107 protein-coding genes are annotated in these 110,245 nt (G+C 71.9%); 48 read left to right on the forward strand and 59 right to left on the reverse strand.

Annotated features, from left to right (window positions below):
* Positions 1 to 706, reverse strand: a 706-nt coding sequence (locus tag HNQ09_RS14035) for an AAA family ATPase (protein ID WP_184030538.1), incomplete at its 3' end; no start/stop codon positions are given.
* Between the two features lie 143 nt (positions 707 to 849).
* Here HNQ09_RS14035 and HNQ09_RS14040 point away from each other — a divergent pair.
* The 3 genes from HNQ09_RS14040 to HNQ09_RS14050 all read left to right on the forward strand — a co-directional run bounded on the left by HNQ09_RS14040 (position 850) and on the right by HNQ09_RS14050 (position 2,256).
* Entirely contained in the window at positions 850 to 1,341 is a 492-nt protein-coding gene (locus HNQ09_RS14040) for a DUF4384 domain-containing protein (protein WP_184030541.1), read from the forward strand.
* A gap of 61 nt (positions 1,342 to 1,402) precedes the next feature.
* Positions 1,403 to 1,747 carry a nucleotide pyrophosphohydrolase gene (locus HNQ09_RS14045; protein WP_184030544.1) on the forward strand — a complete coding sequence of 115 codons (345 nt, stop codon included), beginning with the start codon at positions 1,403 to 1,405 and terminating at the stop codon, positions 1,745 to 1,747.
* Entirely contained in the window at positions 1,744 to 2,256 is a 513-nt protein-coding gene (locus tag HNQ09_RS14050) for a YfiT family bacillithiol transferase (RefSeq protein ID WP_184030547.1), read from the forward strand. Before HNQ09_RS14045 ends, HNQ09_RS14050 begins: the two co-directional genes overlap by 4 nt.
* Positions 2,257 to 2,417: 161 nt before the next feature.
* On the opposite strand, the gene era is transcribed toward HNQ09_RS14050, so the two are convergent.
* On the reverse strand, positions 2,418 to 3,362 hold the full coding sequence (era, locus tag HNQ09_RS14055; RefSeq protein WP_184030550.1) for a GTPase Era: 945 nt from the start codon (positions 3,360 to 3,362) through the stop codon (positions 2,418 to 2,420).
* Positions 3,363 to 3,435: 73 nt separating this feature from the next.
* Positions 3,436 to 4,245, reverse strand: coding sequence for an SDR family NAD(P)-dependent oxidoreductase (locus HNQ09_RS14060; RefSeq protein ID WP_184030553.1), 810 nt, complete (start codon positions 4,243 to 4,245; stop codon positions 3,436 to 3,438).
* A 93-nt stretch (positions 4,246 to 4,338) separates the two neighbouring features.
* On the opposite strand from HNQ09_RS14060, the gene HNQ09_RS14065 reads away from it, so the two are divergent.
* Complete coding sequence (locus tag HNQ09_RS14065) at positions 4,339 to 4,551, forward strand: hypothetical protein (protein WP_184030556.1); 213 nt, start codon at positions 4,339 to 4,341, stop codon at positions 4,549 to 4,551.
* Between the two features lie 82 nt (positions 4,552 to 4,633).
* The gene (locus HNQ09_RS14070) at positions 4,634 to 5,218 is read left to right on the forward strand and encodes a YIP1 family protein (protein WP_184030558.1); all 585 of its coding nucleotides are present in this window, start codon (positions 4,634 to 4,636) and stop codon (positions 5,216 to 5,218) included.
* Between the two features lie 60 nt (positions 5,219 to 5,278).
* Here HNQ09_RS14070 and HNQ09_RS14075 read toward each other — a convergent pair whose 3' ends face one another.
* The 3 genes from HNQ09_RS14075 to HNQ09_RS14085 are packed head-to-tail and all read right to left on the reverse strand — an operon-like array spanning position 5,279 to position 8,813.
* Positions 5,279 to 6,103, reverse strand: coding sequence for a transglutaminase family protein (locus HNQ09_RS14075; RefSeq protein WP_184030560.1), 825 nt, complete (start codon positions 6,101 to 6,103; stop codon positions 5,279 to 5,281).
* Positions 6,104 to 6,147: 44 nt separating this feature from the next.
* Complete coding sequence (locus HNQ09_RS14080; RefSeq protein WP_184030563.1) at positions 6,148 to 7,098, reverse strand: alpha-E domain-containing protein; 951 nt, start codon at positions 7,096 to 7,098, stop codon at positions 6,148 to 6,150.
* Positions 7,098 to 8,813, reverse strand: a complete 1,716-nt coding sequence (locus tag HNQ09_RS14085; protein ID WP_184030566.1) for a circularly permuted type 2 ATP-grasp protein — start codon at positions 8,811 to 8,813, stop codon at positions 7,098 to 7,100. The genes HNQ09_RS14080 and HNQ09_RS14085 overlap by 1 nt, the downstream gene beginning before the upstream one ends.
* 120 nt (positions 8,814 to 8,933) lie before the next feature.
* Here HNQ09_RS14085 and HNQ09_RS14090 point away from each other — a divergent pair, with 120 nt between their 5' ends.
* The gene (locus tag HNQ09_RS14090; RefSeq protein ID WP_184030569.1) at positions 8,934 to 9,245 is read left to right on the forward strand and encodes a hypothetical protein; all 312 of its coding nucleotides are present in this window, start codon (positions 8,934 to 8,936) and stop codon (positions 9,243 to 9,245) included.
* Between the two features lie 32 nt (positions 9,246 to 9,277).
* On the opposite strand, the gene HNQ09_RS14095 is transcribed toward HNQ09_RS14090, so the two are convergent.
* The 9 genes from HNQ09_RS14095 to HNQ09_RS14135 form a co-directional block, all read right to left on the reverse strand.
* On the reverse strand, positions 9,278 to 10,027 hold the full coding sequence (locus tag HNQ09_RS14095) for a hypothetical protein (RefSeq protein ID WP_184030572.1): 750 nt from the start codon (positions 10,025 to 10,027) through the stop codon (positions 9,278 to 9,280).
* Between the two features lie 27 nt (positions 10,028 to 10,054).
* A complete protein-coding gene (gene mnhG / locus HNQ09_RS14100; RefSeq protein ID WP_184030574.1) occupies positions 10,055 to 10,462 on the reverse strand; it encodes a monovalent cation/H(+) antiporter subunit G in 408 nt (135 codons plus the stop codon).
* A gap of 60 nt (positions 10,463 to 10,522) precedes the next feature.
* Entirely contained in the window at positions 10,523 to 10,783 is a 261-nt protein-coding gene (locus tag HNQ09_RS14105) for a monovalent cation/H+ antiporter complex subunit F (protein WP_184030577.1), read from the reverse strand.
* Entirely contained in the window at positions 10,780 to 11,274 is a 495-nt protein-coding gene (locus HNQ09_RS14110) for a Na+/H+ antiporter subunit E (protein WP_184030580.1), read from the reverse strand. Before HNQ09_RS14110 ends, HNQ09_RS14105 begins: the two co-directional genes overlap by 4 nt.
* On the reverse strand, positions 11,271 to 12,839 hold the full coding sequence (locus tag HNQ09_RS14115) for a proton-conducting transporter transmembrane domain-containing protein (protein WP_184030583.1): 1,569 nt from the start codon (positions 12,837 to 12,839) through the stop codon (positions 11,271 to 11,273). Before HNQ09_RS14115 ends, HNQ09_RS14110 begins: the two co-directional genes overlap by 4 nt.
* Positions 12,836 to 13,285: a sodium:proton antiporter gene (locus HNQ09_RS14120; protein ID WP_184030586.1), complete on the reverse strand. Its 450-nt coding sequence runs from the start codon at positions 13,283 to 13,285 to the stop codon at positions 12,836 to 12,838. Before HNQ09_RS14120 ends, HNQ09_RS14115 begins: the two co-directional genes overlap by 4 nt.
* A 58-nt stretch (positions 13,286 to 13,343) precedes the next feature.
* Positions 13,344 to 13,841: a Na(+)/H(+) antiporter subunit B gene (locus HNQ09_RS14125; protein WP_184030590.1), complete on the reverse strand. Its 498-nt coding sequence runs from the start codon at positions 13,839 to 13,841 to the stop codon at positions 13,344 to 13,346.
* Positions 13,838 to 16,189: a hydrogen gas-evolving membrane-bound hydrogenase subunit E gene (gene mbhE, locus HNQ09_RS14130; protein ID WP_184030593.1), complete on the reverse strand. Its 2,352-nt coding sequence runs from the start codon at positions 16,187 to 16,189 to the stop codon at positions 13,838 to 13,840. The genes HNQ09_RS14125 and mbhE overlap by 4 nt, the downstream gene beginning before the upstream one ends.
* 278 nt (positions 16,190 to 16,467) lie before the next feature.
* A complete protein-coding gene (locus HNQ09_RS14135; protein WP_184030596.1) occupies positions 16,468 to 17,097 on the reverse strand; it encodes a hypothetical protein in 630 nt (209 codons plus the stop codon).
* Positions 17,098 to 17,386: 289 nt separating this feature from the next.
* On the opposite strand from HNQ09_RS14135, the gene HNQ09_RS14140 reads away from it, so the two are divergent.
* The 4 genes from HNQ09_RS14140 (at position 17,387) to HNQ09_RS14150 (ending at position 20,477) form a co-directional block, all read left to right on the forward strand.
* Entirely contained in the window at positions 17,387 to 18,472 is a 1,086-nt protein-coding gene (locus HNQ09_RS14140) for a 3-deoxy-7-phosphoheptulonate synthase (RefSeq protein WP_184030599.1), read from the forward strand.
* Between the two features lie 284 nt (positions 18,473 to 18,756).
* Positions 18,757 to 18,936, forward strand: a complete 180-nt coding sequence (locus HNQ09_RS18975) for a DUF2256 domain-containing protein (RefSeq protein WP_246363374.1) — start codon at positions 18,757 to 18,759, stop codon at positions 18,934 to 18,936.
* Complete coding sequence (gene uvsE / locus HNQ09_RS14145; RefSeq protein WP_343057827.1) at positions 18,933 to 19,895, forward strand: UV DNA damage repair endonuclease UvsE; 963 nt, start codon at positions 18,933 to 18,935, stop codon at positions 19,893 to 19,895. Before HNQ09_RS18975 ends, uvsE begins: the two co-directional genes overlap by 4 nt.
* A 39-nt stretch (positions 19,896 to 19,934) precedes the next feature.
* Positions 19,935 to 20,477: an exonuclease domain-containing protein gene (locus HNQ09_RS14150; RefSeq protein ID WP_184030602.1), complete on the forward strand. Its 543-nt coding sequence runs from the start codon at positions 19,935 to 19,937 to the stop codon at positions 20,475 to 20,477.
* A 5-nt stretch (positions 20,478 to 20,482) separates the two neighbouring features.
* Here HNQ09_RS14150 and HNQ09_RS14155 read toward each other — a convergent pair whose 3' ends face one another.
* The 4 genes from HNQ09_RS14155 to HNQ09_RS14170 all read right to left on the reverse strand — a co-directional run bounded on the left by HNQ09_RS14155 (position 20,483) and on the right by HNQ09_RS14170 (position 28,690).
* Positions 20,483 to 21,493 (reverse strand): GNAT family N-acetyltransferase, encoded by a 1,011-nt coding sequence (locus HNQ09_RS14155; RefSeq protein WP_184030605.1) that lies wholly within the window; start codon positions 21,491 to 21,493, stop codon positions 20,483 to 20,485.
* A 9-nt stretch (positions 21,494 to 21,502) separates the two neighbouring features.
* A complete protein-coding gene (locus HNQ09_RS14160) occupies positions 21,503 to 23,350 on the reverse strand; it encodes a phosphodiester glycosidase family protein (protein ID WP_184030764.1) in 1,848 nt (615 codons plus the stop codon).
* Between the two features lie 145 nt (positions 23,351 to 23,495).
* The gene (locus HNQ09_RS14165) at positions 23,496 to 25,265 is read right to left on the reverse strand and encodes a fasciclin domain-containing protein (protein ID WP_184030608.1); all 1,770 of its coding nucleotides are present in this window, start codon (positions 25,263 to 25,265) and stop codon (positions 23,496 to 23,498) included.
* A 281-nt stretch (positions 25,266 to 25,546) separates the two neighbouring features.
* Positions 25,547 to 28,690: an FtsK/SpoIIIE family DNA translocase gene (locus HNQ09_RS14170; protein ID WP_184030611.1), complete on the reverse strand. Its 3,144-nt coding sequence runs from the start codon at positions 28,688 to 28,690 to the stop codon at positions 25,547 to 25,549.
* Between the two features lie 111 nt (positions 28,691 to 28,801).
* On the opposite strand from HNQ09_RS14170, the gene HNQ09_RS14175 reads away from it, so the two are divergent.
* Positions 28,802 to 29,206: a Mov34/MPN/PAD-1 family protein gene (locus HNQ09_RS14175; RefSeq protein ID WP_184030614.1), complete on the forward strand. Its 405-nt coding sequence runs from the start codon at positions 28,802 to 28,804 to the stop codon at positions 29,204 to 29,206.
* The gene (locus HNQ09_RS14180) at positions 29,199 to 29,678 is read left to right on the forward strand and encodes a P-loop nucleotide/nucleoside kinase family protein (RefSeq protein WP_184030616.1); all 480 of its coding nucleotides are present in this window, start codon (positions 29,199 to 29,201) and stop codon (positions 29,676 to 29,678) included. The genes HNQ09_RS14175 and HNQ09_RS14180 overlap by 8 nt, the downstream gene beginning before the upstream one ends.
* Positions 29,679 to 30,098: 420 nt before the next feature.
* On the opposite strand, the gene HNQ09_RS14185 is transcribed toward HNQ09_RS14180, so the two are convergent.
* The 3 genes from HNQ09_RS14185 to HNQ09_RS19195 all read right to left on the reverse strand — a co-directional run bounded on the left by HNQ09_RS14185 (position 30,099) and on the right by HNQ09_RS19195 (position 36,008).
* The gene (locus HNQ09_RS14185; protein WP_184030619.1) at positions 30,099 to 31,037 is read right to left on the reverse strand and encodes a nucleoside hydrolase; all 939 of its coding nucleotides are present in this window, start codon (positions 31,035 to 31,037) and stop codon (positions 30,099 to 30,101) included.
* A gap of 68 nt (positions 31,038 to 31,105) precedes the next feature.
* On the reverse strand, positions 31,106 to 34,483 hold the full coding sequence (pulA, locus tag HNQ09_RS14190; RefSeq protein ID WP_184030622.1) for a pullulanase-type alpha-1,6-glucosidase: 3,378 nt from the start codon (positions 34,481 to 34,483) through the stop codon (positions 31,106 to 31,108).
* Positions 34,484 to 34,517: 34 nt separating this feature from the next.
* Entirely contained in the window at positions 34,518 to 36,008 is a 1,491-nt protein-coding gene (locus HNQ09_RS19195; RefSeq protein WP_184030625.1) for a glycoside hydrolase family 36 protein, read from the reverse strand.
* 89 nt (positions 36,009 to 36,097) lie between these two features.
* On the opposite strand from HNQ09_RS19195, the gene HNQ09_RS14200 reads away from it, so the two are divergent.
* Complete coding sequence (locus HNQ09_RS14200; RefSeq protein WP_184030628.1) at positions 36,098 to 36,319, forward strand: hypothetical protein; 222 nt, start codon at positions 36,098 to 36,100, stop codon at positions 36,317 to 36,319.
* 83 nt (positions 36,320 to 36,402) lie between these two features.
* Here the strand turns inward: HNQ09_RS14200 and HNQ09_RS14205 are convergent, their stop codons facing one another.
* The gene (locus tag HNQ09_RS14205) at positions 36,403 to 36,735 is read right to left on the reverse strand and encodes an FKBP-type peptidyl-prolyl cis-trans isomerase (protein ID WP_184030630.1); all 333 of its coding nucleotides are present in this window, start codon (positions 36,733 to 36,735) and stop codon (positions 36,403 to 36,405) included.
* Positions 36,736 to 36,817: 82 nt separating this feature from the next.
* On the opposite strand from HNQ09_RS14205, the gene lepB reads away from it, so the two are divergent.
* The gene (gene lepB / locus HNQ09_RS14210; RefSeq protein ID WP_184030632.1) at positions 36,818 to 37,441 is read left to right on the forward strand and encodes a signal peptidase I; all 624 of its coding nucleotides are present in this window, start codon (positions 36,818 to 36,820) and stop codon (positions 37,439 to 37,441) included.
* Positions 37,442 to 37,477: 36 nt separating this feature from the next.
* Here lepB and HNQ09_RS14215 read toward each other — a convergent pair whose 3' ends face one another.
* From HNQ09_RS14215 to HNQ09_RS14225, 3 genes are all read right to left on the reverse strand, one after another.
* Positions 37,478 to 38,041, reverse strand: coding sequence for a DUF1684 domain-containing protein (locus HNQ09_RS14215; protein WP_221269860.1), 564 nt, complete (start codon positions 38,039 to 38,041; stop codon positions 37,478 to 37,480).
* Positions 38,035 to 38,256 (reverse strand): RNA-binding S4 domain-containing protein, encoded by a 222-nt coding sequence (locus tag HNQ09_RS14220; RefSeq protein ID WP_184030636.1) that lies wholly within the window; start codon positions 38,254 to 38,256, stop codon positions 38,035 to 38,037. Before HNQ09_RS14220 ends, HNQ09_RS14215 begins: the two co-directional genes overlap by 7 nt.
* 86 nt (positions 38,257 to 38,342) lie before the next feature.
* Positions 38,343 to 38,696 (reverse strand): winged helix-turn-helix transcriptional regulator, encoded by a 354-nt coding sequence (locus tag HNQ09_RS14225; RefSeq protein WP_184030638.1) that lies wholly within the window; start codon positions 38,694 to 38,696, stop codon positions 38,343 to 38,345.
* Positions 38,697 to 38,812: 116 nt separating this feature from the next.
* Between HNQ09_RS14225 and HNQ09_RS14230 the strand changes: the two genes are divergently transcribed.
* Positions 38,813 to 39,232: a DUF6069 family protein gene (locus HNQ09_RS14230; protein ID WP_184030640.1), complete on the forward strand. Its 420-nt coding sequence runs from the start codon at positions 38,813 to 38,815 to the stop codon at positions 39,230 to 39,232.
* Positions 39,229 to 39,840: an NAD(P)H-binding protein gene (locus HNQ09_RS14235; protein WP_184030642.1), complete on the forward strand. Its 612-nt coding sequence runs from the start codon at positions 39,229 to 39,231 to the stop codon at positions 39,838 to 39,840. The genes HNQ09_RS14230 and HNQ09_RS14235 overlap by 4 nt, the downstream gene beginning before the upstream one ends.
* A 202-nt stretch (positions 39,841 to 40,042) precedes the next feature.
* Here HNQ09_RS14235 and HNQ09_RS14240 read toward each other — a convergent pair whose 3' ends face one another.
* Genes HNQ09_RS14240 through HNQ09_RS14250 form a run of 3 tightly spaced genes read right to left on the reverse strand, consistent with a single transcriptional unit; the run spans position 40,043 to position 42,332 of the window.
* Entirely contained in the window at positions 40,043 to 40,585 is a 543-nt protein-coding gene (locus tag HNQ09_RS14240; RefSeq protein WP_343057828.1) for a hypothetical protein, read from the reverse strand.
* On the reverse strand, positions 40,582 to 41,394 hold the full coding sequence (locus HNQ09_RS14245; protein ID WP_184030644.1) for a hypothetical protein: 813 nt from the start codon (positions 41,392 to 41,394) through the stop codon (positions 40,582 to 40,584). Before HNQ09_RS14245 ends, HNQ09_RS14240 begins: the two co-directional genes overlap by 4 nt.
* Positions 41,391 to 42,332, reverse strand: coding sequence for an Ig domain-containing protein (locus HNQ09_RS14250; protein WP_221269850.1), 942 nt, complete (start codon positions 42,330 to 42,332; stop codon positions 41,391 to 41,393). Before HNQ09_RS14250 ends, HNQ09_RS14245 begins: the two co-directional genes overlap by 4 nt.
* Before the next feature lie 277 nt (positions 42,333 to 42,609).
* Between HNQ09_RS14250 and HNQ09_RS14255 the strand changes: the two genes are divergently transcribed.
* Both HNQ09_RS14255 and HNQ09_RS14260 read left to right on the forward strand, forming a co-directional pair.
* Positions 42,610 to 45,531 (forward strand): insulinase family protein, encoded by a 2,922-nt coding sequence (locus tag HNQ09_RS14255; protein WP_184030646.1) that lies wholly within the window; start codon positions 42,610 to 42,612, stop codon positions 45,529 to 45,531.
* Between the two features lie 151 nt (positions 45,532 to 45,682).
* A complete protein-coding gene (locus HNQ09_RS14260) occupies positions 45,683 to 46,108 on the forward strand; it encodes a hypothetical protein (protein WP_246363375.1) in 426 nt (141 codons plus the stop codon).
* Between the two features lie 64 nt (positions 46,109 to 46,172).
* Here the strand turns inward: HNQ09_RS14260 and HNQ09_RS14265 are convergent, their stop codons facing one another.
* Entirely contained in the window at positions 46,173 to 46,616 is a 444-nt protein-coding gene (locus HNQ09_RS14265) for a 23S rRNA (pseudouridine(1915)-N(3))-methyltransferase RlmH (protein WP_184030648.1), read from the reverse strand.
* A gap of 118 nt (positions 46,617 to 46,734) precedes the next feature.
* Between HNQ09_RS14265 and HNQ09_RS14270 the strand changes: the two genes are divergently transcribed.
* The 5 genes from HNQ09_RS14270 (at position 46,735) to HNQ09_RS14290 (ending at position 50,494) form a co-directional block, all read left to right on the forward strand.
* Positions 46,735 to 47,163: a hypothetical protein gene (locus HNQ09_RS14270; protein ID WP_184030650.1), complete on the forward strand. Its 429-nt coding sequence runs from the start codon at positions 46,735 to 46,737 to the stop codon at positions 47,161 to 47,163.
* 59 nt (positions 47,164 to 47,222) lie between these two features.
* Positions 47,223 to 47,459: a hypothetical protein gene (locus tag HNQ09_RS14275; RefSeq protein WP_184030652.1), complete on the forward strand. Its 237-nt coding sequence runs from the start codon at positions 47,223 to 47,225 to the stop codon at positions 47,457 to 47,459.
* Between the two features lie 103 nt (positions 47,460 to 47,562).
* Complete coding sequence (rsmI, locus tag HNQ09_RS14280) at positions 47,563 to 48,435, forward strand: 16S rRNA (cytidine(1402)-2'-O)-methyltransferase (RefSeq protein WP_184030770.1); 873 nt, start codon at positions 47,563 to 47,565, stop codon at positions 48,433 to 48,435.
* A 59-nt stretch (positions 48,436 to 48,494) separates the two neighbouring features.
* The gene (pfkA, locus tag HNQ09_RS14285; protein WP_184030772.1) at positions 48,495 to 49,460 is read left to right on the forward strand and encodes a 6-phosphofructokinase; all 966 of its coding nucleotides are present in this window, start codon (positions 48,495 to 48,497) and stop codon (positions 49,458 to 49,460) included.
* Between the two features lie 47 nt (positions 49,461 to 49,507).
* Positions 49,508 to 50,494: an endonuclease/exonuclease/phosphatase family protein gene (locus HNQ09_RS14290; RefSeq protein WP_184030654.1), complete on the forward strand. Its 987-nt coding sequence runs from the start codon at positions 49,508 to 49,510 to the stop codon at positions 50,492 to 50,494.
* A gap of 66 nt (positions 50,495 to 50,560) precedes the next feature.
* On the opposite strand, the gene ftsZ is transcribed toward HNQ09_RS14290, so the two are convergent.
* The 11 genes from ftsZ to HNQ09_RS14345 form a co-directional block, all read right to left on the reverse strand.
* Positions 50,561 to 51,646, reverse strand: a complete 1,086-nt coding sequence (gene ftsZ / locus HNQ09_RS14295) for a cell division protein FtsZ (protein ID WP_184030774.1) — start codon at positions 51,644 to 51,646, stop codon at positions 50,561 to 50,563.
* A gap of 107 nt (positions 51,647 to 51,753) precedes the next feature.
* Positions 51,754 to 53,109 carry a cell division protein FtsA gene (gene ftsA / locus HNQ09_RS14300; RefSeq protein WP_184030655.1) on the reverse strand — a complete coding sequence of 452 codons (1,356 nt, stop codon included), beginning with the start codon at positions 53,107 to 53,109 and terminating at the stop codon, positions 51,754 to 51,756.
* Positions 53,109 to 53,873, reverse strand: coding sequence for a cell division protein FtsQ/DivIB (locus tag HNQ09_RS14305; protein ID WP_184030657.1), 765 nt, complete (start codon positions 53,871 to 53,873; stop codon positions 53,109 to 53,111). Before HNQ09_RS14305 ends, ftsA begins: the two co-directional genes overlap by 1 nt.
* A gap of 45 nt (positions 53,874 to 53,918) precedes the next feature.
* The gene (locus tag HNQ09_RS14310) at positions 53,919 to 54,806 is read right to left on the reverse strand and encodes a UDP-N-acetylmuramate dehydrogenase (RefSeq protein ID WP_184030659.1); all 888 of its coding nucleotides are present in this window, start codon (positions 54,804 to 54,806) and stop codon (positions 53,919 to 53,921) included.
* The gene (gene murC / locus HNQ09_RS14315; RefSeq protein WP_380003502.1) at positions 54,803 to 56,137 is read right to left on the reverse strand and encodes a UDP-N-acetylmuramate--L-alanine ligase; all 1,335 of its coding nucleotides are present in this window, start codon (positions 56,135 to 56,137) and stop codon (positions 54,803 to 54,805) included. Before murC ends, HNQ09_RS14310 begins: the two co-directional genes overlap by 4 nt.
* Before the next feature lie 131 nt (positions 56,138 to 56,268).
* The gene (murG, locus tag HNQ09_RS14320; protein ID WP_343057834.1) at positions 56,269 to 57,357 is read right to left on the reverse strand and encodes an undecaprenyldiphospho-muramoylpentapeptide beta-N-acetylglucosaminyltransferase; all 1,089 of its coding nucleotides are present in this window, start codon (positions 57,355 to 57,357) and stop codon (positions 56,269 to 56,271) included.
* Between the two features lie 96 nt (positions 57,358 to 57,453).
* The gene (locus HNQ09_RS14325; RefSeq protein WP_184030663.1) at positions 57,454 to 58,221 is read right to left on the reverse strand and encodes an AIM24 family protein; all 768 of its coding nucleotides are present in this window, start codon (positions 58,219 to 58,221) and stop codon (positions 57,454 to 57,456) included.
* Between the two features lie 58 nt (positions 58,222 to 58,279).
* The gene (locus HNQ09_RS14330; protein ID WP_184030665.1) at positions 58,280 to 59,455 is read right to left on the reverse strand and encodes a pyridoxal phosphate-dependent aminotransferase; all 1,176 of its coding nucleotides are present in this window, start codon (positions 59,453 to 59,455) and stop codon (positions 58,280 to 58,282) included.
* Between the two features lie 76 nt (positions 59,456 to 59,531).
* Positions 59,532 to 60,116, reverse strand: a complete 585-nt coding sequence (locus HNQ09_RS14335) for a response regulator transcription factor (protein WP_184030667.1) — start codon at positions 60,114 to 60,116, stop codon at positions 59,532 to 59,534.
* Positions 60,113 to 61,141 carry an ATP-binding protein gene (locus tag HNQ09_RS14340; protein WP_184030778.1) on the reverse strand — a complete coding sequence of 343 codons (1,029 nt, stop codon included), beginning with the start codon at positions 61,139 to 61,141 and terminating at the stop codon, positions 60,113 to 60,115. The genes HNQ09_RS14335 and HNQ09_RS14340 overlap by 4 nt, the downstream gene beginning before the upstream one ends.
* A gap of 279 nt (positions 61,142 to 61,420) precedes the next feature.
* Positions 61,421 to 62,386, reverse strand: coding sequence for an MBL fold metallo-hydrolase (locus HNQ09_RS14345; RefSeq protein WP_184030669.1), 966 nt, complete (start codon positions 62,384 to 62,386; stop codon positions 61,421 to 61,423).
* A gap of 182 nt (positions 62,387 to 62,568) precedes the next feature.
* On the opposite strand from HNQ09_RS14345, the gene HNQ09_RS14350 reads away from it, so the two are divergent.
* The gene (locus HNQ09_RS14350) at positions 62,569 to 63,177 is read left to right on the forward strand and encodes a LysE family translocator (protein ID WP_184030672.1); all 609 of its coding nucleotides are present in this window, start codon (positions 62,569 to 62,571) and stop codon (positions 63,175 to 63,177) included.
* 71 nt (positions 63,178 to 63,248) lie between these two features.
* On the opposite strand, the gene lepA is transcribed toward HNQ09_RS14350, so the two are convergent.
* On the reverse strand, positions 63,249 to 65,072 hold the full coding sequence (gene lepA, locus HNQ09_RS14355) for a translation elongation factor 4 (protein ID WP_184030674.1): 1,824 nt from the start codon (positions 65,070 to 65,072) through the stop codon (positions 63,249 to 63,251).
* A 94-nt stretch (positions 65,073 to 65,166) separates the two neighbouring features.
* On the opposite strand from lepA, the gene HNQ09_RS14360 reads away from it, so the two are divergent.
* Positions 65,167 to 66,504, forward strand: coding sequence for a M28 family peptidase (locus HNQ09_RS14360; RefSeq protein WP_184030676.1), 1,338 nt, complete (start codon positions 65,167 to 65,169; stop codon positions 66,502 to 66,504).
* Between the two features lie 108 nt (positions 66,505 to 66,612).
* Here HNQ09_RS14360 and HNQ09_RS14365 read toward each other — a convergent pair whose 3' ends face one another.
* The 3 genes from HNQ09_RS14365 to HNQ09_RS14375 all read right to left on the reverse strand — a co-directional run bounded on the left by HNQ09_RS14365 (position 66,613) and on the right by HNQ09_RS14375 (position 69,441).
* The gene (locus HNQ09_RS14365) at positions 66,613 to 66,828 is read right to left on the reverse strand and encodes a hypothetical protein (protein ID WP_184030678.1); all 216 of its coding nucleotides are present in this window, start codon (positions 66,826 to 66,828) and stop codon (positions 66,613 to 66,615) included.
* Positions 66,829 to 66,960: 132 nt separating this feature from the next.
* Entirely contained in the window at positions 66,961 to 67,644 is a 684-nt protein-coding gene (locus HNQ09_RS14370; RefSeq protein WP_184030679.1) for a ribonuclease HII, read from the reverse strand.
* A gap of 237 nt (positions 67,645 to 67,881) precedes the next feature.
* Positions 67,882 to 69,441, reverse strand: coding sequence for an AMP-binding protein (locus HNQ09_RS14375; RefSeq protein ID WP_184030680.1), 1,560 nt, complete (start codon positions 69,439 to 69,441; stop codon positions 67,882 to 67,884).
* Between the two features lie 233 nt (positions 69,442 to 69,674).
* Between HNQ09_RS14375 and HNQ09_RS14380 the strand changes: the two genes are divergently transcribed.
* From HNQ09_RS14380 to HNQ09_RS14410, 7 genes are all read left to right on the forward strand, one after another.
* Positions 69,675 to 70,526: an ABC transporter ATP-binding protein gene (locus HNQ09_RS14380; RefSeq protein ID WP_184030681.1), complete on the forward strand. Its 852-nt coding sequence runs from the start codon at positions 69,675 to 69,677 to the stop codon at positions 70,524 to 70,526.
* Positions 70,523 to 72,478, forward strand: a complete 1,956-nt coding sequence (locus tag HNQ09_RS14385; RefSeq protein WP_184030683.1) for an AMP-binding protein — start codon at positions 70,523 to 70,525, stop codon at positions 72,476 to 72,478. Before HNQ09_RS14380 ends, HNQ09_RS14385 begins: the two co-directional genes overlap by 4 nt.
* A 41-nt stretch (positions 72,479 to 72,519) precedes the next feature.
* Positions 72,520 to 73,416 carry an ABC transporter permease subunit gene (locus tag HNQ09_RS14390; protein WP_184030685.1) on the forward strand — a complete coding sequence of 299 codons (897 nt, stop codon included), beginning with the start codon at positions 72,520 to 72,522 and terminating at the stop codon, positions 73,414 to 73,416.
* 30 nt (positions 73,417 to 73,446) lie between these two features.
* On the forward strand, positions 73,447 to 74,520 hold the full coding sequence (locus HNQ09_RS14395; RefSeq protein WP_184030687.1) for a branched-chain amino acid ABC transporter permease: 1,074 nt from the start codon (positions 73,447 to 73,449) through the stop codon (positions 74,518 to 74,520).
* Between the two features lie 161 nt (positions 74,521 to 74,681).
* Entirely contained in the window at positions 74,682 to 75,869 is a 1,188-nt protein-coding gene (locus tag HNQ09_RS14400) for an ABC transporter substrate-binding protein (RefSeq protein ID WP_184030689.1), read from the forward strand.
* 82 nt (positions 75,870 to 75,951) lie between these two features.
* The gene (locus HNQ09_RS14405; RefSeq protein ID WP_184030691.1) at positions 75,952 to 76,803 is read left to right on the forward strand and encodes an ABC transporter ATP-binding protein; all 852 of its coding nucleotides are present in this window, start codon (positions 75,952 to 75,954) and stop codon (positions 76,801 to 76,803) included.
* Between the two features lie 144 nt (positions 76,804 to 76,947).
* Positions 76,948 to 78,102, forward strand: a complete 1,155-nt coding sequence (locus HNQ09_RS14410) for a phenylacetate--CoA ligase family protein (protein ID WP_184030693.1) — start codon at positions 76,948 to 76,950, stop codon at positions 78,100 to 78,102.
* Between the two features lie 64 nt (positions 78,103 to 78,166).
* Here HNQ09_RS14410 and HNQ09_RS14415 read toward each other — a convergent pair whose 3' ends face one another.
* Positions 78,167 to 79,297, reverse strand: coding sequence for a ScyD/ScyE family protein (locus HNQ09_RS14415; protein ID WP_184030695.1), 1,131 nt, complete (start codon positions 79,295 to 79,297; stop codon positions 78,167 to 78,169).
* 251 nt (positions 79,298 to 79,548) lie between these two features.
* On the opposite strand from HNQ09_RS14415, the gene HNQ09_RS14420 reads away from it, so the two are divergent.
* Positions 79,549 to 80,751: a methyltransferase gene (locus HNQ09_RS14420; protein WP_184030697.1), complete on the forward strand. Its 1,203-nt coding sequence runs from the start codon at positions 79,549 to 79,551 to the stop codon at positions 80,749 to 80,751.
* A 44-nt stretch (positions 80,752 to 80,795) separates the two neighbouring features.
* Here the strand turns inward: HNQ09_RS14420 and HNQ09_RS14425 are convergent, their stop codons facing one another.
* Positions 80,796 to 81,653 (reverse strand): DciA family protein, encoded by an 858-nt coding sequence (locus HNQ09_RS14425; protein ID WP_184030699.1) that lies wholly within the window; start codon positions 81,651 to 81,653, stop codon positions 80,796 to 80,798.
* 102 nt (positions 81,654 to 81,755) lie between these two features.
* A complete protein-coding gene (gene recF, locus HNQ09_RS14430; protein ID WP_184030701.1) occupies positions 81,756 to 82,826 on the reverse strand; it encodes a DNA replication/repair protein RecF in 1,071 nt (356 codons plus the stop codon).
* Between the two features lie 104 nt (positions 82,827 to 82,930).
* Here recF and HNQ09_RS14435 point away from each other — a divergent pair, with 104 nt between their 5' ends.
* Positions 82,931 to 83,737, forward strand: coding sequence for an N-formylglutamate amidohydrolase (locus HNQ09_RS14435; RefSeq protein WP_184030703.1), 807 nt, complete (start codon positions 82,931 to 82,933; stop codon positions 83,735 to 83,737).
* A gap of 2 nt (positions 83,738 to 83,739) precedes the next feature.
* Here the strand turns inward: HNQ09_RS14435 and HNQ09_RS14440 are convergent, their stop codons facing one another.
* Positions 83,740 to 84,759 carry a polyprenyl synthetase family protein gene (locus HNQ09_RS14440; protein WP_184030705.1) on the reverse strand — a complete coding sequence of 340 codons (1,020 nt, stop codon included), beginning with the start codon at positions 84,757 to 84,759 and terminating at the stop codon, positions 83,740 to 83,742.
* A 181-nt stretch (positions 84,760 to 84,940) separates the two neighbouring features.
* Between HNQ09_RS14440 and HNQ09_RS14445 the strand changes: the two genes are divergently transcribed.
* The 10 genes from HNQ09_RS14445 (at position 84,941) to HNQ09_RS14490 (ending at position 93,636) form a co-directional block, all read left to right on the forward strand.
* Positions 84,941 to 85,795 (forward strand): MurR/RpiR family transcriptional regulator, encoded by an 855-nt coding sequence (locus HNQ09_RS14445; protein WP_184030707.1) that lies wholly within the window; start codon positions 84,941 to 84,943, stop codon positions 85,793 to 85,795.
* 94 nt (positions 85,796 to 85,889) lie between these two features.
* Complete coding sequence (gene menC / locus HNQ09_RS14450; RefSeq protein ID WP_246363386.1) at positions 85,890 to 87,017, forward strand: o-succinylbenzoate synthase; 1,128 nt, start codon at positions 85,890 to 85,892, stop codon at positions 87,015 to 87,017.
* Between the two features lie 80 nt (positions 87,018 to 87,097).
* A complete protein-coding gene (locus HNQ09_RS14455; RefSeq protein ID WP_184030710.1) occupies positions 87,098 to 87,877 on the forward strand; it encodes an ABC transporter substrate-binding protein in 780 nt (259 codons plus the stop codon).
* Positions 87,874 to 88,635, forward strand: coding sequence for a GNAT family N-acetyltransferase (locus tag HNQ09_RS14460; protein WP_221269852.1), 762 nt, complete (start codon positions 87,874 to 87,876; stop codon positions 88,633 to 88,635). Before HNQ09_RS14455 ends, HNQ09_RS14460 begins: the two co-directional genes overlap by 4 nt.
* 42 nt (positions 88,636 to 88,677) lie before the next feature.
* Positions 88,678 to 89,385: a VTT domain-containing protein gene (locus HNQ09_RS14465; RefSeq protein WP_184030714.1), complete on the forward strand. Its 708-nt coding sequence runs from the start codon at positions 88,678 to 88,680 to the stop codon at positions 89,383 to 89,385.
* A 74-nt stretch (positions 89,386 to 89,459) separates the two neighbouring features.
* Positions 89,460 to 90,524: a phosphoribosylformylglycinamidine cyclo-ligase gene (purM, locus tag HNQ09_RS14470; protein ID WP_184030717.1), complete on the forward strand. Its 1,065-nt coding sequence runs from the start codon at positions 89,460 to 89,462 to the stop codon at positions 90,522 to 90,524.
* Entirely contained in the window at positions 90,521 to 91,234 is a 714-nt protein-coding gene (locus tag HNQ09_RS14475) for a histidine phosphatase family protein (RefSeq protein ID WP_184030719.1), read from the forward strand. The genes purM and HNQ09_RS14475 overlap by 4 nt, the downstream gene beginning before the upstream one ends.
* Positions 91,235 to 91,307: 73 nt before the next feature.
* A complete protein-coding gene (gene meaB, locus HNQ09_RS14480) occupies positions 91,308 to 92,246 on the forward strand; it encodes a methylmalonyl Co-A mutase-associated GTPase MeaB (protein WP_184030721.1) in 939 nt (312 codons plus the stop codon).
* 9 nt (positions 92,247 to 92,255) lie between these two features.
* Positions 92,256 to 92,948 carry a hypothetical protein gene (locus tag HNQ09_RS14485; protein WP_184030722.1) on the forward strand — a complete coding sequence of 231 codons (693 nt, stop codon included), beginning with the start codon at positions 92,256 to 92,258 and terminating at the stop codon, positions 92,946 to 92,948.
* Between the two features lie 169 nt (positions 92,949 to 93,117).
* On the forward strand, positions 93,118 to 93,636 hold the full coding sequence (locus tag HNQ09_RS14490) for an isoprenylcysteine carboxyl methyltransferase family protein (RefSeq protein WP_184030724.1): 519 nt from the start codon (positions 93,118 to 93,120) through the stop codon (positions 93,634 to 93,636).
* An 86-nt stretch (positions 93,637 to 93,722) separates the two neighbouring features.
* On the opposite strand, the gene HNQ09_RS14495 is transcribed toward HNQ09_RS14490, so the two are convergent.
* The gene (locus HNQ09_RS14495) at positions 93,723 to 94,250 is read right to left on the reverse strand and encodes a hypothetical protein (RefSeq protein ID WP_184030726.1); all 528 of its coding nucleotides are present in this window, start codon (positions 94,248 to 94,250) and stop codon (positions 93,723 to 93,725) included.
* A gap of 149 nt (positions 94,251 to 94,399) precedes the next feature.
* Here HNQ09_RS14495 and HNQ09_RS14500 point away from each other — a divergent pair, with 149 nt between their 5' ends.
* Positions 94,400 to 95,569 carry an MFS transporter gene (locus HNQ09_RS14500; RefSeq protein ID WP_184030728.1) on the forward strand — a complete coding sequence of 390 codons (1,170 nt, stop codon included), beginning with the start codon at positions 94,400 to 94,402 and terminating at the stop codon, positions 95,567 to 95,569.
* 414 nt (positions 95,570 to 95,983) lie between these two features.
* On the opposite strand, the gene HNQ09_RS14505 is transcribed toward HNQ09_RS14500, so the two are convergent.
* From HNQ09_RS14505 to HNQ09_RS14525, 5 genes are all read right to left on the reverse strand, one after another.
* Positions 95,984 to 97,507, reverse strand: a complete 1,524-nt coding sequence (locus tag HNQ09_RS14505; protein WP_184030730.1) for a hypothetical protein — start codon at positions 97,505 to 97,507, stop codon at positions 95,984 to 95,986.
* Complete coding sequence (locus HNQ09_RS14510) at positions 97,504 to 98,277, reverse strand: ABC transporter ATP-binding protein (RefSeq protein WP_184030732.1); 774 nt, start codon at positions 98,275 to 98,277, stop codon at positions 97,504 to 97,506. Before HNQ09_RS14510 ends, HNQ09_RS14505 begins: the two co-directional genes overlap by 4 nt.
* Positions 98,278 to 98,329: 52 nt before the next feature.
* Positions 98,330 to 99,724 (reverse strand): histidinol dehydrogenase, encoded by a 1,395-nt coding sequence (gene hisD / locus HNQ09_RS14515; protein ID WP_184030733.1) that lies wholly within the window; start codon positions 99,722 to 99,724, stop codon positions 98,330 to 98,332.
* Positions 99,725 to 99,862: 138 nt separating this feature from the next.
* Positions 99,863 to 100,609, reverse strand: coding sequence for a hypothetical protein (locus HNQ09_RS14520; protein WP_343057836.1), 747 nt, complete (start codon positions 100,607 to 100,609; stop codon positions 99,863 to 99,865).
* Positions 100,606 to 101,772, reverse strand: coding sequence for a phosphopentomutase (locus tag HNQ09_RS14525; RefSeq protein ID WP_184030735.1), 1,167 nt, complete (start codon positions 101,770 to 101,772; stop codon positions 100,606 to 100,608). The genes HNQ09_RS14520 and HNQ09_RS14525 overlap by 4 nt, the downstream gene beginning before the upstream one ends.
* Positions 101,773 to 101,825: 53 nt before the next feature.
* Here HNQ09_RS14525 and HNQ09_RS14530 point away from each other — a divergent pair, with 53 nt between their 5' ends.
* The 3 genes from HNQ09_RS14530 to HNQ09_RS14540 all read left to right on the forward strand — a co-directional run bounded on the left by HNQ09_RS14530 (position 101,826) and on the right by HNQ09_RS14540 (position 105,019).
* Positions 101,826 to 102,299: a GNAT family N-acetyltransferase gene (locus HNQ09_RS14530; RefSeq protein WP_184030737.1), complete on the forward strand. Its 474-nt coding sequence runs from the start codon at positions 101,826 to 101,828 to the stop codon at positions 102,297 to 102,299.
* A gap of 101 nt (positions 102,300 to 102,400) precedes the next feature.
* Entirely contained in the window at positions 102,401 to 103,168 is a 768-nt protein-coding gene (gene lptB / locus HNQ09_RS14535) for an LPS export ABC transporter ATP-binding protein (RefSeq protein WP_184030739.1), read from the forward strand.
* A 15-nt stretch (positions 103,169 to 103,183) separates the two neighbouring features.
* Positions 103,184 to 105,019, forward strand: a complete 1,836-nt coding sequence (locus HNQ09_RS14540) for a DUF3084 domain-containing protein (RefSeq protein WP_184030741.1) — start codon at positions 103,184 to 103,186, stop codon at positions 105,017 to 105,019.
* Between the two features lie 103 nt (positions 105,020 to 105,122).
* Here the strand turns inward: HNQ09_RS14540 and HNQ09_RS14545 are convergent, their stop codons facing one another.
* The 4 genes from HNQ09_RS14545 to HNQ09_RS14560 form a co-directional block, all read right to left on the reverse strand.
* On the reverse strand, positions 105,123 to 105,974 hold the full coding sequence (locus HNQ09_RS14545) for a carbohydrate ABC transporter permease (protein ID WP_184030782.1): 852 nt from the start codon (positions 105,972 to 105,974) through the stop codon (positions 105,123 to 105,125).
* Between the two features lie 13 nt (positions 105,975 to 105,987).
* Positions 105,988 to 106,935 (reverse strand): carbohydrate ABC transporter permease, encoded by a 948-nt coding sequence (locus HNQ09_RS14550; RefSeq protein WP_184030743.1) that lies wholly within the window; start codon positions 106,933 to 106,935, stop codon positions 105,988 to 105,990.
* Positions 106,936 to 107,041: 106 nt separating this feature from the next.
* On the reverse strand, positions 107,042 to 108,304 hold the full coding sequence (locus HNQ09_RS14555) for an ABC transporter substrate-binding protein (RefSeq protein WP_184030746.1): 1,263 nt from the start codon (positions 108,302 to 108,304) through the stop codon (positions 107,042 to 107,044).
* Positions 108,305 to 108,436: 132 nt separating this feature from the next.
* A complete protein-coding gene (locus tag HNQ09_RS14560) occupies positions 108,437 to 110,227 on the reverse strand; it encodes an ATP-binding protein (RefSeq protein ID WP_184030748.1) in 1,791 nt (596 codons plus the stop codon).
* Positions 110,228 to 110,245: the final 18 nt, after the last annotated feature.

The following is a 110,245-nucleotide window of genomic DNA, read 5'->3' on the forward strand; positions in this document are numbered from 1 at the left end:
CGCCCACGAACATCTCGACGAAGTCGCTGCCACTGATGGAGAAGTAGGGCACCTTGGCCTCTCCAGCGACGGCTTTGGCGAGCAGGGTTTTGCCGGAGCCGGGGGGACCGACGAGGAGGACACCGTGGGGGATGCGGGCGCCGAGGAGGTGGTAGCGCTCGGGGTGACGCAGGAAGTCGACGACTTCCTGCAAGTCGGCCTTGGCCTCGTCGCAGCCCGCCACGTCCTGAAAGGTCAGCTTGATCTGCCCCTCCGAGACCACCGCCGCCTTCGACTTCCCGAAGTTGCTCGCCGCTCCGCCCCCCGAGGCCCCCCGCAGGCTGCGCCACAGCACCAGCAGGATCAGCGCGGTCAGGATCAGCGGCAGCACCTGCCCGAGCCAGCCAAAAGGCGAGCCGCCGGTCAGGACCGTCACGGGCACGCCCGACTCGCGCAGCCGGGTCAGGGTGGCGGCGTCGGGCGGGAGCACCACGGCCTGGGGGCGGGTGACGCCCAGCAACTTCACCGAGGCGTTGCCGTTGCCGTCCAGGGTCACCCGCTCGACCTCCCGCTCCTTCAGGTCCGCGAAAAAGCGGCTGATGGTGTAGGGACCCCCCGCCGGGGGCAGGGTCTGGCCGGGCAGAGGCGGCGCCGCCCTGGCCCCGGCGGGCGCGGCGAGCAGCAAGATCAGCGTCAGCGCGGCGGGCAGACGGCGGAGGCTCGGCATGCTGCATGCTACGCCCGGCGGGGAGGGGCACACCTTGCCCGGCGTGACGTTCCGGGGCGGGGCGGGGGCGCGGCCCGCCGAATTCCCCGGCCCCTCCATCCGCCCCTCAGCCGCCCGTCAGGCAGCGCGCCTATCCTGGCCGCATGCGTACTGCCCTGCTGTTTGGCGCGCTCGCCCTCGGGCTGAGTTCCTGCACCGTCTCGGTGCGTTCGAATCTGGGTCTGGCGGGAAGCGGCAGCAACCTGATCACCAACCTGCGGCCCGACCGGGGCGAGGGCGGCACCTACCTCGTGGGTGACGAAGTGCGGATCAGCGTGACCACCCGCACGGCCGGCTACGTGACGCTGGTGGCCCTCCAGCCGGGCGGCGCCGCCAGCGTCCTGGCCCGCAACGTCTATGTGAACGCCGGAACCACCACCTTTCCCCGCGCCCAGGACGGCGTGACCTACAACGTCGCCGCCCCGCGCGGCCTCCAGCGCGTGCGGGCGATTTTCACCCGCGTGCGCCCCACCAGCGAACTCGTCCTGAGCGGCGTGTACGACGGCGCCCGCTGGAACACGGTGACCACCCAGTACGTGCAGCCCTACGCCGTGGCCGACCGCGACGTGCAGGAGACGTACCTGTACATCCGCTGAGCCGCCTCGCCTCCCGGTGCCAGCCGCCCCCACGCGGCTGGTTTTCTCTTAGGCTGGACGGATGAGCAGCAGCCTGACCTTCGAGGACGCCCGGCAGCGCGTGGACGCCTACATCTCGCAGTTCGAGGAGGGCTACTTTCCGCCCCTCCTGATGCTGGCCCGCCTGACCGAGGAAACCGGCGAGATCGCCCGCGTGATCGCGCACGCCAGCGGCAAGACGCCCAAGCCCGGCGAGGACGCGGGCGACCTGGAGATGGAACTGGCCGACCTGCTGTTCGTGATGGTGTGCATGGCGAACGAGCGCGGGGTGAGCCTGGAACGCGGCTTCACGCGGATGATGCAGAAGGTCGAGACGAGGGACGCGGCCCGCTGGACCCGCAAGGACGCCGAACAGAGCCGCGAATGACCGACCGCCGCTTTCCCCTGGGGCCGATGCCCACGCCCCTCACGCTGACCGGGCACGAACGCGCGGAGGCCCTGGCCGCCCTGCGCCGCTTGCCCGCCGAGCTGCGGGTGGTCGCCGAGAGTCTGACTGGCCTGGCGCTGGACACCCCCTACCGCCAGGGCGGCTGGACCGGGCGGCAGGTCGTCCACCACGTCGCGGACAGCCACCTGAACGCCTACGCGCGGGTCAAGCTCACGCTGACGGAAGCCCGCCCGGTGGTGAAGCCCTACGACGAGGGGGCCTGGGCGGGGTTGCCCGACGTGGACCTGCCCGTTCACCCCAGCCTCCTGCTGCTGGAGGGACTGCACACCCGCCTCGTCGCCGTGCTGGAAAGCGTGCCGGAGGGAGACTGGGCGCGCGAGTGGACCCACCCGGGCCTGGGCCGCACCTTCACCCTGGACACCCTGCTCGCCATGTACGCCTGGCACGGACGGCACCACACGGCGCACCTGCGGTTGATCGGGAGGTGAGCGCGCGCCCCACTCCGTGAGCTGGGCGGAGTGGACCGTCCGGTGCGCGGCTGGACAGCCGCTACTGGCGCACTCCGCTGGCTCAGACGGCCGCGAGCGGCCCGGGTGACCACGCGAAGAGGCGAACGCCTGAGCGCCCGCCTCCCGCCTGGCTTCCCGCTTTACTCGTAGCCCAGTTCCCGCAGCGCCTCCTCGTCCTCGCGCCAGCCGGGAATCACGATGACTTCCAGGCCCAGGAACACCTTGCGGTTGAGAAAGACCTCCAGCTGCTTGCGGGCGGCCTGCCCGATCTCGCGCAGTTGCTTGCCCCCGGCGCCGATCACCATGCCCTTGTGGGCGTTCTTCTCGACCACGATCTCGCCCTCGATGCGCTGGAGGCCGTCCTCGCGCTCGGTCCAGCGGTTCACGCGGGTGGCGACCGCGTAGGGCAGCTCGTCGCGCAGCTTCTTCATCGCCTCCTCGCGGATGATCTCGGCGGCCCACTGCTCGCGGCTCTGGTCGCTGGCGGCGCCGCGCGGGTAGAAGAAGGGGTTTTCGGGCAGCGCGTCGAGAATCTGCTCGCGCAGGGTGCCCACCGCGTCGGGGCTGTTCTGGGCGCTGAGCATGGTCTCCTGCGTTTCCGCCGTGCGGCCTTCGAGCAGCGCGCGGTAGAGCTTCATCGCCTCGCCCGGGTACTTGGCCGCGTCGGTCTTGTTGCCGATCAAAAAGAGGGGCTTGGGCAGCTCGCGCACCTGCCGGGCGACGAGCTGGTCCTCGTCGGTGGGGGGGTGGCGCAGGTCCACGACCCACAAGATCACGTCCACGTCCGAGAGGGCGCTATGGACCTCCTGGTTCATGTACTTGCCCAGGGCGTCTTTCGGCTTGTGCAGCCCCGGCGTGTCCACGAAGACGATCTGGTGCGTGTCGGTGGAGTGGATGCCGCGCACGCCCCGGCGGGTGGTCTGGGGGCGGGGGCTGGTGGGGGCCACCTTGGTGTTCAGGAAGGCGTTGAGCAGGGTACTCTTGCCGACGTTCGGCTTGCCCACGATGGCGACGAAGCCGCTGTGTGTCTCGCCGGGAGTCGGAGCTTCGTTCGCATCGGGGAAGGGAGAGGACTGGTCGGTCATGGCGCTGATTGTGTCACGTGCGGCGCCGGGCAAAAGAGCGCCCTGGGAGGAGCCGTCCGCGCCGCTGTGCGGCCTACTCGCGCCTCGCCTGCGCCGCGCGGATCAGCCGGGTCATCGTCGCGCGCGGCAGCAGCCGGGGCAGCCAGGTCTGCACCCGGTTGAGGCGGCCCGGCACCACGACCGCCTGCCCGGCGAGCATCGCCGCCACGCCCTGCCGGGCCACCTCCTCGGCGCTGAGGAGAACGGCGCGGGCCGGACCGCTCAGCAGGCGGCTTTCTCCCAGGTTGGAGGCCGCCTGAAAGCCCGTCTCGACCGGCCCTGGGCACAGCGCCGTGACGTGGACGCCCGTGCCGCGCAGTTCCTCGTTGAGCGCCTCGGACAGGCTCAGGACGTAGGCCTTGCTGGCGTAGTACACCGCCATCAGCGGCCCCGGCTGAAAGGCGGCGGTGCTCGCCACGTTGAGCACCCGGCCCCGCCCGCGCGCCACCATGCCGGGCAGCAGGCGGCGGGTCAGGTCGGTCAGGGTGACCATGTTGACCTGCATCATCCGCGCGATCTCGCCGGGGTCCTGGGTGTGGAACTCCCCGAAGCCGCCGAAGCCCGCGTTGTTGACCAGCAGGTCCACCGTCAGCCCCCGCGCCGCGAGGTCGCGCTCCAGCCGCTCGCCCGCGCCGGGCCGCGACAGATCGAGCGCCAGCGTGTGCGCCTGCACGCCGAAGCGCCCGCGCAGCTCGGCGGCGAGGTCTTCGAGGGCCGCCTCGCGCCGGGCCGTCAGGATCAGGTGCGCGCCGTGGGCGGCGAGCTGCCGGGCCAGGGCCGTGCCGATACCGCCGCTCGCTCCGGTGATCAGGGCGGTGGCGGGGGTGGGCGGGGAAGGGGTCATGGTCCTATCCTGCGGCATCGGACGTGGGAGAGTCGCCACGCGGGGCCTCCCGTATTTCCGGTACCCGTGCAGCTCAGCTCCTTCTGGAGGATCATGGTGCCTTCTTTGAGCGTCACAGACCTCTTCGCCTGGATGGACCGGGCGCTGGGCAGTCCAGCGGAAGCGTGGGCACTCAACGAGTATTTGCTCAAGCATCCCGGGGCCATCGACAGCCTGCCTCTGGAGGCACGCTGGGCAGCGGAGCGGCGGTGGATGGGTATCTGGCGGCGGCTGTCAGGTCAACTTCCCTGCGCGCCAGGGGACTGACGTTCCGCGCCGACCTTCACACACGCTTGAACCTGCGGTCCTGGGCGGAAACGCCGCTGGCCCCGGCCGCGTACCCTGAGCCATGACCCCTCCCACCCGCCTTCAGGCCAGCTTCAGGGACATGTTCGCCCAGAGCGCGGCGGTCCTGTCCCGGCCCAGCCCCGCCACCTTCGAGCTGTTCGAGCGCCGGGGCAGTCTGCGTCAGGCTTTTTTGTACGTGCTGCTCGCGGCGCTGGCGTCGGCGCTGATCGCCGCGCTGTTCGCGCCGCTGCACCGGGACGTGACGGTGCTGGGGCAGTTCTTCTCCCGCCTGATCCTGATTCCGGCGCAGTTCGGCGTGTTCACGGGCGCGGTGTACCTGATCGGCCGGAGCCTCTTCCGGGGCAGCGGCAGCTACGCCGAGGTGGCCTACACCTTCTCGCTGTTCTTCGTGCCGCTGAGCCTGCTGGGCACCCTGCTGGGGATCATCCCGATCCTGGGCTGGCTGGTCACGCTGGTCGTCACGCTGGCGATGGTCTTTTTCGGCTACCTCGCCGTGCAGTCGAGCGTGAACCTGCGCGACAGCGTGCAGGCCGCCGTCACGCTGCTGCTCGCCGCCGTGGTGAACGGCCTGCTGGTCGGCCAGCTGCTCTCACCGCTGGTGGTGGCCCCCTTCGCGGGCGGCTGAGCGCCAGAAGGGAGGGCCGGGAAGACCAAACGTGTCTTCCCGGCCCTCTGCCTGTGTCGCCTACTGGTCGCCGTAGACATGCACCGCCACGTCGAGCTTGCCCTGGCCGCCGCCGTAGTAGGTGCCGCGCACCGGGGACACGTCGCCGTACTCGCGGCCGTGGCCGATCTTGACGTGTTTCTCCCGGGCGAGGCAGTCGTTGGTGGGATCAAACCCCAGCCAGCCCTGCCCCGGCAAAAAGCACTCGGCCCAGGCGTGGGTGGCGGCCGCTCCCACCATCCCGCCTCCGCTCACCAGATAGCCGCTGACGTAGCGTGCGGGTACCCCGAGCTGGCGCACGATCCCCAGCATCGCGTGGGTGTAGTCCTGGCACACGCCCCGGCGGTGGCGGGCGAACTCGGCCAGCGGCGTGTGGACCTCGGTCGCCTCGCCGTCGTAGGTCAGGCCCCGGTGCAGCGTGGTCGTGAGGTCGCGCAGGAAGGTCGGCAGGTCGTCGCCCGGGGCCGGGCGGGCCACGCCGAAGACTTCCGGCCAGTCGCCGCCGGGCACGCGCGGGCTGGGCACCAGAAACTCGGTGTGGTCCCGCCGCGCCGCCCGCAACTCGGCAAAGGGCACGGGCGCGGGGTCGGGCACCGGATGGGTGTCCACGACCGCCTGCGCCTCGATGGTCAGGTGGGTGTGCGGTGCGTGGACATGAACGTGGTGCACGATGGCCCCGAAATAGTCGCGGTGCGAGCTGATCTCGGCGTCCGGGTCCACCAGCAGGTGAAAGGACCGCACGCTCTGGCGGGCCTCGCGCGAGGGGTGCAGCCGCACCTCGTTGAAAGAGTCCCAGGCGGGTTTGGGGTAGGCGTAGGTGGTGGTGTGGCGGATCTCGCAGCGCATGGGAGGCTTTCAGCTGGCCTGGGGGCGGGACAGGGGAGAGGGGGTCATTCCTGGGCGAAATAGGCCGCGTCCACCGCCGCGCCCACCCGGTTGAAGTCGCCCAGCAACTCTTCGAGCGCCGGATTGTCCTGGTCGAGAATGTCGCCCACGCGGGCGTACTGGAGCCGGGCGACCAGCCAGCGCGAGAGCCGCAGCGTCTCGGGGTGGGCGCCGGGGTGCCAGCGGTCGATCTGGGTCAGGGCCTCGTGCAGGTGCTCGGCGCTGTAGCGCACGCTGCGGGGAAAATACTCGTCCAGCAGCAGGAATTCGCTGATGCGGGTGGGGTCGATGCCCTCGTGGACCCGCTTGCGGTAGGCCTCGTAGGCGCTGGCCCCCTTCAGAACGTTCACCCAGCGCTGGGCTTGCAGCGCCCGCTGCGAGGGGTCGCTGGGCAGCTCGGCGTCCACCCCCCGGTGGCGGCTTTGCAGCACCCGCAGCATGTTGTCGCCGCGCTCCAGCAGCTGCCCGGCGCGCAGAAAGGACCAGCCCTCGTCGCGCGGCAGGGTGGCAAAGGCGATCCCGAAGAAAAACTGTGAGGCGTCGCGCGCGGCCACGCAGTACTCGAAGAGGCCGTCGCGGTCGAGCAGGTCGAGCGGCTGAAAGCAGGTGTTCAGGTAGGTGCGGTTGAGCGCCTCCCACATCTCGCTGGGAATGCGGTCGCGCAGGCCGCGCGCGTTCTCGCGGGCGCGCAGGACGCTGCTGGCGATGCTGGCCGGGTTGTCGTGATCGAGGGCCAGCCACGCGCTGATGGTGCGGGCGTCCACCCGGCCGTACTTGGCCCGCAGCGGCGCTTCCCCCCCGGTAAGTTCCAGCAGGGGCCGCCAGTACTCGCGGGCACGGCCGGTGAGTTCCAGCGTGGCGTAGTAGTTCACGTTCAGCAGCCGGGCGCTGTTCTCGGCGCGTTCCACGTACCGCCCGATCCAGAACAGGTTCTCCGCGAGGCGCGAGAGCAGCATCAGCGGCCCTCCCCTTCGGCTGTCCCGTCCGGGTCCGGGCTGCCCTCCAGCTGCCCCTTTTCGAGCTGCTGCTGGTAGGAATGTTGGCCGGGGGCGTCTTCCGGGTTGGGCGTTCCTGCCTGTCCCTGCGACTGCCTCTGGCTGCCTCCTCCCGTCTGCTCCTGCGATTGGCTCTGGCCTGAGCTGCCCTGAGACTGGCCGCCCTGGTACTGGCTCTGCCGCTGCGTGCGCTCCAGCGGGTCACCGTGCCAGAGTTGGCTCATGCCCTGGGGGCTGGCCGGGCCGTCGTGGTCGAGGACCCAGGTGTCCTTGGAGCCGCCGCCCTGGCTGGAATTCACCACCAGCGAGCCGCGCCGCAGCGCCACCCGTGTCAGGCCGCCGGGCACGATGGTGACCTCCTCGCCGCCGTAGAGGATGTAGGGGCGCAGGTCCACGTGGGCGGGTTCGAACTCGCCCGAGTCGGGGTAGAAGGTGGGGTGGCGGCTGAGGCCCACCACCGGCTGCGCGATGTAGTCGCGGGGACTCGCGCGCACTTTCTCCACGAAGGCCTCCACCTCGGCGCGGGTCGCGGCGGGGCCGATCAGCATCCCGTAGCCGCCCGCCTCGCCCACCGCCTTGATGACGAGTTCGGCGGCGTTGTCCAGGATGTGGGGCAGGTGGTCCGGGTTCCAGCCCAGGAAGGTGGGCACGTTGTTCAGCAGCGGAGATTCGTTCAGGTAGTAGCGGATCATCTCGGGCACGTAGGCGTACACCGCCTTGTCGTCCGCGACCCCGGTGCCGATGGCGTTGGCGATGGCGACGTGGCCCTGGCGGTAGACCTCGACCAGCCCCGGCACGCCCAGCGCGCTGTCGGGCCGGAAGGTAAGCGGATCGAGGAAATCGTCGTCCACCCGGCGGTAGATCACGTCCACCCGCTGGCGCCCGCCGGTGGTCCGCATCCAGACCCGGCCCCCGTCCACAAAGAGGTCGCGGCCCTCGACGAGTTCCACGCCCATCTGCTGGGCGAGGTAGGCGTGCTCGAAGTAGGCCGAGTTGTACATGCCGGGCGTCAGGACCACCACCGTGCCGCCCTCGCGCGGGCTGACCGACTGGAGCAGGTGCAGCAGCGCGGTCGCGTAGTGGCCCACCGGGCGCACGCCCTGGCCCTCGAACATGCCGGGGTAGATGCGGGTCATCGCCTGGCGGTTGGCGAGCAGGTACGACACGCCGCTGGGCGACCGGAGGTTGTCCTCCAGCACCAGGTACTGCCCCGACTCGTCACGAATCAGGTCGGTCCCCACGATGTGGGTGTAGATGCCGCCGGGCACCTTCAGCCCGTGGACCTCGCGCCGGAAGTGCGCGGAGGTGTACACCAGTTCGGCGGGAATCACCCCGTCGCGCAGGATCTCGGCCGGACCGTAGATGTCGGCCAGAAAGGCGTTCAGCGCCCGCACCCGCTGGGTCAGCCCCGCCTCGACCCCCCGCCACTCGGAGGCCGGGATCACGCGCGGCACCGGGTCGAAGGGAAAGGTGCGTTCGGTGCCCTGGGCGTCCCCGTACACCGTGAAGGTGATCCCCTGGTGCCGGAAGGCGAGGTCGAGCATGGCGTGGCGCCGCGAGAATTCGGGCACCCCCCGGGCGCTGATGTAGCTCTGCACGCCCTGGTAGTGGGGCCTCACCGCGCCACCTGGCGTGTACATCTCGTCGAAGAACCTCTGGCCCGGCTCGTACTTCATGCGCTTCCTCCAGACGGGGACCTGCCCGGCCGTCTCCTCAGGACCTGCCAGCTGTGCTGTCTGCCCAAGATACTGTGCGCGTCACCCGGCGCGGCGCTGTCCGCGCCCTACACTGCGTGCATGACCCAGGACCAGACGCTGACCCAGGACGACCGCGCCCGCCTCGACCAGGTCTTTATGCAGGTCGTGCTGGACGTGCAGGCCCAGGTGCAGCAGACCCAGCCGCCCCAGCCCGGCAACCTGGCCGCGATGTTCCACAAAGAAACCGTCTCGGACGCCCTGCAAGGCTGCGCGATGCTGATCGCCGGGTGGAACGAGAACCGGGTGGACGAGGCCGGGGTGCAGCGCAGCGCCAAGGCCCTGCGGGCGCTGGAGCTGGAGGAACTGGCGGAGCGGGTCGAGCGGCTGCGGGGGATCGGCGGGGAAGGGTAACCGGGGGGGGCGCGGCGGCGGGAGGCGGGTGCTCAGGTCCTCCCGGACGGCGCGGCGGGATGCTCGACCCAGAGGTTTTCCTCGGTGTAGCGGCCCCGGTCCCGCTCCCGGTCGATCACGACCAGGTTGAGGGCTTCCGGAACCACGTAGCTCCCACTGACCGGAAAGGCCATGTCGGCCCAGGTTTCCCACTCGGCCACGGTGCCTTCCACCACCATCGAACGTTCGGCAGGCCCCAGGATGACCGCGCCCATGCGCTGATGGGTCCGAATCCACGGATCGGTGGACAGGCCGTCCGCGCGCGTCCAGCGGGCATACTCACCCATGGGAAAAGCCGGGTACCGGTGCTTGAGCGTGGGCCGCAGCGGGGCCACGACGCGCCCGAGTCCGGCTTCCCGGCCCCGCTCGGTCAACGCCCGCAGGACCTGGGCCGCCAGCCCACGGCCCCCTCCCTCCGCCGCCACCGAGGCGGCCATGAAGCTCAGGGTATTTGGGCGCTGTCCCGCCTCATACTCGGTCACCGACCGGATCAGGGCGCCGTCGTACCCGCCGGGCAGATCATCCACCGAGCCGTTCCAGCCCAGCGGCACGCCCCACCCTCCGGCGACCACACGGCCCCCGTCCAGCAGCAGAACGCTGTACTCGGGAAAGTACTGCTGAACCCTGGGCAGGGAGTGCGCGGGCACCGCGCCATGAAAGATGAACTCGGGCCACCGCTCGCGGAAGGCGGCGCCCGCCTCGTCCGCCAGGCCGGGCCGCTCGGAAGTCGTGACCACCTGCATGGGCGAAGCTTAGCCAAAACGGCTGCCTTATTCCCCCTCCGCCGTCATCGCCTGCTGGGCGTCGCGGTCGGCCTGCGCCACCCGGTCGGCCTGCCCGAGCGCCCCCCAGTCGTCGGTGCCGCGTCCCGGGCCGCCGTCGCCCAGAATCGGCGGCAGCCCGCGCAGGTAGGCGGCCTGCGCGATCAGGTAGGCGGCCAGCGGCGTGGTCAGGAACTGAAAGAGCAGCACGGCGGCCAGCCGGGTAAAGGCCGCCGCGTCGTTCATCGCAAAGGCCACCCCCAGAAAGATGCCCGCCGACCCCAGCGTGACCAGCTTGCTGCTGGCGTGCAGCCGCGCGTACAGGTCGGGAAAGCGCACCACCCCGACCGCCGCCGTGAGAACGAAAAAAGCCCCGACCAGAATCGGCAGGTCGCGCAGGGCCTGAAAGTCATCCACGCGGACCTCCGGCGCCCTGCCGGGCGGAGGCTGAACGCTGGCCGCCGGGGACAGAAGGTTTCACTTCATCACCCGGCCCAGCAGCAGGTAACGGGTCAGGGCCACGGTGGAGAGAAACCCCAGCAGGCTCAGGACCAGCGCGGCGTCGAGCATCACGATGTAACCGGTCCGCACGGCAATTAAGGCGAACAGCACGACCAAGTTCACGCTCAGAAAGTCAAAGGCCATGATGCGGTCGCCCCACGACGGCCCGCGCAGCACGCGGTAGGTGACGAGCAGCACCGACAGGGTCACGATGCCCAGGGCGAGGTTGATGATCACGCGGAAACCTCCGGGGAAGGGGGCGCGCCCAGGCGCAGCAGGTGGTGCTCGACCCGCAGCACCGAGTCGCGGGCGGCCTGTGCGCTGGCGGTGCCGATGGCGTGGGCGTAGAGGGTGCGGCGATCCGCGCTGAAGCCCAGCGCCACCGTGCCGGGCATCAGGGTGATCAGGGCCGCCAGCAGGGTCATGGGGCCGTCGCCGCTGACCCGCAGCGGCACCCCGACGATCATGGCGTTGAGGGGCGGCCGGGGCCGCAGCGCCAGCAGCGCGACCTGCACGTTCGCCAGGGTCAGCTCGCGCAGAAAAAAGACCAGGAAGGCCAGCCACGCCCCGCTGCGGCGCAGGTACTCCCCGCTGCCCAGCGCGCGCGGAAACAGCGCCAGCACGCCGAAGCCCAGCAAAAAACCGACCAGCAGCTGCCGGGCGCTGACCTCGCCGGCCAGCAGCGCCCAGACCACCGCCACGAGGACATTGAGGGGCAGGCTTCTCACGGGGCCTCCGGGGTGGTGGGCGGCAGGGGAATCACGACCGGGCCGTCGCCCAGCACGCCCCGGATATACCGCTCGGGGGTGCTCAGCTCGGCGGCGGTCGCTTCGGCCTGCGCGAACAGCGGCCCGGCAAAGAGGGTCAGGCCCGCCACCAGCGCCGTGGCCGCGTAGGCGGCGACCCGCAGCGGCCTGGGCACCCGGTACACCGGCATCCAGGTGGGGTGCTTGCCCCAGAAAAAGCCGCGCCAGACGTTCAGCATCGCGTACAGGGTGATCAGGCTGCTCAGCAGGGCGCTGCCCACCGCGACCAGCGCGAGCGCCGACCCCTGGCCCAGCCCGGCGCGCACCAGCGCGTACTTGGCGAGAAAGCCCCCCGAGGGCGGCAGCCCCGCCACCGTCAGCGCGCACAGCAGAAAGCACCCCGCCAGCAGCGGCAGAAAGTCGATCATGCCGCGCGCCCGTACCAGCCGGGTGCCGCTGGCCCGCTCAGCCACCGTGGCAATCGCAAACAGCGCGGTGGTCACCAGCACGCTGACCGCGAGGTACGCCACGCTGGCCCGCACCGCTTCCGGGGTGCCCAGCCCCAGCCCGAAGGCCAGGTAGCCCACGCTGCTCACCACCGCAAAAGACAGGATGCGCCGCCACTCGCGCTGCGAGGCCATCCCGAAGGCGCCGTACAGCATGGTCACGCTGCCCAGGCCCAGCAGCAGTGCGCTAGTCAGCCCGGGTTCCTGGGTGAAGACGGTCGTGAAGACCCGGATCAGCGCGTAGATGCCCACCTTGGTCAGCACCGCCGCGAAGAAGGTGCCCACCGCTGGGGGCAGCGCCGGGTAGGTGCCCGGCAGCCAGAAGCCCAGCGGAAACAGCGCCCCCTTGGCCGCGAACACGACCAGCAGCAGCACGCCCACCGAGGTCACGGTGGCGTTCGGCCCCAGCTCCGCGCTGCGCTGGGCGAGGTGCGCGAAATTCAGGGTGCCCAGCACCCCGTAGGTCAGGCCGCAGGTCACCACCAGCAGCGCCGAGGCGGCCAGGTTCATCACGATGTAGCGGAAGCCCTCGCGCAACTGCTCGCGGGTGGATCCCAGCACCGCCAGGGCGTAGGAGGCGACCAGCATCACCTCAAAGGCCACGAACAGGTTGAAGAGGTCCCCGGTCAGAAAGGAGAGCTGCACCCCGGCGAACAGGAACTGCATCAGCGGAAAGAGGTGGTGTTTCTCGCGCACCGGGTCGGGGTCGGCGGCGGCCTGCCAGGTCGCCAGCACCGCGCTCACGGCGGCCAGCACGCTCATCCAGGCACTCAGGCGGTCGGCGGTCATCACGATGCCGAAAGGGGCAGGCCAGCCTCCCAGCGCACCCACCAGCACCGCGCCGCCCGAGGTGGCCCACAGCAGCCCGGCGGCGAAGGCCAGGGTCGCCAGGGTGCCCGCCAGCGCCAGCCCCACCTGCACCCGGCGCGGCCACGCCCACAGCAGCAGCAGCCCGAACCCCAGCGGCGTCAGAATCGGCGCCAGCGTGAGCCACGCCAGCGGCGCCCAGCTCAGCACCGGCCCGGCCGCTTCGGCGCTCACGGGCGGCTCCTGGGCCGGACGATGATGGGCACCGGCTCGGCCTCGGGTTCGTCGGGGCGGTCGGGGCCCTGGTGCTCGGGGTCGGCGAAGGTGTCGTCCTCGGCGTGGGGGTCACGCGCGAGGTTGTCCCCGAAGGCCGCCACGTCGGCGTGCCCCGCGACCTGGTAGGCGCGCAGGGCCACCGTGAGCAGCAGCGCCGTGGTGGCAAAGCCGATCACGATGGCGGTCAGGATCAGCGCCTGCGGCAGCGGGTCCATGTAGGGCCCCCGCAGGGTCAGCAGCGGCGGCGCGACCTCGCGCAGGCCCGCCACGGTCAGGATCGCCAGGTTGCCCCCGTAGGCGATGAAGCTCAGGCCCAGCACCACCCGCACCAGGCTGCGCGAAAGCAGCAAAAAGACCCCCGCCGCGATCAGGAGACCGATCAGGAGGGCGAAGAGGGTTTCCATCAACGGACCTCCGGAAAAGGGGAGAGGGGAGGAGAGACGCGGGGGCCGGGCGCGCGCCTCATTCGTCCCCCTCGACGGTTTCCTGCGGCTGAACGTCCAGCAGCGCGTACACGATGGCGAGGCTGGCCCCGACGACCACCAGAAAGACCCCGAGGTCAAAGAGCAGCGCGGTGGCCCACTCGAACTCGCCGGTCAGCGCGGTGGTGATGTAGCCGTAGTCGCTCTTGAGAAAGGGGCGGCCCAGCAGGTAGGGCACCAGCCCGGTCCCGAAGGAGAGGGCCAGCCCCCAGGGCACCAGCCGCGCGGGGTCTGTCCGCAGCGCCGAGGTGCCGTGCGCGATGCGGTGCAGCACCAGCGCGCAGGTCGTCATCAGCCCGGCGATAAAGCCGCCGCCCGGCGCGTTGTGCCCGCGCCACAGCAGCAAAAAGGCGAAGAGCAGCACCAGCGCGAACACCGCCCGGCTGGTCGAGCGCAGAATCGGGTCGCCGGTCAGCGGCGCGGGCGTGGGCGTGCGGGCGCCGCCCACGGGTGGGGGTTTTTTCTGCCGGGAACTCATGGGCGCTCCTGCTGGGTGACCGGGACCCGCGCGGCGGGCAGGTCGGGGGCGAGATCCTCGGGCGGGGGCGCCCCGGGTTCGGTGCGGGTGCGCCCCCGCCGCCCCAGACGCACCAGACTCAGCACGGCCAGCGCCACGATGCCCACCACCGTGATCTCGCCCAGGGTGTCAAAGCCCCGGAAATCGACCAGCAGCACGTTGACCACGTTCTTGCCGCCGCCGCCCTTGTAGCTGTATTCCAGGTAGTAGGGCGAGATCGGCGGCGCCAGAAAGCGCACGCTGGAGAGCACCAGCAGGGTCGCCCCGATCCCCGCCAGCCCCGCTACCGTGAGGTCGAAGGCGTAGCGCCCCCGGGTGCGCGGCAGGTCCCGCACGCCCGGCAGATACCGGAAGGCGAGCAAAAAGAGGATCACCGTGACCGCCTCCACCAGCAGCTGCGTGAGGGCCAGGTCGGGCGCGCGGAAGGCCAGGAAGGCGGCGGCGGTGCCGAAACCCGTCAGGCCAGTCACGATCACGGCGGTCAGGCGGTTGCGCGAGAGCAGCACGCCCACGGCGCCGCCGACCAGCAGCGCCGCGACCGGCAGCACCCCCAGCGGCAGGTCCCCGAAGGGGTGAAAGACCTGCGGCGCCCGCACCAGCGCGTAGCCGGAGATCACGGCGGTGGCGGCCAGCATGATCCGCAGCTGGTCGGGCAGCGCCAGCCCCTGCGTGCGCGCGATCAGCCACGAGGCGAAGACGTTCACCAGTTGCGTCAGCGAGTAGTAGACCGTGTTGGCGTTCGTGCGCGGGGTCAGGCGCCGCCCCAGATCGCCCACCCGGTCGGCCTGGGTCACCAGCGCCGCCCCCAGCGCCCAGGTCAGCACGGTGGCGATCAACGCGGGCGTGACCCCGTGCCACAGGCTCAGGTAGCCGCCGTAGGCCCCGAAGTTCAGCGCCGTCTGCGCCGTGCGGGTCAGGGCCTCGGCCATGCCCGGCAGCAGGCCGAAGGCCAGCGCGGTCAGCGCGAGGGCGGCGGCGGGCAGGGTCAGGCCGGGGGGCGCCTCGTGCGGCTGGGCGCCCGCCGGGGCACGCAGAGGTCCCAGAAAGACCCGCATCAGCCGGAAGGAATACGCGAAGGTCAGCGTGCTGCCCAGCACCGCCACGGCGAGGTACAGCGGTCCCTGGTGCACCATCGCCTCGTAGAACAGCTCCTTGGAGATGAACCCGCCCAGCGGAGGCAGCCCCGCCATGCTGAGGGCGGCGAGCAGCGCCACCGCGAAGGTGACGGGCAGCGCCCGCCGCAGACCGCCCAGGCGCGGCAGCTCGCGCGTGCCCGTCTCGTGGTCGATGATGCCCACCACGAAAAACAGCGCCGCCTTGAAGGCCGCGTGGTTGAGCAGGTGCGCGGTGGCGGCAAAGCGGCCCTCGGCGTCGGCCAGCCCGTAGAGGCTCATCAAGAGGCCGAGCTGCGAGATGGTCGAGTAGGCCAGCAGCGCCTTGAGGTCGGTCTGGCGCAGCGCCAGCCACGCGCCCCACACCAGCGTCGCCAGCCCCACCGGCACGATAATGGCCGGCCACAGCGCCGAGGTGCCGAAGATCAGCCCGAACTTGGCGACCAGCACCACGCCCGCCTTGACCATCGTGGCCGAGTGCAAGAAGGCCGAGACGGGGGTGGGCGCCTCCATCGCGGTGGGCAGCCACAGGTGGAAGGGCAGCTGCGCGCTTTTGGTAAAGGCTGCCAGCAGCGTGAGCAGCAGCGCCGGGGTGAAAAAGGGCGAGGCCCGCAGCGCGCTGAGGTCCAGCCCCGAGAGCGAGGTGCTGCCGCCCCCCAGCGCGATCAGGGCGACGGCGGCCAGCAGCGCCAGGCCGCCCAGCGCGCTCACCAAAAAGGCCTTCATCGCCCCGTCGCGCGCCGCCGAGCGGGTGTGCCACAGCCCGATGAGGAGGAAGCTGGTCACGCTGGTCATCTCCCAGAAGCCGAACAGCGCGACGAGATTGTCGCTGAGCACCAGCCCCAGCATCGAGCCGCCAAAACAGAGCAGGTAGGCGTAGAACCGCCCGAATTTCTCGTGCTCCGAGAGGTACGCGACCGAGTAGAGGCTCGCCAGCGTGCCGATCACGCCGATCAAGACGGCGAACAAGAGCGAGAAGCCGTCGCCCCGGAAGGCGAGGTGCAAGTCCAGCTCGGGCACCCAGCGGGTGACTTCCAGCGCGGGGGCCGATCCCGGCATGCCCAGCAATTCGGGAATCAGCAGCAGCGCGGGCAAAAAGGCCGCCGCCGCGACGTACCCGGTGCGGCGGCCCAGGCGCGGCCCCAGCCAGGCACAGAGCGCCGCGATCAAGAAGGGAAAGAAGGCGGCGAGGGTCACGGGCCTCCTCCGGCACTGCGGCGGGTCGGTCGCCGTATCGGTCGCTGTATCGGTCGTCTGGGCATCGGTACCTCAGGGCCAGCCCCGGCCCAGGCTGCGGGCCACCTGCGGGCGGGTCTTGGCTTGAAACGGAAGAGAAAAAGAGCCGTCCCCCCCCCAGCTCCAACGTCCTCGGGCAGCAGCGCACCCGACCGGAACCCAGTCTAGCCGACGAACATACGGGCGCCGCCGCTGGCACGGGGCGCGGCGGCGGCGGGCGGGGTCAGGAAAGCCAGCCGCTAGCGGCGGCGGCGGCCCAGCATGAACCACCCGGCGGCGGCGGCCAGGAACCCCACCCCCGCATAGGTCCACAGGTTGGGTCCCTGCGGCGCGGGCGCCGGGCCGGTGACCAGCACGTCCGGCCCGTCGAGCGCGTCGGCGACGCTGCTGACCGCCGTAAAGATCAGCGCGTATTTCAGCAGGTCCGGGCCGATGCCCCGGCTTCGGTAGTAGCTCTGGGGGTAAGGGTAGTAGCGCCCCGGCGAGAGCTGGTAGCGGTACTGCCCGCTGGGGGCCGCGCTGTAGGTCAGCGCGCTGCGCGGCACGCCCGCCGGGAGCCGGGCACTTCGCCAGGCGTTGAGCTGCGAAGGCGTGACCCGCGCGGCGGCGGCCCGGTTGGCGGCGCTGGCCGCGCTTCCGGTGGTGCTGCGCTGCACGCTGCTGGGGGTGCGGGGGGTGGGCGCGGTCGTGCGCGGCGCGGTGTAGCGGTTAGCAGGCGGCGTGTACCGGGGCACCGCCGGAGCGCGGGGGGCGCTGTAGCGGCCGGAGCTGCGGCTGCCGCCGAAGCCCCCGCCGCTGCGCCGCTGCGCGTCCGCCAGTCCCCCCGCCAGCGCGAGCGTGGTGAGCATCAGGGCCAGAGAGCGTCTCATCCCCTCAGACTACGGAGCCTGCCCCGTCCCGGTTCCGGCCCTCCTTACGGTTACGCGGCCCATGAAGGCGGCCCGGAGGCTTTCCCCGCCCGGCGCCCGGCTAGACGGCCCGCCCCTTTCTCCTCACCGGCGCGGCGTACACTCTGGGCCATGCTTCTTCGCGCGGTGTTCAGTCCCTGGCCCAGGTTGCCCCGGGTCTGACGCCAGCGCTGCCATCCCAGCCAGGACCGCCCGGAGGAGACGTTTTTTCCTCCGGGCCTTTTGCTTTGCCGCACGAAAGGACCCCGCCATGCCCCAGCCCACCGCCCAACCCACGGCCCAGCCTCATCCGGGCCGCACCGAGAACCTCAACGTCACGGCCTTTACGCCCCTGGCAACGCCGCGCGACCTCAAGGGCGCCCTGCCGCTGTCGCCCGCCGCCGAGCGCACCGTGCTGGCCGGGCGCCAGGCCGCGCAGGCTATCCTGACCGGCCAAGACAGCCGCCTGCTGGCGGTGGTCGGGCCGTGCAGCATCCACGATTTCGGGCAGGCCGCCGAGTACGCGGCCCGGCTCGCGGCGCTGCGGGCGCGGGTGCACACCCGGCTGGAAGTCCAGATGCGCGTCTACGTGGACAAGCCGCGCACGACGGTGGGTTGGCGCGGTCCCCTGATCGACCCCGACATGACCGGCGCCAACGACATCGGCAAGGGCCTGCACCTGACGCGCGAGCTGATGCTGCGCGTCAACGAACTCGGTCTGCCCGTCGCCACCGAACTGCTCGACCCCTTCGCGCCGCAGTACCTCTTCGACGCGGTGGCCTGGGCCTGCCTGGGCGCCCGCACCGCCGAGTCCCAGACCCACCGGGTGATGGCGAGCGCGGTCTCGGCCCCGATGGGCTTCAAGAACGGCACGGGCGGCGGCCTGAAGCTCGCGGTCGACGCGGTGGTGGCGGCGGGGCAGCCGCACGCCTTTTTCACGGTGGACGACGACGGCCGCGCCTGCGTGGTCCACACCCGGGGCAACCCGCACGGGCACGTGATCTTGCGCGGGGGCCGCGCGGGGCCGAACCACGCGCCGCCCTTCGTGGCCGAGGCCGCCGCGCTGATGCAGGCCGCCGGGCTGACCCCCGCCGTGATGGTGGACGCCTCGCACGCCAACAGCGGCTCGGACCACACCCGGCAGGCGGGCGTCTGGCGCGACGTGCTGGCGCAGCGCCTCGCCGGGCAAGGGGCCATCCGGGGGCTGATGCTCGAATCGAACCTGCGCCCCGGCAAGCAGCCCATTCCCGCCGACCTCACGCAGCTTCAGTACGGCGTGAGCGTCACCGACGCCTGCGTGGGCTGGGACGAGACCGAAGCGCTGCTGCTGGAGACGCACGCGGCGCTGGGAGGCTGAGGCGCGGCGGCTCTCCTTGCCCCCGACTTTCTTCATCCCCACGGTTGCCCGCCCCAAAGCGCGGCAGACTGACCCCATGTGGGGGGTCGTGATGGACGTGACAGGCAGCGGCGGGAGCGTGGGGGGCCGGGAGCGGGCGGTCCCGGGCAGCTCTTCTTTTCGCGGTGAAGAAAACTGCGGTGCTCCTGGGCCAGCGCCGCACAGGAGAGGCGGCGACAGCCTGATCCGCGCCGACCTGCCCCGCGTCCTGGCCCGGCGTGCGCCCCGTGCGCTGGAAGCCGCCCATGCCTGAGAAAGCCGCCAAGCCCTTCGGCGGGGGCCGACCGCCCTCCCAGCGGCCCAGCAAGGTCTGCGCGGCCTGCGGCTTGCCCTTTACCTGGCGCAAGAAGTGGGAACGCGACTGGGAGAACGTGCGGTACTGCTCCGACCGCTGCCGGGCGGCGGCGAAGCGGAGCGGGTCGTGACCCTGCCCGCCGCTGCCCCCGCCTACGGCCTGGTGTGCATGACGGTCGGCCCCGAGGTGCGTTTCCGCACCGTCACGCTGACCAACTACCAGAAGCTCTCGCCGGAGGAGCGCGAATCCAAGCTGCTCGACCTGTACGCCGACAACATCAGCCGGGTGCGCCGGGCCGCCGACTTCTGCGCCGCGCGGGGCATCCGGCTCTACCGCCTGAGTTCCAGCCTCTTTCCGATGTTCGACCTGGAGGGCGACGACACCGGCCGGGCCGTGCTCGACCACCTCGCGGAGCCGATGCGCGAGGCGGGCCGGGCCTTTATGGACGCCGGAATCCGCGTGCTGATGCACCCCGAGCAGTTCATCGTGCTGAACTCCGACCGCCCGGAGGTCCGCGCCTCCAGCCTGCGGGCGCTGACGGCCCATGCCGACTCGCTCGACCGCTTCGGCTTTCCGGCCAGCCCCTGGAACCTGCTGCTGCTGCACGGCGGCAAGGGCGGACGGGCCGCCGAACTCGCCGCCGTGATTCCCGACCTGCCCGACCCGGCCCGCCTGCGCCTGGGCTTGGAAAACGACGAGCGCGCCTACGGCCCGGCGGACCTGCTGCCCGTCTGTCAGGCCACCGGCACGCCGCTGGTCTTCGACGCGCACCACCACGTCGTGCGCGAGAAGTTGCCCGACCAGGAGGACCCCAGCGTGCGCGGGTGGGTGCTGGCCGCCCGCGCCACCTGGCAGCCCCCCGAGTGGCAGGTCGTCCACCTCTCCAACGGCATCGACGGCCCGCAAGACCGCCGCCACAGCCACCTGATCACCGACTTTCCCAGCGCCTACCTCGACGTACCCTGGATCGAGGTGGAGGCCAAGGGCAAGGAGGAGGCGCTGGCCGCGCTGATGGGGCCAGCCGCCCCGCGAGAAACAGGCGCCGCGCCGGACAGTCCCCTCGCCACACGCGAAGAAGGCGGGGCCTAGCCGGCCCAGGCTCCCTCCCGAGGCGCTACCCTGGGGGGCGTGAATGTCGTCGTGTTCGACCTGGAAACCACCGGCCTGTCGCCCGAGCGGGACGCCATCGTGGAGATCGGCGCGCTGCGGGTGCGGGACGGGCAGGTGGTGGAGGCCGAGCGCTTCGACACGCTGGTGCGCCCGGTGAACGCGGCGGGCGACGTGCTGCGGATTCCCTGGCAGGCCCAGCGCGTCCACGGCATCAGCGACAGCATGGTGCGCGACGCGCCTCAGCTGGCCCACGTGCTGCCCGAGTTCCTCGACTTCGTGGGCGACTCTCCGGTGGTGGCGCACAACGTGGGCTTCGACGGCGGCTTCATGCGCGCGGCGGCCCGGCGGCACGGGCTGGTCTGGTCCCCGCCGCAGGAATACTGCACCATGCAGCTCTCGCGCCGCGCCTTTCCCGGCGAGCGCTCGCACAAGCTCGACCTGCTCGCCCAGCGCCTGGGCCTGAGCTTCGCGCCGGGAGGCCGCCACCGCTCCTTCGGGGACGTGCAGGTCACCGCCGAGGCGTTCGTGCGGCTGATGGAGCGGCTGCGGGTGGGGGCGTAAGACGCTTAGCGGACCCGGGCGACCTCCAATGCCCATTCGGTGCTGCTGTGGGACAGTCGGAAGCCCAATTCGCGGTTGAGATTCAGCATCGGGACATTAGACGTGGCTGTGCTGGTTTCGATGACCTGCGCCTGGGGCAGCTCCGCCCTCACCTTCTCCAGCAGAGTGACCTTCAGCCATCGTCCCAAACCTTGCCGACGGTAGGCGGGCAAGACGGCCGTTTTGCCTTGGTTCAGCCACTTGGGACGTTGGGGTTGCCAGGTGATCCGCGTGAAGCCGACCAGTCGCCCTGAACGGCGCTCCCGGACATAGAAGGTCCAGCGCCGTGTTCCGCGCGGGGCGAGGGCCTGATCCAAGGCCCGCAGCTTCTGGGGCGTGAGGTGATGCCGTGCCACCGGGTGGTTTCCCCTGGGCGTCTCGATGTTGAGCAGCTCAGCGATTTCAGCCAAGTGGTCTTCCGGGTACGCGCCGTCCCATACCCCCAGGGTAAAGCCCTCGCGCGGGGCCTGCGCGAGGCGGGCTTGCAGAGCGGGGAGGTCGAGGGACCGCAGGTCGAGCTGTTCGGTCCGGTCCTCCAGAACGGCCCGTGCGCCCACCGCCCGCACAAAGGCTGCGCCCTCCGGGACGGCGTCGCTGGTCGTGCCCATCAACTTGCCCCGCCCGAACTCCTCCGCGGTTTCCGTCAGCGCCCCCAGCAGCGCCCGCCCGCCACCCCGCCGCCGGAACGCGGGATGAATACCGAGAAAGGCACGCATCACTTGTCCCTCCGCCGTGTCCGCGTTCCTGTTGATTCGTGCGGTGGCGTACCCGGCGGGACGCTCCCCCCAGCGGGCCAGCCAGAGCAGACCGTGGACGCCGGGGTTGAGGGCACGCCACCCTTCCAGCCGCGAAGCCACTGTGAGGACTGGATCGTCCGGACGGGCCTCCCGTGACAGCGCACCGAACACGGGAGCAAAGGGCCTGAGGTCCGCTTCCGTGACGTGCCGAACGTCCCACCGGTACCAGGAGAAGGTCACCTCCGGATGTTACCGCCGCGCCCCCGTCACCTTCGGCACGAACACGATCGCGTTGGGCACGGGCCTGCTCCAGACCGAATTGAGGTAGCCGCCCAGACCCGCGTAGCCCCCGGTCAGGTAGGCGGTGGCGCTCGAACCGCTGTCGAGCCGCACGGCGTCGCGCACTCCGGCTCCGGCCAGCGCGGCAGCGAACGCCTCGGGCGTGCCGTGGTCGAGATAGGCGATGGTGGGCTGGCCGCCCAGCACCCCGAAGGCGACCTGTCGGGTGGGCCGCCAGACGTTGGTGCGGGTGTCGAACAACTCGCGGGCGGGGTTGATCGCCACCCGGCCGCCCTGCACCAGCAGCGGCCCGGCGCTGAGGGCGTCTTGCGCGGTTTCCCAGGGGGCGTCCTGGGCCTGCCAGTTCAACGTGGCGGCCAGCGGCGCGCCCGGCGTGCGCGGCAGGAGCGGAAAGCGGGCTGGGTCGAAGGTCAGCGCCAGCGTTCCGGCGGGCGGAGTCGCGGCGCCCGTCAGCACGCGCGCCACCGTGCCGCCGCTCAGAAAGAGGGTGGTCAGGCCCGGGGCGCCCACCACCGCGCGCCCGTCTCCGACAAAGGCGGTCAGCAGCTCGGGCCGCACCCGCGCCCCCACGCTGTTCACGGTCACGCGGCCGAAGCTGCCCGCCAGCACGTAGCGCGGCCGGGGATAGCCGAACAGCGGCGTGCCCTGGGCGGTGAAGCCCACCGTGGCCCGTTTTTCCAGGCTGGGAGCCGTCATGACCCCCCCGACCGCGACCAGGTCCACCGGCAGGCTGCTCGCCGGGTCGAAGTAGCCGCCGTTCACGCCCGCCACCCCCCCGGCGCCCTTAACCAGGCTGGCGACGTCCCGCGCCGCTCCGGCGGGCGCCGTCACCACACGCGGCTGAAAGCGGGCGGGGTCGAAGCTCAGCAGGTGCAGCCCGCCGCGTGGGCGGTAGGTGACGCCCTCTGGCAATTCTTCGGGATTGATCGGTGGCGGCACGCGCGGATCAAGGTGGGTGGTCGTGTCGATCACCACCCGCTGCGGGTCGTCCAGCGTGAAAATCTCGCTGCTGCCGCCGCCCGTCCTCAGGTGCACGGTGGTCAGGGCCGCCCCGCCTGACGCACCTGGCTCGACCCGCAGCGTGTCCCCGCTCGTCAGCGTCTGCGCCGAGGCGCCCGCGCTCACGCCGGGCAACACCACGCTGAGGCCGCCCGGCTCGCGCACGACCTGATGCGCCGCCGGGCCGCTGAGTTCCAGCACCACCCGCTGAACCTCCACCGTGCGGTAGAGGGTGCGGCTGACCCGCACGGTGCCCAGGTGGGCGCTCGCGCGGAGTGGGGCCGGGGGCGGCGGCGTGGCGGGGGTCGCCGGGCTGGGCGCAGACGCCGGAGCGGCCAGCGGGGGCACCGGCTGCGGCTGCGCCGCTGGCGCCGCGCCGCCCAGGTCAGGCGAGGGCGGCAGGGTGGCGGCCGGGACCGCCGCCGGCGGCGCGAAGTCGAGCAGGTCCGGCGCGTCGATGGTGATGGGTAGCCGCAGCGCCCGCAGCGCTGTGAGCGGCACGTACAGGCTGCCGCCGACAAGTTCGGGAACCCCTAGCCCCGGCTGAGCGGGCAACGTGAAGCCCGCCGCCCGCCACCCCCGCCCCGGCGTGAAGCGCAGCTCGCGTCCGCCGTACAGCAGCCGCAGGTCCTGGGGGTCGTTGCGGACCGCCACACCGAGGCGCGGCAGCGTCCAGACCGCCAGCGCTTCTTGCCCGCTCAGCACGCGCGAGTCCACCGCCGCGCCCTGCACCGCGCCGCCAATCGCCACCGGCCGCGCTCCCGCCCCGCCCAGCAGGGCCAGCGCCACCGTCCACATCAGCCGTCTGGAACTCACGGGCGCGAGTGTACCCCCCGGCCCCCGCGCGCCGGGTGAGCGCCGCCCGCCGTCCCCGGGCCAGGGGAGGGGACAAGGCCAAACCGCCCGCGTGGGGCGGGCGGTCTGGCTCAGAGGGGAAGGGGGATCAGCGCGCGGGAGGCGTCAGGACCGTGTCGATCACGTACAGCACCCCGTTGCCCGCCGTGACAGGCTCACCGGCCGCGATGGTCGCGGAGGTGGTCGCCGTGCCGATGGTGGTGCGGTCGGGGCCGGTCGCGCGCGTCAGGGTCAGGCGCCCGGTCTCGACGCTGGTCAGCTCGGGGCTGCTCGCCAGGGCCGTCGCGGTGATGCGGCCAGGCACCACGTGGTACAGCAGCACCGCGCGCAGGCGGGCGGGGTCGGCGCCCAGGGCGGTCAGGTCAGCCGCCGGGACCTTGGCAAAGGCCTCGTTGGTGGGCGCGAAGATGGTGAATTCGCCCGTGGTGAGCGTCTCGGTCAGCCCGGCGGCCTGAAGCAGCCCGGCCAGCGTGGAGAAGCGCGCGTCGGTGGCGATCAGGGTGGCGAGGTTGGTCGCGTTCGTCGCGCTGGCGGCGGTGTCTGCCGGAGCGGTCGCGGGGGCCGTGGTGGTCGTGGTGCTGGTGGTCGTCTCGGCGGTGGTGGTCGTGGCCGCCGCGTCTGCCGGAGCCGCCTCGACCGCCTCGGCGGCGGGGATGGTCAGGCCGGGGGGCAGCAGCACCTGGTTGATCACGAAGATGGTGCCGTTGCTGGGGGTCGTGACCGTCTCGGAGACGGTGGCGGTTCCCACCAGCTGGGTGTCGCCGTTGCGGCTCAGGGGGAGCGCTCCGCCCTGGACCGAGTTGAGGGTCGTGCTGGTGGCGAGCTGCTCGGCGGTCAGGCGGCCCTGGACCACGTGGTAGCTCAGCACCTGCCGCAGCACGTCGGGGTTGGCGGCCAGGTTGGCGAGCGTGGCCTCGTCGAGCGCCGCAAAAGCCTCGTTGGTGGGCGCGAAGACTGTGAACTCGCCCGTGGTCAGCGTCTCGGTCAGCCCGGCGTCGCTGAGCAGGTCGAGCAGCGTGCTGAAGCGCGCGTCGGCCACGATCACGTCGTACAGGGTGTTGGTCGCCACGGTCACGGTTTCGGTGGTGGCGGCGGTGTCGGTCGCGGTCGTCTCGGTGGTCGTCGCCGTGTCGGTCGCGGCCGCTTCCGTCGTGGCGGTCTCGGTGGTCGTCGCCGTCTCGGTGGTGGTCGTGGTGGTCGTCGTCGTCGTGGTGGTGCCGCTCAGGGGCGTCGCCGGGATGCTGCGGATGTCAAAGGCGACCGCCGCTGCGGGAGCCGGGGTGCTGGCCGCCGGCGCAGCGGGCGCCGGGGTCGCCGCCGCAGGCGCCGGTGCCGGAGCGGGGGTGGCCGCCGCCATCGGGGGCATCAGGACCGTGTCGATCACGTGGATCACGCCGTTGCAGGCCGCCACGTCGGCGCGGGTCACGTTGGCCCCGCCCACGGTGACGCGGCTGCCGCTGACGGTCACCGTGACGTTGGCGCCCTGGGCGGTCTTCGCGCTGCGCAGGCTGCGGACCTGCTGCGAGGAGACCTTGCCCGGCACGACGTGGTACAGCAAGACGCTGCGCAGCATCTCCTCGTCGTTGAGCACCATCGCGAGCTGGTCGCTGGGCAGCTTGGCGAAAGCGGCGTTGGTCGGCGCGAACACCGTGTACTGCCCGCTGGCGAGCGTCTCGGTCAGGCCCGCCGCCTGCACGGCGGTGAGCAGGGTGCTGAACTGGGCGTCGTTCGCCACGATCTGCGCGATGGTCTGGCAGGCGGCCGTGGCAGGACGGGCCGCAGGCGCACCGGCGCCGCCCGCCAGGGCAGGGGTGGCGAGCAGCAGGCTGAGCGTGATCAAGCTGGTTTGCTTCTTCATGAAATCACCTCGGAAAGAACTTTGGATTGAACGGTCCGCCTTCCAATTTTCACCACGGGGCTGCAAAACGCAACTTCCGCCCCCTTTTTCCCAGAAGGTCTAAACCAAAGGGCGGCCACATTTGGCGGTCCACTCATAGTTTACTCACAGAGCCTTGGGGGCGGTCTGGGCCTCCACCTGCTGGCGCAGGGCCAAGGAGAAGAGGCGCGCAAAGTGGGCCAAAAAGGCCAGGAAGTGGGGAGGGCGCATCTTCCCCGCTTCTCCTGGCCCCTGCCCTCAGGTCAGCGCCCGAAGTATTCCGGCAGGTCGGCTTCGGTGATCAGCACCTCGCGCGGCTTGCTGCCCTGGTGCTTGGAGACGATGCCCATCGCTTCGAGCATGTCCATCAGCTTGCCCGCGCGGGCATGCCCCACCGAGAGCCGCCGTTGCAGGCGCGAGACGCTGCCCTGCCCCTCCTCGATGCAGATCAAGGCGGCCTGGCGCAGGTGGGGATCGGAGAAGTCCATGTTGCCCTTGTCGAGGCTGGAGCCGCCTGCCTCGACCGCGCCGTCGAAGTCCGGGCCGTAGGCCTCCACGAAGGCGTCGTCGAACACCTGCCGCCGCAACTCGTCGGTGATGCGCGCCGACTCGACCTCGCTGATGTACGGCCCCTGGAGCCGCAGCGGTTTGATGAGTCCCGGCTGGTAGAACAGCATGTCGCCCATGCCGGTGAGCCGCTCGGCGCCCACGCTGTCGAGGATGGTGCGCGAGTCGTGGCTGCTGGAGACCGCGAAGGCGATGCGGGCGGGCACGTTCACCTTGATCAGGCTGGTCAGAATGTCCACCGAGGGCCGCTGGGTGGCGAGCACCAGATGCATCCCGGTCGCGCGGGCCATCTGCGCCAGGCGCATGATCGCGGACTCGACTTCCTTGGGCGAGGTGATCATCAGGTCGGCCAGCTCGTCGATGATGATGACGAGGTGCGGCAGCTCGGTCTCGCCGACCTGGCGCATCTTGGCGTTGAACTGCTCCAGATTCTTCGCCCCGACCTGACTCATCATCTTGTAACGCCGCTCCATGTGCGCGACCGCGCCCAGCAGCACGCCCGCCGCGTCCATCGGGTTGGTCACCACCGGGCGCACCAGGTGGGGAATCCCGTCGTAGGGGGTCAGTTCCACCATCTTGGGGTCCACCATCAGGAAGCGCAGCTCGGTGGGCAGGTAGCGGTAGAGCAGCGAGGTGATCAGCGTGTTCACGCACACCGACTTGCCCGAGCCGGTGCTGCCCGCGATCAGCAGGTGGGGCATCTTGGCAAGGTCGCCCACCATCAGCTCGCCGTCGATGCTCTTGCCCAGGATGATGGGGAGCCGGGCGCGGGTGTTGCGGAAGGTCGGCGCCGCCGCCGCCTGATGAAAGGTCACCGGCTCGCGCTCGGCGTTGGGCACCTCCAGGCCGATCACGCTCTTGCCCGGCACCGGGGCCTCCACGCGCACCCCGCCCACCGCCAGCGCCCGCGCGAGGTCGTTGGAGAGCGACGCGATGCGGCTGATCTTCTCGCCGGGAGCCGGTTCGATCTCGTAGCGGGTCACGGTCGGCCCACGCGCGAAATCCACCACCCGCGCCTGAAGACCGAAGTGCCGCAGCGTCTGGTCGATCACGGCGGCCCGCTGCCGCGCCGAGACGTCGAGCTGCGCGGTGTTCACCGCCGCCACCGGCACCGGGTCGAGCAGGTCATAGCCCGGCAGCGCGAGGTCCACTGCCCCCTGGCTGGGGCGGCGGCGCTCGGGCTGGGCGCTTTCCCAGGGAGCGGCGTCCGGTTCGCTGGGGGAAGCTGGGTGGGCCTCCGGGTGGGCCGGGGCGGCGGCCTGCACGTTCCCCGTACCCAGCAGCACCTCGGGGCGTGGGGGGACCGCCGTCAGGACCGTGGTCGCGGCCGGGGAGGTGGCGGAGGAGGGGAGAGGCGCGGGCGAAGCGGTCTCTCCAGCTTCCTCTGCCGGGGGGGCCGCGCCCGTAAAGTCGAAATCCAGTTCGGGCGTGACCAGCTCGGGTGTGACCAGTTCGGGTGTGGCGGGCTGCGGGCTGGTCAGCTCGGGAGTGCCGGGAAGGGTACCGGGCACCGGGGCGGCAGCGGGCGCATGGACCGCCATCGCCTGTGCCCGCTCCAGCGCCTCTTTCTGGGCGCGGTCGAGCCGGGTGCGCCATTCGTCCTGGGCCGCCAGCGTGCTGTCGGGGTCGCCCGCCAGGGCCTCGGCCAGCGCCGCCGCGAGTTCGGTGGGGGCGCGGTCGAAGGCGGCGGCGAGGTCGGGCCAGCCAGGGTAATGGCGCTCGCGGCCCCGCCAGGTGGTGAAGTCCTCAGCCAGGTCGCGCCAGGCCTTCTCGCGCTCGCGCTGGGCCGCACGCTCGCGGGCCAGGATGCCCGCGTCGGGTTTGGCGAGGGCCTTTTCGGCCGCCTGGCGCTCGCGTTCGAGCTTGCCCGCCCGGCCCGCCAGCCGCTGGAGATCGGTCACCAGGCCCCGGCGCAGGCGCTCCACCGCCCCGCTCGCCAGGGTGCTGGGCAGCTCGACCCGCAACTCGTGGCGCCCGGCGCGCACCTCCTGCGCCAGCGCCTCGGCCTGCGCGCCCGCGTCCGGGGCCTCGGCGGCGACCGCCTCACGCAGGTCGCGCGCGGCGTGGTTCACGAAGGTCTGCGTGACCTCCTGCCAGCCGCGCAGGTCGCGCTCCAGGTGCCCCAGCCCCGCCTCGTCCAGGTTCCGCAGGTCGCGCCCGGCGGCCCGGACCTCCTCGTGCTGCCCCTTCAGGTCGCGGGCCTCGGGATAGAGCTTGCGCAGCAGTTCCAGGTCGCGGGTGTGGGCCGCGAGCGTCTGCCGCACGCCGCTTCTGGCCCGCGCCGACTCGCGGCCGTCCTGCCGGGCCTCGATGGCGCCCTGCACGGTGGTCGTGGCGCCTCCCAGCAGCACGCTGAGCTGCCGGAAGAGACCCTTGAGCAGCGTGAAGGGAGAGAGCCGCAGCATGATCTCCAGCCCCAGGGTCAGCGTGATCAGCGGGAGCAGCGCCGCCGCGAAGCTCAGCGCCCCCGTGAGCGGCTTCATCAGCGCCGCTGCCGCCTGCCCCGCCGCCCCCGGCTCGAACACCTCATGCAGCGCGAGCAGCGAGGCGACCACCAGCGCGCCGCCCAGCACCCGCCGGGTCAGGCCCGAGAGGTCGCGGCCCAGAAAGACCAGCACCCCGTAGGCCACTGGAACCACCGGCAGCAAGTACGCGCCCCAGCCCAGCGTGCCGGTCAGCGCCGCGTGCGCCTGGGCCATCAGGCCGTCTTCCGCAAACGCGAACTGCGGCTGGGCCAGCGTGATGCCCAGGAAAATTCCCAGCGCGAACAGCACCAAGCCCAGCGCCTCTCCATCGAAGCGGTTCGCGGGTGCAGCCGCCTTTGCACGAGCCTTCGCCATAGGCCGCAGTGTACCCCAGCGCTGTGCCCGCCGCTCCCGGTCGCGCCGCGCCCAGCGCAGGTTTTTGACGGCCCCCGCACGCCGCCTGCCCCTGGCCCCGATAATGCCCGTGTGGCCCTGATCCTGCCGCCCCCCCTGGTGGCCGCCCTGTGGGCGCACGCCGAGCGTGACGCGCCGCGCGAATGCGTCGGGGCGCTGGGCGGCCACCGCCACGGCGCCCAGGCCCAGGCGGCGGCCCTCTATCCCCTCCCCAACGTCGCGCCCGATCCCGAGCGCAGCTATCTGGCCGATCCGGGGCACCTGCTGCGCGCCCTGCGGGCGATGCAGCTGGGCGGCCTCACGCTGGTCGCCCTGTACCACAGCCACCCGCGCGGCCCCGCGTGGCCCAGCGACACCGACACCCGGCTGGCCGCCTACCCGGTCCCCTACCTGATCGCGGACCTGCCCACCCGGCTGCTCACCGCCTACCACCTGCCGGGGGGTGAGAGGGTCCCCCTGCATTTCCGCGATGGGTGAACCCCGCATCCACGCCCTGCACGGCTTCCTCGGCAGCGGCAAGACGACCTTCGCGCGGCGACTGGAGCGGGAGTTGCCGGGGATGCGCTTTACCAGCGACGAATGGATGGTCGCCCTGTACGGCCAGGACCCGCCCGCCGATCTCTTCCCCGTCTATCACTCTCGGGTGATGGAGCTGATGGAAACGCAGTGGGTGCGGGCGTTGGAACTGGGGGTGCCCGTCATTCTGGACCACGGCTTCTGGACGCGGGCGAGTCGGGACGCGCTGCGGGCGAGGGCGGGGGCGTTGGGCGTGCCGCTGACCTTCCACGTCCTGACCGTGCCCGATGAGGAGGCGCTTCGGCGGGTGCGGGCGCGGAACGGGCTGGAGGGGACGATGTATATCGCGGACGAGACGTACCGGCGGTTTCGGGAGCGGTTTGAGGCGATGGGGGAGGATGAGGTGGGAGTTGCGGTGGGCACGCTGTCTTGATTCAGTTTGCCCCCACCCCCAGCCCTCTCCTTCGGAGCTGTGCCAGTCCCCCACAGGGGGCAGGGGAGCAGCGCTGCGCTAGGCAGGGACACATGGACGGCGCGGGTGGGCCCTGTCTTCTGCCGGAATGCTGGATCTTGATGCGGCCCGCTCGCGGCCACCGTCTCGCTGCGCGAGCCGACGTGGTGAAGGCGGTGCGGGAGCCGCTCGCCCGCTCCTGTGCGGCGTCTGCTGTGCTCGTTGTTCAGAAGGCTCCAGCCTCTGCTTCCCCTTCTCTTGCGGTGCCCGATGTGCGGGAGGTTGTTGCCGTTAGGTGCGCTGCTTTTCTCCCTCCTTGTAGGGGACTGGCACAGCTCCGAAGGAGGGGGTGGCAAGTAACGCTCGCCGTTCCTGACACCGGCAGTTCTGGTCACAACTCCTCTACCCCAGCCGCCCCACCCGCTCCAGCAGCAGCTCAAAAAAGGCTTCGTCGTCCACTTCTACTGCCACTTCCACATTGGCGGGCTCGCCCGTCACTCCGTAGAGGTCGCACACGGTCCGGCCAAGATTCAGGCCCTCGTGCGTTTCCACCTGCACGTTCATGGGCTGCATCCGGCACAGCTTCGGGCGAATCACGGCGGCCACCGCTAGAGGGTCATGCAGCGCCCCGCCGCTCAGGCCGTAGCGTTCGCGGTAGATGCCTGCGTAGAAGGTCAGCAGTTCGGCGCTGACCCGGCCCGCCCGGTTGCCCAGCCCACGCAGCCGCTCCACCCGCTCGGGCGTGGCGACCGCCTGCATGGTGGCGTTCAGGCCGAACATCCGCACCCGCGCTCCCGAGGTCAGCACGATCTGGGCCGCGTGGGGGTCGGCCAGCGCGTTGAACTCGGCCGAAGGCGTCCTGTTCCCCTCCCCCGTGCTGCCGCCCATCCACACGACCTCGCGCACCTTCCCCGGCAGGTCGGGGGCCAGCCGGAAGGCGAGGGCCACGTTCGTCAGCGGCCCGGTCGCCACCAGCGTGATCTCGCCGGGCCGTTCGCGCACCGTCCGCACGATGAAGTTCACGGCATGCTCCGTCTCCGGCTCCCGTACTGGTTCCGGCAGGTCGGCGGCGGGCAGGCCCGTCTCGCCGTGGACGTTGGCCGCCGTCACCAGTTCGCGCAGCAGCGGGCGGTCGGCTCCTGCATAGATAGGCACGTCGGCCCCGGCCAGCGCTAGCGTCACCCCGGCGTTGCGGGTCGTCCGGTCCAGCCCCACGTTGCCGTGTACGGTGGTCAGGGCCAGCACCTCCAGGTCCTCCGGGCTGGCGAAGGCGAGCAGCCACGCGATGGCGTCGTCGAGGCCGGGGTCACCGTCGAGAATCACGGGCAGGGAAGTGGGCATGGAGCGAGTCTAGGGCCAAAGAGAAGCGGCCCGCCCCCCACCGGAGACAGGCCGCCACGGGGCTGGAGTTACTTCCCGACAAACACCGCCGTCGTCAGCGCGGGAACGTTCAGTGTGCCCCCCTGCGCCTTCGCGCCGCGCACGACCGGGTCGCTAGACTTCGCCAGGACCGGGTGCAGGTCGAGTTTCAGATTCCGCAGGCTGGCGTCCGTGAAGTTCACGGTCTGGCCGCTCCCGTTGAACACCACCACGATGTCCTTGTACGGCTGGCCCTGGCCAGGCTGCCCGCTGAGCTTCATCACGATCACGCCGGGCGTCTGCTTCGGCCCCGTGTTCAGGAAGGTCAGCGTCTGGGACACCTGCGCGGCCGTCTCCAGCCGGAAGAGTTTGGAACTGGCGCGAATCTGGAGCGTTTCGCGGAAGTGGTCGGTGGCACGGGTGGCGTCGGCGGGGGTGGTCTTCAGGCTGGCGTCTCCCAGCAGCGTGCGGTAGAGCGGCCAGTTGCCCTCGTTCTTCTCGGCAGGCGGCAGGCCCCGGCCAAAGCCGTTGTCGCGGCCCGTCCAGTCGATGGCGTTGAACCAGTCGCCGCTGTTGTACGAGTCGCCGTCAAAGCTCTTGCTCCGCAGCCGTTCCTCGCCCGCGTGGAAGAAGGGGATGCCCTGCCCCAACCCGATCACACTCATGGCGAGGTTGTTCATGCGGACGCGCTGCGCGGTCGTTGCCGTGCGCGGCGCCTTGAGCAGCACGGCGTCCCAGAGGGTCTGGTTGTCGTGCGCCGAGGCGTAGTTGATCGTCTCGCGGGGGCTGGCCGCGTACCCGGCGGGCGCCCCGTTGTAGGAGAGGTCCTTGCCCGCGACCGCCACGCCCGCCGCGTTCGTCAGGCGGTAGTCGCGCAGGTTCCCGGTCAGGCCAATTCGCACAAGGTCGGCCAGTGCGAGTGCCCGCGCCCGGTCGGTGTTCTGCGCCTGACCGTTGGGCAGGGTGAAGAGGCCGGTGGCGAAGCCCTGGTCCTGAAGCCCCCCGAAGGGGTTCCCGCCCCGCACCGCGTCCCGGATGCGGTCGTTGAAGGTGCCGATGCCCTGGCCGTAGAGGTTGAGCTGGGTGGCGTTCACGCCCCGCTTGTTCTTCTCGACCTCCCCGAAGTCCCAGCCCTCGCCGTAGACGTAGATCTTCTTGCCGTCCACGCCGTCCTTTTGCACGGTCAGGCTGTCGAGCGCCCGGCGGACGTTCTGCATGTTGACGAGCATGTGGTGCCCCATCAGGTCGAAGCGGAAGCCGTCCACCTTGTATTGCCGCGCCCAGGTCAGCAGCGAGTCGATGGTCAGCTTTTCCATCATCCGGTGCTCGGAGGCGGTGTTCGCGCAGCAGGTGCTGGTTTCCACCGCGCCGTCGAGATTGAGGCGGTGGTAGTAGCCCGGCACGATCTTGTCCAGCACGCTGCGCTCGGCCTGCCCCGCCGCGTTCGTGTGGTTGTAGACCACGTCCTGCACGACGCGCAGCCCGGCCCCGTTCAGCGCCGCGACCATCTGCCGGTATTCCAGCGTCCGCTGCGCCGGGTTCACCGCGTAGCTGCCTTCCGGCACGGTGTAGTGGTGGGGGTCGTAGCCCCAGTTGAAGCCGTCGGCGTCGCGGGTGGCGTTCACGCGCTTCTGCTGCTCGTCGCTGTTGGCGGGCAGTTTGGCGAGGTCGGCGGGGTTGGGCGCCTTCCACTCCGCCTTGTTCTCGTTGATGGTGGCGATGTCAAAGGTGGGCAGGAGGTGGACGGCCTTCAGTCCCGCGTCCGCGAGCGACTTCAGGTGCTTCATGCCCGCGCTGCCGCCCTGGGTGAAGGCGAGGTACGTCCCGCGCTGTGCGGCGGGCACCGTCTGGTCCAATACGCTGAAATCCCGCACGTGCAGCTCGTAGAGGCTAAGGTCGGAGACGCTCGCCAGTTCGGGCTTCTTGAGATTGTCCCAGCCCTTCGGCTTCATGGCCGCGTCGTTCAGGTCCGCGATGATGCCGCGCGTGGAGTTCAGGCTCAGCGCCACTGCGTAAGGGTCGGTGACGAGGTTGGTTTCCACTTTCCCCGTGCTCGGCGCGAAGACGCGGACCTCGTAGCGGTAGCCCAGGCCCTTCCAGCTCGGCTCGCCCGTCACGCTCCAGACGCCCTTCGCGTCGCGGGTCAGGGCGACGGTGCGCTCACCGCTGCCGTCCGCGTTGGAGAGCCTCAGCTTCACGTCCTGCGCGGTGGGTACCCACAGGCGCAGGGTGGGGCGGCCATTCGCCCAGGTCACGCCGAGGGGACCGTCGTAGGCGTAAAGGGCGTCCAACGCCCGGGCAGGCTGCACGCCGGTTGCCCCCAGCAGGGTCCCGTCGGGCAGGGCGCTGCTCACGGCGAGCTGGCCGCGCAGGGCGGCGCCGATTCGGGCACGGTCCTCCTCGCGGACCCGCAGCAGGGCGTAATTCGCCAAGTGGGGCGTTTGGGCACGTTGCGCGGCGGTCAAGCCACCCTCGACTGGCAGCAACGTCAGCGTGTCGCCGCCCTCCACGCCCGCCGGGGTGAGCTTCAGGGCGGCGGTGGGCGAGGTATGCAGGGTCAGCGCCGCGCCGGGCTGCACCATCTCGGGCCGCACCGCCACGAGGTCCGCGCCCACCATGATCGCCTGCTGCTTGGTCAGGTCGCCCACCGTGCGGACACTGGTGTCGGGGCGGGTGGTGTAGACCTCGGCCTTGCCGCTCACGACCCAGGCCTGGTTCCCGGCCGTCTGCGCGAGGCTCTGGTCGGGGCCGGGGTCCTTCTCGTCGCCCTTGTGCACGATGAAGTTCAGTTTCTGCCAGCCGTCTTTCACGGGCACGTCCCAGTACACGCCGAAGGCGTTCTTGCCCGTCTGCGCCAGCGGCTGCGCCCACTCGGTCGGGGTCTTGGCGCCCTCCCAGACGTGCAGGCCCCAGCCCGCGTAGTTGCCGTCGGGGCGGTAGTAGTTGATGCGGGCGCTTCCGGCGGGGACGGGCGCTTCTTGCGAGACATACGCCAGCTCCGCCTTGCCGCTCTGGATCAGCACCTCGCGGCCCTGGGTGGGGTCGGCGAAGAGGTCGGGGCCGGGGTCCTTGTCGTCACCCTTGTGGACGATCAACCCGACTTTCTTCGCCCCGGCCTTCAGCGGCACGTCCCAGTAGACGCCGCCCGCGTCCTGTCCGGTGGGGGGGAGGGGCTTGGCCCAGTCGACCTGGGCGGTGGTGTCCTCCCAGGTGTGCAGGCCCCAGCCCGCGTACTGGCCGTCGGGCCGCAGGTAGCGCACGCGCAGGACGTTTTCGGGGATGGGGGTCTGCGCGGCGGGCGCCGGGGCCGGGGTGGTGGGAGCCGCCTGGGCCAGCAGCGGCGCCGGGCGGCCCTGAAGAAGCTGCGGAGCTTGCGCCAGCGCCGGGGCCGACAGTGCGGCCGTCAGAAGGATCAGCAGTCGGTTCATGGGTGAGGCCGATTGTAGCCGCCCCGGCGCCCGGTCACTCCCCGGTCCGCACGCGGTAGCTGCGCGGCGGCTGGCCGCCCCCGGCGGGTTCGTTCAGCAGGTTGAAGGTGCCGCGCGTGAAGTGCGTCACCGCGCCGCCCAGGCTCTCGGCCAGGGTCACCGGGCGGTCGGGCGCGCTGATCTCCAGGCTGCGGCGCAGCAGGTCCAGGCCCGGGGCGTCCAGCAGGGCGATGGGGTCGCTGCTCGCCCGCAGGCCGCCCACCACGTCCAGCAGGCCCAGCAAGGTGCCGCGTTCCTCGTCGCCCAGCAGGCTGCGTTCGCGCCGGGCGATCATCACGTCGGGGTCAGGCTGATACCAGGCGTGCTGGTACCAGCGCGAGAGGGCGGTGTGGACCGCGTTGCGCGCGCTCGGCCCGGTGGCGTCGCCCAGCCACAGCCGCCGCGACTCGTCGTCCCAGAGGGGCGCCACGTCCGGTCCGGTCCGCATCGCGTCCACCAGCCCGATGCTGGAGGCCAGCGGGGCGCCGCAGCCCAGCAGGAAGGTGTCCTCGCCCGCGCCGTCGCGCAGCGCCTGGAGGCCCTGGCGGTATGCCTGCGCCCGGCCCACGCCGGGATTGTGCCGCACGCCGGGGAGCGCCGCCCCGTACAGAAAGTCGAGCTTGAGGTAGGGGTAGCCCCAGCCGCGCACGGTGGCCGTCAGCTCGCGCAGCCAGTCCAGCACCTCCGGGCGGGTGGTGTCCAGCGCGAAGTACGGCCCGCCCCAGTTGTGCCCGACCGGAAGGGGCGAGCCGCCTTCGCCGCGCAGCATCCAGTCCGGGTGGTCGCGGAAGAGGCGCGAGGTCGGCCCCGCCAGAAAGGGCGCCAGCCACAGCCCCGGCGTGAAGCCCAGGTCCGAGAGGGGCGCGGGCAGGTCGCGGGCGTGGCCGCCGAAGTGCGCGCCCGGCTCCAGCCAGTCGCCCAGGTCGGCCTGAAAGCCGTCGTCGAGCTGGAACACGTCGAAGGGGAGGGTCAGCTCGCGGGCCAGCCGGGCATTGTCCAGCACCGCGTCCAGCGTCACGTCGCGGTAGTAGGAGTACCAACTGCACCACACCCGCAGCGGGGCGGGCGTCCGCGCGTGCATGTTCGCTCCCAGCCGGGCGCTCAGCCGCTCCACGGTGGCGATCACGTCGGCCGTCTCCTCCCAGGCGACCTCGACGGGCGGGCCTTCCAGGGTGCAGGTCACGCGCACCTGCTCGCCGCGGGCGCAGGCCTCCCAGTGGGTGAAGGTGCGTGTGGCGTCCAGCGCGCAGCCGACCCAGCCGCCGCCGTCCGGGCGAATGAGCGCCAGCAGCGTGTGACTTCGCCACACCCCCGCCTCGCCGCTGGGCAAGAAGGCCGGGTCGTGCCCCTGCTGATGGCGCCAGGGCATCAGCGGCACAGCCTGTCGCTCGGTGAGGGGCCGCAATTCGGCCTCGCTCCACGACTGGTAACCGCTGACCAGAACGCGCACTTGGGCGGGGGAGACGTTCAGCGTCCATTCGGGCATGTCTCCCAGCCTTCCATATCGGGGGCCGGGTGAATGCCAGTTCACACCGGGCACACGCGCCCGGCCCCGGCCCGGCCTAGGGTGCCCCCATGACCGGACGCCGCAGCGACGAACAGCCCGACCTCCCGCAGGCCCAGCGCAGCACCGACTCCCAGAGCGCCACTGAATCGCCCTATCCGACGCCGCAGCAGGCCAGCGTGGTGCAAGACAGTCCCGGCAACCCCGACATCGGTGTCGAGGAAAGCGGCGGCCTCGACGAGCAGGGCAACCACAAGGGCGAGGACGACCTGGTGAGCGGCGCGGGCGAGTAACCCCACACCGACGGGAAAGCGCCCCGCACGGCTCAGGTGCGGGGCGTTTCGGTTTGCTGTCCTGCTGGCTGCTGGCCGCTCGCTCAGCGCACGTCCATCAGTTCCACGTCGAAGATCAACGTGGCGTTGGGCGGAATCACGCCGGGCACGCCCGCGGCGCCGTAGGCGAGGTGGCCGGGAATGGTGAGCCGCGCCTTGTCGCCCACCCGCAGGCCCGCGAGGCCCTGGTCCCAGCCGGGAATCACGTAGCCCACGCCCAGCGGAAACTCGATAGGTTCGCCCCGGTCGCGGCTGGAGTCGAACTTCTGGCCGCCCTCCAGGGTGCCGGTGTAGTGGACGCGCACCATCTTTCCGGCCTGGGCGGGCGTGCCCTGGCCCTCGTGGTATTTCTCGACGATCAGCTCCTGGGAGGTCATGCGCGTCAGGGTAAGGCCGCCTGCCGCTCTTTCCCCCCGAGTCTGAAGCGGTCATGAAGGGAGGCCTGGCCCGCCTGCTACCATGCGCCGCGTGACGCCCGCCGCCCCTCCCGCTTCTCCCGGCGGGTTCCCTTTCTTCTGGCGCGTGTGGGTGCTGGGCGCGCTGCTGCCGGTGTGGGTGCTAACCACCTTCGTCGCCACCTTCGCGCGGGTGGACGGCGACTCGATGCAGCCGACCCTGGAGAGCGGCGACCTGCTGCTGCTGCTCAAGTATCCCCGCTGGCTGCGCGCCTGGGGCCTGCCCACGGCGTACCCGCAGCGCGGCGACCTGCTGATCTTCAAGGCCCCGGCGGACAGCCCCTACAGCTACGAGACGTTTCTGGGCGTGCGCCACCGCCCCTACAACGTCAAGCGCGTGCTGGCCCTGCCGGGCGAGACGGTCGCCATCGAGCAGGGGCGGGTGGTCGTGAACGGGCGGGCGCTGGCCGAGAGCTACGCGAATGACGGCGTGCTGAGTGACCAGCCGCCGCTGCGGGTGCCGGCCGGCAAGGTCTGGGTGCTGGGCGACAACCGCCTGATCGGGGAGAGCCTCGACTCGCGCGCCTACGGCCCGGTGGCCCTGCGCGACGCGGCGGGTCCGGCGAACCTGCGGCTGTGGCCCCATCCGGGGCTGGTGGGCGGGGAAGCCGTGAGCTTAGGCCCCTGAGCGCGGGCGGCTCGCCCGGGTTCCCGCTCGCCTCGCCTACGGCCCGGCGCCTTCTTCTGCCGGCAAGCGCTCGCCCGCCCGCACCGGCTCCGGGAGCCAGTTCTCGCGCGGGGGGAGGGGACAGATCCAGCCGTCCGCGTAGGCGCAGTAGGGGTGGTAGGCCAGGTTGAAATCCAGACTCACGCGCAGCCCCTGCGGCGTCCGGGCCAGCGGCGCGTCGAGGTAACGCCCGGCCCCGTAGGTCTCCTGCCCGCTGGTGCCGTCGCGGAAGGGCACGAAGACCCGCGCCGGGGTCTCGTCGCCGGGAGGGGCGTAGAGGGTCAGCGCGTGTGGGCCGCCCGGCAGCTCCAGCGTCACCGTGCCGAAGCGGGCCATCGGGCGGGCCTCGCCCGTGTTGGTCGCCAGGGGGACCTCGCCGCCGTCTCCCGGCGCCACGGGCAGCACGAAGGCCCAGCCGGGGTCGGGCGCGAAGTAGCTCAGGCCGTGAAAGTCGCCCAGCGCGCCTGCCGGGACCGGCCCCTTTCCCGCCGCGAAATGCTCATCCTTGCGGCGCCGGAAGTCGAGCAGGGCTTCGGTCCAGGCCGCGTCCCCGCTCACCAGTCCACCCGCAGCCGCTCGCCCGCGTACTCCACGATGTCCCCGCGCCGCAGCTTCTTGCGCCGCCGCGTCTCGATCTCCCCGTTGAGCCGCACCTCGCCGCCCTGCACCCGGAACTTGGCCTCGCCGCCGGTTTCGACCAGGCCGCGCAACTTCAGAAAGTCCTGAAGGTCGATGGTGTCGCGCTCGTCGGGGGAAGGCCGTGCGTTCTGGGTCATGGGGGCAGGGTACACCGGGGGTCGGCACAGCCGCGTCAGGGGGCGGCCCTCCGGCGGGGAGGCAGGCCAGGCTCCAGCGGATACGGTCACGCCTCCGGGACGGGGTTCGGCGCCTCGCCGGGGGTGAGCCACGTCTGCGCCCAGACGTCGAGGTGCCGCAGCACCCCCCCGAGCGCGCGGCCCTTGGCGGTGAGGTGGTACGTGATGCGCACGGGCGTCTCGGGCGTGACGGTGCGCGTCAGCAGGCCCTCGGCCTCGAACTCCTTGAGCCGCTCGCTGAGCAGGCGCCCGCTGAGGCCGGGCACCGCCGCCGCGAGTTCCGAAAAGCGGGTGCGCCCATGAAACAGCGAAAAGAGGATGGCCCCCGTCCACCGCTTGCCCACCAGATCGGTGGCGTGATGAAAGGCCGCGCTGAAAGGGTCGCCGGAGGCTCTGGACATGCCCCCAGTCTAGTCTCCCAGTTACGGAAAATAAGCAGGTTGACAAAAGTAACTGCCTCCGTCTATGGTGGTTACGAAAAGTAAGTTGCTCTCCCTCATCTGTCAGGAGGTCCCATATGACGCCCGTCCCTGCCAGCCGCGCCCTTCCCGCTCTCGTCCGCAACGGCGTGCTCGCCGCTCTGGCGGCCAGTGCGCTCACGCTCGCCGTCTTGCTGGGGGCCACGGGAGTGGGCGTGCCCCTGGGGGTCTCCGGCCCCGGCGAGACCGTGCTGGAGATCGGCGCTGCCCTGGTGGTGACCGCCTGTGTGGCGGGGGCGCTCGGGGCCACGCTGGTGCTGGCCGCCCTGAACGCCTTCGCCCGGCACCCGCGCCGCAGCTTCGAGGTCAGCGCCCTGGCCGTGCTGGCCCTGTCGCTGATGCCGCTGCTCGCCGGGGACCTGCCCGCCGCCACCGCCGTCTCCCTCGGCGCGATGCATCTGGTCGCGGCGGCGGCCACCATGGCGCTGCTGCGTCCGGTGGCGAGGCGGTCGCGGTGAACGTGCTGCTGCTGGGCGCGACTGGCCAGCTGGGTCGCCCGCTGTTGCGCCAGGCCCTCGCCGCCGGGCACGGGGTCAGCGCGTTCGTGCGGCGGCCCGAGAGGCTGGACCTGGCCCACCCCCGCCTGCGGGCCGTGCGGGGCGACGCGCTCGACCCGGCGGGGGTCGCCGCCGCGCTGCCCGGCCACGACGCGGTGCTGAGTACGCTCGGCGGGTCGCCGGACGTGGTGACGCAGGGGGCGCGGCACCTCGTCGCCGCCATGCAGGGAAGCGCGGTGCGGCGGCTGATCGCCGTCGCGGCGGCGGGCATCCTGCCGCTGGACGACCGGACCCTCGTGCGCGACCTGCCCACCTTCCCGGCCGGCTTCCGCGAAGTCTCCGCCGCGCACCTGCGAGCTTACGAGCTGCTGGTCGCCTCGGACCTGGAATGGACCCTGCTGTGCCCGCCCGCGTTGGTCGGCGGCGCCCTGACGGGCCGCTACCGGGTGCAGGCGGAACACGCCCTCAGCGACGCGCGGACCGTCTCCACGGAGGACGCCGCGCATTTCATCCTCGGGGAACTGACGGCGCCCCGCTTCGTGCGGATGCGCGTCGCTATCGCGTCTTGACCCTGGCCCCGGGCGGGGAAGCACAGGACCGGGCCGGTGGCTGGACCGTCCGCACCACCTGGCCACCCGGTTCCCTCACAGCGCCGCAAGAGACAGGAAAAAAGACCCCCCTCGACCAGGGGTGAGGGGTCCAGAGGGGGACCCGCAGCGCCTGGGGACAGGGGGCGTCTTCCCGGCGGGTCTCAGGCCTGCGTCCGGCGCCCTAGGGTCTGTACTGCGCCCCGAAGAGCCGCAGGTCCGCGTCGTCCACCCGGCGGTCCTGGTTGAGGTCGCCCACCGTGGCGTCCGGCTTGCCGTAGCTGTTCATCAGCAGGGCGAGGTCGGTCAGGTCGATCACGCCGTCGCCGTTGAGGTCGGCGCCGCTGAGGCGGGCGCGGGCGGCGGCGGGGGTCCAGTCTTTCAGGCCCAGTTCGCGGGTCAGCTCGGCGCGCAGGGCGGCCTCCAGCGCGAGGGGTCCCTGCGGATTGAACTCGATGCGGCGCTCGCCCCCCACGTTCAGGGTTCGGGCCGCCACGTCGGGGTTGAAGGGGACCGCGTTCGCGCCGCTGCCGCCCAGAAAGAGCAGCGGGCCGCCGCTGGTGTCCAGCGTGACGGGGTTCTCGGGCGTGCCCAGCGCGGCCAGCACCTGCTGCACCGCCCGCGTCATCTCGGCGCCCTGGGGCCGCAGCTTGACGCTGGCCGCGTGGGCAGTTCCTCCCAGCAGCAGCGCCAGGGCGAGCGCGGCGCCGCGTTTCAGGCCGTTCACTGGGCCGCCCTCGCCGCCCGCAGCGCGTCGCGGAATTTGACGGGATCGCTCTCGATGGGATCGGGGTCGGTCGGGGTGGGTGTGGCAACGGCAGCAGCGGGCGCCGTCGCTGGGGCCGTTGGAGGGGGGGTCGTGGAAGGGGAAGAGGCCGTTCCCGCCGCGCCCCCCGTGGGTGCCGCCGGGGTTCCTGTCGCGGCGCCTGTGGTTCCCGTGCCCGTTGTGCCGCTGCCCAGAGCTGCTGGGGGGGTGCCCGCCGTGCCGGTTCCAGCGGTGTCCGTTCCGCTCGTTCCTGCGCCGCTCGCCCCGGCCGTGGCCGTGCCCGCCGTACCTGGGGTCGCCGGAGCGGTGGCTGTTGCGGCAGCCGGGGTGCCTGTTGTTGGGGAATTGGCCGCCGGGGTGGCCGCGCCAGGGCGCGTGACCCGGCCATTCTCGATGGGGTAAAAGCCCTGCGAGAAGCCCACGACCGGGCTGTCCAGGCGGCGGCTGTACAGCAGCCAGAAAGCTTCCTGCCCGGCCCGCAACTCCGGCAGACCGTCAACCCCAGCGAGCAGGTACAGCGCGGGTTTGCCCTCGCGCTGCGGCAGGCTGGCAGGGTCCCCGGCGATGGTCTCGGTGACAGTCAGCGGGTACACCGTCCAGGTCACGCCCGCCTCCTGCACGCTGGTCGCCGTGCCCAGGGTGGCGCGCACGATCACGTCCGCCTTCTTCGCCTGCTGGGTCAGGGTCAGCGGCGGCGCGGTCGTCGCCCCGGCGGGGAAGGGGGCCGTCCCCAGCGCCAGCGCCGTGAGCAGCGTCAGCGCACGCCTCACGGGCTGCCTCCCCCGGGCGGGGTTGCCGGTGGGGGCGGGTTGGGGATCACCGGCGAGGGCGGAGCGGCGGGCGGGTCTTGGTTGCCGCCGGGGGGTGGCGTGGGAGCTGCGGGGGTGGCCGGAGCCGCCGGAGTGGTCGTCGTGGGCGTCGTCGGCGTGGCCGGGCTTGCGGTGGCCGGGTTGGGAGTCGCCGGAGTCGCCGCAGGTCTGGCCGCTTCCGGCAGCTTGACCTCGGCCAGCAGCTTGCCCGCGCCGTCGCGGGCCTCGAAGGCAAAGCGGGTGGTGTCGAGCTTGACCACCTTTTGCGGCTTCAGGCTGACCAGCGCCACCCGCGCGCCGCTGCGGGGCACCGCCTTGAAGCCCACGTCCACCGTCAGGGTGCGGCCCGCGAGCTTCCAGAACAGCACGCCGCCCGCCTCGGCCGCTTGCACGCGGGTGACAGTCACGCCTTCGGGCAGGTCCCAGGTCATCCGCGCGGCGCGCACGGCCCGGGGCGCGGTGATGTTGAGCGGAATGCGCGTTTCGCCGCGAATCTCGCCTGCCGGAAGCTGGGGCTTTAAAGCCAGCGGCGGCAGCTCGTTCACGTTCAGGGTGTAGCTCTGCACCTTGCTGCTCAGGTTGGCGTCGGAACTCTCCAGCGTAAAGGTATAGGCCCCGGTCTTGGTCGGCGTGCCCGAGAGCCGCAGGTTGCGCAGGGTCAGGCCCGGCGGCAGGCTGCCCGACCCCACCCGCACCGTGTACGGCCCCGCGCCGCCCGCGACCGTGATCGGCGCCTCGTAGGTTTCCGCGAGATAGGCGACCGGCAGGGTCGTCGTGGTGAAGTACAGGGCGTCGCGGTTGCCCGTGGTCCCGGTCGTGCCGGGCGTGCTGCCGCAGGCCGTCAGCAGCGCGCCGCACGCCAGCCAGGCCCACCCGGAGGTGACGGTGACTTTTCGCATGGGCGCAGTGTAACGGCGGGGGATGAGGAGGTCTGGGGGCCGCCTTCAGATTCGGGCGTCTGGGGCGGGTCGCTGGAAGGCCGTCGCCAGCGATCAGGCGCCAGTTGCCACACCCCCCCGGGCGCGCGGGCTTCTTTCATCTCTGGACTTGCCAGAACAGTGCCGGACTGGAGAAGAACTTGGAGGCGCGGAGCAAAACGCAGCGTGCCGGAACAGAAGCCTTCACCGTTCCGCCGGGCCGATTTGCCGCCCAGTTCGCGGCGCTAGACTTCCTTCCATGACGACCACCGCACCGCTTCCCGCCCTGCCCGCCCCCGGCGACCGGCTGGGCCGCTACACCGTCGAGCGCGTGGAGACCCTGCCCGAGATGCAGGGCACCCTGGTCCTGCTGCGCCACGAGCTGGGCGCCCGGCACGCCCACGTCTCGCGCGACGACGACAACCTCGCCTTCGGGGTGACCTTCCCGACCGTGCCCAAGGACTCGACCGGCGTGGCCCATATCCTCGAGCACGTCGTGCTGATGGGCAGCCAGAAGTACCCGGTGGCCGATCCCTTCTTCGCCATGCTCCCGAGGTCGCTGAACACCTTCATGAACGCGATGACCGCGAGCGACTGGACGACCTACCCCTTTTCCACCCGCAACGAGCAGGACTACTTCAACCTGCTGGGCGTGTACCTCGACGCGACCTTCTTTCCGCTGATGCGCTACGAGAGCTTCCGGCAAGACGGCCACCGCTTCGAGTTCGAGACGCCCGACGACCCGACCACGCCGCTGAAGCTCCAGGGCGTCGTGTACAACGAGATGAAAGGCGCCATGGCCTCGCCGGGGTCGGTGATGTGGCGCGCGTTCGGCCAGGCGCTGTACCCGGACCTGACCTATGCCAACAACTCCGGCGGCTCGCCTTCCGCGATTCCCGACCTGACTTACGAGGACCTGCGCGCCTTTCACGCGGCGCACTACCACCCCAGCAACGCCCTGTTCTACACCTACGGGCGGCTCGATTTGAGGCGCGTGCTGGACGAGATCGAATCGCACGTGATGGCGCGCTTCAGCCCCCAGACGCTCGACGTGAGCATTCCCGACCAGCCCAGCTTCACCGCGCCGCGCCGGATGGACGTGACCTATCCCGGCACCGACGTGGAGCGCGGCGGACAGGTCAGCGTGGCCTGGAAACTCGGCCCCACCACCGACCCCGACCACAACCTGCGCTGGAGCGTGCTGGGCGACGTGCTGCTGGGCAACCCCGCCGCGCCGCTGACCCGCCCCTTGATCGAGTCGGGGCTGGGCAGCGCGCTGGCCGACCTCAGCGGTTACCGCGACGACTTCCGCGAGGGCGCCTTTGCCGCCGGCCTCAAGGGCCTCAGCGCCGGGCGGGCCGATGAGGTGCAGGCGCTGGTGCTGGACACGCTCGCCAGCATCGTCCGGGAGGGCATCGACCCCGCGCTGATCGAAAGCAGCCTGCACCAGTTCGAGATCGGGCAGCGCGAGGTCTCCAACAGCGGTTACCCCTACGGCCTGCAAGTCATGTTCCGGCTGCTGGGGCCGTGGCTTTACGGCGGCGACCCGGTGACGGGCCTGCGGCTGGAGGCCGAGCTTTCGCGGCTGCGCGAGGGCCTCGCGGCGGGGCAGGTCTTCGAGCCGATGATTCAGCGGGAACTGCTGGACAACCCCCACCGGGTCACGCTGGTGCTGGCCCCCGACCCCGAGCTGGTCGCCCGCACCGAGCAGAGCGAGCGTGAACTGGTCGAGCGCCTGAGTGCGGGCTTCACCGACGAGGACCGCGCCCGCATCGTGGCCGAGAGCCTGCGCCTTCAGGAGCTTCAGGCCCAGGAGTCGGACCCGGGCGTGCTGCCCACCCTGACCCTGGCCGACGTGCCCCCCACCGTGCTGCGGGTGCCGTACACCACCGAGCAGGTGGGCCGCGCCGTGATCGGCCGGGTGCCGCAGCCCACCGGGGGCCTGACCTACCTCGACGTGCAGGTGCGGCTGCCCGAACTGCCTGCGGAGCTGCTGGACACCCTGCCGCTGTACGCCTACGCGGTCACCCGCAGCGGGGCCGCCGGGCAGGACTACCTCGCGCTGGCCCGCCGCATCGAGGCCGTGACGGGCGGCGTGAGCGCCAGCGTCGGGGTGGGCGGTCAGCCGGACGATCTGGAGGCCCTGCGGCTCTCGGTCACCTTCAGCGGCAAGGCGCTGGCCCGCAACGGGGAGGCGCTGGTGGGGGTGCTGCGCGACATCCTGGCCGCGCCCGAGTTCACCCGCGAGCGGCTGGAGCAGCTGCTCAAGCAGCGCCTGGCAGGCCTCAAGGCCAGCGTGGTCAGTTCGGGCAACGCCTACGCCGAGCGCCTGGCCGCCGCGCAGGTCAGCCCGGCAGGGTTTATCGAGGAACACCTCGGGGGCCTGACCGCGCTGGAACACCTCAAGGGGATCGTCGAGGGGGACGGCGGCCTGGACGCCCTGCTGGAGCGCCTGAACCGCGTCCGCGACCTGCTGCTGGGAGGCCAGCCGCTGCTGTGCCTCACCGCGACCCCGGACGACCTGGGCCTCGACCTGACGCCCATCACGGGCCGCTTCACGGGCGAGACTCCGGTCGGTCGCCCCGCGCCCCAGACCCTCCCGGCCGTGCCGCAGGCGCGCGTCACCGACTCGCCGGTCGCCTTCAACGCGGTCGCCTTCCGCACCGTGCCGTACACCCACCCCGACAGCCCGGCGCTGCTGGTGCTCTCGCGCCTGCTGCGCAGCGAGTACCTGCTGGCCGAGATTCGCGAGAAGGGCGGGGCCTACGGCGGCGGCGCGGCCTTCGATGCCCGTGCGGGCGTCTTCAGCCTCTCCTCGTACCGCGATCCGCACATCACCCGCACCTACGAGGTGTTCCGGAACGCCCGCGCTTTCCTCGACACGGGGCTGGGCGAGCGCGAGGTCACCGAAGCGATCCTGGGCGCGAGCAAGACCCTCGATCCCCTCACCAGCCCCGACACGGCGGGGAGGCTGCGCTTTTACGGCGACCAGGCGGGCTACACCCCCGAGATGCAGGAAGCCTACAAAGCGCGGCTCCTGAACGTCACCCTGGAGGACCTCAAGCGCGTCACCGACGCCTGGCTGACCCCGGAGCGCGCCGGATACGCTCTGGTCGCGGGCCGCGATCCCAACGCCGAGACCCAGGCGCTGGGGCTGCATTTCGAGGTGCAGACGATCTAGGCAGTGGCAGGTGGGCAGTCGGCCGTGGGCCAAAAGGGGGTGGGAGGCGCCGGGGGCGTTGTCCACCCCTTCTGCTTGGGAGGCGATACGCCCCGCGCCACAGGCGATCCCTTCACATCTTTCTCGCCGCGCGCCCCTGAACACTCGGCCCATGAAACGACTCGGAGTCGGGATGGCGCTCGCGGCGTTGGCGGCGGGCACGGCGGGGGCAGAGCGGTTCGGGGTGCAGCTCGGGGTGGGGGCGGGCGGGGGCGGCGTGGGGGTGCAGGCGGGCGCTTACGCGCGGGTTGCGGGCTTCGGCCCGGCGCAGCTGGAGGCGCGCGGGACCTTCGAGCAGGCGCTGAGCGGCTCCGGCGGTACGCGGGTGGGCGCCGACGCCCTGGTCAGCGTGAACCTGCTGCTGCTGCGCCCCTACGCGGGCCTGGGCCTGAGCCTGCCGCTGGGCGGGGCCGGGAACACTGCCCTGCGCTCCACCGTGGGCGCCCGTTTTGGCCTGCCCGGTCCGCTCTCCGGGTTCGCCGAGGGCAGCTTCGGCGGGCAGAACGTGTACCGGGCGGGACTGCTGCTGCGCTTCTGAAGGGGGTGAGTGGGAAGTGGTCAGTGGAAAAGGTCAGGTCCACGGACCACGCCCGGCTCACCACTTACCCGCCCCGGTGGTACGGCTCCCCCGCGCTGATCGTGGCGGCCCGGTACAGGGCTTCCAGCAGCACGATCATGGCGAGGTCGTGGGGCAGGGTGAGGTCTCCCAGGCTCCACAGGCGCGTGGCGGCGGCCCGCAGCGCGTCCGTGTGGCCTTCGGGGCCGCCGATGGCGAAGGCCAGTTCCCCGGTGCCCCCGAGCGCCTGCGCGTCCAGATACGCGCTGAGACCCTCACTGCTGAACTGGCGGCCGCGCGGGTCGAGCAGGATCAGCGGTGTGCGGCCCACCGCCCGGGCGACTGCCTCGGATTCCAGCGCCTGGGTTTTCCCGGCCACCCGCGTGACCTGAAGCTTGTGGTAGCGCCGCAGCCGCCGCTCGTACTCGTCCCACCCGGCGCGGGCATAGGCGAGTTTGGGTTCTCCGACGGTGATCAGGTGCAGCCGCATCAGGGCCGGAGGATAGGGCTTGCGGCTGCGGGCATGTCGCGTGTGGAGAAAAAGGAGCAGCCGAGCTTGACGGCTTCCGCTCCCCCACAGGCCACAGGCCACGGGCTATGCTCCCCCCGTGAACTACGCGGCGACGCTGGCGGTGCTGGTGATCCTGGCCTTTACCTTTCCGCTGGTGGTGCGGCTGGGGACCGCGCTGGGCGTGCCCGAAGCCTACAGCGCGGCGGCGCTGGGCGCCCTGCTCACCCTGGCGCTGGCGACCTACCTGGTGCGCTGGCAGGTCGGGCGCCACCGCGTGACCCTCGACCGGCTGGCGGCGGCGCGGGCGCAGGTCACCGCCGACCCCGAAAATCCCCGGGCCTACTTTGTCGGCGGGGAGCACCTGGGCACCATCCTGCTGCGGCTGGGGCGGCGGCGCGAGGCTTCCGAGGTCATCGACCGCTACGCGCGCTTGGGCGGCGCCCGCGAGAGCGAGATCGTGGCCCTGCGCGAGGCGCTCTCCAACGCCGAGCGCCGCCAGCGCCGCGCGCAGGGCCGAGAGGCGTGAGCCGGAACGGGGCGCCCTTTTCTGTCCTGCCGGGTCAAAGGGTCTAGAGTGGACAGGGTATGAGGGCGTACAAGGGCATCGTGGAAAACGGCGTGGTCGTCTTGATCGGCGCCCGGCTGCCGGAAGGCACCGTCGTGACCGTCACCGTCGGCGAGGCGGAGCTGCTGCGCGCCCGCATCACCAGCGCCCTGGTGCGCCGCCGGGTGCGGGTGCGGCTCAAGCCCACGCCCGGCCTGGTCACCGAGTCGGCCCTGGCGTCGGGCGCCCCCCGTCCGGAAGGTGGAGGCGACGATTAACCGCCCCGGACCAGCCACCTCTGCCCAGCCGGAAGGGCCTCGGGACGAGCGGGAGCTGGAAGACGGGGTGCAGGGGGAAGATCCCGGCGAGCGGGCAGGCCCCATCCACGCCGACCCTTCTGCGCCTCGGGTGTGGCTGGTGCCGACCCCGGTGGGCAACCTGGGCGACCTGACCTTCCGGGCGGTGGAGGTGCTGCGCGGCGCGGACGCCGTGGCCTGCGAGGACACCCGCCACACCGGCGCGCTGCTGGCCCACCTGGGCATCCGCCGCCCGCTGGTGCGCCTCGACGCCCACACCATGCACCGCGCCGCGCAGGTGCTGGAACGCCACCCCCGCCTCGCCTATGTCAGCGACGCGGGCACGCCGGGCATCAGCGATCCAGGCGCTGAACTCGTGCGCGCGGCTGTTCAGGCCGACATCCCGGTCGAGGTGCTGCCCGGGGCGACCGCCTTCGTGCCCGCGCTGGTGCTCTCGGGCCTCCCCAGCGCCCGCTTCACCTTCGAGGGCTTCTTGCCCAGAACGGGCCGCGAGCGCCGGGAGCGCCTCGCCGCCATCGCGGCCCGCGCCGAGACCACCGCCCTGTACGAAAGTCCGCACCGCCTGGGGGCCACCCTGAGCGAGCTGGCCGAGGTGTGCGGCCCTGAGCGGGCGGCCAGCGTGACCCGCGAACTTTCCAAACGTTTCGAGGAGACGGCGCGCGGCTCCCTGAGCGACCTCGCGGCCCGCTTCGCCGGGGGCGTGCGCGGCGAGATCGTGGTCGTGGTCTCGGGCCGCCCGGCAGGCGATCTCCTCCCCGGCGAGGTGGAGACTGACCACGCCGCCCTGGCGCGCGCCTGGGCCGCCGAGGGCCGCAGCGCCCGCGAGATCCGCGCGTTGCTGATCGCGCAGGGTTTGCGTAAAAATGACGCTTACGCGCTGGCCCTTCAGGTCACGCAACCCCCTGGCTCCTCTCCCACCCCCGAGGCTTTTTCGTGACTGACCCTGTCCCCCCGGCCGACCTGCCCCATCCGACCGACCATCCCAACGCTGCGGGCGTGCGGCGCGTCGCCGTGCTGACCAGCGGCGGCGACGCGCCGGGCATGAACGCCGCCATCCGCGCGGTCGTCCGCACCGCCACCCACCACGGCATCGAGGTCGTGGGCGTGCGGCGGGGCTTTTCCGGCCTGCACCGGGGCAACCTGGCCTTGATCGGCCCCAGGGACGTGGCGAACACCATCCAGCGCGGCGGCACGGTGCTGCTGACCGCCCGCTCCAAGACCTGGCGCACCCCCGAGGGCCGCGCCCTGGGCGCGGGGCACCTGCGTGCGTGGGGGGTGGACGGCCTCATCGTGATCGGCGGCGACGGCTCCTTTCACGGGGCGCACGCCCTGCAAGAGGAACACGGCATCCCGGTGATCGGGGTTCCGGGCACCATCGACAACGACCTGTACGGAACCGACCACACCATCGGGTACTTCACGGCGGTGGAGACGGCGCTGGACGCCGTGGACAAGCTGCGCGACACTGGCGCTTCCCACGAGCGCATCTTCGTGATCGAGGTGATGGGCCGCCACGCCGGGCACATCGCGCTGGAGGTCGCGGTCGCGGGCGGCGCCGAGGAGGTCTTCATCCCGGAAGACCCCAAGCCGGTGGACGGCGTGGTCCAGATCGTGAAAGACAGCGTCGCCAAGGGCAAGGCCAGCTCGATCATCATCGTGGCCGAGGGCTTTCCGGGCGGCGCGCAGGGGGTAGCCGACGCCATCGAGGCCGGAACCGGGCTGGAGACGCGGGTGAGCATCCTGGGCCACATCCAGCGCGGCGGCTCGCCGGTGAGCAGCGACCGGGTGCTGGCCAGCCGTCTGGGCGAGGCCGCCGTCTACGCCCTGATGGACGGCGTGCGCGGCGTGATGGTCGGCCGCGAGAACGGCGCGGTGGTCCACACGCCGCTGCACGAGACCTGGGAAAAACGCAAGGACGTGAGCCGCGACCTCTACCGCTGCGCCAAGACGCTGAGCGTCTGAGGAAAAGCCCCGCCCGCACCTCCGGAACCGTCCGTTAGGCTCCGGAGATGCGCCGCCTTCCTGCCCTCTCCCTGCTGTTCGCTGCGCTGGCCCTCGCCGGGGGCCTGCTCGCCCGCGCCCACTCGGAGACGTGCTGGTGGGTCGCCGTGCTTGATCTGGTGCCGCCGCAGGCGCTGTTGCCGGTGCCGCTGCTGCTCGCGTGGCGGGCGTCAGGGCGGCGGAGGTGGGGCTGGGCTGCCTTCAACGTTGCGGTGGCGCTGGCGTTCACGGTGGGGCAGGTGGGGGCGGTGCTGCCGGACAGGCTGGCAGGCGCGGCCCAGCGCGGCGCCCCACTGCGGGTGCTGACGCTCAACGCCAATTTTGCGGGCGCAGACCCCACCCGTCTGGCCGCGCTCGTCCGCCAGGAGCGGGTGGACGTGCTGACGCTTCAGGAGACGCTGGACCGGGGCCGCGACGCCGGATACGGGGCGCGCGTACAGGCAGCCCTGCCCGGCTGGTCGCTCGCCCGGCACGACGAGCTGGTCACGCTCGCGCGCTGGCCGCTGCGGGAGTCGCGTGCCGTGACCTTTCCCAGCTCGCCCCACGCCGTCCTCGTCACGTCCCTGGAGGTGGCCGGGCGGGACGTGACGGTGGTCAATACCCACCTGCCCACGCTTGCGCTGCTGCCCAGCCCCAGCGATACCCGGCTGAGGCGAACGCTGCCGCAGCGGGTCGCCCGCCGTCTGACGGTGCGGCGCGAGTTCGTGGGGGTGGTGGCCGGACTGCTGCGGGGTGCGCCCGGCCCCCTGATCCTGGCAGGCGACCTCAACGCCCCGCCGCGCGGGGAGCTGCACGCCCGCCTGCACGCCCTCGGCCTGACCGACGCCTTTCAGGCCGGGGGCACAGGACTGGGGTTCACGCACCACGCCCGTTTCGGGCATTCGCGCATCGATTATGTGTGGGCACGCGGGGTTCAGGCCGAACGCGCCCTAGCCCTTCCCGACGTTCTCAGTGACCACCGCGCCGTGCTGGCCGAACTGCGGCTGGCTCCCTGAAGCCCAGTTCCTGAACCGCGAAAGGGGCCGCAGGCACACAGCCCCGGCCCCCCTCTTCGTCTCCTCTTACTCGCGCCCGACGTTCCGCAGGAAAGCGGGGATATCGTAGTCCTTGGGGTCGTAGGAACTGCCCGACTGGCCGCGCACGGGCCGGACGATGGTGTCGAGGCTGGTGCCCCGGCTGCCCGGCTTGCCCAGTCCCAGCGCCGCCGGAAAGGTCCCTTCCCCGAAGCCGGTGGCGATCACGGTGACGCGCACCTCGTCGCCCGCCGCCTCGTCGGGGGTGATGCCGAAGAGGATGTCGGGGTCCTCGAAGCCGGTCGCCTCGCGGATCTTTTCCACGATCTCGTTGGCGTCGGTCATCGAGAGGTCGAAACTGCCCGTCACGTTGATCAGGATGCGCCGGGCGCCCTCGATGCCGCGCTCCAGCAGCGGCGAGTGGATCGCGCTCATGGCGGCTTCCTCGGCCACCTTCTCGCCCCGGCCCGCGCCGATGCCCATCAGCACCGTGCCCGAGTTCGACAGCATGTTGCGCACGTCGGCAAAGTCGAGGTTGATCATGCCTTCCACGTTGATCACGTCGCTGATGCCCTTGACCCCGTAGTACAGCACCCGGTCGGCAATGAGAAAAGCCTCGCGGAAGGAGACCTTCTTGTCCACGGCGGTGAGCAGTTTTTCGTTGTTCACCACGATCATGCCGTCCACGCGCTCGGTGAGCTTGGCGATGCCTTCTTCAGCGACCCGCTGGCGCTTGGGTCCCTCGAACTTGAAGGGCCGGGTCACGATGGCGACCGTGAGAATCCCCATCTCGCGGGCAATCTCGGCCACCACCGGCGCCGAGCCGGTGCCGGTGCCGCCGCCCATTCCGGCGGTGATAAACAGCATGTCGGTGCCGTCGAGGTATTCCTTGATGCGCTCGCGATCTTCCAGCGCGGCCTTCTCGCCCACCTCGGGGTCGGCCCCTGCGCCCAGGCCGCGCGTCAGGCGGTCGCCGAGCTGAATGCGCACCTCGGCATGGCTCTTGGCGAGCACCTGCGCGTCGGTATTTCCGGCAACGAACTCGACGCCCTCGAGTCCCGATTCGATCATGCGGTTGACGGCATTGTTGCCCGCCCCGCCCAAGCCGATCACACGAATTCTGGCCGCTTGCATCTTGTCTCCTTCGGTAAAGAGCGGCCCACCTTCGGTGTCAGCCGCAGTCACGCGGTGTAGTTTAACGCAGCCCGCCTGTGAGAACGGACCGAAGCCGGGGACTTCGCCTACAGCCAGTCCTTGAAAAAGCCGCGCACCCGGGTCATCAGGTTGGGGGCGTCTTTGTCCTTTTCCTTCTTGGGGGGAGCAGTGGGTGCCGCCGGGGTCACCACCGTCACGGTCGCCGCCGCCTTGCCCCGGGGGTCCTCGGGGACGGGCGTGGGGGCAGGCGTGGGTGCGGCAGCGGGTTCCTCACGGAAGACCGACACGGGCACCTTGCCGTCCTGACCGATGCCGTACAGCACCAGTCCGACGCCGCCCGCGTGGCCGGGGCCGCTCACGATATCGGTCAGGCCCCCGATCCCGCGCGGACGGCCCAGCCGTACCGGCAGCCGGAAGCGGTCGCGGGCCAGTTCGGTCGTGCCGCGCAGCAGCGAGGCGCCGCCCGTCAGCACCACGCTTTGCGCGACCAGTTCGATAGGCCCCAGCGCCTGGTCGATCTCGTCGCGGACCATGCCGAAGATCTCGGAAAGCCGGGGCTTGATGATCCGCGAGAGTTCAAAGGCGCTGATCGCGTGGGTGCTGCCCGAGGCGGTGGTGATCTCCAGCGTCAGGTCGGGATCGGCGAGTTCGGGCACGGCCGCGCCGTACTTGCGCTTGACGTTCTCGGCTTCCTCGTGCGGGAGCTTGAGAATCTGCGCGAGGTCGGCAGTCACGTGGTCGCCGCCGATGGGGATGCAGGCCGAGTGCGCCAGGTTGCCGCGCTTGAAGACGCCCACGTCGGTCGTGCCGCCGCCCAGGTCGATCACGATGACCGTCTGCGACTGCTCGGCGGCCTCCAGTGTGGCGAGGCCCGAAGACAGCGCCTGGAGGACGAAGCCTTCCACCTTCAGGCCTGCTTCCTGCACGCAGCGGCGCAGGTTGAGCAGCGGCCCGGCGGTCCCGGCCACGATGTGCACGTCCACTTCCAGCCGCACCCCGTGCATCCCGACCGGGTTCTTGATGCCCTCCTGGCCGTCCACCACGTACTCCTGCGGCAGGGTGTGGATGATCTCCAGGTTGGGGTCGAGCGGCACCGCGCGGGCGTTCTCGATGGCGCGGTCCACGTCAGGCTGGGTGATCTCCTGATGGCGCCGGATGGCGGCCAGGCCGTGGCTGGTGATCGCCTTGACGTGGTTTCCGGCGACCGACACGAACACCGACTCGACCCGCACGCCGCTGACGCGCTCGGCCGACTGCACCGACTGGCGGATGGCGTGGGTGGCCCGTTCCAGATTCACGACGGCGCCGCGCTTCATGCCCTCGCTGGGGACGCTGCCCTCACCGATGATGTCCACGATGCCGCCCTCGCCGACCTCGCCGATGACGGTGGTGATTTTGGTGGTGCCGATGTCCAGCCCCACGATGATCGGGTTGTCCTTCATTACTGGACGCTCACCCCCCAGGGGTAGATGTAAAGTTCTTTGTCGGGAAATTGCACGATGGCCCCAGCATACTTCAGCAGGGTCTTCAGGTCGCCGCTCCACACGGTGCTCGCCCCCGTTTTCGCCGTGATCCCGGAAGGCGTATACGCGACCGACTGCACATTGTACTTCTGGAGCGCGCGGGCGACGAACAGGGCGTCGCGGCGGCGGTCGGGTCCCCAGCCGGTCAGGAGGGGCAGGCCCTCGACGCCCCGGGCGCCGGGCAGCGCGCGGCCGTCCTCGGCCAGCGTGACCACCCGGCCGTCCGGCCCCTGCCAGCGGGCGAAGGGCACCCGCTCACGCACCCGCACCACGACCGCGTCGGGAAAGCGCCGGGTGACGGTGGCCGACTGAATCCAGGGACTGCGCCGCAGTCCCTGTGCCCGCCACGCGCCGTAGTAGGGCCAGGCGAAGCCCGGCGTGAGGCCCGCGAGCTGGCGCACCTGCGCGGGGCTGAGGCGCACGTTGCCCTGCACGGTCACCGTGCGGACCGGCAGGGCGAACCAGCTCGCGGCGAGCGTGCCCAGCAGCGCCAGCGTGCCCAAGGTCCACCACAGTGGGCGCAGGTCGCGGCGGCGGGGAGGCGCTTTGCCCGGAAGTCCAGGGTCCGGTGCCGGAGGGGCGGCAGGAGGCGCCGGGGAGAGGGTCGGCGGCGCGGGAGGCTGGCCGGGGCCTGCGGCGGGCCGAATCCGTCGGTTCCTGCGGCGCGGCTCGGGATCGGTCATGGCCTCATCCTGTCACCCGTGGGCGCGGGCAGCGGAGGCGCCGCATCAGCCCTGCTCCGGCCACAGCTCGTATTCCAGTTCCAGCGGCGCGCCCACCCGCTCGCGGATCAGGGCCAGCAGGGCGTGGACATCGGCGCTGCTCGCGCCCCCCAGATTCACGATGAAGTTGGCGTGCTCGGGGGCGATCATCGCGCCCCCGACCCGCGCACCCTTCAGGCCCGCCTCGTCGATCAGCTTGCCGGCCGAGACGCCGCCCGGATTCTTGAAGGCGCAGCCGGGGGTCTTCATCTTGGGCTGGCCCTTGCGGGCCTGGTCGGCAAAGTCCATCTTCGCCAGGACCTCTTCGGGCGCCGAGCGCCGCAGCCGCAGCCGCACCCGCGAGACGATGTGCCCCCGGGGAATGCCGCTCTGGCGGTAGCCCCAGGCGAGGTCGTCCGGGGTGACCTGGCGCGTGCCTCCCGGCGTCACGATCTCCAGCGTGTGCAGGCCGTCGAACATCTCGCCGTAGCGGGTGCCTGCGTTCATCCACACCGCGCCGCCGACCTGGGCGGGAATGCCGACGGTGCCTTCCAGGTTGGACAGCCCCAGCTTTTGCAATTTGCGGATCAGCCCCGGCAGCGGCACGCCGCCCCCCACCCAGCCGGTGACGACCGTCTCGCCGCTGCTGAGCGCCGGGTCGGGCGTGAGGTCGGCCTCCGCCAGCGGGCCAGTCAGGCGGATCACCCGCTCGGGCACGCCCTCATCCGCCACGACGAGGTTGCTGCCGCCGCCCAGGATGCGGTAGGGGGCCTCCACCGCTTCGGCCAGCTGCGCGCCGTTCGAGACAAACCACACCTCGGCCTCGCCGCCCACACCCAGGGTGGTGTAACGGGCGAGGGGCAGGCGCTCGACCCGCGCCCCGGTGCGGCTGGCGGTCGCCGGGAGGGCCGTCACGCCTCCACCTGCGCCAGCTCGCGCGAGAGCTTCCACACGTCGCCCGCCCCCATCGTCACGATGATGTCGCCCGGCGTGGCCGTCCGGCGCAGGTACCTCACGACCTCGGCGCGGTCGGGCAGGTAGCGCACGCCCGCGTGGCCGCCCTGCACCATGCGGTCACTGACCAGCGTGGCGTGGATGCCGGGAATGGGGGTTTCCTGCGCGGCCGCGATGTCGAGGATCAGCACCTCGTCGGCGCCCATCAAGGCCTCGGCGAGCCGGGGCCAGGACTGCTGGGTGCGCAGGTAGCGGTGCGGCTGAAAGACCACCCGCACCCGGCGCCCGGTCTGCTGCGCGGCCTGCACGGCGGCGGCGACCTTGGTGGCGTTGTGCGCGTAGTCGTCCACGACCAGCGCCCCGTTGAGTTGCCCGACCCGCTGCCAGCGCCGTCCGGGTCCCCGGAAGGCGGCCAGCGCGGCGGCGGCGGCCGCGAAATTCCCGCCGTAGAGGTCCGTCACGGCCAGCGCCGCCAGCGCGTTGAGCACGTTGTGGGTGCCGGGCAGCGAGACGCGCGCCTCGCCCAGGGCTTCACCCCGGCGCGTGACCGTGAAGGAGGTGCCCTCGGCGTCGGGGCGCAGGTTCACGGCGCGGTAGTCGGCACCCCCGGCCTGACCGTAGCTCAGGCGCGCAGGCGCCCCGGCGCACAGCGCCTCCAGCCCCGGCCAGTCGGCGCAGTACAGCACCCGCCCGGCCTGTCCCACGAAGCGCGCAAAGCCCGCGTGCTGCTCTTCCACCGTCTCCCAGTAGGTCGCCTGGTTGCCGCCCACATGGTCGTCCTCGGCGTTGGTGAAGACGGCCGTTTCACACGCGAGGGCCGCGAAGCCCCGGTCGGACTCGTCCACCTCGGCCACGAACGGCCCCGCGCCGACCCGCGCATTGGCCCCGAACTCGGGCACGATGCCGCCGACAAAGGCCGCCGGGTCCAGCCCCGCGCCCTGCATGGCGACCGCGATCATCGAGGTCGTGGTGGTCTTGCCGTGGGTGCCGATCACGCCCACCGAGGGCGAGGCCCGCAGCAGCTCGTCCAGCAGCGCCATGCGGGGGCGCACCTCCACCCCCGCCGCCCGCGCCGCCACGAGTTCGGGATGGGCCTTGGGCACCGCCTCCGAGGCGACGAGCACGTCCACGCCCGCCACGTGGGCGGCGGCGTGGCCATGCTCGACGGTGATGCCCTCGCGCCTCAGCTGCTCGGTGAGTTCGGAGGGATGCTCGTCGCAGCCGCTGACCCGCACGCCCCGGGCCGCCAGCAGCCGCGCGAAGGCGCTCACGCCGATGCCGCCGATGCCCATCAGGTGGTAGTGCGGGGCGGGGCGTGTGGGCGCGGGAGCGGGGGCCAGGGCCGGAGGGGTGGGGGGCAGGGGAGTGTCTGTCATGGCAGGAGGGGTCCGGCAAGGGCACGCGCAGGAGGAGTCGGGGCAGGCTAGCGCAGGTGCCGCTCCACCAGGTCGGCAAAGCGGCCTGCCGCCCCCTGGGGCGAGCGGCTCAGGGCCGCCGCCCGCATCGCCGCGCGCGTGCCCGGCGCCGCACACTCTAGCACTGCCCCGCCCAGCGCTCCGGCCAGCTCGGCCTGCTCCACCACCCGCCCAGCTCCGGCCGCCTGCACGCTGCGGGCGTTGTGCAGCTGGTGGTTCTCGGCGGACTCGGGCAGCGGGACCATCACCAGCGGCACCCCGTGAAAGGCGGCCTCGGCCAGCGTGCCGGTGCCCGCCCGGGTGAGGCCCAGATCGGCCGCCGACCACGCCGCCACCGCGTCCGTGTACCCGACCACCCGGTACCAGGGCAGGTCCGCCACCCGGGGCGCGACCTCCTCCAGCCAGCGCGGGCCGGTGGCGTGCAGCACCTGCACGGCCTGACCGTCCGGCGTGCGGCCCGCCTGGCCGAAGATCTCGCGCAGCACGCCGGGCACCGCGTTGTTCAGTGCCAGCGACCCCTGCGAGCCGCCCATCACCAGCAGCGTCAGCCGGTTTTCTTGCAATCCCAGCTGCGCCAGCGCCTCCGCGCGGGGCCGCCGCTCCTCGCGCACGGGCATCCCGACCAGCGTCGCCCGGCTTTCGGGGAGGCCGATCACCTGCCCGTAGGCCGTCCCCACCGCGCGCGCCCGGCCCGCCGCCAGCCGCTGCGTCAGGCCCAGGCGGGCGTTTTGCTCGTGCAGCACGGTGGGCAGGCCCAGGCTCTGGGCGGCGAGCACGCCCGGCAGGCTGGCAAAACCCCCGAAGCCCACCACCGCGCCGGGCCGGGCGCCCTTCAGGTAACGGCGCGCCTCGGCCACGCCGCGCCCCGCCCGCAGCAGCTCGCGGGGGTCGGGGCGGCCCTGCCCGCTGCGGGCGAGTTTCCCGGCGTCCACCCCCTGAAACTCCAGGCCCGTATCAAAGGCGACCCGCTGCTCCATGCCGCCGCGCTGGCCCAGGATCACGGCCCGGTGCCCCCGGCCCATCAGTTCCCGCGCCGTCGCCACCGCCGGGTAGATGTGCCCCCCGGTGCCTCCCGTTGCCATCACGACCAGACTCACCCGGGGAGTGTAGCGGGGAAAGGGGCGCGGTACGCGGTGCGCGGGAAAAGACCTCGTGCCTTCCCGCGCACCGCGTACCGCTTCCCGCGAACTTCCTCAGTCGAACAGGTCCCCGATGGTCCGCCCCACGCTCCCGCCGTGGCTGTCTCCGCCCAGCATGCCGGCCTCGAACTCCTCGTAGGGCTGCACGACCACGAAGCCGTCGCCCTGAAAGACCATCTGGTACGTCTCGCCGCCGCCGCGCCCCAGCATCGAGCGCAGGTCGGTCGCCATGCGCAGCTGCGGCTGGAGGTTGCCGCTCCAGGCGATGGTGGCGTTGGGGTCGGTGAAGATCGGCTCCTGGGGCGTCACCCGCAGGGTCAGCGGCTTGCCGTGGCTGAGAATCGCCACCAGCCCGTGCCCCTGCACCCGCACGCTGAAGAGGCCCCCCGACGCCATCCCCGCCGCGCGGCGCTGCATGGTGATGTCGTACTGCACGGAGTCCTCGAAGGCCAGCAGGTCGTTGCCGTTCACGTTCAGGCTGTCGCCCGCCAGGCGCAGGATCTGGACCTCCTTGCCCTGGTCGGCGAGGTAGGCCACGCCCCGGCCCTCGATCTTGGCGAGCGGACTCATCTCCTGGCTCACCGCGCGCTTGAGGGCCTTCATCAGGCCGCCTTCCAGCGTGCCCTCGCGCTTGAAGCTCAGGTTGCCCTTGTAGGCCACCATCGCGCCGAGCTTGCTCCAGATGCGGCCGTTGACCTTGACCTCCAGCATCTTGCTGGATTCGAGTTCGAAAACCTCGCCGGGATTGTCGCGCTCGGCGGTCTGGGCCAGAAAGTCGCGCAGGGAGTAGGTGCCGTCCTGTCCGGGCTGCATGTTCGTCATGGTCTCAGGGTACGGGATGAGGGCCGGGCGGGTTCCCGGCCCCCCGGCGGCCCGGCGCCTACCGCGTGCCCATCAGCTCCCCCAGTCGCCGCAGCACCTCCGTGATCTGCTCGGGGCTGACCGCGTAGCTCAGGCGCACCTGCCCCGGCGCCCCGAAGTCGGTGCCGGGGACGACCGCCACCCGCGCGCCGTCCAGCATCCGCCGGGCGGCCTCCAGCTCGTCGGGGTGAAGGCGGGTGGTGTCCGCCAGCACGTAAAAGGCCCCCTGCGGGGTGGGGGTGGGCAGGCCCAGCGCGTTGAGGCCCGCCACCAGCAGGTCGCGGCGCTGCCGGTACGCCGCGCGGGCCAGCTCGACGAACTGGGCCGTCTCGTGATGTTGCTCCAGGGCCGCCAGCGCCGCGTACTGGCTGACCGAGCTGGCATTGGAGGTGCTCTGCGACTGGAGGGCGTTCATCGCCGTGATCACCGGCTGCGGGCCGCCCGCGTAGCCCAGGCGCCAGCCGGTCATCGCGTAGGCCTTGCTGGCCCCGTTGACCGTCAGGGTGTGCTCGGGGGCGTAGCGGCCGATGCTGACCTGCTCGGCGCCGTAGACCAGATGCTCGTACATCTCGTCGCTGACGACCATCAGGCCGTGGCGCTGGGCGATCCCTGCCACCGCCTCCAGCACGTCCGGCGGAAAGACGGCGCCCGTGGGGTTGCCGGGGCTGTTGAGCACGATCAGGCGGGTGCGCGGGGTCACGCGCACCTCGACCTCGTCCGGATCGAGCAGGAAGCCCGACCCCGGCGTGGTGGGCACCGGCACCGGCACCGCGCCCGTCAGCGCCACCATCTCGGGGTAGCTGACCCAGGAGGGCGAGGGAATCAGCACCTCGTCGCCAGGGTTGAGCAGCGCGAAAAAAGCGTTGAACAGCGCCTGCTTGCCGCCGCTGGTGACTGTCACCTCGTCCGGCGGGTGGGTCAGGCCGTTCTCGCGGGCGAATTTGGCGCTGATCGCCTCCCGCAGCTCGGGAATGCCGCTGACGGCGGTGTATTTCGTCTTGCCGGACTCGATGGCCGCGATGGCCGCCGCCTTGATGTGGGCGGGCGTGTCGAAATCCGGCTCGCCCACGCTCATGGAGATCACGTCCACGCCCCGGCGCCGCAGTTCCAGCGCGCGCGACGAGACCGCCACCGTCGCGGAGGGCTTGAGGCTCAGGGCACGCCGGGACAGCTGAACAGGAGAGGGGCCGCTCATACCGCAGAGGGTACCGAGCGGCCCGGGGAGGGCAGGAGAGGCGGGCTAGAAGCGGGCGACGCCCCCGGCCCGGCCTTCAGTGCAGCAGGCCGATGCTGCGCGCCCGGCTGACGGCCTCGGTGCGGTCCCCGGCTTCCAGCTTGGCGTAGAGCCGCGCGAGGTGGTCCTTGACCGTGTCGGGGCTGACGCCGAGGTTTTTGGCGATCTCCTTGTTGGAAAAGCCCTGGGCCAGCAGGGGCAGCACCTCGGACTCGCGGGGGGTCAGGCGGGGCACGTCCACCTGCGGCAGGCGGTCCACGTCGGGGTGGGCCACGATGTCGCGCAGCTGCCGCGCGAGGCTCTCGGGGTCCATCTCCTTGCTGACGTAGCCGCGCGCGCCCGCCGTCCTTGCCGCCTGCACGATGGCGGGTTCGGCGAAGGTGGTGATCAGGACGCTGACCACCCCCGGATGGGTCTGGCGCAGCCGCTCGCAGACCTCGATGCCGGTCAGGCCGGGCATCTTCACGTCGAGCAGCGCGGCGTCAGGCTGGTGCATCCGGCAGGCGTCGAGCGCCTGGAGGCCGTCGGCGGCTTCCGCCACCACGTCGAAGCCCTGGTGCAGCAGCGCGTACTTCAGGCCCATGCGGAACAGGGGGTGGTCATCGGCGATCACGAGTTTCAAGGGGTCACCTCCGGGAGGGTGAGGGTGAAGATCGAGTGGGGGGAGGTCGGCGGGCCAGCCGGCACCGTGTGGGCGTAGGCCAGGCCGCCGCCGTGCGCCTCGGCGATGCGGCGGACGATAAAGAGGCCCAACCCAGCCGTCCCGGCGGTGTACTGCTGCCCGGCGATGGTGGCAGGCTGGGCGTTGAACGGCTGGGCGAGGTCGGACAGCGGCGCGCCCAGGCCGGGGCCGTCGTCGCGCACCTCCAGACCTGCCGGGGTGACCCGCAGCTCGACCCGGGTGCGGGCATAACGCAGGGCGTTGTCCGCCAGGTTGGTCACGGCCCGCTCCAGCACCGCCGGGTCGACCCGCGCGTGCCCCGCCCCGCTGACCGTGAGGCTCAGGCCGCGCGCCCCGGCCTGGGGGGTCAGGCGGCGGGCGACCCCGCACAGCAGCGCGCGCAGGTCGCACGGGCGGGGACTGAGCCGCACGTCCTCACGCTCGAAGCGGTGGGCGTCGGCCATCTGCTCGACCAGCGCCAGCAGCCGGGCGTTCTCGGCCAGCAGTTCGCGGCCCAGCTCGCGGCGCTCGCCTTCCGGCAAGGCCCGCTCGCTCAGCACGCGCGCCAGGTGCCCGGTGGCGATCAGGGGCGTGCGCAGGTCGTGGACCAGCGTCGCCATGAAGGCCGCCCGGCGTTCTTGCTCGGTGGCGAGCCGGGCGAGCAGCTCGGCAAAGGCGCCGCGCAGCGCCCGGATCTCACCGGGGTCGTCCGCGTGCGCGGCGGCGAAGCGGCCCTGACCCACCTCGGCCTCCAGGCGGCGCAGCGGGCGCAGCAGCACGCCGCTGAGCAAGTAGCCCACCGCGCCGCACAGCACCGCCACCAGCACCATCCAGGCCGCCAGCGCGGACGCCGCCTCGCCCTGGCGGGCAGGCAGCGTCAGCGCGAGGTTGGGCAAGAACGCCAATAAAAAGATGACCAGCGTGAACTGCGTCCGCAGGGTGCCCGTCCGCCGGGTGCCCGGCTGGTCCGTCCGGGGCGGCACCACCGGACGGACCAGCCCCCCGGCCAGACGCGCGGCCGTCTGGGCAGGCGCCTTCACGGCGATGTCACCGATGTTCACGCCTGGAAGTCTAGAAACCGCCCTCTGACAGAATCCGCACACCCCCCTGCCCCCTGCTGGCCCGTGCTGGGGCAGGCAGCGGGACGCGGGCAGGCCCCAGTGTCCCCGGGGGCACGCCGCAGCTCTGTCAGGACAGCAGGGGCAAGTGGAGCCTCCCGCCCAGGGTCAGGCAGGGGCCAGGGAATGGGGGGCGGCCGGGTGGCTCTAGCGGCGCCTGCGCCCCAGCAGCAGCCCCAGGACCACGGCGGCCAGCCCCCCCAGCACGAGGGTACGCAGGGGATCGGCCCGGCCTGCCTGCGGCAGCGCCACCGGCACCGGGCGGCTGAGGTACCACCCCCGCTCGGGCCGCGCCGCCTCGTCGAAGTTGCGGGCCAGGCGGTGCAGGTCGGCCGCCAGCGTGGGGCCAGACATGGGGTGCCCGTGCCCGGTGGCGACGAGGTGGGGGTCGAGGCCCGCCAACAGGCGCACCGAGTCGCGCGCCGCGTCCCAGTTGGGCGTGTAGTAGGCGGGCGGGCGGTGGACCAGCGTGGGCCGCAGGGCCAGAGCGCCCGTCACCGTCTCCTGCTTGGTCGTGACGAAGGCGTCCCCGGCGATCAGGGTGCGGTCTTCTTCGCGCCACAGCGAGACGTGTCCGGCGGTGTGCCCCGGCGTGTGCCGCCAGCGCCACCCCGGCAGGTGCGGCACCGTCCCGTCCTCCGGCAGCGGCTGGACGTGCGGCCGGAAGTCGAAGGGACCCGGCACAAAGGCGGGCGACAGCGCGCTCATCACGCCGCCCACGGTGGGGTCGGGAAAGGGGTAGGGTGCTTGCCCGGTGATGTGGGGCAGCTCCAGCGGGTGCGCGTACACCGGCACCTTCCACTCGGCCAGCAGGTCGTGCAGCGCCCCGATGTGGTCGAGGTGCCCGTGCGTCAAGACGATGGCGGCTGGCGGGCGGCCCGCGTGGTACTCGTCGGCGGCCGCGCGAATCATCCGGGCGGTGAGCGGCATTCCCGCGTCCACCAGCACCCAGTCGGAGCCGGGCAGCCCCAGCAGGTACACGTTCACCATCGGCACCCGGACCCGCAGCACGTCGGGGCGCAGCACCTGGGTGCCCCCGAGGGTCGAGACGGGCGGCGCGGGCGGACGGACGCGGTCAAGTTCGGGCGAGTGGAGCTGGGCAGTCTGGGCCATGGCAGGGTCCTTTCGGGAAAGAGATGAGGAAGAGTGGGCGTTTCTCATACGCTAGGCACCCCGCATGAGGGTGGCCCTGCGCCCGGCCTAACGGAGCCTTAGACGGGCTGCGGGCCGCCTGGAGAACCTGAGGTCACGGGGACAGGGTAGGCTGCCCTCATCCCACCGCCCTGGAGGCCCTCATGCTGACCGTGCCCTTCTTGCTCACCTCGCTGGTCGTCGCCCTGATCCCCGGCACCGGGGCCGTCTACACCGTCTCCACCGGTCTCTTTCGCGGACGGCGGGCCAGCCTGACCGCCGCCCTGGGCTGCACGCTGGGCATCGTGCCCCACCTGCTCGCCAGCCTGCTGGGGTTGTCGCTGCTGCTGCACCTGAGTGCGGAGGCTTTCACCGTGCTGAAACTCGCGGGCGCGGCGTACCTGCTGTACCTCGCGTGGGCTACCTGGCAGGACCACGGCGGCCTCAGCTTCCGGGACGAGGGCACGCGCGGCAGCCTTGGGGTGATCGGGCGGGCGGTGCTGCTCAACCTGCTGAACCCCAAGCTCACGCTGTTTTTCCTCGCGTTCCTGCCCCAGTTCGTTGCGCCGGGGCGCCCGGAACTGCCGCAGTTTCTCGTGCTCAGCGGCGTGTTCATGCTGGTCACCTTCCTGGTGTTCGCCGCTTACGGCCTGCTCGCGGGCAGCGTCCGGGGGTTCGTGACCCGTTCTCCCCGCGCCCTGCTGTGGCTGCGGCGCTCCTTTGCGGCGGCCTTCGCGGGTCTCAGCGTGGAGCTGGCGCTGGCGGAGCGCTAGGCCGGACCAAGGGAGAAGGCGCCGGGTCCGGGGAGACCGTCAGCGCCTTCTGCTTCTGCCTCTGGGGAGGTTTACTCCTCGGTGCTCAGCACCGCCAGGAAGGCTTCTTGCGGCACCTCCACCGTGCCGATCTGCTTCATGCGGGCGCGGCCCTTCTTCTGCTTTTCCAGCAGCTTCTTCTTGCGCGAGATGTCGCCGCCGTAGCACTTGGCGAGCACGTCCTTGCGGTAGGCCTTCACGGTCGCGCGGGCGATGATCTTGCCGCCGATGGTCGCCTGCACGGGCACCGGAAACATCTGCCGGGGGATCACCTCCGCCATCTTGTCCACGATCTTGCGGCCCAGCGAGTACGCCTTCGTCTCGTGGACGATCACGGCCAGGGCGTCCACGACCTCGTTGTTCACCATGATGTCCACCTTGCGCAGGTCGCCCTCGCGGTAGCCGATCTGCTCGTAGTCCATGCTGGCGTAGCCCCGCGAAATGGACTTCAGGCGGTCGTGGAAGTCGTAGAGGATCTCCGCGAAGGGCACCTCGTACAGCAGCTCGACGCGCTTGCCGACGTAGTTCATGGTGATCATGCTGCCCCGGCGCTCCTGCAAGAGCTGCATCACCGGCCCCACGTAGTCCTCGGGCTGCATGATCGAGAGCTTGATGTACGGCTCCTCCACGCTGGTGATGCGGTCGCGGGTGGGGAACTCGGCGGGGTTCTGGGTCTCGAACACGTCGCCGTTCGTCAGCGTGACCCGGTACACCACGGCGGGCGCGGTGGCGATCAGGTCGAGGTCGTACTCGCGCTCCAGCCGCTCCTGAATGATCTCGGCGTGCAAGAGGCCCAGAAAGCCGCAGCGAAAGCCGAAGCCCAGCGCTTCGGACGTTTCCGGCTCGAAGGAAAAGGCCGCGTCGTTGAGCTTGAGCTTGTCGAGCGCGTCGCGCAGCCGCCGGTAGTCCTCGGTGTCGGTGGGGTAGAGGCCCGAGAACACCACCGGCTGCGCGGGCTTGAAGCCGGGAAACGGCTCGGGGGTGGGCCGGTCCTTCTGGGTGATGGTGTCGCCCACCTGCGCGTCGTGGATGTCCTTGATGCCCGCCGCGACCCAGCCCACCGCGCCCGCCGGAAGGGTGTCGCCCACGACCAGCCCCGGCGTGAAGGTGCCCACCTTGTCCACCTCGAAGGTCTTGCCCGAGTTGAACAGCATGATGGGCTGCTTCGGGGCCAGGGTCCCCTCCAGCACCCGCACGAACAGGATCACGCCCTGGTAGGCGTCGTAAAAGGAGTCGAAGATCAAGGCCTTGAGGGGCGCGTCCGGGTCGCCGGGCGGCGGCGGGATGCGCTCGACGATGGCCTCCAGAATCTCGGGAATGCCGATCCCCGCCTTGCCGGAGGCGAATACGGCGTCGTCGGCGGGAATGCCGATCACTTCCTCCAGCTCGCGGGCGGCGCCTTCCGGGTCGGCGGCGGGCAGGTCGATCTTGTTGACCACCGGGATGATCTCCAGGTTGTTGTCGATGGCGAGGTAGGCGTTGACGATGGTCTGCGCCTCCACCCCTTGAGAAGCGTCCACCAGCAGCAGCACGCCCTCGCAGGCGGCCAGCGACCGCGAGACCTCGTAGTTGAAGTCCACGTGGCCGGGGGTGTCGATCAGGTTGAAGACGTACTCCTCGCCGCCCGTGCCGTCGTCCTGCGGGGGGCGGACGTACTTCAGGCGGATCGGCGTGGACTTGATGGTGATGCCGCGCTCGCGCTCCAGCTCCAGCGTGTCGAGCGTCTGGTCGCGCTTGTCGCGTTCACCCATCGCGCCCAGCCGCTCCAGAATGCGGTCGGCCAGCGTGGACTTGCCGTGGTCCACGTGGGCGATGATGGAAAAGTTTCGGACTGCTGCGGGGGGCCGGACGTTCACCCCCGCAGTGTAGCGGCGCGGGGAGGGAGGCGGCCCCGGCGCCCGTGACAAACCTGCGCCCCGCCAGGCCGGGAACGCCCCCTATGCTGGGCCTGTGCGCGCACGCCGACCCCTGCCGACCCGTCCCGCGCCTCCGGCCTCCCGGCTGGCGCTGTTCGCCGCGCTGGCCCTGGGGCTGGGCGGCGGCGCCTGGTACGGCCTGTCGCGCCCGCAGAATCCGCCGGTGCAGGCGGCGGCACAGGCCCGCACGGTGGCGGGCGACTGGGAGGCGCTGCGCGCGTTCGGGCCGCGTCCGGTGGGGGAGGAGGGACATGAGCGGGCCGTGGACTGGCTGGCCGGGCAGTTCCGCGCGCTGGGCTACCGGGTGAACGAGCAGCCGGTGACGGTGGAACGGCCCTTCGACCGGGGCGGCACCCTGCGGATCGGAGCGCTGAGCGTGCCCGCCGCCGCCCTGTACGGCAGCCGGGGCGGCGAGCAGGCGGGGCGGCTGGTGCGCCTGCCCGCCGGGGCCACGGCCGAGCGGATGGAGGCGCTGGGGCTGCGTGCCCAGCTCGCGCTGACGACCTGCCGGGACTGGGAGGATACCGAGTGGAGCGAGCTGGTGGGCCGCGCCCTGCGCGCGGGGGCGCTGGGTCTGGTGCTGGTGCAGGACTGCGAGGTCCCGCAGCTTCAGCGGGTGCCCGCCACGCCGCTGCCGCTGGTGTCGGTGAGCGCGGCGGACGGGGCGCGGGTGCTGGCGCGGGCCGGGCAGCCCGCCGAGCTGAGTTCGCAGGTCGAGGTGCGCGAGGTCACGGGGCGCAACCTGATCGCCGCGCGGGTGGAAGCGGCCCCGCAGATCGTGTTCGGCGCCCACCTCGACAGCGTGAACGGCTCGCCGGGCGCCAACGACAACGCCAGCGGCGTGCTGGCCGTGCTGGACGCCGCGCGCGGGGCCGCCGGCACCGAACTGGCGGGCCGCGCCTGGTTCGTCCTCTTTGACGCCGAGGAGAACGGCCTGCACGGCAGCCGCGCTTTCGTGGACGCGCACCGCTTTGCGCTGCGGCAAACGAGGGCGATGCTGAACTTCGACATGGTGGGGGTGAGCGCCGAGGCCCTAGGGGTGGCCGCCCACGCCGAGCTGCGGCCGCTGGCGCGGGCGGTGCGGCCCGGCGTGCGGGTGTTCGAGGACGACCCGCCTGGGCGCGAGACCTTCGGGCGCAACTCGGGCGTCACCGGAAGCAGCGACCACGTGCCCTTCATGGCCTGGGGCGTGCGGACGGCCTTCATTCACCGGGGCCTGGACGACGGCTACCACGCGCCCAGTGACCGCACGCTGTCGCCCGCGCTGGTGCAGGAGGCCAGCCGCTTCGGCACCCGGCTGGCCGAGGCGGCGCTCGCTGCCCCCTGGACCCCGGACGAACCCTGCGAGGGCTTTCGCAGCGAGGGATGCTGAGGAACGCTCTCCGGTCCCGGGGGCCACACCCGGGCGCGGGGTTGCCTGCCCGCCCTCGCCTTCCGGCCCGCGCGCCGAACGTGCCCGGCGGGTCGGGTCTTGCTGCCCCTATTCCCCGCCGTGCTGGGCGTTGGTGTTGTACCGGTTGGCGAGGATAAAAAAGGTCGGCGCCCACAGCCCGACGAAGATGCCGAAGCGTTCGCCGTGGGCACGGTCCTCGGCGGAGTGGCCCCGGCCCCCCTGGGAGGCCCAGATCGCGATCGAGCCGAGAATGGAGGCGGCTCCGGCAATGGTGAACAGTTGGGCCAGCGAGCGGTTGGGCATGGCAGCGTCCCTCCGGATACAGCGTGGGGCGGCCCTGCCCCGCGCACGGCCCTGACCCCATGTGGTTGCCGCCACTTTTACCCAGGCGGCCCGCCCGAGTCTGCATGGTGGGCAACAGTAGAGGCCGCGCCCTCAGCGGGGGTCGGGACGCGGTTGTGCCAAGAGGCCGCCGCCCCCTGACCCGGCCAGCAGGCGGGCGACCGGAGCGAAGGAACGGCGGTGCACGGGAGAGACCCCCAGGTCCGCCAGCGCCGCGCGGTGGGCGGGAGCGCCGTACCCCTTGTGCGCCGCGAAGCCGTAGCCGGGGTACTCGCGGTCCAGCTCGGTCATCACCCGGTCGCGCTCGGTCTTGGCAAGCAGGCTGGCGGCCGCCACCGTGTAGCTCAGGGCGTCGGCACGGGGCGGGGCGCTCAGCGGCAGCGGTGTGCGCAGCCGCAGGTAGTCGGTCAGCAGGGCCTGGGGCGGCGGGTCGAGGCGCTCCAGCGCGCGGTGCGCGGCGGCGTGGGTCGCGCCCAGGATGTTGAGGCGGCCGATCTCCTCCGGCCAGGCGTGCTCGACGGCCCAGGCCAGGGCCACCCGGCGCACCTCCTGGGCGAAGCGGTCGCGCTGCGCTGCCGAAAGCTGTTTGGAGTCGCGAAAAGGGTAGTCCTGCGCCGAGCCGGGCAGAATCACCGCCGCCACCGTGACGGGTCCGGCCCAGGCGCCGCGCCCGGCCTCGTCCACGCCAGCCACGCGGAAGTGGCCCCGGCGCCAGTGTTCGCGCTCGAAGGCCCAGTCGGGGGTGACGGCGGCCACATGGGTGGGAGGGAGGGACATGGGGGGAAGGTAGCAGAGGGGGGGTGGATGGGAAGGGGTGACATTCTCCCTCTTTGGGCAGGAGGTCTTGATTCGGCTTGCCCCCACCCCCAGCCCTGCGCAGCAGAGGGGGGTGGACGGCACCGCCATCCCAGAGCAGGGCGGAGAAGCTCCAGAACAGGCGAGGATGACGCTACGGGTCCACAGGAAATGGGATGGACCGCAGCCGCCTCTCAGCTCCAATGCTGCCGCCTCTTCTCAATCCCCCACGGCCCCGCCTGCCCGCGCCCTGGCCTGGGCACGCAGGGCGTGTTTCAGAACCTTGCCACTGGCGGTCTTGGGCAGTTCGGGGGCAAAGACGATGCGGGTGGGCAGGGCGTGGGGAGGCAGGTGGGGACGCGCGAAGTCGAGCAGTTCGCGGGGCTGGACCCCGGCGCCCGGATGCAGGGTCACAAAGGCGACGGGCAGGTCGTCTCCTCCTCCCCCCTCGCCCGGCGCGGCGACCACCACGGCCTCGCGGACGCTGGGGTGGCGGTAGAGCACGGCCTCGATCTCCACGCTGGAGACGGTCTGCCCGGCCACGCTGAGCAGGTCCCCGGCGCGGTCGAGAATTTCCAGCCGTCCGTCGGGGTGGACGCAGGCCACGTCCCCGGTGTGCAGCCAGCCGTTTTGGAGGGCGCGGCGGGTCGCGGCGCGGTTTTTGTAGTAGCCCTTCATGGTCTGGTTGCTGCGAATCACGACCTCGCCGGGCGTCGCGCCGTCGGGCGGCACAGGCGCCCCGCCGGGCGTGACCACCCGCACCTGCCCGCCGAAGATCATCGGGTGCCCCTGCCGGGCCAGCACCGCTGGGGCGTCCGGCAGCCCGGCCAGGTCGGCGCTGTCGGTGAGGGTCAGCAGGGCGCTGGTCTCGGTCAGGCCGTAGGAGTGCAGCACCTCGAAGCCCTGGGCCTGGAGGGTGCCCAGCAGCCGGGGGTGCGGACTGGTCCCTGCGACCGCCAGCCGCACCGGCCGGGGCAGACTCAGCGGCGCGGCGGCGTCGGCCAGCGGCGCGAGCAGCGCGGGGGAGGCACACAGGTGGGTGACCCGGCCCGTCAGCAGAGCCGCGCGCAGCCGCTCGGGTGTCAGCTCGGGCAGCGTGACGTGGGTGCCGCCCGCCGCCGTAACGGCCCAGGCGCAGCCCCAGCCGTTGCCGTGCGCCAGCGGCAGCGCGTGCAGAAAGACGCTGCCGGGCCGCAGGTCGAGGTGGTAGAGCATGTTGGCGAGGTTCACGAAGGCCCCTCGGTGCGTCAGCATCACGCCCTTGGGGTCGCTGGTCGTGCCCGAGGTGTAGTTGATGCTGATGGGCTGGTCCTCGTCCAGCCTGTCGGGAAGCGCCAGCGGGGCCGGGGCGACGCCCGCGAGCCGTCCGGCCAGCGTTGACCCCGCGCCGATGGGCAGCGTGGGAACGCCGCTCTTGTGCAGCGCCTCCGCCACCCGGGGCAGGTGCGCGGCGTCCACCAGCGCCAGCACCGGGTCGGCGTGGCCGCTCAGAAAGCGCAGCGCCTCGTCCCCGAAGGCCGGATTCAGCGGCACGATCACCCCTCCGGCCAGCGGCACCGCGTGAAAGGCCAGCAGCGCGTCGCCACTGTTGGGCGAGATCAGCAGGACGTGGCCGCCGGAGGTCAGGCCCTGTTCGCGCAGGAGCGTCACCAACCGGGCCGTGCGGCCCGCGAACTGCGCGGTGCTGACTGTCTGCCCGCCTTCCTCCAGCAGCGGCCTTTCGGGCCGCAGGGCCAGGGCGCGCAGTACGGCGTCCAGCGGCGTCAGCGGTGTTTTCACAGTCCGTCCAGTCTGAGGAGAGGGCAAGGTGAGCGACTCGGCTTGTCTAGATCGGTCGAAGAAGCTGGCCTCCCAAGGGCAGATCGTCTAGACAGGCTCTCTTCATCTCCACTGGGGGAACGCTCATACTTCACGCACCGACAACCTCCTCGTGCTGTGTCCGCGCTGCTCTTTGCGTGGCCCCTTTCCGCGCTGCGTCTGGCTTCCCCGGTTGCCCCTTTGCAGGAGGTGAAATGCCGCCCGTGTCCGCCGCTCCACCGGCTGCCCGTCAGCTGCACGTCGAGAACGTCACGCTGACTTTCGGCGGTCTCAACGCCCTGACCGACGTGAGCCTCATCGTTCCCGAGGGCGAGATCGTGAGCATCATCGGTCCCAACGGGGCGGGCAAGACCAGCCTGCTCAACTGCATCAGCGGCTTTTACCACCCGACGCGTGGGCGCATCACCTTCGGGGAACACGACCTGTCGCGCTCGGCGCCCAACGTGGTGACCGGCTTCGGGATCGCCCGCGCCTTTCAGAACCTCGAACTGTTCCGGGGCCTGAGCGTGGTGGAAAACCTGCTGCTCGCCCGGCACACCCACCTGCGCTACGGCCTGCTCGACAGTCTGTTCTTCTACGGCCGTGCCAGCCGCCAGGAGGCGGAAAACCGCGCCTATGTCGAGCGGATCGTGGATTTCATGGAGCTGGAAGCCTACCGCGCGCACCCGGTGGGCACGCTGAGTTACGGCATCCAGAAGCGCGTGGAGGTGGCGCGGGCACTGACCCTGGCGCCCCGCCTGCTGCTGCTCGACGAGCCGATGGCGGGTATGAACGTCGAGGAAAAGGAGGACATGGTGCGCTTTATCCTCGACATCCAGCGCGAGCAGGGGATCACGGTGGTCCTGATCGAGCACGACCTGGGCGTGGTGATGGACATCAGCGACCGGGTGTACGTGCTCGACTTCGGGCAGCGCATCGCCGGGGGCACGCCCGCCGAGGTCAGCGCCGACCCGCGCGTGATCGAGGCCTATACCGGAGTCGCGCAGCCCGGGGTCGCCCAGCCGGCGGCCGCTCCGCAGGGCAGGGCGCCGGCGGTGGGCACATGAGCCTGGGCGACGTGACCACGCTGACCATTCCGCAGCTGCTGGCGCGGCGGGCGGCCGCGACGCCGAACGCCGTCGCCCTGCGCCACAAGCAGTACGGCATCTGGAACGAGACGACCTACGCGGCCTACCTGGAACGCGCCCGCGAGGTCGCCGCCGGGCTGTACGCGCTGGGGGTGCGCCGGGGGGACAAGGTCGCCATCCTCGCGGAGAACATCCCCGCCTGGGTTTACCTGGAGGTCGGGGCGCAGGCGCTGGGCGCGATCAGCGTGGGCGTCTACCAGAGCAGCGTGGCGTCCGAGGTCCGCTACGTCGTGGACTACACCGACGCGGTGGTGGTGCTGGCCGAGGACGAGGAGCAGGTGGACAAGCTGCTCGAACACCGGCACGAGTTGCCGCAGGTCCGCCGGGTCATCTACGAGGATCCGCGCGGCATGAGCCGCCACGCCGGGGACGACTGGTTCCTGTCTTTCGACGAGCTGCTGGAGCTGGGGCGGCACGACCCCTCGGACGTGTTCGGGCGCGAGTCGGCGCTGGGAAGACCGGACGACCTCTGCCACTTCTCGCTCACGAGCGGCACGACCGGCCTGCCCAAAGCCGCCATGCTCAGCCACCGCAACCTGCTGTACATGGGCCAGGCACTCTCCGAGGTCGATCCGCTGCGGCCCGGCGACGACTACCTCTCCTTTTTGCCGATGGCCTGGATCGGCGAGCAGATGATGACGGTCGCGGTGGCCCTCGCCAGCGGCCTGACCGTGAACTTCCCGGAAAGCACCGAGACCGCCATGCACGACCTCGTCGAGATCGGCCCGCACGTGATGTTCGCCCCGCCGCGCGTGTGGGAGAACATCCAGTCGCAGATGTTCCTGCGGATGCAGGAGAGCTACGGGGTGAACCGCGCCCTGTACCGCCGGCTCCTGAAGTGGAGCACGGACGCTGCCGACGCCTCATTGACCGGGCAGAAACCGGGGGCCATGACCGCCTTCAAGCGCTGGCTGGCCTACTGGGGGCTGACCCGGCCCTTGCTCGACCAGCTGGGCTTCTTGCGGCTGAAACGGGCCTACACGGGGGGCGCGGCGCTCGGCCCCGACGTGTTCCGCTTCTACCACGGCCTGGGCGTGAACCTGAAGCAGATCTACGGCCAGACCGAGATCGTGGGCATCGCCTATGTCCACCGCGACGGCGACGTGCGCTTCGACACGGTGGGCAAGATCCTGCCGGGCGGCGAGGTCCGCATCGCCGACGACGGCGAGATCATCAGCCGCAGTCCCGCCGTCTGCCACGGCTACTACAAGAAGCCGGGGGCGACTGCCGAGACCATCCGGGAAGGCTGGCTGCACTCCGGGGATGCGGGCCGCCTGACGGCAGACGGCCACCTGGTCGTGATCGACCGCCTGAGCGACGTGATGCACAGCAGCGCGGGCGAGCGCTTCAGCCCGCAGTTCATCGAAAACCGCCTGAAGTTCAGCCCCTACATCAAGGAGGCGGTCGTGCTGGGCGACGGGCAGCCTGAGGTGACGGCGCTGCTCAACCTCGATCCCCTCACCGCCGGGCAGTGGGCCGAAAAACGCCAGCTCGCCTACACGACCTACATGGACCTCAGCAGCAAACCCGACCTCGCCGGGCTGATCGCGGGGGAGGTGCAGGCGGTCAACGCGCGCCTGGAACCCCACGAGCGCGTCCGCCGCTTCGTGCTGCTGTACAAACAGCTCGACGCCGACGACGACGAGCTGACCCGCACCGGCAAGGTCCGGCGTGGGGTCATCCGCGAGCGGTATGCGCCCATCATCGCCGCGCTGTACGACGGCTCCGAGAGGGTGCGCGTGCAGGCCGAGTTCAAGTACCAGGACGGGCAGGTGCAGCGGGTGGAGACGGAGGTGCCGGTCCACCGGGTGCCGGGCGCGGAAACCGCCCCGGCCACCGTCCCCCAGCCCCGCGCGGCGGTGGGCGCGTGACCCCTGCCCCCCTGCGCCTTCTCGCCCGAAAGGACGCCTGAGTGGACCTCCTCCCGCAACTGATTCTCGCTGGCGTGGTGATCGGCTCGATCTACGCGCTGGCCGCGCTGGGCTTCGTCCTGATCTACAAGTCCAGCCGCGTCATCAACTTCGCGCACGGGCAGATCATCGCCACCGGGGCCTTTATCGCCTTTGCCCTGACGCAGCGCGGCGTGAACTTCTGGCTGGCGGGCCTGATCGCCATGCTCGCCACCTTCCTGCTGGGGATGCTGATCGAGCGCGTCTTTCTGCGGCGGATGGTGGGCGAGCCGATCATCTCGGTGATCATGGTGACCATCGGCCTGAGCAGCGTGATCGACGGGCTGCTGCACCTCACCCCCTACGGGGCCGGGAGCTTTTCCTTCCAGACGCCCGCCGTGCTGACCGGGCAGGGGCTGGAGCTGTTCGGCACGCCGCTCTCGCGCACTCAGATCGCCGGGGTGCTCGCGGCGCTGGGGCTGCTGGCGGGCTTCACCTACTTCTTCAACAAGTCCACCCTGGGCATCACCATGCGCGCGGTGGCCGACGATCAGATGGCCGCGATGAGCGTGGGCACCAGCGTCGAGCGCGTCTTCGCCCTCGCCTGGGCCGCCGCCGGGCTGAGCGCCGCCGCCGCCGGGGTGATCCTGGGCCTGATGAGCGGCCTGACGCTGGGCGGCCTCGCCGGAATCGGCCTGAAGGTCTTCCCGGTCGTGATCCTGGGTGGGCTGGACAGCGTGGTGGGCGCGATTGTCGGCGGGATGCTGATCGGCATTCTGGAAAACCTGTCGGCGGGGTACCTCGACGCCATCGTGCCGGGCGGCGGCACCCGCGAGGTCTTTCCTTTCATCGTGCTGATCGCGGTGCTCCTGATCCGGCCCTACGGCCTGTTCGGCACGAAGGAGATCGAACGTGTGTAAGCCCCCCCTTCCGGCCGGGGAGGCCCGCTGATGCCCGCTTCCCGCTTTACCCAGACCGGCAACTACCGCACCCGCTACCGGCAGGACCAGACGATCTTCGCCACCTGGGCCGAGCAACTCTCGCTGATCGTCTTTGTGGGGCTGCTGCTCGCGCTGCCGCTGCTGCTCCCCAAGACCCTCCTGCGCGACGTGAACCTGATCATGATCTACGCGGTCGCGGTGATCGGCCTGAACGTGACGACCGGGTACACCGGCCTGATCAACATCGGGCAGGCGGCTTTCATGGGCGTGGGCGCCTACGCGACGGCGCTGGCGGCGACCCGGCTGAACCTCCCGTTTTTCCTGGCGATTCCGCTGGGCGGGGTGGCGGGGGCGCTCGTCGGGACCTTCGTGGGGCTGCCCAGCTTGCGGCTGAAGTACCTGTACCTCGCGGTCGCCACCCTGGCCTTTCAGATCATCTTCGAGTGGACGGTCGGGCACCTGCCGATCCTGCAACAGGGCGGCGCGATCCCGCTGCCGACCGTGCAGGTGTTCGGCATCCGCGACACCTTCTTCAACCACAACATCTTCTGGTACTACCTGATCCTGCCCGTGCTGGTGCTGCTCGCCCTGCTGTGGCGCAACGTGCTGCGGACCCGGCACGGCCGCGCCCTGATCGCCGTGCGCGACAACGACCGCGCCGCCGCCGCGATGGGCATCCACCCGGGGCGGGCCAAGCTCACCGCCTTCCTGATCGGCTCCTTCTACGCGGGCATCGCGGGCGGCCTCTTCGCCTACTTCCAGAAAGCGGTCGTGATCGAGGATTACGGCCTGCACATCAGCGTGCAGCTGCTGGCGATGGCGATTGTGGGCGGCCTGGGCAGCCTGCCGGGCGCCTTTCTGGGTCCCCTCTTTATCGTCGCGCTCGACCGCAGCATGGAGGCCGCGAGCGGCTGGCTGGGCGCCCAGAACCTTTTCCCGGAAGGGGTGGACGCGGCGACGGCGCTGCGGCCCCTGGCGTTCGGCCTCACCATCGTCCTCTTCCTGATGTTCGAGCCGCGCGGCCTGGCGAACTGGTGGCGGCTCTCGCGGATGTATTTCAAGAAATGGCCCTACAAGTTCTGAGACGGCCCCGCGAGCGAAGCGGGTTGCCGCAGAAAGAGCGGTCATGCCGTGCAGCGGGGGGCGGCGTCCTTCCGACCCCCGCAGAACGAAATGGCCGCGATCCACCTTCCACCTTCATCCACTCTCACCCGCGCCCCTTCCCCTCTCCCGGAGGTTGCACCATGAAGAAAGCACTTGCCCTGACCGCCCTCGTTTCCCTCTCCCTCGCCGGCGCGCAGAAGACCGTGACCCTGGGCTGGTCGGGCGCCATTACCGGCCCCACCTCGGACGCGGGGGCGAGCTACGCGGCGGGCGTGGAGGACTACTGCAAGTACGCCACCAGCCAGAACATGCTGCCCGGCGTGCGGCTCAACTGCGTGGTGCGCGACGACCAGTACAACAACGCGAACACCCAGCGCAATTTCGAGGAGTTCGTGGGCAACCAGAACGCGCCGCTGTTCCTGAGCTACAGCACCGGCAGCAACCTCCAGCTCAAGGGCGTGATCGAGGAGACCAAGGTCCCCACCCTCCCGGCGAGCTACCACATCGGCCTCATCGACCCGCCCAACAACACCTACATGTTCTTGCCGGTCAGCTCCTACAGCGAGAACATCGTGGCGCTGCTGGAGTACGTGGCGAAAAAGGACCGTGGGGCGAAAGTCGCGCTGGTCGTGAACCCCAGCCCCTTCGGGCGCGACCCGGTCGTGGACGCCCGCAAGGCCGCCACCCGCCTGGGCCTCAGAATCGTGGACGTGCAGGAGGTCGGCGGCAACAACCTCGACAACACGGCGATGCTGCGCCGCTTCGAGTCGCAGGGGGTGGGGTACGTCATCAACCAGAACACCGCCGGGCCGGTGGCGAACATCCTCAAGGACGCCAAGCGCCTGAACCTGCTGGGCAAGATGCAGTTTATGGGCGCGCACTACGCGGGCGGCGAGGACCTCACCAAGCTGGCCGGAGACGCCGCCGAGGACTTCATCTGGGCGACGAGCTACTACCTCTACGACGAGGGCAACCGCCCCGGCATCCAGCTCGTCAAGAAGATCGGCGCGCAATACAACCGCAAGGCCGACACCATCCGCAGCGTCCACTACACCAGCGGGATGCTCGCCGCCGCTATCGCGGTCGAGGCGATGAAGCGTGCCAAGACCGACCTGACCGCCGCCGGGCTGTACAAGGGCATCATCAGCATGAACGGCAGCCGCGCCTTTAACCCCGGCTTCTCGGTCGGCCCGGTGACCTTCAGCGCGAAAGACCACGTGGGCGCCGAGAGCCTGCGCCTCTTGCAAGCTGACCAGACCGGCAACTTCAAGGCGATCACGGGCGCGCAGCGCAGCCAGCTGTTCCCGCTGGTGCATCCGCTAAGGTAAGGCCCACCGCGTCCCCTGGCGTGCCGCTGCGTGCCGGGGGACGGCACAGTCCGCCTTCCACCGCCCCAAGGAGGTCCTGCTCTTGACCCTCTCTCCCCCTCCAGCGGCCGCCGCTCCCCCGCCCCTCGCGGCGGCCCGCGACCCCGGCGACCTGACCGTCAACAACGTGGAGGTCGTCTACCACGACATCATTCAGGTGCTGCGCGGCGTGTCGCTGACCGTGCGAGCTGGAAGCGTCACGGCGCTGCTGGGCACCAACGGCGCGGGCAAGACCACCACCCTGCGCGCGATCTCGGGACTGCTCAAGCCCGAGAACGGCCGGATTCTGGAAGGCACCGTCACCTTCGGCGGGAGGACCCTCAGCGCCCTGGGCGGCACCGAGGTGGTGGGGGCGGGCGTCGTGCAGGTGCCCGAAGGCCGCCGGGTCTTCAAGCACCTCTCGGTCGAGGAGAACCTGCGCGCCGGGGCGATCCTGGGGCGCGGGGACTGGCGGGCTGACCTGGAGCGCATCTACAGCTACTTTCCCAAGCTGCGGACGCTCCGGACCCGCCAGGCAGGCTACACCTCGGGCGGCGAACAGCAGATGCTGGCGATTGGCCGCGCCCTGATGGCCCACCCCCGGGTGTTGCTGCTCGACGAGCCGTCGCTGGGCCTGGCGCCGCTGCTGGTGGCCGAGATTTTCGACAATGTCCGGCGCATCAACCGCGAGGAAGGCCTGAGCGTCCTCGTGGTCGAGCAAAACGCCAACATCGCCCTGCGCCACAGCGACTACGGCTACGTGATGGAAGGCGGCCGCATCGTGATGGAAGGCCGCAGCGCCGAGCTGGCCGACAACCCCGACGTGCGGGAGTTCTACCTGGGCGTGACCGAACACGGCCAGCGCCGGAACTTCCGCGACGTGAAAAGCTACAAGCGGCGCAAACGCTGGATGTGAGGCGCGCCGCACCGGGAAGGAGGTGGTGGGTTGTGGGACGAGGCAAAAGACCACAGCTCAGCCGCGTGCAACGGCTTGTTACTCCTCCCTTCCTGCGGGGGAGGGGGATGGCAGGCAACGCCTGTCCAACTCTTTGGGGACTCCATGACCAATACCCTGATCTCGTCCGCTCCGGCTCCGCCTGACCTGCCCGCCCTGCTGGGGCGGCTGCGAACGCTGCCCCTCTACCGCGCGGCCCTGACCGGGCTGCCGCAGGACGCCCCCTGGACCGACGTGCCGCTGCTCACCCGCGAGCGCCTGACCGGGGCGTGGGCGGCGGGCGAACTCGTCCACCCGGACGCTGTGCGCGTTCACCTCACGCCCCACCCCGGCGGGGGCTGGCTGCCCGAGTACGCCACGCGGGCGGACATCGCGGCGCATGGCCGGGCCTCGGCGGCGGCGTTCGGGCGGGCAGGCGTGCGGCCTGGAGACCACGTGCAGGTCGCGTTCGGCTACCACCGCTTCGCGGGCGGCTGGCTGATGCAAGACGGCCTGGAAGCCCTGGGCGCCAAGACCATCCCTTTCGGGCCGGGCGAGACGGAAGCGCAGCTCGACACCCTGGCGCGGCTGGGGGTGCGGGTGCTGGTGTCCGCGCCCAGCTTCGCGCAGAAGCTCGGGGAGGCGGGCGCGCGGGTCGAACTGCTGATCTCGTCGGGCGAGCCGCTGACCTCTATCGCGGGCCGCCGTGAGCGGGTGCAGGCGGCGCTGGGGGGCACGGCCCTGGACTGCTACGCCACCAGCGAGGCGGGCCTGATCGCGCTGGAGACGCCCCGGCAAGACGGCCTGCGGGTGCTCGACGACTGGGTTTTCGTGGAGGTGCTTGACCCCGACAGCGGCCAGCCGGTCGCGGACGGCGAGCGCGGCGAACTCGTGGTGACCCACCTGGCCAAGGAGGCGATGCCGCTGCTGCGCTTCCGCACCGGGGACCTGACCCGGCTGGAGCGGCGGGCGGACGGCGCCTATCTGCCGGGTGGCGTGTTCGGCAACGTCGGCGGAATGCTCAAGGTCAAGGGCGTGAAGCTCTTTCCGCGCGAGGTCGCGTTCTGGCTGGCCGGGCACGGCCTCGACCACGCGGCCCATACGCTGCGGCTGTGGTCGCAGGGCGGCGCCGACCGGGTGGGGGTCACCGTGCGTGGGGAGAGCCGGAGTGACCTGGAGGCGGTGCAGGCCGACTTCCAGCGCCGCTTCGCCGTTCGCCTCGACGCCCTGAGTCTCGACCCCGCCCACGAGGGCCGGGGCGTGGTGGACGAGCGCGGCTAAAGGGAGCGGGGCTGGCGAAAAGGCCAACCCCGCTGGCAATGGGAGGAAGACAGGGGGCTGGCCTCTACTCCGCCGGATAGCGGGTCAGGCCGCTGTAGCGCACGACCCGGCCGCTACCCGGCGCCCCCACACCGTTCTCGGCCACGTAGGCGTCCCCGGCAGCGTTGAAGGCGAGGGAAGTGGGGTAGTTCAGGCCACTCAGGACCGTCTCCTTGACGCCGCCCGCCTTCAGGCGGATCACCGACCCCGCGTTGGGCACGAAGGGGCTGCCGCCCGGCGCCGGGGCGAAGCGGCCGAAGGACACCGCATAGAGGTTGCCGTCCGGCCCGCGTTCCACGTCGGTGAGCATGGTCATGCCGGTGGCAAAGTCGCTGACCGTACCGCCCGAGACCTTCACCACCCGCGCCGCGCCGCTGGGGAAGGGGCCGCCGCTGAGCAGCGAGACGTAGGCGGCGCCGTCCTGGCCGAAGGCGACCCCGGTCGGCACCGACTGCGCGCCTGTCCCGGTGCGGCCCGCCAGTGAGGCGACCAGGCTGACCGCGCCGCTGCCGGGGTCCACCTTGAACAGCGCGTTGGCGCCCGCGTCGGCCACGTACAGCTGCCCGTCCGGTCCGGCCCCCAGGCCGTAGGCGTGCGAGTCGATGCCGCCCTGCTCGGCGGGGACGCCGTCGGGGTTGGTGGCCGCCTCGAAGGCGAACACGTTGGCGACCTCGGTGGCCGCCGCCCCGTCGATCCGCAGCACGGCGGACGCCCCCGCAGGGCGGGCGATGGAGAATCCGGCGTTCCACACCCCGTTGGCGACGTAGACGTTGCTGCCGATCACCGCGATCTTGCCGCCCCCGGTGGGACCGATGCCGGGAATGAAGATGGACGGCGTGTTCGCCACCACTGTCTGGGTGCCGTCCGGCGCCACCCGGACCACACGGGCCGTGGGGCCGTAGTTGCCCTCCGCGTTGCCCTGCGGCGAGGGCACGTCGAAGGGCGTCTCCCCGCCCAGCCCGTCGTCGGTGACCCACAGGGTGCCGTCGCTGCCCACGTGGACCCCCTGGGGACCGTTGAGGCCGGTCGCCACCACGCGCGGGGGACCGGCCTGGGTGTGCGGCAGGGGCAGCGAGGCGCAGCCCAGCAGCAGCCCGGCCGAGACCAGGGCCGTGAGCGGCAAGCGAATAAGGTTCCGGGACGCTTCTTTGTGCATGACGCCTCCGTTTCCCGCTGCGGGCGCCTCCCCGGCGGGTGCCGGGGTGATGTGTGAACGTGCCCCGCAGATCAGGACTCCTCGACCCTGCTTCCAACGTAAAACCGCCGGATACCGCCACAGTACTCCTTCGCTCCCGGCTCCGGGGAGGGCGGCCGGGGGAGAAAAGCCGCCCGCTTCCCTCTGCCTTGTCCTCCTCTGTCCTGACCCGCGCGCCCCGACACGACCGGCGCTGTGCCACTCTGTGAAGCGTGACTGGCCGGGGCAAACAGAAGATCAGACGACACCGCGCGGCGCCGGAGCGCCCGGAAGCCTCCCCCCCGCAGGTGGGGGGCTACTTTGACGTGCAGGCCGCCGAGTTGCCCGCCCGGCTCGGCGGCCTGCACGCCCTGACCAAACCCGGCGTGCGCGGCTTTCCGGGGGTGGACCCGGCGCAGGCGTTGCTGGCCCAGACGATGCGCAAGGGGCGCGTGACGGGCGACGTGCTCGACCTCACGGCGATGGGGGGGCTGCTGGCGAGCCTGCCGGGCGTGACGCTGCGGGCGGTGGAGGGGTCGGCGGCGGCCCTGAGGGTCCTCGCGGCGGCGGGTCTCGAGGCCCACGCCGCCGCGCCCGGCGACGACCTGCGCGGGCACTGGCCCACCCGGGCGCCGACGGTGGCCCTGGTGCTGTCGGGTGACCGGGGTACCGCCTACGCTGCGGCGCAGGTCGCCTGGGCGCACGCCAGTACCCCGCCCGGCGGGACCCTTTACCTGGCTGGGGACCGCGACAAGGGCTTCGACCGCTACGTGCGCGCGGCGGGCGCGGCCTTCGGGACGGGGGAGACCATCGCCCGCGACGGCGGCATGCGGGTGGCGCAGCTGGTCCGCCGCCCCGGCCCCACCCCCGCCGTTCCCGACCCCGAGGGCTACGAGCTGGGCGGCGTGCGGGTGGTCGGCCTGCCGGGCGTCTTCAGTTCGGGGCGGCCCGACAAGGCGACCGCGCTGCTGCTGGGCACCCTGGACGACCTCGACCTGGCCCTCGACCTGGCGGGCAAGCGCGTGCTCGACCTGGGCGCGGGCACCGGAGTGATCGGCGCCTGGGCCGCCCGCCGGGGCGCGGCGGTCACGCTGCTGGACGGCGACCTTCAGAGCGTCCGCAGCGCGCAGGCCACGCTCGCCGCCAACGGCCTGACGGGCGAGGCATTGCACAGCGACGTGGACGCGGCGCTGGGAGAGCGGACCTTCGACGTGGTCCTCACCAACCCGCCCTTCCACGTCGGGCGGGGCGTCGTGCTGGACGTGGCGCGCGAATTCATCGCGGCGGCCTCCCGGCGGTTGACCCCCGGCGGCACCCTTTACCTCGTCGCCAACGAGCCGCTGCCCTACGAGGCGGCGATGGAGAGCGTCGGCCCGGTGCGGGAGCTGCGGCGTGAAGGGGGCTTCAAGGTGCTGGCGGCGGCGCGGGCAGGCTGAGGCGCGGGCGGTCTGGCGGGGTGGCCGCGCCGCCCCCCTTCGCGTTACCGCCCTGCTTCCAGCACCTGCCGCACCCGCTCGGGCAGCGCGGCGCGGTCTTCGGGCTTGAGGGTGCCCCGGGGCCTGCGGTGCGCCAGCGCCAGGTACATCTCGGCCTGCTGGGCCAGAAATCCCCGGTAGCCTGCCTCGCCCCCGCTGCGGACGCATTCCAGCGCCAGCAGGTCGAGCTGCTCTTCGAGCAGGGCCAGCGCCAGAAAGCGGGCCGCGTTCGTGCCGCTGTCGCCCAGCAGCGCGGGCAGGGCCGCGAGGCGCTCGGGCGCGCGGGTCAGGGTGCGGGCGGCCCGCCGGACGTTGGGGTCCTCCAGGGTCAGGGTGCAGGCGCGGCAGGGCTGCTCCTGGCTGGCCTCGCCGCACACCGGGCAGGGTCGCCAGCCCTGTTCCTCGCGCCACTTGCGCGCGCGGGTGATCGCCTCGGCGGCCCTCAGCGCCACCTGCTTCAGGTCGCCGTCCACGTTCCGCACCAGCGCCTGCGCGCGGGCGCGGTCGGGGGCGGGCAGCGGGGCCACCCGGGGCGGGGGCGGGGGCGCCCGGACGGTCCCCACGCTGAAGCGGATCTCGGTGACGCGTTCCTCGCCCAGCAGCGCGTTCAGGCTTTTCAGAAAGTGGTGGCGCTGCATGGTCAGGTGGTGCGCGGTGGCGCTGTCGCGAACCTCCACGAACAGGGTGCCGCCCTGCTGCGACCGGGGCCGGGTCAGCCGCGCGATCTCCGGCCCCACCGCCTGCGGCCACGCCAGGATCGCCCGCGCCCGCTGCACCCCCTTGGCGATCCGCGCCGTGCCCAGCGTGGCGTTCATCAGCTGCGAGAGGTCGCGCGGGCCGCCCAGGCGCCGGGGTTTACTCATGGGTGCCCTTCGGGCCGTGAGGGGTGAGTGGGAAGTGGGACGTGGAAAGAGACAGGCCGCCGACCCACTGCCCACGGACCACCAACCTCTGCCAGCTCCTCCTCATGCCCCCACCTCCACCGGGGCCTCCTCCGGCATGAAGCGGCCCGCGTGCGCCCGCAGGGTCAGCACGGCGCCCGGCGCCCGCTCAGTGCCGGTCACGAGGGCCTGCGGCACGCTGGCGGCGAGGTCGAGGAGAAAAGCCCGGCGTCCGGGGTCGAGTTCAGCGGAAAAGTCGTCGATGAGCAGCACCGGCTTTTCCCCGAATCTCTCGGCCAGCAGTTCGAGTTCGGCGCGGCGCAGGGCCAGGGCGACCGTGCGGCCCTCGCCCCGGCTGGCGTACTCGCTCGCCGCGAAAGCGCCCAGCGTCAGCGTGAGGTCGTCGCGGTGCGGCCCCGTCACGGTCGAGCCGCGCGCGAGTTCCTCGGCCCGGCGTCCGGCGAGGTCGGCGGCGTAGGTCTCGGGCGCGGTGGACTCGGCCAGGGTCAGCGTCAGCGGCTTGCGGCTGCCCAGCGCCTCGTTGGCCTCGGCGGCCAGCTCGTTCAGGCGGGTCAGCGCCCGGCGGCGAAAGAGCATGATGTCGGTGCCGAGCCGCACCAGCGCGTCGTCCCAGACGTGCATGGCCCAGTCCTCGCCCGCACGCAGGGCCGCGTTGCGCTGCGACACCGTGCGGTCGTAGCGCGCGAGCTGCTGCCCGTAGCGGGCGCTCAGGCGCGAGAGCAGCGCGTCGAGGTACGCCCGCCGCCCCGCCGGGGGGCCAAAGACCAGCTCACTGTCTTCGGGCCTGATCCACACGGCGCTCCCGCGCGGCAGGTCCCCGGTCCGCACCCGCACCCCGTCCACCTTCAGCTGCCGCCGCCCGCGCCCCAGCCCGACCTCCTGAATGCTGAGGCTGCCGCCCTGCTGCACGTCGGCGCGCACGTAGGCCTCGCGCTCGCCCGACTGCACGAGCTGTTCGAGCTTGGGGGCGTCCGTCAGCCCGGTCAGCGCCAGGTAGGCGGCCTCCAGCAGGTTGGTCTTGCCCGCCCCGTTCTCTCCGAACACGCCGGTCACGCCCGCCGGAAAATTCAGCGTTCCGGGCGCGAGATTCCGGTAGTTCAGGGTCGAGAGCGACGAGAGATGCACACCCGCCATTCTACCGCCGGGCGCCGGGCGCCGGGGGTGCGCGGAATGCAGTTGGGGGTCTGGGGCGCGGGGAGAGAGAGATCCGCCTGCCTTCCCCGCGTACCATCCTCCCCATGACCCCTGACCGTGACGCCCTGCTCGTCCTCGCCCCGCACCCGTCCGGCGCCCTGCCCGCCGACGTGCTGCGCGACATGCTGGGCGAGGACGCGTTCGACACGCCGGCGCGCGAAGCCTTCCTGCGCCGGGTCTTTCTGGAGGGTGACCCCTACACCGACCTGATCTACGCGGTGCCGGGCGCCCGCTTCCTGCAAGCGCCCTGGAGCCGCTTTGCCGCCGACCTCAACCGCAGGCGCGACGACACCGAGGACAACGGGGTGCTCAAGCTGACCGACTTTGCCCGGCAGCCGCTTTACCCGCCAGGCTTCACCCTGACGCCCCAGCAACGCGAGGCCCGGCTGCGGCGCGTCTGGGACGCTTTTGACGCCCAGGTCGGGGCGGAGCTGGCGGGCGCGCGGCTGATGATCGTGGGGCACTCGATGGCCTCGCACGGCCCGGCCCTCGGTCCCGACACGGGCACGCCCCGCCCGGCCCTCACCTTGATGCCCGGCAGCGAGCAGGCGCCGACCTTTCCCCGCGACCGCTGGGACGCCCTGCAAGGGGCCTGCGCCGAGGCCTTCGCCCCGGTCCTGACCGGCGACCTCACCCGGGTGGCGGTGGGCGACCCCTGGACCACCGACACCCTCAGCGCGACCTGGCAGGCCCGCACGGGCGTCCCCGCCTTCGGGCTGGAGATCAACGTGGCGCTGTACTACGCCGAGTGGGGCGTGCTGCGCGAGGGCGCCTTGCAGGAGCTGAACGCGGCCTTCACGCGCTTCGCGGACGCGGCTTTGGGGCTGGCTTTGGGGCTGGTGGAGGGGTAAGTCTACGCCTCCCGCGTCGCCAGCTCGCGCACCGTGTTCAGCAGCTCCCGCGCCGCCGCCTGATCGGGCGCGTCTGCCAGCGCCCCGGCCAGCAGCTCCAGCCCCTCGGCGGCCTGGGCGTCCGCGTAGGCCTGGGCGTAGTCCACGCTGCCGCCCTCCAGCAGCCAGCGGTGAATCTCGGCGATGGCGCCCGCATCCTTGTCGGCGCGGTCGCGGCGCATCTGGTCCAGAAAGGTGGCCTGCTGGTCTTGCGGGGCGTGCGCGAGCCAGTGCAGCACGATCAAGGTGCGCTTGCCCTCCCACAGGTCGCCGCCGATCTCCTTGCCGTACTTGGCGGCGTCGCCGCTGAGGTTCAGCACGTCGTCCCGAATCTGGAAGGCGGTGCCCAGCCGCAGCCCGGCGGCCAGAAAGCGCCCGTCGGGCGTGACGCCGGCAGCCAGCGCGCCCAGGTGCAGCGGCACGACCACCGTGTAGCGCGCGGTCTTGAGCCGCACCATCTCCAGGTAGTCGGCCTCGGTCAGGTCCCAGCGGCGGTGCTCGACCCAGGCGAGGTCGAGGTGCTGGCCCTCGGCGGTGCGCCAGACCATCTCCAGAAAGGCTTCCATGCCCCCCGGTACCCCGGCGCGGTGTACGGCGGCCCACATGGAAGCGTGCAGCGCGTCCCCCGCGTTGATCGCCAGCGGCACCCCGTGCAGGCGGTGCAGGGCCGGGCGGCCCCGGCGCTCCTCCGAGTCGTCCTCGATGTCGTCGTGGATCAGGACCCAGTTCTGAAACAGTTCCAGGCCCGCCGCCAGCCACAGCGCCGCCTCCCACCGGGCGGGGTCCCTGCCCGCCCCGTGCGCCCGCGCCGAGGCCAGCAGCAGCTCCGAACGCAGGCCCTTGCCGCCGCGCCGGGGGTAGTCGCCCAGCATCTCGCCCAGCAGCGCGAGGTCCTGCGCGCACCGCTCGGAAAGGGGCGGTTCCAGGGGGCCGCGCCTGCGGGGCAGCAGCGACAGCACGCGGTCGAGCAGTTCGGAACGCATCGGGAGGCAGTCTAGCCGGGGCCGGGGCGTGAGGGGCGCCGCTGCGCTCCACCCGTCGGCCGGCGCGGCCCCACTTGTGCCGGCGAAAGGCCCCGTCTTGCAATCGGTCTTGCCAGAGCCTACACTCCTGGCAAGCAAACTTGCAAAGCGCAGGGCAGGCCTGGAAGGGGGGCAGCCGCCGATGACCGAGATCCGGGAAGGACCTTCTCCGCTGGCCTCGCTGCGGGCGCAGAGGCCGCTGACCGCAACCGAGGGGCGCATTGCGGCGCACCTCACGCAGCACTGGGCCGAGCTTCCGCTGATGAGCGCCGCCGAGGTCGCGCAGGACCTGGGGGTGAACCCGTCGAGCGTCACCCGCTTCGCGCAGGCGCTGGGATACCGGGGCTACCCGGACCTGCAACGGGCGGTGCGGCTGGAGCTGCGCGCCCGGCACGCCCCCGCGCCGCTGCCCGCCGAGTCGCAGGCGGCGGCGCACTGGGCGCGCGAGACGGCGGTCTTCACGGCCCTGGCGGCGATGCCCGAAGCCCAGCTCGACCGGGTGGCCGGGCGGTTGGCGGCGGCGCGGCGGGTCTGGGTAACGGGCGCGCGGGGGTCGGCTCCGGCGGCGGCCTACGCGGCGCACCTGTGGCGGGGGGTGCGGCCGGACGTTCACCTGCTGGGCGGGGAGGCGGGCGCGGACCCCGAGCGCTGGCTGGACGCGGGGCCACAGGACCTGCTGGTGGCCTTTACCGTGCGCCGCTACGCGCAGGGCACCGCCCGGCTGGTGCAGGCCCTCGGCGCGCGGGGCGCGGCCCTGGTGCTGGTCACCGACGGCCCCGCCGCCCCGGGCGCGCGGCAGGCGGCGGAGGTGCTCGTGCTGCCCGCGCCCGGGCTGGGGCAGGTGCCCAAGGAGGCCGCCGAGGGCCGCTTCGTGCCGCTCGCCGCCCCCGCCAGCCTGAGCGCGCTGCTCGCCGCCAAACTGGTGGACCGGGTGGGCACCGCCCGGCTGGAGGCCGCCGAACGCGAACTGGGAGAACAGGATGTCTTTGCCTACTGACACGCACGCTGACGCGCACGCGCCGCACCTCCCCCCGGCCCCCACGCTGCCCGGCGGCCTGAGGCTGGAGGCCGCCGAGCTGCGGGTGCTGGACATGCCCCTGCGCTTTGCCTTCGAGACCAGCTTCGGGGTGATGCGCCGGCGCTTCGTGCCGCTGCTGACCCTGCGCGCGGGCGGCCTGGAAGGCCACGCCGAGGGCGTGATGGACCACCTGCCCCTCTACCGCGAGGAGACAGTGCCCGGCGCGCTGGCGCTGCTCGAAGGGCAACTGCTTCCCCGGCTGCTGGGGCAGCGCTTTGCCACGCCCGAGGCGCTGGCCCTGGCCCTGGCCCCCTACCGGGGCAACCGCATGGCCCGCGCGATGGTCGAGATGGCCTTCTGGGACCTGTGGGCCAAGCACCTGGGGCTGCCGCTGTGGCGGGTGCTGGGCGGCGTCCGCAGCGGCGTTCCGGTGGGGGTGAGCCTGGGCATTCAGCCGGACGCGCAGGCGACCCTGGACCTCGCCTCCGGGCACGCGGCGCAGGGCTACCGCCGCATCAAGCTCAAGATCAAGCCCGGCTGGGACGAGGCCCCGGTCGCCGCCGTCCGCGCCGCGCACCCGCACCTCGAGCTGACGGTGGACGCCAACAGCGCCTACACCCTGGCCGACACCGCCGCCCTTCAGGCGCTCGACGCCTACGGGCTGAGGTACATCGAGCAGCCGCTGGCCTTTGACGACCTGGTGGACCACGCCGAGTTGCAGCGCCGACTGCGCACGCCCCTGTGCCTCGACGAGAGCATCACCAGCGTGGCGGACACCCGCAAGGCCCTGACGCTGGGCGCCGCGCGGGTGATCAACCTCAAAGTCGCGCGGGTGGGCGGGCACCTGGAAGCGCGGCGCATCCACGACCTCACGCTGGCCTTTGGCGTCCCGCTGTGGTGCGGCGGCATGGTCGAGACGGGGGTGGGCCGCGCGCACAACATCCACCTTTCCACCCTGGAGAACTTCACCCTGCCCGGCGACACCAGCAGCGCCAGCCGCTACTGGGAACGCGACATCATCCACGAAAGTTTGGAGGTCGGGGGCGGCGTGATGCCCGTCCCGGACGGCCCCGGCATCGGCGTCACGCTCGACCCGGCGGTGCTGGGCCGCGTGACCCGCCAGCAGACCACCGTGCGCGCCGGAGCGCGTCCGCGCGTGGACGACCGCCCCGACCAGCCGCCCGCTGGCGAGGTGTACTGACAGGTCTCCAGACGAGGTGCGCTGAGCAGGTGTCCTGGAGCCGCTCCCTTGCCCCCCCCCGCTCCCCGGAGGTCCCCCCCATGAACCGAGTGCCTGCCCTGCTGACCCCAACGCTGGCCCTGACCCTGGCCCTGTTCTCAATCGCCGGCGCCGCCCCGCGCACCCTCGACCAGATCCGGGCGGCGGGCACGCTGAAGCTGGGCACCGAGGGGGCCTTTCCGCCCTTCAACTTCTACCAGCAAAAAACCCTCACCGGCTTCGAGGTGGACCTCGGCAACGCGCTGGGGCAGGCGCTGGGCCTGAAGGTGCAGTGGGTCGTGCAGCCTTTCGACGGCCTGCTCGTCGCGCTGAACCAGGGCCGCTTCGACGCGGTGCTGGCCTCGCACGCGGTCACGCCCGAGCGGCAAAAGGCCGTGACCTTTCTGAAGCCCCACTACTGCTCGGCGGTCAATATCGTGGCGAAAAAGGGCGGTCCGCTGACCCGCAGGGCGCTGGCGGGCAAGACGGTCGGCACCCAGATCGGCACGGCGCAGATTCCGATCTTGCAGGCCATTCCGGGGATCAAGGATGTCCGCACCTTTCCCAACGACCAGACGGTGCTGACGGCCCTGCAAGCCGGACGGGTGGACGCCTGGTCGAGCAACGGCCCGGTGGTCGCCTACATGCTCAAGCAGACCGGGCAGGCGGGCCGGATCGTGATCGGGGAGGCGATCAGCAACGAGCGCAACGCCGGGGCGGTGGCGAGGGGGAACGCGGCCCTGCAAGGCGCGCTGAACACCGCCATGGCCCGCCTGCAAACGGACGGCACCTACGCCCGGCTCTCGCAGAAGTGGTTCGGGCAGGACATCCGCTGCCCATGAGGCCGGAGGCCCTGACCCTGCGGGAGCTGCGCGGCCCCGGCGAACTGGCCCAGGCCGAGGACCTGCAACTGCGCGTCTGGGGCGGCTCCGAGCGCGACGTCTTTCCGCGTGACGCCCTGCGGGCGCTCTCGCATATCGGCGGGCTGGTGGCGGGGGCACTCAGCGGGGAGGAGGTCGTGGGGCTGGTCGTGGGGCTGCCGACCGCCGCGCCGGGAGTCCAGCATTCGCACCTGCTGGCCGTTCACCCGGCGTGGCGGGGAGCGGGGCTGGCCCGGCGGCTCAAGCTCTACCAGCGCGAGTGGGGCGTGGCGCGCGGGGTCACCCGGGTGGAGTGGACCTACGACCCCCTGCGCGCCGTGAACGCCCACTTCAACATCCGCCGCCTGGGCGCGGTGGCCAGCACGTACCTGGACGACTTCTACGGCGAGATGGGGGGCATCAACGCGGGGGTGCCCTCCGACCGCCTGGTCGCCGTGTGGGACCTGACGGGTCCCCCGCCCGCCCGTCCTGACCCGGCTGCCCCGCTGCCCGCCGTGAACGACCCGCAGGGCGGCGCCTTCCGGGCCATCCCACCGGGAGGCGGGGCGGTGCGGCTGCACATCCCCGCCGACCTGGGGGCGCTGCTGGACTGTGACCCTGCCCGCGCCGTGCAGTGGCGTCTCCAGACCCGGCGGGCCTTTCACGCGCTGCTGGGCGAAGGCTACCGGGTCACCGACTTTCTGGCCGGGGAGACGCCCGCCTACGTCCTGAGCCGCTGACGGGAGGGCCGTCTTCTCACCTGTCCTCCCTAGACTGGCCGGGTGACGGCCCTGGCGCCCCGGAATGCCCGACTCGTGCGCGCCCTGCTGCTGGGGGGCCTGGGGCTGGGGCTGGGCAGCCTGGGCTTCATTCCCGGGGTGCGGACCTTTCTGGCCCAGGGCTACCTGGCCCTCACGTCCAGCGACCCCGCCGTCACGCAGGCCTTTGTGGACGGCCTGGGGTGGGCGGGACCGCTGGCCCTGCTGCTGGGCTTCGTGCTTCAGGCGGCGGTGCCGGTGCTGCCCGCGCTGGTGATGATCGCCGTGACCGCGCGGGCCTACGGGCCGGTCGAGGGCTTTTTCATCGTGTATATCGGCACCCTGCTGGGCGCCGCCGCCGGGTACGGGCTGGGCCGCGCGGTGGGGGACACCCTGGTGCGGCTGCTGGCGGGCGAGCGTGCCCGCGCCGCCGCCCACACCTTCGCCGAGCGCCACGGCGTGCAAGGCGTGGTGCTGGTGCGCCTGATGCCGGTGCTCTCGGCCGACGTGCTCAATCTGGTCGCGGGCGCGGCGGGCATGGGCTTCCGGCCCTTTTTGCTGGCCACGGCGGCGGGCGCGCTGCCGGTCACGGCGCTGGTGGTGTGGCTCAGCGGCTCGGCGGCGCGCATGGCCTGGGGGCTGGGGCTGCTCTCGGCGGGGGTGGCGCTGGTCGCGGGCGGGCGCTGGTGGCTGGGGCGGCGCCGGGCAGGGTGGGCCGGGCCGCCCGGCTAGCCCGCTCCCGGGTCTCGGGTACACTGCCTCCGGACCCCCGCGCCCGGCGCGTGGGCGCTTTTCCTGGGAGGAGCATGACGCAAGGCAAGACACAGGGGGCCGCCCCGGCAGGCTCGGCCTACGGGCGCGCGGGCGTGAACATCGACGCGGGGCAGCGGGCGGTCGCCCTGATGAGGGGCGCTGTGGCCCGCACCCACACGCCCGCCGTGCTGGGCGGCCTGGGCGGCTTCGGGGGCCTGTTCCGCGCTTCTTTCGGGGAGATGGTGGACCCCGTGCTGGTCGCCTCCACCGACGGCGTGGGCACCAAGACCAAGGTCGCGGTGCGGACCGGGCACTTTTCCAGCCTGGGCGCCGACATCGTGAACCACTGCGTGAACGACATCCTGGTGCAAGGCGCCCGGCCCCTCTTTTTTCTGGATTACGTGGCGATGGGCCGCCTGCTGCCCGAGCGCGTCGCCGAGATCGTGACCGGGGCGGCGGAAGCCTGCGAGGCGCTGGGGGTCGCGCTGCTGGGCGGCGAGACGGCCGAGATGCCCGGCGTGTACGTCGAGGGCGAACTCGACCTGGTGGGGACCGTGGTGGGCGTGGTGGACCGCCCCCGGCTGGTGGACGGCTCGCGCATCGAGAGCGGCGACGCCGTGATCGCGCTGCCCAGCTCCGGCCTGCATACCAACGGCTACAGCCTCGCGCGGCTGGCGCTGGACGGGCTGGACTGGGAAGCCGCCCGCGCCGATCTGGGGGGCGAGCGGCTGGCCGAGCTGCTCGTCACCCCGCACCGCGCCTACCTGGGAGCCTTCGGCGCCTTGACCCAGGCGGGGGTGGACGTGCGCGGCATGGCCCATATCACCGGGGGCGGCCTGGTGGACAACCCGCCGCGCGTGTTTCCCGCCGGGGTGGGGATGCGGGTGGACCTGGGGTCGTGGACGGTGCCGCCCCTCTTCGAGCTGATCGTGCGCGAGGCGGGGGTGGGGCGCGGGGAGGCCTTCCGGGCGCTGAACATGGGCGTGGGCTTCTTGCTGATCGTGCCGCCCGGAGAGCGGGAAGCGGCGCTGACGGCCCTGCGCGGCGTGGGGGAAGCGCCCTGGGTGATCGGGGAGATGGTCGCGGGTGAGGGCGTCACCTTCGGGGGCGGCGCTTGACCCGGCGGCGCCCGCCCACCGGCTTCCTGCCGCCCGACCGCCGCACCGCGACCGAATTCTGGGTCGTCCGGCACGGCGAGAGCACCTGGAACGCCGACGGGCGCTACCAGGGGCAGACCGACGTGCCGCTCAGCCACATCGGGATTCTCCAGGCCGCCGCGCTGGCCGAGCGCCTGACGGGGGCGCATTTCGACGCGGTGTACACCAGTGACCTCGCCCGCGCCTCGCGCACCGCCGACGCGGTGGCCGAGCGCTTGGCGGGGCAGCCCAGCGTGCAGCCCGAACCCGGCCTGCGCGAGATCGACGTGGGCGAACTCGGGGGGCTGGTCGTGGCCGACATCGAGGCCCGGCACCCCGGCTACCTGCGCGACCTGCGCGCCGATCCCTGGGGCACCCGCCGCCCGGGGGGCGAGAGCATGGAAGACCTCTTCGCCCGCTGCGGCGCCGCCTTTGACCGCCTGCGTGCCCGCCACGCCGGGGGCCGGGTGCTGGTCTTTACCCACGGCGGGGTGGTGCGGGTCGCGGTGGGACTGGCGCTGGGGGGCGTCCCCAACCACGCCTGGGCGCGCCTGAGCGTCACCAACACGTCCATCACCCGCGTGCTGCTGGGCGAGGAAAGCGGCACCCTGCTGGGCTTTAACGACGACGCCCACCTGGAAAACCTGATCGAGGCGCTGGGCGCCGACGACGTGCTGGGGCAGGCGCCGTGAGGGCGGGCGGGGCGCACACAGCGCTTCTGCTGCACCCCGCGTCCCGCTTCCCAGTTGCTACCCTGACCCCCAGATGACTGCCTTGTCCCTCGAAGAGCGCTTCCGCACGGGCGACCCCCGCGCCCTGGCCCGCGCGATCACCCTGGCCGAAAGCGGCCTGGACGCGGCGCGGCCCCTCTTGCGGGCGGCGCGTGAACTCGCGGCGGCGCGCGGCGCGGCGGGCACGGTGGTGCTGGGCGTGACCGGCAGCCCCGGCAGCGGCAAGAGCACCCTCACCGACGCGCTGATCTCCCACCTGCGCTCGGAGGGCAAACGGGTCGCGGTGCTGGCGGTGGATCCCAGCAGCCCTTACTCGGGGGGCGCGATCCTGGGCGACCGCATCCGGATGCTGCGCCACCACGGCGACTCCGGCGTCTTCGTGCGCTCGCTTGCCAGCCGGGGCGCGCTGGGGGGCCTTTCGGCGCGCACCATGCAGGTGCTCGCGCTGCTGGAGGGCGCGGGCTTCGACTGGGTGATTCTGGAAACGGTCGGCGTGGGCCAGTCGGAGGTGGACGTGGCCGCCGCCTGCGACCACACCCTGCTGGTCGTCACACCTGCCGGGGGCGACGGCGTGCAGGCCTTCAAGGCCGGGATCATGGAGATCGCCGACGTGATCGCCGTGAACAAGGCCGACCTGCCGGGCGCCGACCGCACCGTGCGCGAACTGCTGGCCGCGCAGGGCCTGGGCGCCCACGACGCCTCGACCTGGTTCGCCCCGGTGCGCCGCACGGTGGCCGCAAAGGGGGAGGGCATCGGGCCGCTGGTGGAGGCGGTGCTGGCCCACCGCGCCTACCTCGGGGCAGGCGGCCTGCACGCCCGCCGCGCCGCGCGGGCCGAGTTCGAGGTCCGCACGCTGGTGCAGGAGCGGGTGCTGCGCCGGGCGCGGGAGCTGAGCGGCGACCTCTACGCCCGGGTGGCCCGGGGAGAACTCGACGCGGACGCCGCCGCCGACGCGCTGCTGGCCGGGGCTTAGGCTGGAGCCATGACAAAGCAGGTCACGCTGGACGCCGAGTTCCTGCGCCGCGCCCTCGGGCAGGACGGCGAGCGCGCCGACGTGGAGGTCACGCCGGGAGTGCTGCCGCCCGACTTTCCGGTCACGCTCCCCGACCTGCCGGGCCTGCGGGTGCTGGGCGGGGTGCGCTCGGTGCCGCCAGGGTGGACGTTTGCGTATCCAGGCGTGACGCAGACGGTGGAGCCTGTCCGCTTCCAGTGGCGGGCCTTTCTGGACGTGCCCGCGCCGCAGGGGCAGGTGACGGCCGCCTTGTTGGGGCACTTCGCGGGGGAGGGCTGGCAGGAGTCGCAGCTCTTTCAGCGGGTCTTCGTCGAGGCGGCGCGGTCGGAGTGGATGGGAACCTCGCGGGAGCCTCCCCGGACGCTGGGGGTCCAGGCGCGGCAGCGGGGGGAGGTCACGCAGGTCGAGCTGACGGTCGCAGACACGGACTCCGGCCAGGTCGAGCACCTGCGGGGCCGCTCGCCACATCCCCGCCTCCACGACCACTTCGAGGCGCCCTTGCCGACCCTGACCCTGCCGGAAGGCTGGCGGGGGCAGATGCAGTCGGGTCAGGGTGGACCGATTCGTTCGCAGACCTGGACGCTCTTGCCGTCCCTGGCGCCCACGCCCGGTCCACTCGCCCTGCTGCCCCACCTTCTGCCGCAGTTGGAGGATCAGGGCTAGCACCTCCTGCACCGGGAAGGCAGCCCAGAAAGCCTCACGGTGTTTCGCACCCCGTTGGGCGTGGGCACGCTGACGCTCCGGCCGGAGGAGGGCCGCGTCTCGGCCCTGCTCGTCCACGTCACCGCCGAGGATGGGGGTGTTCATCCCCCGGTCCCCCTAGACTGCCGGGATGAATGCCCGCACCCTGGCTCCCCTGATGTTCGGGTACCTGTCCGTCCAGCGTCTGCTTGAACTGCGCCTGGCCCGCGCCAACGAGCGCTGGGCACGTGAGCAGGGGGCCACCGAGCACGGCCAGGAGCATTACCCCCTCTTTTTCCTGCTGCACCCCGGCTGGATGCTGGGCCTCCTGCTCGAAGGCCGCCGCTCCGGCGCCCCGGTAAACTGGCCCGCCCTGGCGCTGTTCGTGCTGGCCCAGCCGCTGCGCTACTGGGTGATCCGCACCCTGGGCCGCTACTGGAACACCAAGATCTTGATCGTGCCGGGGGGCAAGCGGGTCACGGGCGGCCCCTTTCGCTACCTGCGCCACCCCAACTACGCGGTGGTCGCCCTGGAACTGGCGGCGGCGCCGCTCGCGGTGGGGGCCTGGCGCACCGCCCTGGCCGCCAGCGTGCTCAACGCGGCGCTAATCTTGCTGATCCGCTTGCCCGCCGAGGAACGCGCCCTGCGGGAGTACCGCCGGCAGGCCTGAGCACCCCAGCGTGCTCGGCTCCCCATGGCGCTGGAGAGGGGCTGGGCAGGTGCGGGGGGACGGGACGTGGGCGGGCGCGGCGGTGTTCAGGACACCTTGGGCCAGCGCCCCGGCGTGCGGCGCTCGAAGGCCAGGCCCGCCGGGGTATCGGCCAGCCGGACGGCGGCCTGCACCCGCAGGGCCTGAAGCTCCAGCCGGGTGCGGCCCCGCGCTCCGCTGCGCTCGATGGCGGCGATCACGCCCCACACCCGCAGCCCCCGGCGCTCGGCCCGCCACAGCTCGGTCAGCTCGTCCACCCCGTCGCCCAGGTGATCGGTCACCAGCACGGCGACCGGCCCGGCGGGAGCGCGGAGGCCACCGGGCGTGAGGGCAGCGTCCGTGAGACCACCACCTGCGGCCAGGTCAAGCAGCGGGATGCCGCGCACCCGGGCCAGCGCCCGCGCCAGCCGGGCCGACCCCGGCGGGGCCAGCACCGCGTCGAGTTCCGGGAGCCGGACGGCGAACAGCTCGGCCAGCGCCTCCCAGTCGCGTTCGGGCAGGGCCGCCAGCCGCTCGCGCAGCCGCGTCTCGGAGGGAAGCGTGGCCGCGACCGACTCCCGGAAGGCGAGGTTCATGCCCCAGCCTACCGTGTGAGAAACTTCCTGGCACCCCCCCTGCCCGGCTCTCCCCGGAGCATGAAGTGAGCCTGAGCGTCCGCGCGCAGTCCTGGCCTGCCGGACGCGCCCCGCGCGCAGGCAGGCCGCCGGGGCGTAGGGTGGCCTCCATGCAGGCCGCCCACGCCCAGACCGCCGCCCGCCACGCCAGCGCCGTCGCGGTGGCGGTCACGGCGGGCCACTTCATCAACGACGCCTACGGAGCGATGCTCACGCCGCTGACCCCGGCCCTGCAAGCCAAGTTTGGCGTCTCCATCGCCGCCGTGACCCTGCTGTCCAGCGTCTACAGCCTGACCTCCAGTGTGCTGCAACCGTTGCTGGGCATCGTCGGAGAGCGCTTCGACCGCCGCTACGCCGCCGCGCTGGGACCGCTGATGACCGGCCTGGGCCTGACGCTGATGGGCTTCGTGCCGTGGTTCGGGGCGCTGGTGCTGCTGGTGGCGGTGGCGGGTTTCGGCAGCGGCTTTTTTCACCCGGCAGGCGCCGCCTACGTCGCGCTGAACAGCCCGCCGGAGAAGCGCGGGCTGTGGGCCAGCCTCTTCAGCGCGGGCGGGACCGGGGGCATGGCGCTGGGGCCAGTGTTCGCGGGCGTGGGCCTGACACACCTGCCCTGGTTCGCCCTGATCGGGGCCGTGATCGCGGCGATCACCTTTGCGGTCACGCCGCCGGGCAAATCGGAGGGCCGCCGGGTCAGCCTCGCCGAGTACGCGGGCATCTTCCGGGGGCCGCTGGTGGGCCTGTGGGCGATGGCGGTGCTGCGGTCCCTGGCCAGCATGGGGTACAACGCGATGCTGCCCTTTATCCTGATCGCCCGGGGCTTCGGGCCGCGCGAGATCGGCATCACGCTGGCCGTCTACGCCCTCGCCAGCGCCCTGGGCGGCATCGTGGGCGGGCGGGCCAGCGACCGCTACGGGCGGGTGCCTGTGCTGCGGGCGGCAATTTTGACGACCATCCCGTTTTTCGCCCTGCTGATCCTCTCCAGTCCGGCAAACTGGTGGTTTTACCCGCTCACCTTCCTGGTGGGCGCGGCCGTGAATGCCAGCGTGCCGGTCGGGGTGGTCGCCGCGCAGGAGTACGCGCCGGGGCATGTGGCGGTGGCGAGCAGCATCATGATGGGCTTTTCCTGGGGCTTTGCGGGCCTGCTGATCTTTCTGGTGGGCAAGCTGGCCGACTTGACCAGTCCGACGACGGCGGCGCTGGTGAGCCTGACGCTGCTGCTGCCGAGTGCCTGGATCGCGTACCGGCTGCCGGAGCCGGGGCGGGGGGCGTTTGAGAACTGAGGTCTAAATTGAATGGGGAAGAGGTGGGCAAGCTGTCTTGATTCGGTTTGCCCCCACCCCTAGCCCCTCCCCCCAGAGGGGGCAGGGGAGCAGCGCTGCGCTCGGCAAAGGTCGTCCCTCCATGTTCTAGCTTCGCTTGTTCCGCCGCCCCCGTTTCCCCCTCCACGCCATCCTCTGCTGCGCAGCTTTGCAAGTCCCGCCCCATTGGAAGGCCTCGGCGCTGACGCGCCGAACAGCTCGTCTGCCTGGAAAGCAGACATGCAAGTCGGGGACGTTGGGATCGGCTGACGTAGGGAAAAGACGGCCTTAGCAAAAGCGGGCCAGTGTCTACCCCTCCCCCCTTGCGGGGGAGGCTGGGACTCGTAGAGCTGCGCAGCAGAGGGGGGTGGCAGGCAACGCCTGCCCTCCTCCCCCTCACCGCGCGTCCGTCCCCCGCCCTCCATACGCCACCGCCAGCGCCACCCCCGCCGCCAGCAGCGGCGCGAGGCTCCAGGCCTGCCCACGGGCGAGCGCGTAGGCGCCCAGGCTCAGGCCGCCCTGAAACAGCAGGGTCAGCAGGGTCTGGCCCAGCGTGTTGCCCGGCCGGGTCTTGAAGGCGTCGGCGCGGCGCACCGGGAGGGGCCGCCACAGCACCAGCAGGGCGCTGCCCGCGACCCCCAGCGCCACCAGACCGAGGAGGGCGAGGGCCAGGCCGGGAGCCAGCAGGTCGCGCGCGGCGAAGACCCCGACGCCGAGCACGCCCAGGGTCAGGGGCGGCAGCGCGGCCGCCAGCCACTTGTCGCGCCGCAGGGCCGCCGGGCTGCGCGGGGCGGTGACGAGGAGATCCGGGGCGTCCTCCGCGTTGAGGGTGAGGTGCGCGAGCGCCGATGCGAGGCTGGCGCCCAGCAGCACGATCCCCGCGCTCGCCGCGCCCCCCACCGACCCGCGCCACGCCGAGGCCAGCAGCGGCAGCAGGTACACCAGTTGCAGCAGCGTGCGCGAGAGCAGCTCGGGGTCGCGGCCCACCATGCGCCATTCCTTGAGGAGGGTCGCCTGGCGTGCCGGGCGAAAGCGCAGCGGTCCCGCCGCCGCCTGCGCCGCGCGCCGCTGGCCGCCGCCGCCCTCGGCACTGGCGGCCACCCCGCGCAGGAACAGCCGGGTCAGGGCGGGCAGGCCCAGCGCGAACACCAGCGCCGGTCCCAGGGTCACGGCCAGCAGCGGCCCCGGCTCGCTCCACACGGCGCGGGCAGGCCACCACAGGGGAGAAGCCCGCTCCGGCCAGCCGCCGCGCCCCGGCGCGAAGCCTTCCAGCGTCCGCAGCAGAACGTCGCTGCCCCCTCCCCGGCCCAGGATGTTGGGCAGCTGAAAGGTCAGAAAGAGGCTCGCCCCCAGCAGCGCCCCCACCACCGACGCCGTGACCCGTGCCCGGCGCACCCCCAGCGCCCGCACCAGCCCCAGGGTCAGCCACAGCCCCAGCGCCGCCGCGAGCAGGGCCGCTCCCAGCCACCAGCCCAGCAGCCCCAGGCCGCGCCACGCCCCCAGCACCGCCAGCAAAAAGGTGACCGGGACGATCAGCAGCGCCGACCCCAGCGCTCCCGACAAGGCCACCCCCAGCGCCCGCGAGGCCAGCACCGTGCGCGGCGCGACGGGCGAGTGCAGCAGCAGGTCGAGGTCGCCCCGGGTATAGAGCGCCTCCAGCGCCGCCGTCACGCTCGCGGAGAGCGTCAGCGTGAAGACGAAGGCCAGTCCCAGCGTCAGCGGTCCCAGGGCCGCGTCGGGAAGGGGACCTCCCAGCGGCAGTCCCGACAGCAGGCTCCGCAACAGGAAAAAGCCTCCCACCCCCAGCAGCGCGGCGAAGATCAGCCCCGCAATCAGCCCGCGCCGGGTCGCCAGGCCCAGCCCCTGCCACGCCCAGCGCGTCTGCCAGCGCAGCAGCCAGGGCAGCGAGCCGGGCCTCACGCGGGGGTCCCGGCCGCTTCCCCGGCGGTCACGCGCAGCCCGGTCAGGCTCAGGAAGGCGTCTTCCAGCGTGCCCGTCCCCGTGCGGGCCAGCAGCTCAATCGGCGTGCCCTCCGCGACCAGCGTCCCGGCGGCGATGATGCCCAGGCGGTCGGCCAGCCGCTCGGCCACCTCCAGGATGTGGGTGGTCAGCACCACCGCGCCGCCCCCGTCCACAAAGGCCCGCAGCGCGTCTTTGACCTGCCGCGAGGCCGCCGCGTCCAGCCCGGTCAGCGGCTCGTCCAGCAGCAGCAGGCGCGGGCGGTGGATCAGCGCGCCCGCGAGCGCGAGTTTCTGTTTCATCCCGCGTGAAAAGCCCTCGGTGCGCTCGCGGCGGTGCGCCCACAGGTCCAGCCAGCGCAGCAGCCGCTCGGCTTCCGGCGCGGCCTCGCGGGCGTCCAGCTCCCACAGTCCGGCCACGAATTCCAGGTACTCGGGCGGGGTCAGCTTGCCGTACAGCAGCGGGTCGTCGGGCAGGTAGGCGAGCAGCCGCTTGGCCGCGCGGGCGTCCCCGGTCACGTCGTGGCCGTAGATGCGCGCCGCGCCCGCGTCCGGGCGGGTCAGGCCCGCGATCATGCGGATGGTGGTCGTCTTGCCCGCCCCGTTGGGACCCAGCAGCGCGTACAGCTCCCCCGGCGCCACCGCCAGGCTCACGCCCGCCACGGCGGCCCGGCCCCCGAAACTCTTGTGCAGGTCGAGCAGGTCCAGGGCCGGGGGAGAAGCGAGGCTCATACCCGGCACTATGCGCCGGGGCGGGGAAAGGTTGCGGCGTGAAGCGTCCGGGTCACGCCTCCGGGGTCGTCTCCGTCTCCCCGGACGCGCCCGCCAGCGCCTCCAGGGTGGCTTCGGGGTGGGCGGGCGCGGGCGGCGGCGTCAGGCGGCTCTCGATGGCGCGGGCGTGGGCTTCCAGGCCCTCGGCGCGGGCGAGCCGCGCGGCGGCGGGGCCGATGCGGCGCAGGGTGCCCTCGTTGAGGCCCACCACCGAGATGATGTTCTGAAAGTCGCGCACGTTGACCGGACTCATGAAACGGGCGGTGCCGCCGGTCGGCATCACGTGGCTGGGTCCGGCCACGTAGTCGCCCAGCGCCTCCATGCTCGCCTCGCCCACGAAGACGCCGCCCGCGCGCTGCACCTGCCCCAGCAGCCTTTCGGGGTCGCGGGTGAGCAAGCAGAGGTGCTCGGGCGCGTACAGATTGGACAGCGCCAGCGCCTCCGCGAGGTCGGCAGCCAACACCACCTTCAGCCGGGCCAGCACGCTGTCGCGCGCCCACGAGCGGTTGGGTTCGGGCAGGGCCTCCAGCTGCCCGTCAAGCTGGTTTTGCACTTCAATCAACAGCTCGCGGCTGGTGGACACCAGCACGGGTTCGGCGCCCAGGTGCTCGGCCTGCGCGAGCAGATCGGCGGCCACGAAGCGGGGGTCGGCGCTGTCGTCGGCCACGACCAGCGTCTCGGTCGGGCCGGGCAGGCTCTCGATGCCGGTCTGCCCGAAGACCATCCGCTTGGCGATCACCACGAACAGGTTGCCGGGTCCGGCGATCTTGTCCACGCCGGGCACGCTGGCCGTGCCGTAGGCCAGCGCCGCGACCGCCTGCGCGCCGCCCACCCGGAAAATCCGCGTAAGCCCCAGCTCGCGGGCGGCGACCAGAATCGCCGGATGCACCGTGCCGTCCCGCCCCGGCGGCGTGGCGACCACGATTTCCGGTACCCCGGCCACCTGCGCCGGGACCGCCGTGTGAATCAGGGTGGAGATCAGCGGCGCCAGCCCGCCCGGGACGTACACCCCCACCCGCGAGAGCGGGCGCACCAGCTGCCCCAGCGTGCCCTCCGGCCCCTCCTGCATGAAGCCGTGCGCGGGCTGCTGCCCGTAAAAGGCCCGCACCCGCTCGGCGGCCAGCCGGATCGCTGCGTGCAGCTCCGGGTCCACCGCCGCCGCCTCGATCTCCTCCAGGGGCACCTCCAGCGCCTCCGGGCGGTGGCCGTCGAGCTGCTCGGTCCAGTCGCGCAGGGCCTCGTCGCCGCGCGCCCGGACATCGGCCAGGATGCGCGCGACGACCTCCTCGGGGGTCAGCCGCTCGCCGAAGGTCGCCTCGATGCGGGCCAGCACGCTCTCGGGCACGGGAATCTCGGAAAAAGAACGGGTCAGGGCCGCGCGGGCGGCGTCGCCTTGCAGAACTTGCATGGGGGTCTCCGGGGGGGTGGGCGGTCCGCCTTCAGCGATCAGCCGTCAGCCTGAACCGCCGCTGTGAGTCGATTTGAAACGGAAAGGCGGCCGTGGCGGGGCTGGCCGGGGCCGGGGCGGCCGGAGGCGGAGAAAAGCCTAGCCCGCCCGCCGCCGTCGCCGCTCAGGCTGCGGCCTGCGCGTGGGCTGGAGGGTCGCCTCGACCGGGCCGAAGTCGGTGGGCTGAATCAGGCGCAGCAGCCTGTGGGGCGCGGCCTGCTCGACGTACACGTAGGCGCCGCCGGGCCGCAGGAAGTAGGCGTGGGCGGGCACGCCGCCCACCTCGCCGTCCGGCAGGCGCTGCACCCGCACGCGGCCCCCGGCGAGCTGGGCGCTGAGGAGCGGCGCTGCGGGCAGGGGCGCAGCGGGCAGCCCGGGGTCGGCCTCTGCCCCGCCGGCCAGGGTCCGCAGCCACAGCAGCAGCGAGACGGGGTCGTGGTGGTCGGTGGTCAGCGGCGCGGCGGCCTCGTCGCGGCCCTGCCGCAGCGTGACCAGCCCCGCGCGGCGGTCGAAGGTCGTCTCGAAACTGGCCCGGCCCTGGCCGTCGCCCTCGCTGTACGAGAGGCTGGTCAGGCTGCGGGGATGCAGGCGGCTGGTCTGCACCCGCCGCAGCTCGGGCAGCACCCCGCCGAAATCCGTCTGCACCCGCGCGACCAGCGCGCCGCGCTCGGCGTGAACGGTCCACTCCTGCTGCCCCGCGTAGCGCCCGCCCAGCCCCAGCGTCAGGCTGAAGGCTTCCGGCTGAAGACGGAAGTCGGGCGCCGCATTGGAAGCCCCGGGGGCGCCGCCGGGGTCGGCCCCGCTCCGGGTGGCCCCGTCCCAGTCGGTCCCGTCGGGGACGGTCATGCCAGCCGGGGCCAGAAGCTCTCGCCTGGCCCGTCCCAGCTGGCGCCCAGCGCGTCGGCGGCGGTGGCGCCCAGGTCCGCGAAGGTGGCGCGCTCGCCCAGGTCCACGGCGCCCTCCAGCCCCGGCCGCCAGCCCAGCAGCAGGCCGTGCTCGCGGGTGTGGTCGGTGCCGGGCCAGGTGGGGTCGTTGCCGTGGTCGGACACCAGGATCAGCGCTCCGCCCTCCGGCACGGCGGCCAGCAGGTCGGGCAGCGCCGCGTCGAACTGGGCAAGCGCCGCGCTGTACCCGGCGGGGTCGCGGCGGTGGCCGAACTTGGCGTCGAAGTCCACGAGGTTGGTGAAGATCAGCCCCTGACCGCCCCGCCGCATCCGCGCGAGTGTCTTCTGGATGCCGTCGGCGTTGTTGTCGGTGTGAATCTCCTCGGTGAAGCCCTGGTGCGCGTAGATGTCGGGAATCTTGCCGATGCCCACCACGTCGCGGCCCGCCTCCTTCAGCGCGTCCAGCACCGTGCGCGGGGGCGTGAGCGAATAGTCCTTGCGGTGCTCGTTCGCCCGCTCGAAGGGGAAGTCCCCCCGGAAAGGCCGGGCGATCACCCGCGCGACCGCGTACTCGCCTTGCAGAATCTCGCGGGCGGCCTGGCACCACGCGTACAGCGTCTCCAGCGGCACCACGTCCTCGTGCGCGGCGATCTGGAACACGCTGTCGGCGCTGGTGTACACGATGGGAAAGCCGGTGCGGAGGTGTTCCTCGCCGTAGTCCCGAATCACGTCGGTGCCGCTGTAGGGCTTGTTGCACAGGTGCCCGCGCCCGATCAAAGCGTCGAAGCGGTCCATCACGGCGGGCGGAAAGCCCTCGGGAAAGACCTGAAAGGCGTGCTCGAGCTGCACTCCCATGAACTCCCAGTGCCCGGTCGAGGTGTCCTTGCCGGGGCTGACCTCGCGCATCCGCCCGTAAGCGCCCGTCACCTCGCCCGCCGGGACCGTCCCCGGCGAGGTCTGCACGGTGGGAATTCGCGAGAGGCCCAGCCGCGCGAGGTTGGGGAGATGCACCGGGGCCGCCGCGAGGGTGTGGTTGAGCGTATGGGCGCCCGCGTCCCCGAAGGCCGCCGCGTCGGGCAGCTCGCCCACGCCCACCGAATCGAGCACGATGATCGTCAACAACATGGGGTCAGTGTAAGGCGGGGCGGGGGAGGGGCGGCCCTGGCTAGACTGGGCGGATGGTTCGTCTGGAGAGATATGACCCCAGGTACACCGCAGAGCTGCACGCTTTGAAGCTCCCAGACGAACAGCAGGAATTCACGGCGCTGCCCGGAGAGGTGCTGGTGAATGTGGCAGAGGACCGCCAGAGGATGCCGGTCGTGATCACAGAGGGGGGACAGCCTGTCGGCTTCTTTGTCCTGTCTGTCGGGCCTCACCGGGACAAATATCTGCCTGAGCCTGACCCGGCCGGAGTCGCGCTTGGGGCGTTGAGCGTCGATGAACGCACCCAAGGCCGGGGCATCGGCACCCGGGCGATGCAGGCGCTGCCCGCGTTCGTTCGGCGGGCTTTCCCGGATGCTCAACACGTCCTTCTCGTGGTCAATCAGCGCAATGAGCGCGCCCGGCGGGTTTACGAGCGCGCCGGATTCGCCACTGTTGCTGAACGCCAGGGAGGCAAAGGACCGCAGTGGGTAATGAGGCTGGCGCTCTGAGAATGGTCGAGAGACTGGGTTTGCCGCTCTGCTCTCTCCGCCCCGACCTTCGTCGGCTCCCTCACCCCGCCTCCCGGAAGGGCCGTGCTACGCTCGCAGACGTGACCGCGCCCGTCTCCACCCCCGTCCTGCACGCTTCTGGGCGCCCCGAACTGACGGCGCTGGGCCTGGGCAAGAGCTATGGGCGCCGGGCGGTGGTGCGCGGGGTGGACTTCACGGTGCGGCCCGGCGAGATCGTAGCCCTCTTCGGGCCGAACGGGGCAGGCAAGACGACCACCTTCTACATGCTGGTGGGCTTTATCCGGCCCGGGGGCGGGCGCATTCTGCTGGGGAAGCGCGACGTGACCCGGCTGCCCATGCACGAGCGGGCGCGGCTGGGGCTGGGCTACCTGCCGCAGGAACCCAGCGCCTTTCGCAAACTCACCGCGCGGGACAACCTCCTCGCCATCCTTGAATATCAGGGGCTGCCCCGCGCCGAGCAGGAAGCCCGCGCCGACGCGCTGCTGGCCGAGTTCGGCCTGACGCATCTGAGCCACAGCTACGCCTACCAGCTCTCCGGCGGCGAGCGGCGGCGGCTGGAACTCGCCCGGGCGCTCACCACCGACCCCGACTACCTGCTGCTCGACGAGCCGTTTACCGGCGTGGACCCCAAGAGCATCCGCGAGATTCAGCGCCTGATCCGCGAGCTGCGCGACCGCCGGGGCATCGGCGTCTTTATCACCGACCACAACGTGCGCGAGACCATCGCCCTGACCGACCGGGTGTACCTGATGTTCGACGGGGAAGTGAAGTTCCAGGGTACCCCCGCCGAATTCGCCGCCGACGAAGACGCCCGCCGCCACTACCTCGGCGACGATTTCGAGCTGTAAGGGGGGCGGGGGCGCGTGCTGTGGCTTTTTCTGCCGTTCGTGGTGTTGCTTGCGGGCGTGGTGGCGTACTCCGCCGACACCATCGCCCGCAAGGTGGGGCGCAAACACCTGCGCCTCTTCGGGCTGCGGCCCAAGAGCACGGCGCTGCTGGTCGCAGTGCTCTCGGGCATGGGGATCAGCGCGGCGAGCCTGGCCGCCTTCTTGCTGCTCAACCGCAGCGCCGTGAACACCATCGCGCAGGCCGATCAATTGCGGCCCCAGATCACCGCGCTGCGCGAGGAGGTGGGCGCGGTGCAAGAGGACCTCGCCGCCGCCCAGCAGGAGCGCGACACCGCCCGCCGCGAGGCCGAGCGCCTGCGCCAGGAACGTGAAAAAGCTCAGGCGGGGCTGGCGCAGGCCGAGGCGTCGTTGCAGGTGGCCCAGACGGCGACCCAGCAGGCGCAGCGGGAGCGGGCCAGCGCCCGGGCACAGGCGGGGCAGCTTCAGGCCCGCGTGACCGAGCTGACGGCCCTCCAGCGCACCCTGCAAGCCCGCGCCGAGCAGAGCCGCGCCCGCCTGAACGCCTCGGAGGAGGCGCTGGCGCAGAGCCGCCGGGAGGCCCGCGACCTTGACGCCCGCGTGCAGGCGCTGGCGGGAGAGGTCGCCACGCTCGACACCCGCGCGGCGCAGGCCGAGGCGGCGGCCACCCAGGCGCAGGCCCGCGCGGGGGCGGCCTTGACGCGCGCCGAGCAGGCCCAGGCCCGGGCCACGCGGCTCGAAGCCCAGGTGGAGGCCCTGGAAACGCAGCGCCAGCGCCTCGCCCGGGAACGCGACGCGGCCCAGACGGCCCGCAACGCCGCCCTGGCCGACAGTGCCCAGGCCCAGGCCGAGCGCCTCTCGGCGCAGCTCGACCGCGACCGCCTGGCCGCCGAGCGCGGCCGCCTGATCGCCTCGCGCGACCAGCTGCGCGCCGAGCGCAACGCCGCCGCTGGGCAGCGTGACGCCGCCACGCGCGCCCGCGACGCGGCCGTCCGTGAGCGCGACCTGGCCGCCCAGGAGCGCGACCGGCTGGCCCGCGAACGCGACGCCGCCGCCCAGGCCCGCGACCAGCTGGCCCGCGAGCGCGACGCGGCCGCCCGCGACCTCGCGCGGGGCCGGGCCGACCTCGCCGCGCTGCGTGCCCAGCAGGCCGACCTGCGCGCCGCCAACGGGGCGCTGGCCCGCGACCTCGCCAGTACCCGCGACAGCCTGGGCAAGCTGCAAGACGAGTATTCCAGCGCCCGCACCGAGCTGAGCGCCAGCCGCAGCGCCGACCTGGCGTTTCCCAAGAGCAGTCTGGTCTACGCGGGCGTCGTGCCGGGGGTGCGCAGCCTCGACACCTTCCTTCAGGGGGCCGCCGCCGCCGCCAGCAACCGGGGCGCCCGGGGCACGCCCCCCGCCCGGCTGGGGGCTTCTGCCCGCGCCACGCTGGAAACCCGGCTGCGGGCGCTGAACACCAGCGCTTTCGTGCAGTGCCGCGCCGCGAGCAACGCGGTGGTCGGCCTTCCGGTGGACCTCGCCTGCGAGGCCCGGCCCAACAGCGTGCTGTACCGGGCCGGACAGCCCATCCGCCGCGCCACCGTCGTGCTGGGCGGCGACACCCAGTCTCTCCAGAGCCAGATCGAAAATCTGGTGCAGGGCGCGGTGTCTGACCTCACCCTGCGCGGCGTGCCGGGCGAGTACATCGCCCACCAGGGCCTCGACGTGAACGAATTCGTGGACCTGCTGACCCGCCTGGGCGCCCGCAGCGGCTCCAGCGCCGCCGTGAGCATCGCCGCCCGCGAGGACGTGCGTCCCGGCGCGCGGGTGGACCTGTATCCGCTGCTGCCGTAAGGGAAGCGGCCCGCCGCCAGCTTCCAGCAAGAGTTCGCCGGTCGCTGGATAGCCAGAAGAAACCGCCCCCCACGGAGGCGGCCCTCTTGTCCTCGGCAGCTCCTCAGCCCTTGACCGCTCCGGCGGTCAGACCGGAAACGATGTTGCGCTGGAACACCAGCACCAGGATGATCAGCGGCACCGTCACGATCACGCTGGCGGCCATGATCTGCCCGAAGGGGTTTTCGAACTGGGTCGCGCCGCTGAAGTTGGCGATGGACACCGGCACCGTGCGGGCCGAGTTGTCCGAGGTGAAGGTCAGCGCGAAAAGGTACTCGTTCCAGGCGTTGATAAAGGCCAGCAGCCCGGTCGTGACCAGCGCGGGCGTCATCACCGGCAGCAGCACCCGGAAGAGCGTCTGGAGGGGCGAGGCGCCGTCCACGTATGCGGCTTCCTCCAGCTCGGTGGGAATCTCGCGCACGAAGGCGGTCAGCGTCCACACCGTGAAGGGCAGCGTGAAGATCATGTACGACAGAATCAAGCCGCCCCAGGTGTTGTAGAGGCTGAACGACTGGATCATGGTGTACAGCCCCGAGAGCACCGCGATCTGCGGGAACACGCTGACCGCCAGGATGATGTACATCAGCACCGCCTTGCCCCGGAAGCGGAACTTGCCCAGCGCGTAGGCCGCCAGCAGCGAGAGGATCAGGCTCAGCAGCACGGTGCCGGTGGCGACCATCACGCTGTTGAAGAGGTTGCGCCCGAACGGCTGCCCGGCGAACACGTCGCGGAAGTTCTGCCAGGTCGGCACGCTGGGCAGCCACTGGAGCGCCTCGGTGGAAAGCCGCGCGGGGCCGGTGAAGCTGGTCTTCAGCGCCCAGTAGAAGGGGAACAGCACGTAAAACAGCACCACGGCCACGACCAGCCAGAAGGCGAGCAGCGTGACGGTGCGCACGACCGGGTTTTTCGAGTTCATGGTCACGCCCCTTTCAGTCGAACTTCACGCGCAGGCTGGTCACGTAGATCGCCGTGAAGACCATGATGATCAGAAAGATCAAGACGCTGATCGCGCTCCCGAACCCGAACTGCGAGTTCAGAATCAGCTCCTGGCGGGCATAGATGCTCATGGTGATCGTCTCCGGGGCGTTCCCTTTCACGATAAAGGGCATGTCGAAGACCCGCAGCGCGTCCAGCGTGCGGAAGATCAAGGCGACCAGGAGGGCCGGGGTCAGCAGCGGCAGGGTCAGCCGCCAGAACTGCGTCCAGGGCGAGGCGCCGTCCACGTCGGCGGCCTCGTACATGTCGCTGGGAATGGTCTGGAGGCCCGCCAGCAGCAGCAGCGCCATGAAGGGTGTGGTTTTCCACACGTCCACCGCCACCAGCGCGGCCAGCGCCGTGTCGGGGTTGCTCAGAAAGGACTCGCCCGCTTGCAGCAGGCCCAGGTTGCGGCCCCACTGCGACAGGATGCCGAACGAATCGTTGTACATCCAGTTCCACATCTGCGCGCTGACCACGGTGGGAATCGCCCACGGCACCAGAATGGCGGTGCGCAGCAGCCCCCGGCCCCGGATCTTGGAGTTGATGATCAAGGCGAAGGCCAGCCCCAGCACGGTTTCGAGCAGCACGCTGCCCACCGTGAACTTGACCGTGTTCCACACCGACTGCCACCACTCGGGAATCTGGAGCACGCCCAGCCCCACGCCGTCTTCGGTCGTGAACCAGTAGTTGCCCAGGCCGATCCATTTGGGCGCCGGGTCCTGCAAGATGTTGTACTCGGTAAACGACAGGTAGATGGTCCGCAGCAGCGGATACCCGGCCACGGCCGCCAGCACCAGCAGCATGGGGATCAGCAGCAACAGGGCCACGCGGGTGCGGCTGGCCTGCAGGCCGCGCGTGCGCCGGGCGGCGGGCCGGGCGGAAGTGGGCGTGGTGGTCATGGCAAAGGCCTCCAGGAAGCAGAAGAACGAAAAGTGCCCCTTCTGACAGGGGCACTCGGGCGGGGCGGGGCCACGCGGGAGAGAGCGGCGCGGCCCCCGCAGCGCTTTACCAGCCGCGACCCTTGATGCGGTTGAGCTGGCCTTCGAGGGTCTTGAGGGCCGGGCCAGGGGCGCTCTTCTTGGTCAGCACGCTGTAGACGGCGGTGCTGAAGGCGTCACTGACCTGGTTGTACTTGCTGCCCGTGACCGTGGCGGGGCGCGCCACCGCGTTGGTGAACACGTCGTACAGGCTGCCGAAGAAGGGCACGGCCTTGAGGACCGCCGGGTCCTTGTAGAGCGACGCGATGGTGGGGTTGTAGCTCGCCTCGATGGCGCGGCGCTTTTGCTCCTGCACGCTGGTGAGGTACTGCACCAGCGAGGCGGCTTCCTTGGGGTTCTTGGAGTAGGCGTTCACCGCGAGCTGCCAGCCGCCCAGCGTCGCGGCGGGCTTGCCGCCGGGGCCTGCGGGCAGCGCGGCCACGCCGACCTTGCCGCGAATCGGGCTGCCCTGGTCCTGCGCCAGCGAGTAGGCGTAGGGCCAGTTGCGCATGAACGCGGAGTTGCCCGCCTGCCAGACGTTGCGCGCCTCTTCCTCGCCGTAGGTCGTCACGGCGCTGGGGGAGACGGTGCCGACCAGGCCCTGGATCGCCTGAAGTGCCTGCACGGCTTTGGCGTTGTTGATGGTGACCTTGCCCGAGCTGTCCACGATGCTGCCGCCGCCGAAGCTGGAGACCCATTCCAGCGCGTCGCAGGTCAGGCCCTCGTAGTTCTTGCCCTGGAAGACAAAGCCCACGAAACGGGGGTTGCTCTTGCGCTCGCCCGCCTGGATTTTTTGCGCCATGGTGGCGAGTTCGTTCCAGGTTTTGGGCGCGGCGTTGTAGCCGTACTTTTTCAGCAGATCGGTGCGGTAGTACAGCACGCCCGCGTCGGTGAAAAAGGGCATCCCGACCAGCTTGCCGCCAATCGTGTTGTTCTGCACGATGGCCGGGAAGTGGCGGTTGACCTCGGCGGCGGGGATGTACTTCTTGAGGTCGAGCAGGTGCTGGCCGACCAGGCCGGGCCAGACCACGTCGATCATGTACACGTCCACGTCGGCCGAGCGCGCGCCCAGCTGCTGCTGGTACAGGGCGAGGCGCTGGTCGGTCTCCTTGGGCACCTGCACCAGCCGGACCGTGTTGCCCGTCTGCTTGGCCCAGGCGTTGGCGCCCTTCTGGCACTCGTCGTAGCCTTGCCCGACGCTGTCGCAGGCAAAGGTCAGGGTCACGGCGCTGCTCTGGCTGGCCGCCGCGAACAGAAGAGAGAGGCTGAGCGTGGTCAAGACTGTTTTCATGAATCCCCCTGGGTGCCTGTCCCCGCCTGCCGGTCAGCCCAGCGCCGCGAGAGGCGCGCGTTCACGGAAGCGGTTCCAGATCACGGTCCACCTTGTAAGTATGAAAAAGGCTACACCGGGCAGGGGGGGGTGTCAATGCGCGCCGCCCGCGCCCGTGCCCAGCTCGTAGGCGGCGTCGCGGGTGCCGCTGCCGCGTTTGACGAGGTGACCTTCCAACACCAGGCGCCGCAGCACCCGCCAGGCCTGCTGGGTGTTCAGGCCGCAGGTGGCGCGCAGGTCCACGTTGCGGACCCGCCCCCGTTCGCGGGCCAGCGCCAGCGCGACCGCCCGGATCTCGGCGGGCGTGGGGCCGCTGGGGTCGCGCGCCGGGCGAGGGGGCGGGGGCGCCGGAGGCTGAGCCTTTGCGGCCGGGGCCGCCCCGGCGGGGGAGACGGGCGCAAAATTGGGATCGCCGGTAGGCTCCGGCCAGGACTTGCTCGGCTCCGGCTTCCCCAGCTCTGGTTTCCCCAGCGCCCGGCGCACCTCCCCGGCGAGCTGGTAGGCGATGCCGCGCCCCAGGCCCGCTTTCACGATCAGGCCGTGGTCTTCCATGCCGCGCAGGAGCCGGGGCGTGCGGTCCTCGGCGAGTTGCAGGGCGCGGGCGAGATGGGCGCGGGTGGCTTCGCCCTCGCGCGCCAGCAGCGAGAGCACGATCAGCATGTCGAGGGAGAGGGTCTGCATCTCCTCTTGCTTGCGGGCCACGAAGCGCACGAAGTCGGCGTCGAAGCCCGGCGAGTGCAGGATCAGGGTCACCGCGTCGGGGTAGGTCGTGTACTCGGGCGGTTCCTTGCCGTGCCGCAGCATCAGCCCGTACATCTTGTCCACGCCGACCCCCGCGCGCTCGACCAGGCCCAGCCGGGCCAGCACCTCGGCCAGCAGCGGATTGCGGCGCTTGGGCTGGTGGCGCAGGATGTTGCCCGGCGTGATCCCGCCCGGCAGCCCGCCGGGATTCATGATCTCCAGCCGGTCGGGGTAGTGGTGGACATGCACGGCGTCGCGCAGGGTGTAGTCGCGGTGGGTCAGGGCGTTGAGCAGGGCCTCGCGGTACACGGCCTCGTCCTGATCCCAGACCTCGATGCGGAACAGGCCCACCTGCACGGGCGTGAAGCGGTTCCTGGCCTGGATCAGCTCGGCCAGCCGGGTCAGCAGCGCCGGGATGGGCCTCAGCAGGTCCTCGCGAAACTGGAACTCCACGTCCCCCGCCGCGTGGTGGTAAAAGCACAGCTCGGCCTGCGGGACATGCGCGCGCAGGGCCGCCGGGGTCCCGGCCAGCAGGATCGCCGCCAGCGTGGGCCGCAGCGCTCCCCCGCTGGGCACCAGCAGGCCCAGTTCGCGCAGGAAGTCGAGGTCCGGCAGGTGCGAGAGGCCCCCGCGCTGCCCCAGCCCGCGCAGCCGGGCGACCTCGTGGGGATCGAGGTCGGCCAGCGAGGCGTCGGGAGGCACGACCGCCGTGTAGTCGGGCTGCGGAGCGGGGTCGCTGGCGGCGGGCGCGACGGGCACGAGGTGCAGGCCGTCCCAGGCGAGCACCGCCCCGTCGGGCGCGGCGAGGACATAGGGGGCCTGCGGCACGAACACCGCCAGCACCCGCGTGCCCCCCGGCTGGCGCCAGTGCTGCACGTTCACGGTGAGCCGCCCGCCCGACAGCTCGAAAATCGCGTGGGTGACCATCAGGGGGTGCAGCTCGCCCGCGTCGCGCTCGCCGCTGCCCAGGGACTTGGAAGCGTCGCCGCCCACCAGCAGGGTGCCGCCCCGCGCGTTGGCCAGCCCCACCGCGTAGCGCGCCAGGTCCTGCGGGGTCACGTCCAGCGGCAGATGCACGCACGAAGGCCCCGGCGGGGGCAGCACGCCCAGCGGAGAGATGGCGTCGGGGGAAGGCAGCGTCACAGCCGGGGAGTATACCGG

The organism is Deinococcus budaensis (assembly GCF_014201885.1).
In the GTDB taxonomy this organism is placed as follows: domain Bacteria; phylum Deinococcota; class Deinococci; order Deinococcales; family Deinococcaceae; genus Deinococcus; species Deinococcus budaensis.

Excerpts from the sequence above, each read along its gene's own strand:
- HNQ09_RS14040 (WP_184030541.1), top strand. The coding sequence starts at position 850 with ATGCGTACTGCCCTGCTGTTTGGCGCGCTCGCCCTCGGGCTGAGTTCC.
- HNQ09_RS14045 (WP_184030544.1), top strand. The coding sequence starts at position 1,403 with ATGAGCAGCAGCCTGACCTTCGAGGACGCCCGGCAGCGCGTGGACGCC.
- HNQ09_RS14050 (WP_184030547.1), top strand. The coding sequence starts at position 1,744 with ATGACCGACCGCCGCTTTCCCCTGGGGCCGATGCCCACGCCCCTCACG.
- era (WP_184030550.1), bottom strand. The coding sequence starts at position 3,362 with ATGACCGACCAGTCCTCTCCCTTCCCCGATGCGAACGAAGCTCCGACT.
- HNQ09_RS14060 (WP_184030553.1), bottom strand. The coding sequence starts at position 4,245 with ATGACCCCTTCCCCGCCCACCCCCGCCACCGCCCTGATCACCGGAGCG.
- HNQ09_RS14065 (WP_184030556.1), top strand. The coding sequence starts at position 4,339 with ATGGTGCCTTCTTTGAGCGTCACAGACCTCTTCGCCTGGATGGACCGG.
- HNQ09_RS14070 (WP_184030558.1), top strand. The coding sequence starts at position 4,634 with ATGACCCCTCCCACCCGCCTTCAGGCCAGCTTCAGGGACATGTTCGCC.
- HNQ09_RS14075 (WP_184030560.1), bottom strand. The coding sequence starts at position 6,103 with ATGCGCTGCGAGATCCGCCACACCACCACCTACGCCTACCCCAAACCC.
- HNQ09_RS14080 (WP_184030563.1), bottom strand. The coding sequence starts at position 7,098 with ATGCTGCTCTCGCGCCTCGCGGAGAACCTGTTCTGGATCGGGCGGTAC.
- HNQ09_RS14085 (WP_184030566.1), bottom strand. The coding sequence starts at position 8,813 with ATGAAGTACGAGCCGGGCCAGAGGTTCTTCGACGAGATGTACACGCCA.
- HNQ09_RS14090 (WP_184030569.1), top strand. The coding sequence starts at position 8,934 with ATGACCCAGGACCAGACGCTGACCCAGGACGACCGCGCCCGCCTCGAC.
- HNQ09_RS14095 (WP_184030572.1), bottom strand. The coding sequence starts at position 10,027 with ATGCAGGTGGTCACGACTTCCGAGCGGCCCGGCCTGGCGGACGAGGCG.
- HNQ09_RS14120 (WP_184030586.1), bottom strand. The coding sequence starts at position 13,285 with ATGGAAACCCTCTTCGCCCTCCTGATCGGTCTCCTGATCGCGGCGGGG.
- HNQ09_RS14125 (WP_184030590.1), bottom strand. The coding sequence starts at position 13,841 with ATGAGTTCCCGGCAGAAAAAACCCCCACCCGTGGGCGGCGCCCGCACG.
- HNQ09_RS14135 (WP_184030596.1), bottom strand. The coding sequence starts at position 17,097 with ATGAGACGCTCTCTGGCCCTGATGCTCACCACGCTCGCGCTGGCGGGG.
- HNQ09_RS14140 (WP_184030599.1), top strand. The coding sequence starts at position 17,387 with ATGCCCCAGCCCACCGCCCAACCCACGGCCCAGCCTCATCCGGGCCGC.
- HNQ09_RS18975 (WP_246363374.1), top strand. The coding sequence starts at position 18,757 with ATGCCTGAGAAAGCCGCCAAGCCCTTCGGCGGGGGCCGACCGCCCTCC.
- HNQ09_RS14160 (WP_184030764.1), bottom strand. The coding sequence starts at position 23,350 with ATGTGGACGGTGGCGCTGGCCCTGCTGGGCGGGGCGGGAGCGCGGCCG.
- HNQ09_RS14165 (WP_184030608.1), bottom strand. The coding sequence starts at position 25,265 with ATGAAGAAGCAAACCAGCTTGATCACGCTCAGCCTGCTGCTCGCCACC.
- HNQ09_RS14170 (WP_184030611.1), bottom strand. The coding sequence starts at position 28,690 with ATGGCGAAGGCTCGTGCAAAGGCGGCTGCACCCGCGAACCGCTTCGAT.
- HNQ09_RS14180 (WP_184030616.1), top strand. The coding sequence starts at position 29,199 with ATGGGTGAACCCCGCATCCACGCCCTGCACGGCTTCCTCGGCAGCGGC.
- HNQ09_RS14185 (WP_184030619.1), bottom strand. The coding sequence starts at position 31,037 with ATGCCCACTTCCCTGCCCGTGATTCTCGACGGTGACCCCGGCCTCGAC.
- pulA (WP_184030622.1), bottom strand. The coding sequence starts at position 34,483 with ATGAACCGACTGCTGATCCTTCTGACGGCCGCACTGTCGGCCCCGGCG.
- HNQ09_RS19195 (WP_184030625.1), bottom strand. The coding sequence starts at position 36,008 with ATGCCCGAATGGACGCTGAACGTCTCCCCCGCCCAAGTGCGCGTTCTG.
- HNQ09_RS14200 (WP_184030628.1), top strand. The coding sequence starts at position 36,098 with ATGACCGGACGCCGCAGCGACGAACAGCCCGACCTCCCGCAGGCCCAG.
- HNQ09_RS14205 (WP_184030630.1), bottom strand. The coding sequence starts at position 36,735 with ATGACCTCCCAGGAGCTGATCGTCGAGAAATACCACGAGGGCCAGGGC.
- lepB (WP_184030632.1), top strand. The coding sequence starts at position 36,818 with ATGCGCCGCGTGACGCCCGCCGCCCCTCCCGCTTCTCCCGGCGGGTTC.
- HNQ09_RS14220 (WP_184030636.1), bottom strand. The coding sequence starts at position 38,256 with ATGACCCAGAACGCACGGCCTTCCCCCGACGAGCGCGACACCATCGAC.
- HNQ09_RS14225 (WP_184030638.1), bottom strand. The coding sequence starts at position 38,696 with ATGTCCAGAGCCTCCGGCGACCCTTTCAGCGCGGCCTTTCATCACGCC.
- HNQ09_RS14230 (WP_184030640.1), top strand. The coding sequence starts at position 38,813 with ATGACGCCCGTCCCTGCCAGCCGCGCCCTTCCCGCTCTCGTCCGCAAC.
- HNQ09_RS14250 (WP_221269850.1), bottom strand. The coding sequence starts at position 42,332 with ATGCGAAAAGTCACCGTCACCTCCGGGTGGGCCTGGCTGGCGTGCGGC.
- HNQ09_RS14255 (WP_184030646.1), top strand. The coding sequence starts at position 42,610 with ATGACGACCACCGCACCGCTTCCCGCCCTGCCCGCCCCCGGCGACCGG.
- HNQ09_RS14260 (WP_246363375.1), top strand. The coding sequence starts at position 45,683 with ATGAAACGACTCGGAGTCGGGATGGCGCTCGCGGCGTTGGCGGCGGGC.
- HNQ09_RS14265 (WP_184030648.1), bottom strand. The coding sequence starts at position 46,616 with ATGCGGCTGCACCTGATCACCGTCGGAGAACCCAAACTCGCCTATGCC.
- HNQ09_RS14275 (WP_184030652.1), top strand. The coding sequence starts at position 47,223 with ATGAGGGCGTACAAGGGCATCGTGGAAAACGGCGTGGTCGTCTTGATC.
- HNQ09_RS14290 (WP_184030654.1), top strand. The coding sequence starts at position 49,508 with ATGCGCCGCCTTCCTGCCCTCTCCCTGCTGTTCGCTGCGCTGGCCCTC.
- ftsZ (WP_184030774.1), bottom strand. The coding sequence starts at position 51,646 with ATGCAAGCGGCCAGAATTCGTGTGATCGGCTTGGGCGGGGCGGGCAAC.
- ftsA (WP_184030655.1), bottom strand. The coding sequence starts at position 53,109 with ATGAAGGACAACCCGATCATCGTGGGGCTGGACATCGGCACCACCAAA.
- HNQ09_RS14305 (WP_184030657.1), bottom strand. The coding sequence starts at position 53,873 with ATGACCGATCCCGAGCCGCGCCGCAGGAACCGACGGATTCGGCCCGCC.
- murC (WP_380003502.1), bottom strand. The coding sequence starts at position 56,137 with ATGGGCATCGGCGGCATCGGCGTGAGCGCCTTCGCGCGGCTGCTGGCG.
- HNQ09_RS14325 (WP_184030663.1), bottom strand. The coding sequence starts at position 58,221 with ATGACGAACATGCAGCCCGGACAGGACGGCACCTACTCCCTGCGCGAC.
- HNQ09_RS14330 (WP_184030665.1), bottom strand. The coding sequence starts at position 59,455 with ATGAGCGGCCCCTCTCCTGTTCAGCTGTCCCGGCGTGCCCTGAGCCTC.
- HNQ09_RS14345 (WP_184030669.1), bottom strand. The coding sequence starts at position 62,386 with ATGGCCCAGACTGCCCAGCTCCACTCGCCCGAACTTGACCGCGTCCGT.
- HNQ09_RS14350 (WP_184030672.1), top strand. The coding sequence starts at position 62,569 with ATGCTGACCGTGCCCTTCTTGCTCACCTCGCTGGTCGTCGCCCTGATC.
- HNQ09_RS14365 (WP_184030678.1), bottom strand. The coding sequence starts at position 66,828 with ATGCCCAACCGCTCGCTGGCCCAACTGTTCACCATTGCCGGAGCCGCC.
- HNQ09_RS14370 (WP_184030679.1), bottom strand. The coding sequence starts at position 67,644 with ATGTCCCTCCCTCCCACCCATGTGGCCGCCGTCACCCCCGACTGGGCC.
- HNQ09_RS14380 (WP_184030681.1), top strand. The coding sequence starts at position 69,675 with ATGCCGCCCGTGTCCGCCGCTCCACCGGCTGCCCGTCAGCTGCACGTC.
- HNQ09_RS14385 (WP_184030683.1), top strand. The coding sequence starts at position 70,523 with ATGAGCCTGGGCGACGTGACCACGCTGACCATTCCGCAGCTGCTGGCG.
- HNQ09_RS14395 (WP_184030687.1), top strand. The coding sequence starts at position 73,447 with ATGCCCGCTTCCCGCTTTACCCAGACCGGCAACTACCGCACCCGCTAC.
- HNQ09_RS14400 (WP_184030689.1), top strand. The coding sequence starts at position 74,682 with ATGAAGAAAGCACTTGCCCTGACCGCCCTCGTTTCCCTCTCCCTCGCC.
- HNQ09_RS14410 (WP_184030693.1), top strand. The coding sequence starts at position 76,948 with ATGACCAATACCCTGATCTCGTCCGCTCCGGCTCCGCCTGACCTGCCC.
- HNQ09_RS14415 (WP_184030695.1), bottom strand. The coding sequence starts at position 79,297 with ATGCACAAAGAAGCGTCCCGGAACCTTATTCGCTTGCCGCTCACGGCC.
- HNQ09_RS14425 (WP_184030699.1), bottom strand. The coding sequence starts at position 81,653 with ATGAGTAAACCCCGGCGCCTGGGCGGCCCGCGCGACCTCTCGCAGCTG.
- recF (WP_184030701.1), bottom strand. The coding sequence starts at position 82,826 with ATGGCGGGTGTGCATCTCTCGTCGCTCTCGACCCTGAACTACCGGAAT.
- HNQ09_RS14435 (WP_184030703.1), top strand. The coding sequence starts at position 82,931 with ATGACCCCTGACCGTGACGCCCTGCTCGTCCTCGCCCCGCACCCGTCC.
- HNQ09_RS14440 (WP_184030705.1), bottom strand. The coding sequence starts at position 84,759 with ATGCGTTCCGAACTGCTCGACCGCGTGCTGTCGCTGCTGCCCCGCAGG.
- HNQ09_RS14445 (WP_184030707.1), top strand. The coding sequence starts at position 84,941 with ATGACCGAGATCCGGGAAGGACCTTCTCCGCTGGCCTCGCTGCGGGCG.
- menC (WP_246363386.1), top strand. The coding sequence starts at position 85,890 with ATGCCCCTGCGCTTTGCCTTCGAGACCAGCTTCGGGGTGATGCGCCGG.
- HNQ09_RS14455 (WP_184030710.1), top strand. The coding sequence starts at position 87,098 with ATGAACCGAGTGCCTGCCCTGCTGACCCCAACGCTGGCCCTGACCCTG.
- HNQ09_RS14460 (WP_221269852.1), top strand. The coding sequence starts at position 87,874 with ATGAGGCCGGAGGCCCTGACCCTGCGGGAGCTGCGCGGCCCCGGCGAA.
- purM (WP_184030717.1), top strand. The coding sequence starts at position 89,460 with ATGACGCAAGGCAAGACACAGGGGGCCGCCCCGGCAGGCTCGGCCTAC.
- meaB (WP_184030721.1), top strand. The coding sequence starts at position 91,308 with ATGACTGCCTTGTCCCTCGAAGAGCGCTTCCGCACGGGCGACCCCCGC.
- HNQ09_RS14485 (WP_184030722.1), top strand. The coding sequence starts at position 92,256 with ATGACAAAGCAGGTCACGCTGGACGCCGAGTTCCTGCGCCGCGCCCTC.
- HNQ09_RS14490 (WP_184030724.1), top strand. The coding sequence starts at position 93,118 with ATGAATGCCCGCACCCTGGCTCCCCTGATGTTCGGGTACCTGTCCGTC.
- HNQ09_RS14495 (WP_184030726.1), bottom strand. The coding sequence starts at position 94,250 with ATGAACCTCGCCTTCCGGGAGTCGGTCGCGGCCACGCTTCCCTCCGAG.
- HNQ09_RS14500 (WP_184030728.1), top strand. The coding sequence starts at position 94,400 with ATGCAGGCCGCCCACGCCCAGACCGCCGCCCGCCACGCCAGCGCCGTC.
- HNQ09_RS14510 (WP_184030732.1), bottom strand. The coding sequence starts at position 98,277 with ATGAGCCTCGCTTCTCCCCCGGCCCTGGACCTGCTCGACCTGCACAAG.
- hisD (WP_184030733.1), bottom strand. The coding sequence starts at position 99,724 with ATGCAAGTTCTGCAAGGCGACGCCGCCCGCGCGGCCCTGACCCGTTCT.
- HNQ09_RS14520 (WP_343057836.1), bottom strand. The coding sequence starts at position 100,609 with ATGACCGTCCCCGACGGGACCGACTGGGACGGGGCCACCCGGAGCGGG.
- HNQ09_RS14525 (WP_184030735.1), bottom strand. The coding sequence starts at position 101,772 with ATGTTGTTGACGATCATCGTGCTCGATTCGGTGGGCGTGGGCGAGCTG.
- HNQ09_RS14530 (WP_184030737.1), top strand. The coding sequence starts at position 101,826 with ATGGTTCGTCTGGAGAGATATGACCCCAGGTACACCGCAGAGCTGCAC.
- HNQ09_RS14545 (WP_184030782.1), bottom strand. The coding sequence starts at position 105,974 with ATGAACTCGAAAAACCCGGTCGTGCGCACCGTCACGCTGCTCGCCTTC.
- HNQ09_RS14550 (WP_184030743.1), bottom strand. The coding sequence starts at position 106,935 with ATGACCACCACGCCCACTTCCGCCCGGCCCGCCGCCCGGCGCACGCGC.
- HNQ09_RS14555 (WP_184030746.1), bottom strand. The coding sequence starts at position 108,304 with ATGAAAACAGTCTTGACCACGCTCAGCCTCTCTCTTCTGTTCGCGGCG.